The 113,778-nt window shown below is 73.2% G+C and carries 97 protein-coding genes, 2 pseudogenes and 1 riboswitch (1 of these 100 only partly in view); of the genes and pseudogenes, 45 read left to right on the top strand and 54 right to left on the bottom strand.

Going from position 1 to position 113,778, the window contains the following annotated elements:
* Nucleotides 1-201, bottom strand: the 5' portion of a protein-coding gene (locus IG64_RS12155; RefSeq protein WP_037854940.1) for a thioesterase family protein. Its footprint begins 183 nt before the window's first position; the window shows 201 of its 384 coding nt (coding positions 1-201); the start codon lies at nucleotides 199-201; its stop codon lies off the left edge, out of view.
* Nucleotides 202-262: 61 nt separating this feature from the next.
* Here IG64_RS12155 and IG64_RS42115 point away from each other — a divergent pair.
* Nucleotides 263-1,161 (top strand): annotated as a pseudogene (locus IG64_RS42115) (hypothetical protein); the annotation flags it as partial.
* Between the two features lie 184 nt (nucleotides 1,162-1,345).
* Entirely contained in the window at nucleotides 1,346-3,988 is a 2,643-nt protein-coding gene (locus IG64_RS12145) for a SpoIIE family protein phosphatase (RefSeq protein ID WP_037854937.1), read from the top strand.
* 29 nt (nucleotides 3,989-4,017) lie between these two features.
* On the opposite strand, the gene IG64_RS12140 is transcribed toward IG64_RS12145, so the two are convergent.
* Together IG64_RS12140 and IG64_RS12135 are read right to left on the bottom strand one after the other, a co-directional pair.
* The gene (locus IG64_RS12140) at nucleotides 4,018-5,067 is read right to left on the bottom strand and encodes an aldo/keto reductase (RefSeq protein ID WP_037854936.1); all 1,050 of its coding nucleotides are present in this window, start codon (nucleotides 5,065-5,067) and stop codon (nucleotides 4,018-4,020) included.
* Between the two features lie 165 nt (nucleotides 5,068-5,232).
* Entirely contained in the window at nucleotides 5,233-8,997 is a 3,765-nt protein-coding gene (locus IG64_RS12135; RefSeq protein WP_037854933.1) for a S8 family serine peptidase, read from the bottom strand.
* Nucleotides 8,998-9,409: 412 nt separating this feature from the next.
* Here IG64_RS12135 and IG64_RS12130 point away from each other — a divergent pair, with 412 nt between their 5' ends.
* Nucleotides 9,410-9,850 carry a universal stress protein gene (locus IG64_RS12130; RefSeq protein ID WP_037854932.1) on the top strand — a complete coding sequence of 147 codons (441 nt, stop codon included), beginning with the start codon at nucleotides 9,410-9,412 and terminating at the stop codon, nucleotides 9,848-9,850.
* A 257-nt stretch (nucleotides 9,851-10,107) separates the two neighbouring features.
* Here IG64_RS12130 and IG64_RS42820 read toward each other — a convergent pair whose 3' ends face one another.
* The 6 genes from IG64_RS42820 to IG64_RS12105 all read right to left on the bottom strand — a co-directional run bounded on the left by IG64_RS42820 (nucleotide 10,108) and on the right by IG64_RS12105 (nucleotide 15,465).
* Complete coding sequence (locus IG64_RS42820) at nucleotides 10,108-10,230, bottom strand: hypothetical protein (protein WP_267883401.1); 123 nt, start codon at nucleotides 10,228-10,230, stop codon at nucleotides 10,108-10,110.
* A gap of 282 nt (nucleotides 10,231-10,512) precedes the next feature.
* Complete coding sequence (locus IG64_RS12125; RefSeq protein WP_037854929.1) at nucleotides 10,513-11,916, bottom strand: purine-cytosine permease family protein; 1,404 nt, start codon at nucleotides 11,914-11,916, stop codon at nucleotides 10,513-10,515.
* A riboswitch (TPP riboswitch) is annotated at nucleotides 11,906-12,000 on the bottom strand. Its footprint overlaps the gene before it by 11 nt.
* Before the next feature lie 27 nt (nucleotides 12,001-12,027).
* Nucleotides 12,028-13,047: a DUF2891 domain-containing protein gene (locus IG64_RS12120; RefSeq protein ID WP_037854927.1), complete on the bottom strand. Its 1,020-nt coding sequence runs from the start codon at nucleotides 13,045-13,047 to the stop codon at nucleotides 12,028-12,030.
* Nucleotides 13,047-13,697 (bottom strand): pyroglutamyl-peptidase I, encoded by a 651-nt coding sequence (pcp, locus tag IG64_RS12115; protein ID WP_037854926.1) that lies wholly within the window; start codon nucleotides 13,695-13,697, stop codon nucleotides 13,047-13,049. Before pcp ends, IG64_RS12120 begins: the two co-directional genes overlap by 1 nt.
* 77 nt (nucleotides 13,698-13,774) lie before the next feature.
* Complete coding sequence (locus IG64_RS12110; protein WP_037854924.1) at nucleotides 13,775-14,749, bottom strand: DUF979 domain-containing protein; 975 nt, start codon at nucleotides 14,747-14,749, stop codon at nucleotides 13,775-13,777.
* Complete coding sequence (locus IG64_RS12105) at nucleotides 14,746-15,465, bottom strand: DUF969 domain-containing protein (RefSeq protein ID WP_037854922.1); 720 nt, start codon at nucleotides 15,463-15,465, stop codon at nucleotides 14,746-14,748. Before IG64_RS12105 ends, IG64_RS12110 begins: the two co-directional genes overlap by 4 nt.
* 188 nt (nucleotides 15,466-15,653) lie before the next feature.
* On the opposite strand from IG64_RS12105, the gene IG64_RS12100 reads away from it, so the two are divergent.
* The 4 genes from IG64_RS12100 to IG64_RS12085 all read left to right on the top strand — a co-directional run bounded on the left by IG64_RS12100 (nucleotide 15,654) and on the right by IG64_RS12085 (nucleotide 18,737).
* A complete protein-coding gene (locus IG64_RS12100) occupies nucleotides 15,654-16,406 on the top strand; it encodes a LamB/YcsF family protein (protein ID WP_037854921.1) in 753 nt (250 codons plus the stop codon).
* On the top strand, nucleotides 16,403-17,050 hold the full coding sequence (locus IG64_RS12095) for a 5-oxoprolinase subunit B family protein (RefSeq protein ID WP_037854920.1): 648 nt from the start codon (nucleotides 16,403-16,405) through the stop codon (nucleotides 17,048-17,050). Before IG64_RS12100 ends, IG64_RS12095 begins: the two co-directional genes overlap by 4 nt.
* The gene (locus IG64_RS12090; protein WP_037854917.1) at nucleotides 17,047-17,904 is read left to right on the top strand and encodes a biotin-dependent carboxyltransferase family protein; all 858 of its coding nucleotides are present in this window, start codon (nucleotides 17,047-17,049) and stop codon (nucleotides 17,902-17,904) included. The genes IG64_RS12095 and IG64_RS12090 overlap by 4 nt, the downstream gene beginning before the upstream one ends.
* Before the next feature lie 377 nt (nucleotides 17,905-18,281).
* Nucleotides 18,282-18,737, top strand: a complete 456-nt coding sequence (locus tag IG64_RS12085) for an SRPBCC family protein (RefSeq protein WP_037854915.1) — start codon at nucleotides 18,282-18,284, stop codon at nucleotides 18,735-18,737.
* A gap of 124 nt (nucleotides 18,738-18,861) precedes the next feature.
* On the opposite strand, the gene IG64_RS12080 is transcribed toward IG64_RS12085, so the two are convergent.
* The gene (locus IG64_RS12080) at nucleotides 18,862-19,644 is read right to left on the bottom strand and encodes an alpha/beta fold hydrolase (protein ID WP_420709915.1); all 783 of its coding nucleotides are present in this window, start codon (nucleotides 19,642-19,644) and stop codon (nucleotides 18,862-18,864) included.
* A 167-nt stretch (nucleotides 19,645-19,811) separates the two neighbouring features.
* On the opposite strand from IG64_RS12080, the gene IG64_RS12075 reads away from it, so the two are divergent.
* The gene (locus IG64_RS12075; RefSeq protein WP_051812720.1) at nucleotides 19,812-20,741 is read left to right on the top strand and encodes a helix-turn-helix domain-containing protein; all 930 of its coding nucleotides are present in this window, start codon (nucleotides 19,812-19,814) and stop codon (nucleotides 20,739-20,741) included.
* 108 nt (nucleotides 20,742-20,849) lie between these two features.
* Nucleotides 20,850-21,020 (top strand): DUF5670 family protein, encoded by a 171-nt coding sequence (locus IG64_RS12070; protein WP_037855028.1) that lies wholly within the window; start codon nucleotides 20,850-20,852, stop codon nucleotides 21,018-21,020.
* Between the two features lie 96 nt (nucleotides 21,021-21,116).
* On the opposite strand, the gene IG64_RS12065 is transcribed toward IG64_RS12070, so the two are convergent.
* Complete coding sequence (locus IG64_RS12065; protein WP_037854909.1) at nucleotides 21,117-21,536, bottom strand: hypothetical protein; 420 nt, start codon at nucleotides 21,534-21,536, stop codon at nucleotides 21,117-21,119.
* A gap of 356 nt (nucleotides 21,537-21,892) precedes the next feature.
* Between IG64_RS12065 and IG64_RS12060 the strand changes: the two genes are divergently transcribed.
* Nucleotides 21,893-23,365, top strand: a complete 1,473-nt coding sequence (locus IG64_RS12060) for a glycoside hydrolase family 43 protein (RefSeq protein WP_037855027.1) — start codon at nucleotides 21,893-21,895, stop codon at nucleotides 23,363-23,365.
* Between the two features lie 208 nt (nucleotides 23,366-23,573).
* On the opposite strand, the gene IG64_RS12055 is transcribed toward IG64_RS12060, so the two are convergent.
* A complete protein-coding gene (locus IG64_RS12055) occupies nucleotides 23,574-27,605 on the bottom strand; it encodes an endo-alpha-N-acetylgalactosaminidase family protein (RefSeq protein ID WP_037854907.1) in 4,032 nt (1,343 codons plus the stop codon).
* A 761-nt stretch (nucleotides 27,606-28,366) separates the two neighbouring features.
* Between IG64_RS12055 and IG64_RS12050 the strand changes: the two genes are divergently transcribed.
* Nucleotides 28,367-28,846, top strand: a complete 480-nt coding sequence (locus tag IG64_RS12050; RefSeq protein ID WP_037854906.1) for an SRPBCC family protein — start codon at nucleotides 28,367-28,369, stop codon at nucleotides 28,844-28,846.
* A gap of 289 nt (nucleotides 28,847-29,135) precedes the next feature.
* Here IG64_RS12050 and IG64_RS12045 read toward each other — a convergent pair whose 3' ends face one another.
* Complete coding sequence (locus tag IG64_RS12045) at nucleotides 29,136-29,954, bottom strand: SAM-dependent methyltransferase (protein WP_037854904.1); 819 nt, start codon at nucleotides 29,952-29,954, stop codon at nucleotides 29,136-29,138.
* Nucleotides 29,955-30,198: 244 nt separating this feature from the next.
* Here IG64_RS12045 and IG64_RS12040 point away from each other — a divergent pair, with 244 nt between their 5' ends.
* Both IG64_RS12040 and IG64_RS12035 read left to right on the top strand, forming a co-directional pair.
* Entirely contained in the window at nucleotides 30,199-30,801 is a 603-nt protein-coding gene (locus IG64_RS12040) for an ArsR/SmtB family transcription factor (protein ID WP_037854903.1), read from the top strand.
* Between the two features lie 32 nt (nucleotides 30,802-30,833).
* Nucleotides 30,834-32,126, top strand: a complete 1,293-nt coding sequence (locus tag IG64_RS12035; protein WP_037854901.1) for an MFS transporter — start codon at nucleotides 30,834-30,836, stop codon at nucleotides 32,124-32,126.
* A gap of 59 nt (nucleotides 32,127-32,185) precedes the next feature.
* Here the strand turns inward: IG64_RS12035 and IG64_RS12030 are convergent, their stop codons facing one another.
* The 6 genes from IG64_RS12030 to IG64_RS12005 form a co-directional block, all read right to left on the bottom strand.
* Nucleotides 32,186-34,075, bottom strand: a complete 1,890-nt coding sequence (locus IG64_RS12030; protein WP_037854899.1) for an ATP-binding cassette domain-containing protein — start codon at nucleotides 34,073-34,075, stop codon at nucleotides 32,186-32,188.
* Nucleotides 34,076-34,553: 478 nt separating this feature from the next.
* On the bottom strand, nucleotides 34,554-34,844 hold the full coding sequence (locus tag IG64_RS12025) for an MGMT family protein (RefSeq protein ID WP_234438482.1): 291 nt from the start codon (nucleotides 34,842-34,844) through the stop codon (nucleotides 34,554-34,556).
* The gene (locus tag IG64_RS12020; RefSeq protein WP_037854897.1) at nucleotides 34,841-35,419 is read right to left on the bottom strand and encodes a DUF488 family protein; all 579 of its coding nucleotides are present in this window, start codon (nucleotides 35,417-35,419) and stop codon (nucleotides 34,841-34,843) included. Before IG64_RS12020 ends, IG64_RS12025 begins: the two co-directional genes overlap by 4 nt.
* Nucleotides 35,420-35,460: 41 nt before the next feature.
* Entirely contained in the window at nucleotides 35,461-35,676 is a 216-nt protein-coding gene (locus tag IG64_RS12015) for a DUF2945 domain-containing protein (RefSeq protein ID WP_037854896.1), read from the bottom strand.
* A 28-nt stretch (nucleotides 35,677-35,704) separates the two neighbouring features.
* The gene (gene murQ, locus IG64_RS12010) at nucleotides 35,705-36,613 is read right to left on the bottom strand and encodes an N-acetylmuramic acid 6-phosphate etherase (RefSeq protein WP_037854895.1); all 909 of its coding nucleotides are present in this window, start codon (nucleotides 36,611-36,613) and stop codon (nucleotides 35,705-35,707) included.
* A gap of 82 nt (nucleotides 36,614-36,695) precedes the next feature.
* On the bottom strand, nucleotides 36,696-37,640 hold the full coding sequence (locus IG64_RS12005) for a MurR/RpiR family transcriptional regulator (RefSeq protein WP_037854894.1): 945 nt from the start codon (nucleotides 37,638-37,640) through the stop codon (nucleotides 36,696-36,698).
* Nucleotides 37,641-37,865: 225 nt separating this feature from the next.
* Here IG64_RS12005 and IG64_RS12000 point away from each other — a divergent pair, with 225 nt between their 5' ends.
* From IG64_RS12000 to IG64_RS11970, 7 genes are all read left to right on the top strand, one after another.
* A complete protein-coding gene (locus tag IG64_RS12000) occupies nucleotides 37,866-38,945 on the top strand; it encodes a BadF/BadG/BcrA/BcrD ATPase family protein (RefSeq protein WP_037854893.1) in 1,080 nt (359 codons plus the stop codon).
* 9 nt (nucleotides 38,946-38,954) lie between these two features.
* Nucleotides 38,955-40,517: a sodium:solute symporter gene (locus tag IG64_RS11995; RefSeq protein ID WP_037854892.1), complete on the top strand. Its 1,563-nt coding sequence runs from the start codon at nucleotides 38,955-38,957 to the stop codon at nucleotides 40,515-40,517.
* Between the two features lie 304 nt (nucleotides 40,518-40,821).
* The gene (locus tag IG64_RS11990) at nucleotides 40,822-42,024 is read left to right on the top strand and encodes an anhydro-N-acetylmuramic acid kinase (protein ID WP_037854891.1); all 1,203 of its coding nucleotides are present in this window, start codon (nucleotides 40,822-40,824) and stop codon (nucleotides 42,022-42,024) included.
* Nucleotides 42,025-42,197: 173 nt separating this feature from the next.
* Nucleotides 42,198-45,038, top strand: a complete 2,841-nt coding sequence (locus IG64_RS11985) for an FAD-binding and (Fe-S)-binding domain-containing protein (protein ID WP_234438481.1) — start codon at nucleotides 42,198-42,200, stop codon at nucleotides 45,036-45,038.
* Nucleotides 45,039-45,243: 205 nt separating this feature from the next.
* Entirely contained in the window at nucleotides 45,244-46,089 is an 846-nt protein-coding gene (locus IG64_RS11980) for a DUF1206 domain-containing protein (RefSeq protein WP_199811573.1), read from the top strand.
* 104 nt (nucleotides 46,090-46,193) lie between these two features.
* Nucleotides 46,194-46,631 carry an ATP-binding protein gene (locus IG64_RS11975; RefSeq protein WP_037854888.1) on the top strand — a complete coding sequence of 146 codons (438 nt, stop codon included), beginning with the start codon at nucleotides 46,194-46,196 and terminating at the stop codon, nucleotides 46,629-46,631.
* 109 nt (nucleotides 46,632-46,740) lie between these two features.
* Nucleotides 46,741-47,643, top strand: coding sequence for a restriction endonuclease (locus tag IG64_RS11970; protein WP_063758788.1), 903 nt, complete (start codon nucleotides 46,741-46,743; stop codon nucleotides 47,641-47,643).
* Nucleotides 47,644-47,810: 167 nt separating this feature from the next.
* Here IG64_RS11970 and IG64_RS11965 read toward each other — a convergent pair whose 3' ends face one another.
* A complete protein-coding gene (locus IG64_RS11965; RefSeq protein ID WP_078883945.1) occupies nucleotides 47,811-49,433 on the bottom strand; it encodes an SDR family oxidoreductase in 1,623 nt (540 codons plus the stop codon).
* Nucleotides 49,434-49,502: 69 nt separating this feature from the next.
* Entirely contained in the window at nucleotides 49,503-50,018 is a 516-nt protein-coding gene (locus IG64_RS11960) for a MarR family winged helix-turn-helix transcriptional regulator (RefSeq protein ID WP_051812718.1), read from the bottom strand.
* Nucleotides 50,019-50,160: 142 nt separating this feature from the next.
* On the opposite strand from IG64_RS11960, the gene IG64_RS11955 reads away from it, so the two are divergent.
* On the top strand, nucleotides 50,161-51,015 hold the full coding sequence (locus IG64_RS11955) for an alpha/beta fold hydrolase (protein ID WP_051812743.1): 855 nt from the start codon (nucleotides 50,161-50,163) through the stop codon (nucleotides 51,013-51,015).
* 215 nt (nucleotides 51,016-51,230) lie between these two features.
* Here the strand turns inward: IG64_RS11955 and IG64_RS40340 are convergent.
* A pseudogene (locus IG64_RS40340) lies at nucleotides 51,231-51,362 on the bottom strand (arabinofuranosidase catalytic domain-containing protein); the annotation flags it as partial.
* A gap of 57 nt (nucleotides 51,363-51,419) precedes the next feature.
* Nucleotides 51,420-51,896, bottom strand: a complete 477-nt coding sequence (locus IG64_RS11950) for a MarR family winged helix-turn-helix transcriptional regulator (RefSeq protein WP_037854886.1) — start codon at nucleotides 51,894-51,896, stop codon at nucleotides 51,420-51,422.
* A gap of 44 nt (nucleotides 51,897-51,940) precedes the next feature.
* Between IG64_RS11950 and IG64_RS11945 the strand changes: the two genes are divergently transcribed.
* Nucleotides 51,941-52,864 carry an alpha/beta hydrolase gene (locus IG64_RS11945; RefSeq protein WP_037854885.1) on the top strand — a complete coding sequence of 308 codons (924 nt, stop codon included), beginning with the start codon at nucleotides 51,941-51,943 and terminating at the stop codon, nucleotides 52,862-52,864.
* A 226-nt stretch (nucleotides 52,865-53,090) separates the two neighbouring features.
* On the opposite strand, the gene IG64_RS11940 is transcribed toward IG64_RS11945, so the two are convergent.
* Together IG64_RS11940 and IG64_RS11935 are read right to left on the bottom strand one after the other, a co-directional pair.
* Nucleotides 53,091-55,790, bottom strand: a complete 2,700-nt coding sequence (locus IG64_RS11940; RefSeq protein WP_234438480.1) for an FUSC family protein — start codon at nucleotides 55,788-55,790, stop codon at nucleotides 53,091-53,093.
* Entirely contained in the window at nucleotides 55,787-56,263 is a 477-nt protein-coding gene (locus IG64_RS11935) for a MarR family winged helix-turn-helix transcriptional regulator (RefSeq protein ID WP_051812717.1), read from the bottom strand. The genes IG64_RS11940 and IG64_RS11935 overlap by 4 nt, the downstream gene beginning before the upstream one ends.
* Before the next feature lie 466 nt (nucleotides 56,264-56,729).
* Between IG64_RS11935 and IG64_RS37560 the strand changes: the two genes are divergently transcribed.
* The 3 genes from IG64_RS37560 to IG64_RS37555 all read left to right on the top strand — a co-directional run bounded on the left by IG64_RS37560 (nucleotide 56,730) and on the right by IG64_RS37555 (nucleotide 62,419).
* Nucleotides 56,730-60,167, top strand: coding sequence for a phosphocholine-specific phospholipase C (locus tag IG64_RS37560; protein ID WP_051812715.1), 3,438 nt, complete (start codon nucleotides 56,730-56,732; stop codon nucleotides 60,165-60,167).
* A 122-nt stretch (nucleotides 60,168-60,289) separates the two neighbouring features.
* Entirely contained in the window at nucleotides 60,290-61,618 is a 1,329-nt protein-coding gene (locus IG64_RS11925; protein WP_037854883.1) for an FAD-dependent oxidoreductase, read from the top strand.
* 303 nt (nucleotides 61,619-61,921) lie between these two features.
* A complete protein-coding gene (locus IG64_RS37555; protein ID WP_051812713.1) occupies nucleotides 61,922-62,419 on the top strand; it encodes an LGFP repeat-containing protein in 498 nt (165 codons plus the stop codon).
* Between the two features lie 245 nt (nucleotides 62,420-62,664).
* On the opposite strand, the gene IG64_RS11915 is transcribed toward IG64_RS37555, so the two are convergent.
* On the bottom strand, nucleotides 62,665-63,264 hold the full coding sequence (locus IG64_RS11915; RefSeq protein ID WP_051812710.1) for a L,D-transpeptidase: 600 nt from the start codon (nucleotides 63,262-63,264) through the stop codon (nucleotides 62,665-62,667).
* Between the two features lie 265 nt (nucleotides 63,265-63,529).
* On the opposite strand from IG64_RS11915, the gene IG64_RS11910 reads away from it, so the two are divergent.
* Nucleotides 63,530-64,642: a helix-turn-helix transcriptional regulator gene (locus IG64_RS11910; protein ID WP_037854881.1), complete on the top strand. Its 1,113-nt coding sequence runs from the start codon at nucleotides 63,530-63,532 to the stop codon at nucleotides 64,640-64,642.
* An 80-nt stretch (nucleotides 64,643-64,722) separates the two neighbouring features.
* Here IG64_RS11910 and IG64_RS11905 read toward each other — a convergent pair whose 3' ends face one another.
* Nucleotides 64,723-65,349, bottom strand: a complete 627-nt coding sequence (locus IG64_RS11905; protein WP_037854879.1) for a TetR/AcrR family transcriptional regulator — start codon at nucleotides 65,347-65,349, stop codon at nucleotides 64,723-64,725.
* 140 nt (nucleotides 65,350-65,489) lie between these two features.
* On the opposite strand from IG64_RS11905, the gene IG64_RS11900 reads away from it, so the two are divergent.
* Nucleotides 65,490-66,941, top strand: a complete 1,452-nt coding sequence (locus IG64_RS11900) for an amidase (RefSeq protein WP_037854878.1) — start codon at nucleotides 65,490-65,492, stop codon at nucleotides 66,939-66,941.
* A 72-nt stretch (nucleotides 66,942-67,013) separates the two neighbouring features.
* Here IG64_RS11900 and IG64_RS11895 read toward each other — a convergent pair whose 3' ends face one another.
* A complete protein-coding gene (locus tag IG64_RS11895) occupies nucleotides 67,014-67,559 on the bottom strand; it encodes a helix-turn-helix domain-containing protein (RefSeq protein WP_037854876.1) in 546 nt (181 codons plus the stop codon).
* Between the two features lie 160 nt (nucleotides 67,560-67,719).
* On the opposite strand from IG64_RS11895, the gene IG64_RS11890 reads away from it, so the two are divergent.
* Entirely contained in the window at nucleotides 67,720-68,976 is a 1,257-nt protein-coding gene (locus IG64_RS11890) for a benzoate/H(+) symporter BenE family transporter (protein ID WP_037854874.1), read from the top strand.
* Nucleotides 68,977-69,104: 128 nt separating this feature from the next.
* Here IG64_RS11890 and IG64_RS11885 read toward each other — a convergent pair whose 3' ends face one another.
* The 3 genes from IG64_RS11885 to IG64_RS11875 form a co-directional block, all read right to left on the bottom strand.
* On the bottom strand, nucleotides 69,105-70,595 hold the full coding sequence (locus tag IG64_RS11885) for an APC family permease (protein WP_234438479.1): 1,491 nt from the start codon (nucleotides 70,593-70,595) through the stop codon (nucleotides 69,105-69,107).
* 164 nt (nucleotides 70,596-70,759) lie between these two features.
* Nucleotides 70,760-72,127, bottom strand: coding sequence for an aspartate aminotransferase family protein (locus IG64_RS11880; protein WP_037854872.1), 1,368 nt, complete (start codon nucleotides 72,125-72,127; stop codon nucleotides 70,760-70,762).
* 52 nt (nucleotides 72,128-72,179) lie between these two features.
* Entirely contained in the window at nucleotides 72,180-73,652 is a 1,473-nt protein-coding gene (locus tag IG64_RS11875) for an aldehyde dehydrogenase (RefSeq protein WP_037854870.1), read from the bottom strand.
* Nucleotides 73,653-73,921: 269 nt separating this feature from the next.
* Between IG64_RS11875 and IG64_RS11870 the strand changes: the two genes are divergently transcribed.
* The gene (locus IG64_RS11870; protein WP_037854869.1) at nucleotides 73,922-74,539 is read left to right on the top strand and encodes a TetR/AcrR family transcriptional regulator; all 618 of its coding nucleotides are present in this window, start codon (nucleotides 73,922-73,924) and stop codon (nucleotides 74,537-74,539) included.
* A gap of 30 nt (nucleotides 74,540-74,569) precedes the next feature.
* On the opposite strand, the gene IG64_RS11865 is transcribed toward IG64_RS11870, so the two are convergent.
* The 7 genes from IG64_RS11865 to IG64_RS11835 form a co-directional block, all read right to left on the bottom strand.
* On the bottom strand, nucleotides 74,570-75,496 hold the full coding sequence (locus IG64_RS11865) for a LysR substrate-binding domain-containing protein (RefSeq protein ID WP_037854867.1): 927 nt from the start codon (nucleotides 75,494-75,496) through the stop codon (nucleotides 74,570-74,572).
* Between the two features lie 40 nt (nucleotides 75,497-75,536).
* Complete coding sequence (locus IG64_RS11860) at nucleotides 75,537-76,925, bottom strand: MFS transporter (protein WP_078883940.1); 1,389 nt, start codon at nucleotides 76,923-76,925, stop codon at nucleotides 75,537-75,539.
* A 65-nt stretch (nucleotides 76,926-76,990) separates the two neighbouring features.
* Nucleotides 76,991-78,403, bottom strand: coding sequence for an aspartate ammonia-lyase (locus IG64_RS11855; protein ID WP_037854865.1), 1,413 nt, complete (start codon nucleotides 78,401-78,403; stop codon nucleotides 76,991-76,993).
* Entirely contained in the window at nucleotides 78,400-79,599 is a 1,200-nt protein-coding gene (locus tag IG64_RS11850) for a M20 family metallopeptidase (RefSeq protein ID WP_420709913.1), read from the bottom strand. The genes IG64_RS11855 and IG64_RS11850 overlap by 4 nt, the downstream gene beginning before the upstream one ends.
* Nucleotides 79,599-80,273, bottom strand: a complete 675-nt coding sequence (locus tag IG64_RS11845) for a DUF1028 domain-containing protein (protein ID WP_037854863.1) — start codon at nucleotides 80,271-80,273, stop codon at nucleotides 79,599-79,601. The genes IG64_RS11850 and IG64_RS11845 overlap by 1 nt, the downstream gene beginning before the upstream one ends.
* Complete coding sequence (locus IG64_RS11840; RefSeq protein WP_051812708.1) at nucleotides 80,270-80,743, bottom strand: RidA family protein; 474 nt, start codon at nucleotides 80,741-80,743, stop codon at nucleotides 80,270-80,272. The genes IG64_RS11845 and IG64_RS11840 overlap by 4 nt, the downstream gene beginning before the upstream one ends.
* A gap of 10 nt (nucleotides 80,744-80,753) precedes the next feature.
* Nucleotides 80,754-82,040, bottom strand: coding sequence for a flavin-containing monooxygenase (locus IG64_RS11835; protein WP_037854862.1), 1,287 nt, complete (start codon nucleotides 82,038-82,040; stop codon nucleotides 80,754-80,756).
* Nucleotides 82,041-82,689: 649 nt separating this feature from the next.
* On the opposite strand from IG64_RS11835, the gene IG64_RS42110 reads away from it, so the two are divergent.
* The 6 genes from IG64_RS42110 (at nucleotide 82,690) to IG64_RS11805 (ending at nucleotide 87,225) form a co-directional block, all read left to right on the top strand.
* On the top strand, nucleotides 82,690-83,355 hold the full coding sequence (locus IG64_RS42110; protein WP_234438478.1) for a hemerythrin domain-containing protein: 666 nt from the start codon (nucleotides 82,690-82,692) through the stop codon (nucleotides 83,353-83,355).
* 71 nt (nucleotides 83,356-83,426) lie between these two features.
* On the top strand, nucleotides 83,427-84,533 hold the full coding sequence (locus IG64_RS40325) for a DMT family transporter (protein ID WP_324609569.1): 1,107 nt from the start codon (nucleotides 83,427-83,429) through the stop codon (nucleotides 84,531-84,533).
* 93 nt (nucleotides 84,534-84,626) lie between these two features.
* The gene (locus tag IG64_RS11820) at nucleotides 84,627-85,052 is read left to right on the top strand and encodes an HIT family protein (RefSeq protein ID WP_037854859.1); all 426 of its coding nucleotides are present in this window, start codon (nucleotides 84,627-84,629) and stop codon (nucleotides 85,050-85,052) included.
* A 296-nt stretch (nucleotides 85,053-85,348) separates the two neighbouring features.
* Nucleotides 85,349-85,825 (top strand): winged helix-turn-helix transcriptional regulator, encoded by a 477-nt coding sequence (locus IG64_RS11815; protein ID WP_037854857.1) that lies wholly within the window; start codon nucleotides 85,349-85,351, stop codon nucleotides 85,823-85,825.
* A gap of 121 nt (nucleotides 85,826-85,946) precedes the next feature.
* Nucleotides 85,947-86,801, top strand: a complete 855-nt coding sequence (locus IG64_RS11810; protein ID WP_037854855.1) for an alpha/beta fold hydrolase — start codon at nucleotides 85,947-85,949, stop codon at nucleotides 86,799-86,801.
* 22 nt (nucleotides 86,802-86,823) lie between these two features.
* On the top strand, nucleotides 86,824-87,225 hold the full coding sequence (locus tag IG64_RS11805) for a nuclear transport factor 2 family protein (RefSeq protein ID WP_037854854.1): 402 nt from the start codon (nucleotides 86,824-86,826) through the stop codon (nucleotides 87,223-87,225).
* A 209-nt stretch (nucleotides 87,226-87,434) separates the two neighbouring features.
* Here IG64_RS11805 and IG64_RS11800 read toward each other — a convergent pair whose 3' ends face one another.
* Nucleotides 87,435-88,190, bottom strand: coding sequence for an SDR family NAD(P)-dependent oxidoreductase (locus IG64_RS11800; RefSeq protein WP_037854852.1), 756 nt, complete (start codon nucleotides 88,188-88,190; stop codon nucleotides 87,435-87,437).
* A gap of 126 nt (nucleotides 88,191-88,316) precedes the next feature.
* Here IG64_RS11800 and IG64_RS11795 point away from each other — a divergent pair, with 126 nt between their 5' ends.
* Nucleotides 88,317-88,769: an Rrf2 family transcriptional regulator gene (locus tag IG64_RS11795; RefSeq protein ID WP_037854850.1), complete on the top strand. Its 453-nt coding sequence runs from the start codon at nucleotides 88,317-88,319 to the stop codon at nucleotides 88,767-88,769.
* 265 nt (nucleotides 88,770-89,034) lie between these two features.
* On the opposite strand, the gene IG64_RS11790 is transcribed toward IG64_RS11795, so the two are convergent.
* From IG64_RS11790 to IG64_RS11775, 3 genes are all read right to left on the bottom strand, one after another.
* Entirely contained in the window at nucleotides 89,035-89,310 is a 276-nt protein-coding gene (locus IG64_RS11790) for a hypothetical protein (RefSeq protein WP_037854849.1), read from the bottom strand.
* The gene (locus tag IG64_RS41125; RefSeq protein WP_158771542.1) at nucleotides 89,307-89,483 is read right to left on the bottom strand and encodes a hypothetical protein; all 177 of its coding nucleotides are present in this window, start codon (nucleotides 89,481-89,483) and stop codon (nucleotides 89,307-89,309) included. Before IG64_RS41125 ends, IG64_RS11790 begins: the two co-directional genes overlap by 4 nt.
* Before the next feature lie 753 nt (nucleotides 89,484-90,236).
* A complete protein-coding gene (locus IG64_RS11775; RefSeq protein WP_234438477.1) occupies nucleotides 90,237-90,614 on the bottom strand; it encodes a VOC family protein in 378 nt (125 codons plus the stop codon).
* 83 nt (nucleotides 90,615-90,697) lie between these two features.
* Here IG64_RS11775 and IG64_RS11770 point away from each other — a divergent pair, with 83 nt between their 5' ends.
* The 3 genes from IG64_RS11770 to IG64_RS11760 all read left to right on the top strand — a co-directional run bounded on the left by IG64_RS11770 (nucleotide 90,698) and on the right by IG64_RS11760 (nucleotide 94,024).
* On the top strand, nucleotides 90,698-91,003 hold the full coding sequence (locus IG64_RS11770) for an ArsR/SmtB family transcription factor (protein ID WP_037854844.1): 306 nt from the start codon (nucleotides 90,698-90,700) through the stop codon (nucleotides 91,001-91,003).
* 420 nt (nucleotides 91,004-91,423) lie between these two features.
* Complete coding sequence (locus tag IG64_RS11765; protein WP_037854843.1) at nucleotides 91,424-92,224, top strand: aminoglycoside phosphotransferase family protein; 801 nt, start codon at nucleotides 91,424-91,426, stop codon at nucleotides 92,222-92,224.
* 573 nt (nucleotides 92,225-92,797) lie between these two features.
* On the top strand, nucleotides 92,798-94,024 hold the full coding sequence (locus IG64_RS11760; RefSeq protein WP_199811571.1) for an MFS transporter: 1,227 nt from the start codon (nucleotides 92,798-92,800) through the stop codon (nucleotides 94,022-94,024).
* A gap of 248 nt (nucleotides 94,025-94,272) precedes the next feature.
* Here IG64_RS11760 and IG64_RS11755 read toward each other — a convergent pair whose 3' ends face one another.
* The gene (locus IG64_RS11755) at nucleotides 94,273-94,641 is read right to left on the bottom strand and encodes a winged helix-turn-helix transcriptional regulator (RefSeq protein WP_037854842.1); all 369 of its coding nucleotides are present in this window, start codon (nucleotides 94,639-94,641) and stop codon (nucleotides 94,273-94,275) included.
* A gap of 92 nt (nucleotides 94,642-94,733) precedes the next feature.
* On the opposite strand from IG64_RS11755, the gene IG64_RS11750 reads away from it, so the two are divergent.
* The 3 genes from IG64_RS11750 to IG64_RS11740 all read left to right on the top strand — a co-directional run bounded on the left by IG64_RS11750 (nucleotide 94,734) and on the right by IG64_RS11740 (nucleotide 96,719).
* A complete protein-coding gene (locus IG64_RS11750) occupies nucleotides 94,734-95,573 on the top strand; it encodes an SDR family oxidoreductase (RefSeq protein WP_037854840.1) in 840 nt (279 codons plus the stop codon).
* 85 nt (nucleotides 95,574-95,658) lie between these two features.
* Nucleotides 95,659-96,117, top strand: coding sequence for a hypothetical protein (locus tag IG64_RS43240; RefSeq protein WP_037854839.1), 459 nt, complete (start codon nucleotides 95,659-95,661; stop codon nucleotides 96,115-96,117).
* Nucleotides 96,118-96,242: 125 nt separating this feature from the next.
* The gene (locus IG64_RS11740) at nucleotides 96,243-96,719 is read left to right on the top strand and encodes a hypothetical protein (RefSeq protein WP_037854838.1); all 477 of its coding nucleotides are present in this window, start codon (nucleotides 96,243-96,245) and stop codon (nucleotides 96,717-96,719) included.
* 174 nt (nucleotides 96,720-96,893) lie between these two features.
* Here IG64_RS11740 and IG64_RS11735 read toward each other — a convergent pair whose 3' ends face one another.
* Both IG64_RS11735 and IG64_RS11730 read right to left on the bottom strand, forming a co-directional pair.
* On the bottom strand, nucleotides 96,894-97,478 hold the full coding sequence (locus tag IG64_RS11735; protein WP_324609568.1) for a phosphatase PAP2 family protein: 585 nt from the start codon (nucleotides 97,476-97,478) through the stop codon (nucleotides 96,894-96,896).
* Nucleotides 97,479-97,597: 119 nt separating this feature from the next.
* On the bottom strand, nucleotides 97,598-98,251 hold the full coding sequence (locus IG64_RS11730) for a phosphodiesterase (RefSeq protein ID WP_158771540.1): 654 nt from the start codon (nucleotides 98,249-98,251) through the stop codon (nucleotides 97,598-97,600).
* Nucleotides 98,252-99,191: 940 nt separating this feature from the next.
* On the opposite strand from IG64_RS11730, the gene IG64_RS11725 reads away from it, so the two are divergent.
* From IG64_RS11725 to IG64_RS11715, 3 genes are all read left to right on the top strand, one after another.
* Nucleotides 99,192-100,529, top strand: coding sequence for an APC family permease (locus IG64_RS11725; RefSeq protein WP_199811570.1), 1,338 nt, complete (start codon nucleotides 99,192-99,194; stop codon nucleotides 100,527-100,529).
* Between the two features lie 284 nt (nucleotides 100,530-100,813).
* Entirely contained in the window at nucleotides 100,814-102,814 is a 2,001-nt protein-coding gene (locus IG64_RS11720) for a SpoIIE family protein phosphatase (RefSeq protein WP_051812702.1), read from the top strand.
* Between the two features lie 537 nt (nucleotides 102,815-103,351).
* A complete protein-coding gene (locus IG64_RS11715) occupies nucleotides 103,352-104,269 on the top strand; it encodes an alpha/beta fold hydrolase (RefSeq protein ID WP_051812700.1) in 918 nt (305 codons plus the stop codon).
* Nucleotides 104,270-104,486: 217 nt separating this feature from the next.
* Here the strand turns inward: IG64_RS11715 and IG64_RS11710 are convergent, their stop codons facing one another.
* The 9 genes from IG64_RS11710 to IG64_RS11670 form a co-directional block, all read right to left on the bottom strand.
* Nucleotides 104,487-104,945 carry a cupin domain-containing protein gene (locus tag IG64_RS11710; RefSeq protein WP_037854835.1) on the bottom strand — a complete coding sequence of 153 codons (459 nt, stop codon included), beginning with the start codon at nucleotides 104,943-104,945 and terminating at the stop codon, nucleotides 104,487-104,489.
* Between the two features lie 183 nt (nucleotides 104,946-105,128).
* Complete coding sequence (locus IG64_RS11705; protein ID WP_037854834.1) at nucleotides 105,129-105,383, bottom strand: MbtH family protein; 255 nt, start codon at nucleotides 105,381-105,383, stop codon at nucleotides 105,129-105,131.
* A gap of 24 nt (nucleotides 105,384-105,407) precedes the next feature.
* The gene (locus IG64_RS11700; protein ID WP_037854833.1) at nucleotides 105,408-106,382 is read right to left on the bottom strand and encodes a TauD/TfdA family dioxygenase; all 975 of its coding nucleotides are present in this window, start codon (nucleotides 106,380-106,382) and stop codon (nucleotides 105,408-105,410) included.
* Nucleotides 106,379-108,115, bottom strand: a complete 1,737-nt coding sequence (locus IG64_RS11695; RefSeq protein WP_037854830.1) for a non-ribosomal peptide synthetase — start codon at nucleotides 108,113-108,115, stop codon at nucleotides 106,379-106,381. The genes IG64_RS11700 and IG64_RS11695 overlap by 4 nt, the downstream gene beginning before the upstream one ends.
* Complete coding sequence (locus IG64_RS11690; RefSeq protein WP_037854829.1) at nucleotides 108,112-108,927, bottom strand: hypothetical protein; 816 nt, start codon at nucleotides 108,925-108,927, stop codon at nucleotides 108,112-108,114. Before IG64_RS11690 ends, IG64_RS11695 begins: the two co-directional genes overlap by 4 nt.
* Before the next feature lie 7 nt (nucleotides 108,928-108,934).
* Nucleotides 108,935-110,218 (bottom strand): MFS transporter, encoded by a 1,284-nt coding sequence (locus tag IG64_RS11685; protein WP_037854827.1) that lies wholly within the window; start codon nucleotides 110,216-110,218, stop codon nucleotides 108,935-108,937.
* Nucleotides 110,215-110,961: a thioesterase II family protein gene (locus IG64_RS11680; protein WP_037854825.1), complete on the bottom strand. Its 747-nt coding sequence runs from the start codon at nucleotides 110,959-110,961 to the stop codon at nucleotides 110,215-110,217. Before IG64_RS11680 ends, IG64_RS11685 begins: the two co-directional genes overlap by 4 nt.
* A gap of 12 nt (nucleotides 110,962-110,973) precedes the next feature.
* A complete protein-coding gene (gene gntD / locus IG64_RS11675) occupies nucleotides 110,974-111,987 on the bottom strand; it encodes a guanitoxin biosynthesis L-enduracididine beta-hydroxylase GntD (protein ID WP_037854824.1) in 1,014 nt (337 codons plus the stop codon).
* On the bottom strand, nucleotides 111,980-113,778 hold a 1,799-nt coding region (locus IG64_RS11670), incomplete at its 5' end, for a class I SAM-dependent methyltransferase (RefSeq protein ID WP_158771538.1). The genes gntD and IG64_RS11670, both read right to left, overlap by 8 nt.

Here is a 113,778-nt window from a genome sequence, read left to right as displayed (position 1 = left end):
GCGGCCGCCCACGCGGGTGGCGCGCAGGTGCTGGACGCGGATCGCCGTGCCCACCGTCGTCTGGCCGGCCGCGGTGAACGGCGCGGCGGCCCGTACGGTCGCCGCCTCCAGCCAGGCGATCAGCCGGGGGGTTGCCAGCACGGGCACGTCACCACTGCCCACCGACGTCGCCGTGTCGGCGTCGGTCACCTCATGTCGCATGCGACCACGCTAACCGCATCGCCTCCCGTGCGCTCACCGGTGTCCCGCCGCCCGCCGCCCGCCGCCCGCGCGGCCACGGGCCCGCCGCCCGCCCTCGGTCGGGGCCGGAAGCGTCGGCACGTACGAACCGCCGACCGACGGCCCCGTCAACTGGTGCCACCGCTCGCCCGACGCCGCCGTCCACCGCACCGGCATCCCCGCGGACCTCACCTTCGACGTCGCCTGCTCCGGCGCCTTCACCGGCAACATCAGGGCCGGCGGCACGGAGCAGTACGCCGACGAACTCGTCCAGAGCGACAGCCTGGCCGTCAAGGCGCGCAACACCCGCGTCAAGATGGTCCTCCTGGTGGCCGGTGCCAACGACGACCTCCGGTTCGGCCCCGTCATGACCGACTGCGTCGAACGCTCCCTGCTCTCCCGGGGACCCTGTGCGGCCAAGTACGCACCGGGCTGGCAGGCCAGGGTCGACGCCCTGGTCCCCAAGGTCGAGCAGACCGTCCGGGACCTGAATTCGGTGATGCGCGAGGCCGGTTACGCCGACGGCGACTGCAAGCTGGTCGTCATGAGCTGCCCGGGCCCCATCGGACCGGACTTCCGGGACAACCCGGGATTCGCGGGCAAGCTCGCCTGCGGCGGCCTCGACTACGACTCCGACACCGCCTGGGGCCGTGACGTCGCGTCCCCGCCTTCGAACGCGGCATTCGCAAGGCCGCCGCCGGCACCGGCGCGTTCTGCCTCGACAACTCGCGCCTCTTCCACGGGCACGAGGTGTGCACCGAGGACACCTGGGCCCGCGGACTCTTCATCGACCTCTCCAAGCCCGGGCTCCCGGACGAGAACTCCGTCCGGCAGTCCTTCCATCCCAACGCCCGCGGCCACGCCGCCTTCGCCGAGTGCCTCACCCGGTTCTACGACTCCGGGCCGCGCGAGGCGTCCTGCGCCGACACCGCCTCCTCGGGCGGCCGGCCCGTGCGCGCCGCCCACGGCCCACGCGCCGGCGGGCGCCGCGCGCACGCCACCGTCGCTGGCCACCGCGTCGGTCCGCTGGGCCGTCCGGGCGGCCCGGGCCCCGGCGCTCACCCGTCCGGCGGGCGGAAGGCGGACGCAGACACCGGGGCGGGATCTCGTGGGGCACACTGGGTGCATGGGCGATCTCAATGCCCGGGGGGCGTCCGCCCGACGGTTCCCCCCGGAGCCGGAGAGCGTGCCGCAGGCCCGGCGGTTCGTACGAGCCGCTCTCGACCATGTCGCCGCGGACCTGGTGGAGACCGCTCAGCTCCTGGTCAGTGAACTGGTGACCAACGCGGTGCTGCACGCCCGCACACCGGTCGAGGTGACCGCCTGCGCCGAGGGCGGCACGGTGCGGGTGCGGGTGAGCGACCGGCGGCCGGACCGCGGACTCGTACCGCACGAGTGTTCCCCTTACGCCGGCACCGGACAGGGCCTGGCCCTGGCCGGGCTGCTGGCCTCCCGATGCGGCGTCGACATGGGCGAGGAGCACAAGAGCGTCTGGTTCGAGCTGCGCCCCGGCGGCGGCCCGCCGCGGCCGGCCGGCTGGGAAGTCACCGCGCCGCCCTGCCGCGCCGGAGCCACCGTGACGCTGATCGACGTGCCCGAGGCCCTGTACTCGGCCTCCCAGCAGCACCGCAACACCCTGCTGCGCGAGGCCACCCTGGCCGCGGCCGCCGGAACCGGCCTGGTGGGCGTGACGGCGCACGACCTCGCCGTCGCCCACGACACCAGCAACCTGATCAGCGCCTGCGTCACCGCCGCGCTGCGCGAGCAGCCCGCCGAGGCCGGGTTCCGCTCGCTGCGCCTGGGCATGCCGCCGGACGCCGGGCCGGCCGTGCGGACCCTGTGGGAGGTGCTGGACGTGGCCGAGGACGCGGCCCGTGAGGAGTGCCTGCTGACCCTGCCGGCACTGCCCCGCAACCGCGTCTTCCACCACTGGCTGTTCGACCAGATCGCCGGCCAGCTCGACGGTGAGAACCCGATGGCGTGGAGCGTGGTGCCGCGGGAGCCGGGGGCCGGCCTGTCCGAACTGGTGCCCTGGGACGCCGGCCAGGTCAGCGCCGCGCGCGTGCCGACCATCGCCGCGGACGAGAGGAACGTGATCATCGCCGCGAACACCGCCGCGGCGGACCTGTTCGGCCGGCACCCGGACGACCTCCTCGGACAGCCGCTGACCATGCTGATGCCGGAACACCTGCGCAGGCGCCACACCGGATCGTTCACGTCCCTGCTGCTCACCGGGCAGCCCCGGATCCTGGGCCGTTCCGTGCCGCTGCCCGCCCTGCACCGCGACGGCCGGCTGATCCCCATCCGCCTGTTCATCCAGACCCAGGAGACCGCCGACGGCCGTACCGTCTTCGTCGCCCAGCTCACCCCCAGGGCGGCCGCGTCCGTCGCACCGGCCAGTCCGCTCGGCCGCCCCCGCTCCGCGCCGTGGCCCCGGGAACCGGGCGGGCCCCTGGAGCCGGCCGCCCACGAGGGCGCGCGTGCGGCGGGCGGCGGCCCGGCGGGCGTCTCGGCGCTGGAGCGGCTCGCCCTCATGGCCGACACCGGTGCGGCGCTCAGCGGCGCTCCCGACCTCGACGCGGGCCTGCAACGGGTGGCCGGCATCCTCACCCGGCGGCTGGCCGACTGGTGCGCGGTCGACCTGTTCACCGAGAACGCGGAGGTGGAACGCGTCTGCGTCGTCCACCGGGCCCCGGGCGAGGCGTCACCCGAGCAGCACGAGGGACCGCTCCCGCCGGTCTCCGCGAGCGCCCGCGGTCCGCTCGCCCGTGCCCTGCGCGGCGCGGGCCCCCTGCTGCTGACCGAGCCGCCCCCGTCGGACCAGGCCGGGAGCCCCCTGGACGCCCACTACCTGCAACTGCTGCGCCAACTGGGCGCCGACAGCGTCGTCGTCGCCCCGCTGCGGGCACGCCGGGAGGTCATCGGTGCCCTCACCGTGGCCCGCGGCGGGCGTCGCAGGCCGTTCACCCGAGCGGACCTGCCCCTGGTCGACGACCTCGTCCGCACTCTCGCTCTGGGGGTCGACAACGCCCGCCTCCACCAGGAGACACGCAACATCGCCGAGCGTCTCCAGCGCTCACTGCTGCCCGTGCTGCCGCAGGTGCCGAACCTGCGGCTGGCCGCCCGCTACGCGGCCTCCTCCACCACCGCGCAGGTCGGCGGCGACTGGTACGACAGCTTCGTCCTGCCCGGCGGCGACACGGCCGTGGTCATCGGTGACGTCGCCGGCCACAACCTCGACGCGGCCATCGCCATGAGCCAGCTGCGCAGCATGCTCCGCGGCATCGCCGTGGGCCGCGAGGAGCCCCCGGAGACGGTCCTGCGCCGCCTGGACGCGGCGAACCACAGTTTCTACCGGGAGGCCACCGCCACCTGCGTCTACGGGCTGATCAGGAGCTTCGGGGAGGGCCGGTGGGAACTGGTGCACTCCTCGGCCGGGCACCTGCCCCCGCTGCTGACCGTGCCGGGCGGCCCCAACCGGTTCCTGGAGGACGGCTCGGGCCTGATGCTCGGCGTGGACCCCGGCCTGCCCCGTACCCGGGCGTCGGACGAGATCCCGGCCGACGCGACGGTGCTGCTGTACACCGACGGCCTCGTCGAACGCCGCGGCGAACCCCTGGACCACGCCCTGGACCGGCTGAGCCGGCACGCCGCGGCCCTGGCCCGCGAACCCCTCGACGTGTTCTGCGACGAACTCCTGATCAGACTGGGCGCCGACGGCGAGGACGACATCGCCGTCCTCGCCGTCCGGCCCACGCCCCTGCCCTGAGGGCTGCGTACGCGCCGGTGCCTCGGCCGTCACGCCGCCGAGCGGGAACCGGCCGGGCGGCGCCGCAGCGCCGGAACCGTGAGCGACGGCGGAGCCCACACGCCGTCCGGCTGGTACACGTCGGTCCCGGGCGGCACGATCTCGTCGATGCGGTCGAGCACCGCGTCGTCGAGCACCACGGAGCGGCCCTTGAGGGTGGCGCGCAGCTGCTCCGGCGTGCGCGGGCCGATGATCACCGACGTGACCGCCGGATGCGCGAGCGGGAAGGCGATGGCCAGCTCCGGCAGCGAACAGCCCGCTTCCCCGGCCACGGCCACCAGCCGCTCGACGGCCTCGAGCTTCGCCGTGGTCGTCGGCACCGACGGGTCGAAGCGGTCCGGGTGCAGGGCCGGGCGCCCGCTGCTCAGATCGGCGGCCCGGTCCTTGCGGTAGCGGCCGGTCAGGAACCCCGAGGCGAGCGGGCTCCAGGTCAGCACCCCCATGCCGAGGCGTTCGGTCACCGGGAGCACGTGCCGCTCGACCCCCCGGGCCAGCAGCGAGTAGGGCGGCTGCTCCGTGCGGAACCGCTGGAGACCGCGTCGGTCGGCCACGTGGTGGGCCTCGACGATCTGGTCCGCCGGGAACGTGGAGCAGCCGAACGCCCGTATCTTGCCCTGGTGCACGAGATCGGTGAGGACGGAGAGCGTCTCCTCGACGTCGGTCCGGTGGTCGGGCCGGTGCACCTGGTACAGGTCGATCCAGTCCGTGCCCAGCCGGCGCAGGCTGTCCTCGACCGCGCGCACGATCCAGCGCCGTGAGTTGCCGCCCCGGTTGGGGCCCTCCCCCATGGGGAAGTGCACCTTGGTGGCGAGCACCACGTCGTCGCGCCGGCCCTTCAGCGCCTTGCCGACGATCGTCTCCGACTCCCCGGCCGAGTACATGTCGGCGGTGTCGACGAAGTTGATCCCCTCGTCCAGCGCGGTGTGGATGATCCGGGCGCACTCGTCGTGGTCGGGGTTGCCGATGGACCCGAACATCATGGTGCCGAGGCAGTAGGGGCTGACCTCGATGCCGGTACCGCCCAGGACGCGGTGGCGCATGCGCTTCTCCTCTTGGGTGTCGTCCGCTGGTGGGCGTGACCCTACGAGTTGGAGCCCACTTCAGGGCAAGAGCCCTGCCGTGCGGCCGTCCTGCGGCCGCCGCGCGCCAAGCGGCGCCCGCCGGAGGGGAGTTCCTCCGGCGGGCGCCGCGTCGGGGGCTCCGGTTCAGCGGACGTCGTAGGCCCGGGTCACCGTCTGGGTGACCGAGTTGCCGTTCGTGTCCGTCAGGCGGGTCCTCAAGGTGACCTGCCGGCCCGAGGCGCCGGCGTGGTCCACGGTCGCGCTCCAGACGCCGTCGTGCTCGGCCGTCGCCGCCTCGGTCCAGGTGGCGCCGCCGTCGTAGGAGTAGGAGAGCCCGGCGGCGCGCAGCCCTTGAGGGTGGTAGCCGGCGTGGCCGGTGACGCCCAGGGTGATGCGCTGCCCGTCCCGCGCGGCCAGCGTCTTCATGCCGTCCTCGGGCAGTCCGTACCGCGGGAAGAGGACCGGCAGCCCCCGCGAGTACACGTTCTCCTCCAGCCGGGAGCGGAACGACCACGTGGTCTCGGTCGCCACGGACCGCTTCCAGACCTGCGCGGGCTGCCCGAACTTCATGGTCCTCAGGGTCAGTTCGTACGCGGAGTCGGCCGCCGGGACGGTGAAGGACCCGAAGGGGTAGGAACTGGTGCCGGCCTCCTCGCCGTCGATGCGCAGCGTCATGGACCCGAGGTCGCCGAAGGACCCCTGGACGCCGCTGTGGTCGCTGTCCCCCCAGAAGGCCGGCATGATGCCCATCCGGTTGCCCTGCCGCTCGGCGGCGAGCTGTTCCGCGCCGGAGGCGTCCCGCGGCGTGGCCGGGGCCAGGACACCGCCGTACCAGCTCTCGGTGAGCTGCCGGCCCGCCTGGTAGGTGCGGACGGCGCTGGTCATGCTCTCGCCCCAGGGGAAGCTGCTGGAGACGCTCTGCGAGAAGCCGGTGCCGCCCGCGGAGTAGTACTCGGTGCGCTCGCCGGGCACCGTGACCGGGTCGGCCGAGCCGAGCACGATGTCGGTGTCCGGACGGTGCGCGACGACGGTGGACAGGTAGTCGCCCGCCGCACCCATGGCGTGCAGGACGGACCGGGTACGGCCGAGGCGGGCGTCGCGCACGCGGTACGTGCGGTCGGAGGCGACGGGGCCGCTCTCCGGGAAGGCGAGGTTGTAGACGTAGGGGCTGACCGCGGTGGCCCGCCAGTGCAGGACGACGGGGCCCGAGGCCAGCCGCTGCCGGAGGTCCTCCGCCTCCTTGGCGGGGAGCCCGAGCACCGGCAGGGGGCCGCCGGTGTAGCCGACCGAGGGGTACCAGCGGCCCGCGGCGTCGTGGTGGGTGAGGAGGGCGACTGCTCCGGCGGCCGCGGCGACCCGCGCCTGCTCCAGCACGGAGGTGGTGCCGTCCGGGATCCGGACCAGGGCGATCTTCCCCTTGACCTGCGCCGCGGCCAGCTCGGCGGCGGTGCCCGCGCCCGCGTCCACCACGTCCGCCCGGCCGGTGCCGTCGAGGTTCACGGAGCCGGTGGAGGCCGTGACGGGGTGCAGGGCCGGCCCGTCGGCGATGCCGAAGTCCGTGATCTGCGGGGCGTAGCGGCGCCAGTAGCTGCCGAACTCGAAGCCGCCGTCGTGGGCGCGGCCCCGCACGTCCGCGTAGTAGTCCCCGGTGCCGCGGCCACCGCTCATGCTGCCCGCGTGCAGCCAGGTGCCGCCCCAGGTCCGGGCGAAGGCCAGCGTGGCGCCGCGGTCCTCGGCGGGCCGGTCGGTGCGCACGGAAAGGCGGTGCGCCCGGCGCGCGTCGAGGACGACGGTGGTGTCCTTGGTGATCTCCAGCTGCGGGCGGCCCTCGTACGTCACCGAGCCGGCCGCCGGGCCGTCGCTGTCGGGGGTGACGATGAAGGAGGACAGGAAGTAGCTGCCGGGACGTATCCGGTACGTCTGCTCGGCGGCGCCCTCGTTGAAGCGGCGCTCGCCGGAGGCGTCGTCGGTGCCGACGAGGTCCAGGGACGAGGAGCCGGCGGCGGGGTGGCCGCCGCGGTCGACGAGCCGGACGCGGAGGCTGACCGTCCGCGGCTGGACGTAGAGCGAGAACGGCGTGGACACGGTGACCTTGCCCGAGGTGGCGGTCACGCGGCCGGTGACGTCGCCGTACTGGCTCGCCTTCAGCGGGGCCGCCGGGTCCAGCCGGAGCGGCACCCCGACGGTCGCGCCCGCCGGTACGGTGACGGACCTGCTGCCCAGCCGGGCGACGGCCGAGCGGACGGCGCTGCCGTCGTTGCCGGTGACGTGCTCCACGCCGAGGCGGAGCGTGACCGGCCGGTCGGTGGTGTTGGTGTAGGGCACCTCGACGGTGGTGCGGTCCGCCTCCGTCTGCGGCCAGTCGAAGCTGCCGCCCTGCACGGCGGGCGCACCGAGCACCGTCTCGTCGACCGCGGCCTTCACGTCGAGCCGGCCGCCGCCGGTCTCGCGCACGTCCCCGGGGACGGTGCTGTCCGCGGAGGACACCAGCGCGGCCTTGACCTGCTGCGCGGTCCAGCCGGGGTGGCGCTGGCGCACGACGGCGGCGGCGCCGGCGACGTGCGGGGTCGCCATGGAGGTGCCGCTCATCTCCCGGTACGCGTACAGGCCGCGGCCGCCGGCGGAGGCGGCCAGGATGCCGACGCCGGGCGCGGCGATCTCCGGCTTGAGGGTGTGCGAGCCGTAGGCCGGGCCGCGGCTGGAGAACGACGCGGTCGCGTCGTTCCCGTCGACGGCGCCGACGGTCAGCACACTCGGCGCGCAGCCGGGCGAGGAGACCGAATCGAGGGACGGTCCGGTGTTCCCGGCCGCGATGACGAACAGCGTGTTCCTGTTGCCGCGGGCCAGTTCCTCGGTGGCGGTGGCCATCGGGTCGGAGCAGTCGGTGCGGGCCGGGTTGCCCAGGCTCATGGAGACGACGTCGGCGTGCCGGGCGACGGCCCATTCCATGCCGGCGATGATCCACGACGTGTCGCCGGAACCGGAGTCGTCGAGGACCTTGCCGATCAGGAGGTCGGTGCCCGGCGCGACACCGCGCTGCTTACCGCCACTGGCCGCGCCGGTGCCGCCGACGGTGGAGGCGGTGTGGGTGCCGTGTCCCTGCCGGTCGTCCGTGTCGGGTGAGTCGGTGAAGTTCTCCGTGGCGCTGATACGGCCCTGTAGGTCGGGGTGTGCGGCGTCGACGCCGGTGTCGAGCACGGCGACCTTGGTGCCCTTGCCGTCGTACCCGGCGGCCCAGGCCTGCGGCGCGCGCACCTGCCGCGTCGACGTGTCCAGGGCGGCCTGCACCTTGCTGTCCAGCCACAGCTTCTTCAGGCCCCGGGCCGCCCGTGAGCGCGGTGCGAAGACGTCCGCCCAGAAGGCGGTGGCGTCCTTCTTGCCGGCCTTGAGGGCGACGCCGTCGATGGACTCCAGGACGAGTCCGCGCCGGGCCCCGCGCGGTGTGGCGGGGGCGTCGCGGGTCACGCCGGCGGCCTTGTCGTAGACGGCGATGAGCGGCAGCACCCCGGAGTGCGCGTCGTCGTAGCCCTGCCGCACCAGTCCGGTCACGTTGAACAGTTCCTGGTCCACGCGGTCGGCGGCGAGGGCGGCGGTGGCGCTCTCCGGGTAGACGTAGAGGTCCTTGCCCACCTGCCGGGTCTGCAGGAGCGGGGTGCTGCCGTCCTCGGCGGGCAGCGCGACCGCGGAGCTGTGTCCGGACGGATCCTCGGTGACCAGGACCCGGTCGCCGGTGACGAGCGTGACGACCGTGCCGCGCGCGGTCCGCGCCGCGGCCGCGGACGTGCCGATGACCGGTCTCTCGTGTGCGGTGGTGTCCCGGGGCGGTGCGGCCATCGAGGGCACGGCCGCGGTGACGGCCAGGACCGTGGCCGTCGTGACCCCCAGGACTGTTCGCGATATCGAGCGCATCGCTCTCCCGAATCTGTGCGCCGGCACGTGCGTACCGGTGTCACGTCTGCGCGATCCGCCCGTGCGGGCATGCGTGAACAGCCGGATCGCGGAAGGTGGTTGGTGCTGCGGTGGGCACCACCCTGGCAGACGGACCGCTGGGGGGAGAGGGCGGGACGAGGCGGTTTTGCGCTGTGGCCGTTTCCCGCCACCGGGCCGTGCGGCGGCGCGGGGGCGGGCTCGGGGACGGGACCGGCCGGCCTCGTGGAACAGATCACCGCCGTCGCGTGTTCACGACGTGTCGCGATCGCACCGGCCCCGGTGCGATCGCGACGGTGCCACCCGGAAGCACACCTGCGGCCACACCCGAAGACACTTCCGGAGAAACACCCGAAGAGCACTCAGAAACACGTACAGACAAGGAAGTCAGCTCATGTTCCACCGCGTTCTCGTCGCCGTCGATCCGAGCCCCGCCCGTCACGCCACGGTCCGGCTGGCCGGTGACGTGGCCCGGCTGACCGGCGCCAAGGTCCGGGTGCTGCACGTCGCCCCCACCGCGGCCACGCTCGCCGCCGTCGTCCCCCTGGAGAACGACGCGGAGGCCAAGACCGTCGTCGACGAGGCCGTCACCACGCTGCGGGACTCGGGCGTCGACGCCGAGGGCGCCGTCGCGGGCGGTCTGACCACGCAGATCGCCACCGCCATCTCCGCCGCCGCCGAGGAGTTCCAGGCCGACCTCCTGGTCCTCGGCCACCACCACCGCAGCGCTCTGGAGGCGTTCATCAGCCCGCGTGTCAGCGACGCCGTCGCCCACGCCAGCCGGATCGCCGTCCTCCTGGCCCCCGAGGACGACACCGCGACCGGGCGGAAGTGACCCGGGAGGGCACCGCGGCCCCCGAGAGCTGACCCCCCGGGGCGGCACCCACCCTCTCGGCCCCGCACATGACGGAACAGCGCTCCGGAGGACTCAGAGCTGCGAACAAAACGGGCGCCCGGCTCGGACTCCCGTTTCGTTCGCAGGTCTTACGGAGCGCTGTTCCGCTGTGCCGACGGTCCGCTGCCCGGACTTCGGCCGCTCCGGGAAGCTGGTCGGGGGTCAGGGCTCCAGCGCTCGCGGACGGCCGGTCGGGGTCAGGGCTCCGGCTGCTCCTCGTCGGGATCGGTCGACCAGCGGGACAGGAGTTCCTCGAAGGCGTCCATGCCCAGCAGAAGCAGCATCATCGCGATCGGAGTGCACAGCGCTACCACAACCATGGAGCCTCCCGAGGGGAGCACCGGCGGACTCTTCACCCGGCCCCGCGAGCCGCACGCGGCGAGGCACTTCTCAGTGTGGGGCCGAATGGGCTAAAGCGCACTTCGTTACCGCTGTGACTGCTGGGGCTGTGGCCGGGGCGGCAGCCGAGCGCCCGTGCCGCGTCCCGGGCGTCCCGGCCATGGTGCCCGTCCTCCCGCGCCGTCGAGTGGCGCGGCGCCACCGGCGGTGGTAGCGCCGTTCCCACCTCCGGCGCACCGCCCCGACCGCGTCGGGCGTGTCCTTCAGCGCCGTCGCCGTGCGCGCAGCGGCGCGTAGACGAGCAGGGCCGTCACGAAGCCCACCGGGTAGGCGAGATCGGCGCCGTGCAGGGCCTGGGCGGCCGGTCCGGTGTACAGGCCGGTGTTCATGAAGGGCACGGACACGGCGAAGGCCACGACGAACGCGGTGAGCGCCGGCCACCAGGACTGCGGGCGGGCCGTCTCGTGCGACAGCTCGACCGGGCGGCCGCCGCGGGCCCGGGCACGGGCCGCCCAGTCGACGACGACGATCGCGACGAACGCGGGGATCCAGTACCCGACGAACAGCAGGACGTTCTGGAAGCGGGCCGTGGTGTCGGCCGCGTGCATCCACAGCACCAGGGGGAAGCCGAGCAGGGCGGCGAGGGCGGCGGCGAGCGGCCGGGGCAGGCGCACGCCCATGGTCTGCAGGGCCAGCGACCCGCTGTAGTCGTTCATGGCGTTGCTGCACAGGGCCGCGAGCGCGATCGAGAGGAGTCCGAAGGCGCCGAGCGGACCCCCGCCGAGCAGTGTGTCCACGCCGTGGGCGGTCTGGTCGGTGAACTCGGCGGCGCCCCACAGGCCGAGCGCCTGCACCGCCACGAAGGACAGGCCGATGCCGAGCAGGGTGCACCAGAACATGCGCGGACGGGACGCCGAGCGGGGCAGATATCGGCTGAAGTCACTGGCGTAGGGGGCCCAGGACAGGGCCAGACTCAGTGCGATCGTGCAGGTCAGGACGAACGCGCCGGCCCTGTCGGCGCCGTGTGCGGTGCCGGCCGTGGCCGCCGGGTGGGCGTGGTCCAGGAGCTTGACCGCGAGGACGGTGAAGGCCGCGGCGAGTGCGAACGTCATCACCGTCTGCAGCCGGTGGATCGCCTCGTAGCCGAGCACGCCCAGGGCGCCCTGGCCGGCCATCATCACCAGGACGCCGGCCCAGAACGGCCAGCCGCACAACTGGGCCAGCGCCTCCCCGCCGAACAGGCCGATCAGCGCGTCCCAGGCGATGGACGACAGCCATTGCAGCGCGGCCGGCACGGTGACGGCCCCGCCGAAGGCCAGGCGGGCCAGCGGCATCTGCGCCGCGCCGGTGCGGTTTCCCCAGGTGCCCAGGTAGGCGGTGGGCACCGCGCCGAGCAGGGTGCCGAGCACCACGGCGGCGAGGGCGGTGGCGGCGTCCAGTCCGAGCGCGATGCCGACGGTGCCGGTGAACACGCCGGTCATGGTCAGGTTGGGGGCGAACCAGACGGTGAACAGCCGTCCCGGGCCGCCGTAGCGGCTGTCCTCGGGCACCGGCGTGATGCCGCGTGCCTCCATCCGCAGATCACCGGGGGCCGTCGGCATCCGTCCGTCGAAGACGTGCCGCGGGCCGGCGACGGCCGGCTCGGTGCGGGCATGCGGCCATGACATGTGACATCCCTCCGCCAGTCCTAACTGGTTCAGGTTCGACGGGTGTGATCTCAGCCCCCTGCGGGGGCACCCCGTGTCCAGGTACGGCCGCCAGGATAGCCCGGCCCGCCGTCAGGCCTCGCCGGGGTCCGGCACGTCGAGCGCCAGCACGGCGAAGGTGGCCAGCCAGTGGTCGGTGGTGAAGTCGCCGCGTTCCACGGCGGGCAGGCCCGCGGCGAGGTGCGCGTCGGCCGCCTCGGCCAGGCGGCCGCGGACCGGGCCGGCCGGCAGCGCCCCGGCGATCGACCGCAGCGCGGCGGCCCTGCTCAGGGCGAGGCCCAGCAGGTGACCGATCTGCGGATCGGCGTGGTCGGAGACGACGGGCACGTCCAGGAGCGGGCAGGGCGCGCCGGAGCGCAGCGCGGGCAGGAAACGGTCGAGCCACTGCGCGAACCGCTCCCCGTCGAGCACCCGGCGCATCGCGTCGGCCTCGCTCAGCGCGGGCGACAGGAAGTCCTGGCCCGAGGGCTCCCAGTGGGCGGGAGCGTCGTGGTCGTCGGCGAACCAGGCCAGCAGGCGTTCGCGCACGGCCTCGGTGGTCGTGGCGGACAGTTCCCCGGCGTCCAGGAGGAGGCCGAGGCTGAAGGCGCTGTTGGGGTGGTTGCCGTGGCGCACCGGATAGGTGGCCTTCGGCAGCCAGTCGGCCAGCAGCCGGTCGACGGCGGCGACGGCCGGTGCCAGCGCCTCGCTCCAGCGTGCGCCGGCGGCGCCCCCGTACGCCCGGCACTCGGCGGCGAGCGCGACCAGCCACGCCCAGCCGTAGGGCCGCTCGAAGGAAGGCCGCTCCAGGAGGTAGGCGGCTTCGACGGCGAGCGCGTCCGGGGTGAGGTGCCGGTCCAGCACCTCGGTGAACGGCGCCGTCCCGGCGAGCGCGGGCGTCGCGCCGTGGCGGCGCAGCATGCGCACGAGCAGCCAATGCATGTGCACCGAGGAGTGCCAGTCGTAGGCGCCGTAGAAGGCCGGGTGGAGGGTGCTGGGCCGCACGTCCTGTCCGGCCGAGGTGACCAGGTGGGCGGGGAAGTTGGGGTATTCGCGGGTGATGTTGGCGAGGGCGAGCCGGGCGAAGGGCGCCGCGTAGGAGGTGAGCGGCATCAGTGGGTGGTCCCCTCGGCGGTCTTCAGGTCCTGGCCCGCCGGGGTGGTGGCGGCGGCGACCAGCAGGGCGCGCAGTCCGCGGGCGACGGTGGCGGGCTCCAGGGCCGGGGCGGTGCCGTCGGTGACCTGCTCCGGCGCCCAGGGCACGTGCACGAAACCGCCGCGGACGTGCGGGAACTCGGTGGCGATCAGGTGGCCGAGGCCGTAGGCGACATGGTTGCAGACGAAGGTCCCGGCGGTGTGGGACACGGCGGCCGGGACCCCGGCCGCGCGCACGGCGGCGACGCAGGCCTTGACGGGCAGCGAGGAGAAGTAGGCGGCGGGGCCGCCGGGCACGACCGGTTCGTCCACCGGCTGCGCGCCGTCGTTGTCGGGGATGCGGGCGTCGTCGAGGTTGATGCCGACGCGTTCGACGGTGACACCGGGACGGCCGCCCGCCTGGCCCAGACAGAGGACCAGGTCGGGGGCGCAGGCGCGGACGGCGTCCCGCAGCGCGCCGAGGGAGGTGGCGAAGACGCAGGGGAGTTCGGCGGCGGTGACCGTGAGCCCGGCGGGCGGCTCGGCGGCCAGGAGGGAGGCCGCCTGCCAGGAGGGGTTCACTGTCTCGCCGCCGAAGGGGGCGAAGCCGGTGACGAGCACACGGGTCATGGGACTTCCTTCACGGGGACGGCGGTGGGACGGACGGGACACGGGCGGGCCGGCGGGCGCGGTGCCGGCCGGGCGGCTCAGAAGGCGAAGACCGCCATGATCACGGTGCAGCAGACCAGGAGCGGCAGTGCCGTCGGGATCTGCGCCTTGATCGGCCCGTACTGGTCCTTCAGTTCGAGCAGGGTGGCCGGGACGATGTTGAAGTTGGCGGCCATCGGCGTGCACAGCGTGCCGGCGAAACCGGCCAGCATGCCGATGGCGAGGACGGCGGCCTCGTTGCCGTGCATCTGCTCGATCAGGACGGGCCAGCCGATCGCCGCGGTCATCACGGGGAAGGCGGCGAACGCGTTGCCCATGATCACCGTGAACAGGAACATGCCGACGCAGTACGCGATCACCGCGAGGTACTTCGAGTTGTCCGGCAGCACGTCGTCGACGATCTTGCCGACCTGGGTGCCGACCCCGGCGAGCGCGAAGATCGACCCGAGGACGGCGAGGAGCTGGGGCAGCAGCAGCGCGGAGCCCATCGCCTCCAGCATGGAGCGGCCGGAGTGCAGCGGCACGGAGAGCTTCTTCTCACCCGTGACGAGCATGCCGACGACGAGGGCGACGACGCATCCGACGCCGAGCCCGATCAGCGTGGCCTTGCCCGTCTCGAACAGCCCGGAGTCGTCGAGCACGGAGGCGCACACGATCGCGACCAGCGGGATGGTCAGGGCCGGGACGAAGATCCGGCTGCCCAGCCGGGCGGCGGAGGCCTCGCGCTGCTCGGCGGTGGTGGTCACCGGGACGCCCTTGCCGAGGAAGTTGAACCCGGCGAGCACGATCAGCACGAGGACCGCCACGCCGAGCGGTTCGGCGGGCAGGGTCCAGCCGCCGCCCTGCGCCTCACCGTTGGCGACGCCGGTGCCGTAGGGGAAGGTGAGGCCGAGCAGCCCCCAGAACGCCGCGGACGTCCACCGCTTCGGGTTGCTGCGGTCGGCCGCCATCTGCACGGCCATGACGACGAAGACGAGGCCCACCAGCCAGTAGAGCCATTCGACCTTGATCACTTGGCGGTTCCCTTCGGCAGCGGCAGGTCGTGCTCCGCGGCGGCGAGCGCCATCTCGCGCTCCAGTTGCCGGTCCAGGAGCAGCAGACGGGCGCCGTGGATGAGGAAGGCGCAGACGGCGAGCGGGATCGCCCACAGCGCCAGCTGGGTCGGTTCGAGTTCCTGGTGGTACGTCGAGTTCACGAAACCGGTGATCAGGAGGATCGAGCCGATCGCGATGAAGCAGTCCTCGCCGAAGAAGACACCCACGGTGTCCGCCGAGGCCGCGTAGGAGCGCACCTTCTCGCGCAGGCGCTCGGGCAGCGCCGCGCCCGTGGTCCGTTCGGCCGCCGCCTCGGCCATGGGCGCGACGAGCGGCCGCACGGTCTGCGCGGGACCGCCGATGCTGTTGAGGCCGAAGGCCGCCGTGACCTGCCGGACCAGCAGGTAGACGGTGAGGAAGCGGCCGGCACTGAGACTGCCGAGACGGCCTATGAGGTTGCGGGCCTGCTCACGCAGGCCGTAGCGCTCCAGGAGGCCGATCACGGGGAGCACGATGGCGAAGACGGTGACCGAGCGGCTGTCGGCGAAGGACCGGCCGAAGGCCGCGAGGACCTCCAGCGGGTTCATCCTGCCGAGCAGTCCGGTGACGATCCCGGCGACGCCCACGACCAGGACGGGATTGCGGCGTGTGACGAATCCGAGGATCACCACGACCACACCGAGGAGAACGATCATGCGCGGCCTTCTTCAGGCGTTGGGGACAGGGCGCCCCGCGGGGGCGGAGCCGGGCTTCCGGTTCCAGGGGGATGCACGGACCCTAGGCGATCGTTGAACGATCGAACAAGGGGTGAATTCACGTCGCCGCCTCCCGGCGACCACGGCACCCCTTGTCGGATCGTTCAACAATCGTCTACTTTCGAGGCGTGATCGATCTCAACGCGGACCTCGGTGAAGGCTTCGGACGCTGGACCCTCACCGACGACGACGCCCTCCTGTCGGTCGTCACCAGCGCCAACGTCGCCTGCGGATTCCACGCCGGCGACCCCTCGGTGATGCGCCGCGTCTGCGACCTCGCCGCCGAGCGCGGCGTACGGATCGGGGCCCAGGTCTCCTACCGTGACCTGGCCGGGTTCGGACGGCGCGCCATGGACGTGCCCGGCGAGGAACTGGCGGCCGAGACGGCGTACCAGATCGGGGCGCTGCGCGTCTTCGCCCAGGCGGCGGGCGCCGACGTGGCCTACGTCAAACCGCACGGCGCGCTCTACAACCGTACCGTCCACGATGCGGAACAGGCCGCCGCCGTCGTGGCCGGGGTGACCCTCGCGGGCGGCGGCCTGCCCGTGCTCGGCCTGCCCGGCTCGCGCCTGCTCGCCGCGGCGGCGGAGGCGGGTCTCACCCCCGTGCCCGAGGCCTTCGCCGACCGCGCCTACACCCCCGAGGGCACCCTCGTACCGCGCCGCCGGGAGAACGCCGTCGTCACCGACGAGGACACCGTGGTGCGCCGCGCGGTCGCCTTCGCGGTGGACGGCGCCGTCCGGGCCGTGGACGGCACCACCGTCACGGTCGCCGCCCGCTCCCTGTGCGTGCACGGCGACACCCCGGGCGCCGCCCTCATCGCGGCCCGGGTCCGCGCAGCGCTGGAGAGCGCGGGCGTCGAGGTCGGGGCCTTCGCATGACCGGCGAGCGGCCCCTGACCGTACGCACCGCCGGCCGGCACGCCCTGCTCGTCGACCTGCCCGACGCCGAGCGCACCGCCGCCTTCCACGCCGAACTCCTGCGCCGCCGCGCGGCCGGAACCCTGCCGCCGGTCGAGGAGATCGTGCCCGGCGCGCGGACCGTCCTCCTGGACGGCGTGTCCGACCCCGCGGCGCTGGCCCGCCGCCTCGCCCGCTGGGACGTCCCCGCGCGGGCCGCCGGGACCGGGGGAGTGGCCGAGATACCCGTCCGCTACGACGGTCCGGACCTGGCCGACGTGGCCGCCCTGTGGGGGATCCGCCCCCAGGAGGTGGCCGCCCGGCACTCCTCGTACACCTACCGCGTCGCCTTCTGCGGATTCGCGCCCGGGTTCGGCTACCTCACCGGGCTGCCCGGACCCCTGCACGTGCCGCGCCGCGACACCCCCCGCACCCGGGTACCGGCCGGTGCGGTCGGCCTCGCGGGTCCTTACACCGCCGTGTACCCGCGCGCCACCCCCGGCGGCTGGCAGCTGATCGGCACGATGGCCGACCCCGGCCGGCTGTGGGACCTCACCCGGGACGAACCGGCGCTCCTCACACCCGGCACCCGGGTGCGGTTCGTCGCCGAGGACGAGACGGCATGAGTCCCGAGATCACCGTCGTACGCCCCGGCGCCCTCACCACGGTCCAGGACGCGGGCCGGCCCGGCCACGCCCACCTGGGCGTCCCGCGCTCCGGGGCGCTGGACGCGCCCGCCCTGCGCCTCGCCAACCGCCTGCTCGGCAACGACCCCGACGCCGCCGCCCTGGAGACCACGGTGACCGGCTGCGCCCTGCGCCCCGGCCGGGCCGTCACCGTCGTGGTCGGCGGCGCGCCCTGCCCCGTGACGGTCGACGGCCGCCCGGCCGCCTGGGGCACGCCGGTGCACGTGCCCGCGGGCGCGGTCCTCGACGCCGGAACCGTGACGGCGGGACTGCGCTCGTACGTGGCCGTCGCCGGCGGTGTCGCCGTCGCACCGGTCCTCGGCAGCCGCTCGACCGACCTGCTCTCCGGGCTCGGCCCGGAGCCCCTGCGCGCGGGAGACGTCCTCCCCCTGGGCGCCCCCGCCGGGCGGACGGCGCTGCCCGGCGCCGCACCCTGGCCGGCCCCGCCCGGCGAACTCGTCCTGCCCCTGCGCCCGGGGCCCCGCGCCGACTGGTTCACCGCCGCCGCGCTGCGCACCCTCTTCTCGGCGACGTACCGCGTCTCCCCGCACAGCAACCGCGTCGGTCTGCGCACCGAGGGGCCCCCGCTGGAACGGGCGAGGCCCGGTGAACTGCCCAGCGAGGGCATGGTGCTCGGCGCGGTGCAGGTCCCTCCGGACGGACGCCCGGTCGTCTTCCTGAACGACCATCCGACGACCGGCGGCTACCCGGTGATCGGGGTCGTCGCGGAACCGGGCCTGGCATCGGCCGCCCAGGCCCCTGCGGGGACACCGGTGCGGTTCACGCCGGGGTGAGGGACCGCGCCCCGGCCCGGCGTGGAGACCCGGCGCGGGGGACGTCGGCGGGTGCGTACCGCACGTCCGCTCCCGGCGGCCGAGGCGGCCGTGCCCGGGTTCCGTGCCGGCACAAGCGGTCGCGCAGCGACGACAGCGGTCGCGCACCGACGGCAGAGGTGCCGTGCCGTCGCCGGCGGACCGGTGGCGGCAGGGAGGCGGATCCGGGGCGGGCAGAAAGGCCGGATCCGGCGAGGCCGATCCGGGGCCGGTGAGAGGGGCCCGGGCTCCGTCGGGCGGGGCGGGCCGGGGCGGGGGCCGGCGCACCGCAAGACCGAGTCGGCGGATGCGCAATTCCGCGCATCCCCCCGCCGCCGTGCCCGCACTAGCGTGACGGGATGCCGTACCACTACCGCGTCACCGCGCGCTCGCAGGCGAAGCCCGAGACCGTCTACACCCTGCTCCTCCTCGGGGTGACCTGGCCCGCCTGGTCACCGATCGACTCGGTCGAGATCGAGGGCGGCGGCGACCCCGCCGAGCGCCAGGACGTCGGCGACACCCGTATCTTCCGCACCGGCCGGGCCGTCTCCCGCGAACGCGTCACCGAGCTGGTCACCGACCGCCGGTTCGTCTACGAGAACGAGGGCGGGCCGTTCCGGTCCTACCGGGGCTCCGTCGAACTCGCCGAGGCACCGCACGGCGGAACCGACATCACCTGGGCCGCCGACTTCGAGCCGAAGCTGCCCGGCACCGGGCGGCTCTGGGAGTGGTACCTGACCCGCTACATGCGGCGGATGGCCGAAGGCCTGGCGGCCTACGCAGGCACGGCCGCCGACCACGGCACGGCCGGCTGAAGCACCCGCCGGGACCGGCCGCCGCGGGGCCGCCCTCCGGCCCCGCGGCGAGCCCGCCCCCAGGCGGCCCCGGGCCCGTCCCGCCCGGCGGCACCGACCGCCCGCCGCACGCGCCACGCGCGGCTCAGGTCCGGACGGGGACGGCCGCCACGAAGCGGCGCACCGCGTCCGCGACCGCCCCGGGAGCCTCCAGCGGCAGCAGGTGCCCGGCGCCCGGGACGACGGTCATGCTCGCGTGCGGCACGAAGGGCAGCAGACACTCGCGCAGCACGCTGGGCGGCTCCACCGCGTCGTGCTCTCCGGCCAGCACCGCCACGGGAACCTCGATGTCCCGCGCCTGAGCGGTGATGTCCTGCGCGATCCCGCGCAGCGGCCACTCCGTGCGGGCGTCGTCCGGGGCGGCGAGACTGTCCCGTACGACCGCGTCCCGTGTGTCCTGCGGGAGCGTGACCGAGGTCAGGACGTGGTCCAGGGCGTGGCCGACGGACTCCGGTGAGTCGTAGGCGTGGGACAGGCCCTGCCGGTACTCCTCCGTCACGGCGGCGGCCGGCGACGGGGGAGCGGGCGCCACCAGCACCAGACCGGCCAGCCCCGACGGCCGCCGTGCGGCAGCCAGTTGAGCGACCTTCCCGCCCATCGAGTGACCGACGAGGACGAAGGGACCTGCGACGCATTCCCCGGCCACCCGGATCAGGTCGTCGGCGAGCCGGTCGAGGTGGTACGGGCCCGGCAGCGCACGCGACGTGCCCCAGCCGCGCTGGTCGAAGCGGACCGTCGTCTGCTCCCGCGGCAGGCGCCGCACCACCTCGTCCCAGGTGCCCGCCGAGCCGCCCCAGTAGTGCGTGAACACCAGCGCGACCGCACTGCCGCCGCCCCCGGTCCGCACCCGCAGGGAGCCGCCCGCCACGGTCACCGTCCTTGTAGTATTCGACACCTTCACGTCCTCTTTCCGCTGTCGCGGCGGACGGGCCCCGTCCGGAACCGACCCGAACGGCGCGTCCCGCCTGCCTCGCTCACGAGGACGACGCTATGCCGGTGCGCCCGCGCGCCTTGCGGGAAAGAGAACGAGTGCTTGTGGAAAACGGACAGCCTGCTGTGCGGCAGCTGCGCTACCTCCCCGCCGTCGGGGCCGCCTACGGGGTCGAGGTCCTCAGTTTCGAGTCCCTGCGAAGGACGGACACCGCAAGGCGCCGCACCCAGCTGCAGCGCCCCGACTTCCACGTCCTCGCCCTGATCACCCGGGGCAGCGGCAGCCACGAGGCGGACTTCGAGCGCCATGAGCTGGGCGAGGGCAGTGTCGTGTGGATCAGACCCGGTGCGGTGCACCGCTGGAGCGACGTCGAGGGCGTGGACGGTCCCCTGATCCTGTTCCAGCCGGGTTTCCTGCCCGACCCCGGCCTCGAAACGGCCGACGCCGCCGCGCCCGTGTGCCGACGCCTGTCACCGCAGGCCTTCGCACTGGCGGAGCTGGCCGCCGAGCACCTCGGCCGCGAACACCGCGCGGCGGTGCGGTCGCCGCGCCTGGCCTCCCCGGCGCTGCTCGGGCACCTGCTGGCCGCGCTGGTCCTGCGCGTCCGTGCCCTGCCCAGTGAGCCCTCTCCCCGCGACGCGGCCGGCCGCGCGGCCCGCCCGGCGGCCGGCGGCCGGGCGCCGGCGGTCTTCCGCGCCTACCGCACCGCCGTCGAGGAGCACTTCGCGCACTGGCACCGAGTCGCCGACTACGCCCGGGCGTTGGGCTACGACGTACGGACCCTGACCCGGGCGACCCGGGCCGCCACCGGAACCGGTGCCAAGGCGTTCCTCGACCAGCGCATCCTGCTGGAGGCGAAGCGGCTGCTCGCCCACACCGGCCTGCCGGCCGGCGCCTGCGCACACCGCCTCGGATTCGCCGACACCGGAAACTTCACCACCTTCTTCCGGCGCCAGACCGGCCTGGCCCCCACGGCCTGGACCGCCGCCCTCTCCGCGGGTCCGGACCACGGCGCCGCTCCGTCCGGGCCCTGAGGGGCCACGTCGGCCCCGCGTATGCCCCGCCCGGCGTGGAAATAACCCGCGTTCCGCGGGCGTGCGCGGAGGAAGCCAGGGCATCCGGTGGCCAGGAGGTTGATGACGATGGTTCCCCTGCTGCTGGTTCTTCTTCTCGCCCTGGTCCTCTTCGGTGCGGGCTTCGCTCTGAAGGCGCTGTGGTGGATCGCGGTGATCGTACTGGTGCTGTGGCTGCTGGGCTTCGTGGTCAGGCCCGCCGGCAGCGGCGGCCGCAGGGGCCGCTGGTACCGGTGGTAGACCTGGCACGGACGCGCGGACGGGTGGGGCCCGGCCGGTGACGGCCGGGCCCCTGCGCGTCTGCGTGCGGTGGCGGCGCCGGATTCGCGCCCTGGCTCAGCGGACCGTCACCTGGAAGACGGCCGAAGCCGCCGTGCCGCTGACGATGCGCAGGTCGTTCTTGCCCTTGAGCCCCAGCTTGACGCCGAGCGAGTAGGAGCCGGTGCGCGAGGTGTTCACGGACGCGGGAAGGCTGACCCACTTGCCGTGCTGCTTCTGCTGGAGGGTCACCTTGCTGCCGGGCTTGAGACCGGTGGTCCGGCCCGTGACCCGGAAGAGCTGCCAGGCACGCACCGAGGTCACCGACGGCTTGGCGGTGATGCCGGCCTTGGCGGGCGCGGCCTGCTGCGTGACGGCGCCGCGGGCCGCGGTGTGCGCCGCCGGAGTGGCCGCCATCGCGGTGCCCGCGAGAGCGAGGGAGGCCGCGCCGATGACACCGACGACGGCCGTACGCAGAGAACCCCGTTTCGAGACCATCACTGATCTGCCCCTTTCTGGGCGACAAGAGTCTTTCGCGCCGAAGGGCACCTACGTGCCGATTGGCGCAGTCACTAGAGATGAGGGCGCGGCGCGGGCGGGCGTTCATCGGCGCTTTGTCCCTGTCTTGTAACAGCGGAGCCGGTGTCCGGGGGAGAGGGGAAGTCCCTGCGTCGCGGAGCAGGCCGAAGACTCCGGCAGGCTGCCGCGGAGGCCCTCTTGACGGTGTGTCAACCCGGTCCTACGGTGGCGCATCGTCGTCATTGCATCGATGCAAAGCGGTGGGGCTCGGCGCACAGCGCGACCCGGCGTGCGGACGGGCCTGCCAGAAGGAGCCTCTGATGCCCAGGCAACTGATGCACACGCAACGCCGCGGAACCCCGTACCCACCTCTCGCCCTGCGCCTGCTCGGCGTCCTCGCCGTGCTCGGCCTGATCCTCGCCGGTACGTGCGCCCTGCGCCCCGCCGCCGCCCGGGCGGCCCAGCGCACCGCGGCGGCGGGCACGTTCCGCAACCCGCTCAACACCGGCCCCGACCCGTTCATGACCTACTGGAGGGGCAACTACTACCTCACCACCACCCAGGGCGGCAGCATCCGCATGTGGCGCTCGCCGTCCCTGAGCACGCTGCTCACCACCGCTCCCGTGACCGTCTGGACCGACACCGACGGCTCCCGCGACCGGGACATCTGGGCACCGGAGTTCTACCGCTTCGGCGACCGCTGGTACCTCTACTACACCGCCGACGACGGCACCGACGACCACCACCGGATCTACGTCGCGCAGTCCGACGGCGACGACCCGGCGGGCCCCTACCACTTCAAGGCGAAGCTCGTACCGCCCAACCACGCCTCCGACTTCGCCATCGACCCCGGCATCCTCCAGCACGACGGCCGTCTCTACCTCGCCTACAGCGGCATCAACCAGTACCAGCACAACGGCATCAACATCGCGCCGCTGTCGAACCCGTACACCGTCTCCGGCGACGCCGTGGCCATCGACGCCGCCGGCGGCTGCCCGGAGGTCCGGGAGGGCCCGGAGTTCCTGTACCGCAACGGACGCACCTGGATGACCTACTCCACCTGCGACACCGGCAAGCCCGACTACCAGGTGTGGATGATGTCCCTGCCGTCCGGCTCCGACCCGCTCGTCCCCGGCAACTGGAGGCAGCACCAGGGGCCGGTCTTCTCCCGCGCCGACGGCCACGGCGTGTTCGGGCCCGGCCACCACGCCTTCTTCCGCTCGCCCGACGGCACCCAGGACTGGATCGTCTACCACGCCAAGACCACCTCGGCCTACACCTACGGCGACCGCACCACGCGGGCGCAGCGCATCGGCTGGAACGCCGACGGCAGCCCCGCCCTCGGCGTCCCGCTCGCGACGGGGGCCACCCAGGACCTGCCCTCCGGGGACCCCGGCCCCGGCGCGTACTGGATCAACGACGACGGCCGCTCCGACGGCGCCGGGACCGTCACCTACACCGGTTCCTGGAATTCCGGCACCGGCTGCGCCGTCCAGTGCTTCTGGGGCGACGACCACTGGAGCGCGACCGCCGGGAACACCGCCACGTTCACTTTCACCGGCATCCGCATCGCCCTGCTGTCCGTCCGTGACACCGGCAACGGCTACGCGGCCCTCAGCGTCGACGGCGGACCCGAGCAGCGCATCGACTACTACGGCGCGATCCGCACCGGCGAGACGCTCCAGTTCCTCAGCCCGGCCCTGCCCTACGGCAGGCACACCCTGCGGGTGCGGGTGACGGGCGAGCACGACGGGCAGTCCCAGGCGTCGTACGTCAGCGTCGACCGGGCGGAGGTCTACGTGAACTGACACGGGCGGCCCCCCGGTCCCGGCGGAACACCGGGTCCCGGAGGGCCGCCGCGCAGCGCCCGGAATCGTCACGTCACCCTGCGCCCGCCCGCGGTGCGACGCACGGGAAGCCCTCGCGGCACCCCGCGCGGGGCGGGCGGCACGCACCGGACGGCCTGCCGCGACCGACGGACACCGATGCCGGTCGCGGCGGGCCGCGGTCGGAGTGCTACGCCCGGCCGGCCGGCGGGTAACCGGTGGGCGGATCCGCCACGGTGCCGTAGACCCGCATCTCGGCGGCCGCCGCGAACGGCTGTCCGTTGAGGGCGTTCAGCGCGGTGAAGCGCACGTAGGAGGCGCGCACCGAGGGGAACGAGATCCGCTGCATCTCCGGCGAGTCGACGAGCGAGCCCCCGGCCACGGTCGTCCACGTGCTTCCGTCGTCGGAGACGGCCACCTCGTACCCTGCCACGCGGCCGTTCTGCCCACCGCTCTGCCGGTCGAGGTAGCCGAGACCGTTCACGTCGGACGGACCGCCCAGCCGCAGCGTCACCCAGTGCGGGTAGGGCGCCTCGGACCCGGTGTAGTCGGTGTGCCAGATGGTGCCCGGATCGCCGTCGAGCACGTTGGAGACCGGTCCCTCCGCCGCTCCCGAGGAGAGGTTCTCCGAGTCGGCGGCGGCCCGCATCGAGCCGGGGGAGAGGACCGGCACGCTCGCCACCGCGGCCCTGGCCGGCGCCGACACCGTCTTCGCGGCCCCGGAGCCCGTGTAGGAGGCTGTCACCTTCCACGTCGCCGACGTGCCCGCTGCGCCGGCCGGCGGGGTCAGGAGCCAGGTCGTACTGACCGTCGCGCCGGGCCGCACACGCCCGAAGGCGTTGCCGTCACGGTCCTTGACCGCCGCCGTCCAGCCGGCGGGCAGCCCCTCGAGACGCACGAGGACGTCCGTGGCGTCGGTCTCCTCGTTGTCGGTGAACGTCGTGACGTACTCGCCCGGCACACCCGGGCTCAGGTCGGTGCCGGCGGGCGTGGTCACACTCGCGCAGGCGGCGCCGCCGCCGACCGCGCCGAGATCGGTCACCCGGAAGTCGTCGAGCACCATGTCCGTGCCGGCCGCGCCGCCGAGCTTGCGCAGGCCGACCCAGGTGTCGCCGCAGCCCGCCACGATCTCCTTCGAGTACGTCGTGGTGTCCAGGGCCGGGGCGAGCGCGTCGCGGGTGATGTCCCGGGAGACGGCCTTGCCGTCCCCGACCCGGTCGGCGCCCGTCACCCAGGCCCACTGTCCGTCCACGTTGCTCTGGTACTCGAAGGAGACCGCGTACTTGTGCCCGGCCACGAACGGCACCGTCGCGGGGACGGTGCGGTACACCAGTCCGGTGTTCTCCTCGTGCGCCTTGAGCGAGTGGCCGCCGTCGATGACGTCGTCCACCGCCTGCCCCCTGAGGGCACCGGAGTCGTAGGGCGAGTAGGTGTTCTTCCAGCTCTTCTGGCTGTACGGCGCGTGCAGGCGGCTCACACTGGTGCGCGGGTCGGTGACGCCTCCCGCGTCGCCCTTCACGAACGGCCCCCAGCCCGGCTGGTTGCCCTCGAAGTCGTCACGGGCGATCACGCCGCCGCCCGGCGCCGGTGCCGAGGTGTCGGCCATGAGCCGGACGTCGTCCACCGTGACCGCCGCGTCCCCGGCCCCCGCGCCCGCCGACACGGTGACCTGACCGCCGGCCGGGGCGGTGAAGGCGACGGACGCGCGCTGCGCGTAGGTGCCCTGCTTGGCGTCGGCGGCCACCGTGTTGCGCAGCGGGGTGGTGTCGAAACCGTTGCGGGCCCGCACCCCGTGCCCCCGCACACCGAGGGTGACGGCGCGGCGCTGCCCGGCGGCGACCTCGACGTCGGCGCTCAGTGTGTACCGCCTGCCGGGGGTGAGGCCCTTGACCCGCTGGGAGATGCCGGACGCCCCGGCGCCCAGGCGCACCACGTTGTCGCCGGTGCCGGTCCGGGCGAGGGCCGCCGCGCCCCGGGGGCTCCAGGCGTCGAGGTCCCCGGCGTTGAAGCCGGGGTCGGCCAGGGCGGTGCCCTCACCGTAGTGGGCCGAGCGGTGCGGAGCCCGGTCACCGTCCGGTGCGAGGACGTAAGGCCTGTCCTTGTCGCCGGTGACCGTCACCTTCCCGTCCTCGGCCCGCACCCGGCCCGCCTTCACGCGGCCCTGGTCGGTGAGCCGGTACAGGGTGAAGGAGCGGGTGGCGGCGAACTGCTTCGTCAGCGTGAAGGTGTGGGTGCCGCCCGACCCGCTGTAGTAGTACATCTTGTCGGCCCGGCTCGGGGAGGAGGTGCCGTTCCCGTCCTCCGCCTCGCCCCAGGGCAGCAGATAGGTGTCCCCGTCGAGCACGACCGCGCCGTCCATCGACACCTGGCGCCGCCCGTCGTCGAGCGCGACCCGCACGCCGCCGGTGAGGGTGGCGGACTTCCCGGGGTCCCAGTCAGTGATCTGGTAGTGCTGGAGGAACTTGGTGGGCAGGTTGTCGGTCCAGATGTTGCGGTAGAAGGCCTGGAAGTCGTCGTGGCCGGTCCAGCCCTCGAACTCCTTGATGCTGCTGCCGCCGAGCAGCGGATCGACGTTCCACACGTCACGGTCGGAGTTGGCGATGAACCGCACGATGCGGGAGTTGATGCCCTTGTTGGTGGCGCCGCCGTAGTTCTTGTCGTTGGCCCAGTGCGACCACACCGAGCTGCCCTCGAACTTGTAGGACCACTCGGTGGCGACCTCGAAGCCCATCTTCCGCAGTTGCGCGGCCAGTCCGTCGGCCAGCCACCCGCTGGAGTAGTAGGCGTCGATGTAGACGGTCCTGATGCCCGGCGCCTCCTTGCGCAGTTGCGCGAACCGGTCGAGGATCGCGCCGCTGCCCAGGTCGGTGCGCTGGTCGATGTGGTACGACTGGTTCAGCCAGTCCCAGCCGTCGGCCTGGCCCTTGACCAGCGCCTCGGTGAAGTGCCGGGCCTGCGGGTAGGCCTCGGTGGCGTTCACGTGCACCGCGAAGTCGGAGTTGTAGCCGGCACCGGCCGCGGTGAGCTTGTTCAGATCGGTGAGGCCGCCCGCCCGGACGTTGTAGTTGCCGCCGTAGTCGGGGTGGGCCGAGTCGTGGCCCTCGTCGGCGTAGCCCTTCTCCAGCACCCACTGGCCGAGGTCGTCCGTGGCCATCGAGATCCGCTTGACGTTGTCGAGCGTCTTCAGGAACGGATTGGTCGCCTGGCCGGCGAAGTTGAACGGGATGTGCTGCACGACCCGCTCGGGCACCCGGTCCGCGCCGAGCGGGCGGGTCATGCGGGCACGGTAGGCGATGGCGCCGTCCTGCCAGTTGGCCGTCCCGTCGCCGTTGGCGTCCCCGGAGAGCACGACGGTGGCCCGGGGCAGCGCGTACGTCCGTACCCGCCGGTCGGTGGCGCCCCGGGGAGCGTACGTGTACGAACCGACGGACAGCTCGGCCCGGCGGGCGCCGTTGCCGGCGTCCACGATCCGGGACTGCAGACGGGTGTTCCAGTTGTCGTTGTTGTCCTGCGCGGAGTCGTCGGTCGCGTTGGTGATGACGCCGGCGGCCAGAGCGCCGTCGCTCACGAAGCCGTACGGCGTTCCGACGGCGGCCTTGTCGGGGGCCGTCGCCGCGGTGATCGGGAGGAACTGGTCGGCGGTGGTGGTCGAGTCCGCGGAGATCCGCGTCCGGGCCAGTGCCGCACGCGCGGCCGAGGAGTCGACCGAGACGAGTGACTGGTCGGGGATCGCCAGCTGGTCGACGGCCGACGCGGCGGCGCCCTCGATGCTCTTCACCGCGAAGACGACCGTCCGCCGGTCGGTCACCGTGATCGTCGAGGTGATGGTCAGGTCCGGCAGGTCGGCGAACGTGGAGGTGTAGACGGCCTGGCTGCCGTGCGCCTTCATGGTCGTGGTGGCGGTGTGCGCCTTGCCGTTGACGGTGAAGGTGTCCAGGGCGCGTGCCTGGCCGCCGAGCGTCCTGCCGTCCATCGTGTACGAGATGACCTGGGGGAACTCCTCGGCCACCCGCACCGTCAGGCCCGGGCCCGTGAGTTCGACCGGTGTCGCGGGGGTGTCCGGGGGAGCGGGCGCGGCCGTGGCCGGGACCGCGGCCTGGCCGGCCCGGGCCGGCAGGGCGCCGGCCGAGAGCGTGCCGAGGACGATGAGCGCGGCGGCCGTCGCGGCGCCGGGTCTCGGGCGCCCGCGGCGCCGCGGACGTCGGGAGTGGTGCAGGGGCATGGGATCCACCTGGGGGCTTCCTCGTGGCTCTGAACGGGAGAGTGAGGAAGACAGTAAGGGAAAGTTATCGATAACAATAGGCTCGTGACCTGTTCCCCCGTACGTAATGCTTCCGTGTGACAGCGGTTGGGTGGCGATGTCGCTGCCGGGCTCACTTCTTGGCATCGATAACAGAAGCCGTCGAAGTCGCCGTGCGGCGCTGCCGAGGCGACACTCGTGCGGTCACCGTGCCGACGGCCCCGGGCGGCCCGGTCGGCAGGGCGGCCAGGACATCGGTACACCTCTCCTCGGGGGTGCGCCCGCCGCGGGCGGGGCACTGCCGCAACGGCTCCCTGCCGCTGTCGGCGTCCCGGCGGCGGGCCAACGAGGCCGTCGGTGGACAGCACCAGCCGGCTGCCCTGGGGCACGTCGACTCCACCGCCTCGAACGGCAGACCCCCGGCACCGAGCGGAACCCGCCGGTGACCGCCCGCGGCTCGGTGGTGTCCCGCAGGGTGGTGACCAGGCCCGGCGGACCGCCCGCGGCACCGGTGGACCGCACATTGGCGGCAGGACCGTGCGACGCGCAGTCGTAAAGCCGCACGGGCCGGGTACTCGCGGACCGTGCCGGGCGGGCGGGCCGTGGGTCCCCCGCGGTCGATCGGGCGGAACCTGGTCAGCGAGAGCTGATCAGCAGGACCTGATCGGCGGAAAGTGACCGGCAGGAAGTGACCAGCAGAGCCTGGTCCGCAGAAAGTGATCAGCAACCGGAGGCGCACGGATATGAGCACGGTCAAGGAAACGGTGGAAGTCGACGTCCCCGTCCACACCGCGTACAACCAGTGGACGCAGTTCGAGTCCTTCCCGCACTTCATGGACGGGGTGGAGGAGATCCGGCAGCTGGACGACCGCCACAACCACTGGGTCACGAAGGTGTCCGGCGTCACGCGCGAGTTCGACACCGAGATCGTCGACCAGCTCCCGGACGAGCGCATCACCTGGCGCACCACCAGCGGGGACACCCACCAGCGCGGCTCGGTCCGCTTCGAGCGGGTCGACGACTCGCACACGCGCGTCGAGCTGGTGATGGACATCGAGCCCAGCGGCATGGCGGAGAAGGCCGGCGACCTGCTGGGTGTGATGGACCGGCGCGTCAAGGGGGACATGAAGCGGTTCAAGAAGTACATCGAGGAACGCGGCGGCGAGAGCGGGGCCTGGCGCGGACGGATCACCCCGGGTGACACCGGCGGCACGCCCCTCTGACGCGTCGGGACGCCGACGGGACCCCTCCGTGACCCGCACGGGACCTCCCGTCGGCATCCCCCCTCGGCCTCACCGCGGACGTCACGACGAGCACTGTCGTGAGGCTCTTGCGGCCTGCTGACCTGTCGTCACCTTCCCGTCGTCGCCCGCAGGGCGGCCCCGCGGCGTCCGGTGCGTGCTCCCGGCATGCCGGGCGGAAGTCCGCGTACTGGGCGTACCCGGGCTTTCACCCGGAGCGGCGAGGGGCGTGCAAGGTGTCGCGGGGCGGGCGGGAATGTGCCGACAGGGACTAGGCCTTCCGGGCCAGCCCGGCGGCGATGAGCCGTTCCCAGACGGTGAGTTCCGGCTCGCCGCCGGGCCCTGCGGGGCCGTCCGTGGTGCCGGGCCGCCACAGGGAGGCCGGGACGATCCCGGGCTCCAGGATCTCCAGGCCGTCCAGCAGGGAGGCGATCTCCGCGTCCGTGCGCCACCGGCCGCGGCCGAACGTCTGCTGCAGCACCCTCTCGGCCTCCGCGGTCTCCGCGTTGTGACCGGACCGGAAGTGACTGACGAAGAAGTAGCTCCCCGCGGGTACCTGGTCGCGCCAGTAACGGACGATCCCCGCGGGGTCCTCGTCGTCGTTGACGTGGTGGAGGATCGCGCTGAACATGACGGCGACGGGGCGGTCGAAGTCGATCAGCTCCAGTGTGTCCGGGTGGGTGCGGATGACCTCGGGATCGCGTACGTCGGCCGCGACGACCCGGGTCCGCTCGTTCTCCTGGAGCAGCGCACGGCCGTGGACCAGCACCTGCGGGTCTATGTCGACGTAGACGACCCGGGCGTCCTCGGCGTGCCGCTGCGCGACCTGGTGGACGTTGTCGGCGGTCGGAAGGCCGCTGCCCAGGTCGATGAACTGCCGTACCCCGGTGGACGTCGAGATCTCCGCGACGGCGCGGGTCAGGGCCGCCCGGTTGGCGAAGGCGATGGCGACCGAACCGGGCAGGTCGCGCTTGAACACGTCGCCGATCCCGCGGTCCACGGCGTAGTTGTCCTTGCCGCCGAGCAGGTAGTCGTAGACGCGCGCGATGCTCGGCTTGGTGGGGTCGATCGAGAGGCCTTCATCCGTCATGGCGGCCATCCTTCCCCGGGGGACCGCCCGTTGACCACCGGTTCGATCAGACCGTGACCCCTTGCTCCCCACGACCGCGCGTGTCCCGCACGCCCCGCGCCGGGCCGCAGGCCCCCGGGCCCTCGCTCCGCGCACGCCCCTGCTCCCTGCTTCCCGCTCCCCTTCTCGGAGTTGTCGGCGTGTCCGTCGCGGCAGACCTGAAGGCAATATTGCGAAGTTTTCACTTCACACCTACGGTGAGGGCATGCGGCGGACGAAGCGCGACCACGAGCCCGAGCAGATCACCGACCTCGCGCGGCTGCGGGCGTTCATGAACCCCCTGCGCATGCAGCTCTACCGGTTGCTCTACGCCGCGGGCACGGCGACCGCCTCCCAGCTCGCCGAGCATGTCGACGAGACTCCGTCGCTGGTCAGTTACCACTTGCGCAAGCTCTCCGAGCACGGCTTCGTGACGCAGGCGGGCGACCGCGGGGCCGACGGCCGGGAGCGGTGGTGGAAGGTGGCCTCCGAGGACGGCTGGGGCTTTCGCGAATCGGACTTCGCGGACACACCCGAAGGAGCCGCCGCCGTCGGCGCGGTGACCCGGGGCATCTTCGACACCCGCGTCGCCCAGTACCGCGCCTACCTCGACCAGAAGGCCGCCTGGGGAAGGGCCTGGACCGACGCGGCCTTCGGCTCCGAGTGGCTGCTGGAACTGACCGCGGACGAACTCGCCGAGATGAGCGACGAGTTCGAGGCGCTCGCCCGGCACTGGCGCGAGCGCGCCAAGGCCGCTCGCGCGGCCGGCGGGACCGAGGGCCGCGAGCACGTCTCCGTGCACCTGTACGGCTTCCCCTTCAGACCCTGACCCCGCCCGCCCCGACGCACACGGAGCCCGCCATGGCCACCGCAGAGACAGCCCTGCCCGCACGCGCCCCCGCACCGGCCCACCGCGACGGCAACGTCCTGCGCTGGCTCAGCGCGTACACCGTCTCCCTCGTCGGCGACAGCGTGTACTTCGTCGCCCTGGGCTGGTCCGCCCAGAAGGCCGCCGGGCCCGCGGAGGTCGGCCTCGTCATGGCGTCGGGCGCGCTGCCGCGGGCCCTGCTCATGCTCGGCGGGGGAGTGGTGGCCGACCGGGCCGACCCGCGCCGGGTGATCCTCGGCAGCGACGCGCTGCGCTGCCTGCTCATCCTCGCGGTGGCCGCCGCCGTCGCCCTCACCGCCCCGGCCCTGTGGATCCTGGTCGTGCTGGCGCTCCTCTTCGGCGCCGTGGACGCGCTGTTCGTCCCCGCGGTCGGCGCGCTCCCGCCGCGGATCACCGGCCCGGACCAGCTGGCCCGGGTCGCCGGTATGCGCTCGCTCGCCCTGCGCCTGAGCCAGATCGCGGGCCCGCCGGCCGGCGGTCTGGCCATGGCACTCGGCGGACCCGCCACGGCCTTCACCCTGGCCGGCCTGTTCTTCGCCGTGTCCCTGCCGTTGCTGCTGACGATACGGATACGGCCCGTGGAACCGGGCGCCGGGCGACGGACGGAGCCCGGCACCGCACGGGCGGACCTGCTGGAAGGCCTCCGCTACATCCGCCGCCACCCCCTCATCGGGCCGCTCGTCGTCGCCGGCGCCATCTGCGAACTCGGCCTGGCCGGCACCCTCAACGTCGGCCTGGTGCTCCTCAACGCCGAGCGCGGCTGGGGCCCTTCCGGCTACGGCTGGATCGTCAGCGCCTTCGGGGCGGGTGCCGCGGCCAGTGCGCTGCTGCTCGCCGTCGCCGGGCGGCTGCCGCGGGCCGGCCTGGTGCTGTCCGCGACGCTCCTGGCGGGCTCGGCGGGAGCGGCGGCCATCGCCCTCGTACCGCACCTTTGGACCGCCGTGGTGCTGGCGGCCGTGATCGGGCTGAACGCCGGTGTCTTCGGCGGCCTGGACAGCGTGCTCGTCCAGACCGCGGCGGATCCGGCCTTCCTCGGCCGGGTCACCTCCGTCGTCATGCTCACCATGGTCGGGCTCGCGCCCCTCGGCTACCCGCTGGCCGGGGCCGCCGTCGGCGCCTGGGGCGCCGCTCCGGTCTTTGTCGGCTGCGGTGTCCTCGGCGCCCTCGGCGCGACCGTCACCCTCACCTCCGGCGCGGTACGGCGAGCCGAACTCCCCAGGGCCCCGCGCTCGTCAGGGGGTCGCCGCGCCGGCAGCCGCCGCTGAACCCGTGCCGCACGCCCCGCCGGACAGGTGCCGCCGGCGGGGCGCGGCAGGGGCGGCGGTCAGCGGTCCTGGGACAGGCGCAGGAGCGCGGCGAAGGTGCCGCTCGCGTGGACGAGATCCTCGTAGCGGCCGTGCTCGCTCACGCGCCCCTGCTCCATGACGACGATGTGGTCGGCGACCTTGGTGTTCTCCAGGCGGTGCGTGACGATGATGGTGATGCGGTCGGAGGCGATGGCCTTGATCCGCGCGAAGATGCCGTGTTCGCCCCGGGGATCCATCTGCGAGGTCGGTTCGTCCAGGATCAGCAGGGGCGTCTGCCGGTAGAGCGCGCGCCCGCAGGCCAGCCGCTGCCACTGGCCGCCGGACAGCTCCGCCCCGCCCCACAGTTCCCGGGCGAGCAGCGTGTCGAGCCGCTGGGGCAGTTTCTCGACGGCCTCGCGCATGCCGACGGCGTCGACCGCGTCCCACACCGGGCCGTCGTCGAACGTCCTCGGCTGGCCGAGGGTGATGTTCTCGCGGGCGCGCAGCGGCCAGCAGGCGAAGTTCTGCGGGACCAGGGCGGTGCGCCGCCACACCGCGTCCGGGTCCGCGCCGGCGAGGTCGGTACCGTCCCACAGGACGCGGCCCTTGTCGGCGAGCAGAATGCCGGTGATGAGCTTGACCAGCGTGGACTTGCCCGAACCGTTCTCACCGACTACGGCCAGGATCTCACCGCGGCGCAGCCTGAGCGACACACCGTGCACGGCGGGTTCGTCCTTGCCGGGGTAGCGGTAGGTGACGTCGTCCAGGCGGATCTCCTCCACGCGCTCGGGAACGGCCAGTTCGCCGCGGCGCGGGGCGCGTGCGCGGGCCATGTCGAGGAAGGACCGCATGTCGGCGAGGTACAGGGAGGTGTGGAACATGGCGGCACCGTGCATGACGAACTGGGAGAGCGCGCCCAGCGTGGTCTGCACGGCGACGACCGCCGTCGCCGCGACCGGCAGGGCCACCCGACCGGTGGCCGCCAGCCAGGCGAGGGTCGCCCAGGCGGCGAGGAGGAACACCCCGCCCAGGGCGCTCGTCGCCAGGGTGATGCGCAGCATGCGCGGCGCGGCGGCGAGCACACGTGCGTCGATACGGTCCGACAGGGCCCGGTACCAGTGGATCAGGTAGCCCGTCATGCCGTTGGCCCGGACCTCGTCCCCGTGCCGGGAGTAGGTGGCCCACCAGCGCATCATGCCGCGTACGTTGCGGTCACCGACGTTCAGGTAGTGGGTCTCGTAGTCGACGCGCGCGGTGAGCACGGCGCCCGCGCCCGCCGGCAGCACGGCCAGCAGGAGCAGCGGCAGCATCAGCGGGTGCAGCGCGGTGATGACACCGCCCGCCGCGGTCATGCGGATCAGCGCGGCCATGAACCGCTGCGCGTCCTGGACCATCAGCCGGGTCCGGGTGACGCCGACCTCGGCCGCCTCCTGCCGGTCGGCGAACCCGTCCTCGCCGTAGGCGGACGCCTCGACCCGGCACACGGCGGCGACCAGGGCGATGTCCGCCTCGGTCGTCAGCAGCGGGGTGATCCGCCCGTCCGCGTAGGAGGACAGGGCGCCGCTGATCCGGCCGACGCCCGCGGCGGACGTGACGACGATCAGCGCGGGCAGGGCGCCGTGCAGGCGTTCGGGCACCGTGCCCGTGCCGAGGATGTGCGTCATCGCCCGCGCGGTGAACGCCAGCACGAGCGCGGCGGTGACACCGCCGAGGCACTGGCACACCAGGAGGAGGACGACACCGGGCCTGTCGACGGCCCAGGCCATGCGCGCGGTGCGCCCGAGCACCCCGGGAAGGCGTCGGCACAAGGCGCCGAAACTGGCCTCTGCCAGGGGGTTCTTCCCGTGCTGGCCCTCGAAGGTGATGGTGGCGGGCGGTGGAGGCGGCGGCGTCTCGGCGCTCTGTGCGCCGGTGTCGGTCGCGGTCATCCGGGTTCCTCCTCGTGGGTCGGCGCCGCGCCCGCGTGGCTCGGCGGTGCCCGGCTCAACGAGGAGGAACGGGAATCGAACGCGCTCGGTCTCGGACGCCCTGGACCCCTTGGAGAGCAAGGGCCCGGCCGCGAGGCCACCGTGCCCAGGCCGCCGCCGCCGTGCCCGGGGTGGCCGAAACGCCGGTCCTCACCCCCTGACGCCCCCGAACGCGGCCCCGCCACCGGACGTTGACCGGGGCGTACGCCACAGACGTACGCCCCCGCCGTACGCCCCGTCGGCCACCGCGGCCGACAGGCGGTGGCCGGCCGCCGAGACCGTGACCCGGCCGGGTGGGAGGCCGTCATCGGCCGGGCCCGCGCGGCCGGGACGGCGTGCGCACGGCGGCGTCGCACCCGATCCAGCGCCTCCCGCCCGGTCGACGGCACATCGGACCGTGCCCGCACGGGCCCCCGGAACGTCACCGCCGGGAGCACCCTCAGCTCAGCACCCCCAGTGATGCTGCGCCCGCGTCATGTCCACCCGCGTCCCGCGCATCGGCGTGCCCTCGCCGAGGAGCAGTTCCCGCGCCCGGCCGCCGTGGCAGGTGGCGGGGGGTCCCGTCGGCGTGGACGACACGCCACCAGGGGACGCCTTCGTCGAGCAGGCCCATGACCCGCCCCACCTGCCGCGGGCCCGCCCCGATCCTCCTGCCGACGGCACCGTAGGAGGTGACGGACCCGGCCGGGACGGCGAGGACCGCTTCGCGGACGTCCTCGACGAGGCTCATCGCGCCCTCACCGACGGGCCGGGCGGATCTGGCGGAGCGTGCGGGTCCGCTGGGTCCGGCGGGTAGGTCAGGCGCCCGTTCCGCACGCGCGCGTTCGGGTTCAGCACGGCGGGCTTCGCCGTGGTGGCCGACATGATGTGCACCACCTCCGCGCCCGGGACGATCAGAGCGTCCGTGATCAGCCTGCGATGGCAGCGCCAGGGCACCGCCTCGCTGCACATGATCGCCGGTCTTCCGTGCTCCGCCAGTCCGAGCAGTTCCTCCAGCCCTTCCGCGAACGCGTCGGTCGCCATGTAGTCGGCGTAGTCGCGGAAGGCCTTGACCCGCCACGCCCCGTTCGCGCTCGGCACCCCCTTCGGCGTGTGCCGTCGGCCGCCCAGCCGCGGGATCCACCGGTAGCCGATGCCGGGAGGCAGGGACTCGACGATCGCCGGCTGGTTCCACTGCGGGTACTTCCTCGACGACGGGAACGAGCGGACGTCGGCCAGACAGGTGATGCCGTTGCCGCGCAGCATCTCCAGCAGTTCGTCGAAATCACGCGTGGAGTGCCCCACCGTCCAGATGCGGTTCGTCATCCGTCATCCCGCCGCCTCGCCGGCAACACCCCGCCGTCGCCCTACAGTTTCGTCAGCGCGCCGCCTTTGTGCAGGGCGACGTGATCGGTCCTGTCGCTCTTGATCTCGTATTGCGGGTCGCTCTCGGAGCAGTGGTGCACATGCCCTTTCCAGTCCACGTCCCGCGTGTGTTTCCTGATGATGACGCCTTGGACGTGTCCGGCCTCGGAATTCCACCGGACATGGTCCCCGACGGCGAACTGCTGCGTGTGGGACATGCCGGGCGGGTTCCCGCGCGCCGTCCCTTCATGCTCCGGAGGGGGCCGCGGCGACGGCCGCCCGCGTGTCGCCGCCGGCCCGCTCCAGGCGGCGGGCGGCCTCTTCGGCGGTGCAGTGGGCGAGGAGCATGACGATGGCGGTCTTCGCGTGGCCGCCGGCCCGGCGCAGGGTCTCGGCCGCCGTGTCCGGGTCGGTGCCGGTGGCCTGCACGACCATGCGGCGGGCGCGGTCCACGAGCTTGTCGTTGCTGGCCCGCACGTCGACCATGAGATTGCCGTAGACCTTGCCGAGGCGCACCATCGAGGCGGTCGAGAGCATGTTGCAGACCATCTTCTCGGCGGTGCCGCCCTTGAGCCGGGTCGATCCGGTGACGACCTCGGGCCCGGTGGGCACCTCGATGGGGATGTCGGCGTAGCGGCTGACGGCCGCGTTCGCGTTGCAGGCGACCGACACGGTCACGGCGCCCTTGGCGGCGGCGTGCTCGAGGCCGCCGATGACGTAGGGGGTACGGCCGCTGGCGGCGAGCCCGACGACGGTGTCCCGGTCGTCCACGCCGATCCCGTCCAGGTCGGTGACGGCCCCGGCCGGGTCGTCCTCGGCGCCCTCGACCGCGACCGCGAAGGCGCCCGGGCCGCCGGAGAGCACACCCACGACCTGGCCGGGGGAGGTGCCGAAGGTCGGAGGGCACTCGACCGCGTCGAGGAGGCCGATGCGACCGCTCGTGCCGGCGCCCACGTAGATCAGACGCCCGCCCTGACGCAGCGACTCGGTGACCGCCTCGACGGCGGCCGCGATCTCCGGGAGGGCGCCCCGTACGGCCAGGGCGACGCTCTGGTCCTCGGCGTTCATCACGGAGAGCAGGTCGAGGACCGGCATGCGGTCCAGTTCGGTGGTCCGCTCGTTGCGGGTCTCGGTACCGAGTGTGCTGAGGTCCACGGCGCGGTCGTCCTTTCGGAGCGGGCAGGGCTGGGCGTGATGAGGGCCGGCGGTGGTGCGGGCGGGGGGGGAACGGTCCGGGTCAGTCGCCGGTGGGGGAGCGGCGCTGCGACGGGGAGCGTCTGCGGTGCTGGACGGCTCCGTAGGTCTTCTCCAGCGCCGCCGTCGTGGCGTCGTAGGACCGCTGGGCGACACCGACGAACAGGCAGTCGATGACGGCGAGCTGGGCGATGCGGCTGACGGTCGCGCCGGAGCGGAAGGGGGTCTCCCGGGCGCAGGTCGTCAGCACGAGGTCCGCGCCCCTGGCCAGCGTGGAACGCGGCACATTGGTCAGGGCGATCGTGGTGGCACCGTGTTCGGCGGCGGCCAGCAGCGGTTCGACGGTGTCCTCGGTCTCCCCGGAGTGGGAGACGGCCAGGGCGACGTCACCGGGGCCGAGGAGGGCGGTGGCGGTGAGGGCCGCGTGCCGGTCCGTCCACACGAACGCCGTACGGCCGATGCGGTGCAGTTTCTGGTGCAGGTCCTGGCCGACGAACGCGCTGGCGCCGACACCGAAGATGTCGATCCGCCGGGCCCCGGCGACCGCGTCCACCGCCCGCCCCAGCACCTCGGTGTCCAGCGCGGCCCCCGAGTCCTGGAGTGCGTGCACCTCGTTGTAGATGATTTTGCCGACGATCTCGTCCAGCGTGTCGGTGGCGCTGATGTCGGTGACCGGCGCCGGGCGCTCCCCGCCGAGGGCGTGCTCCCGGGCGGCCGCCGCGGCCAGTGCCAGGCGCAGCTGCGGGTAGTTGGCGATCCCGATGGTCCGGCAGAAGCGCATCACGGTGGCCACCGAGGTGTCCGCCCGCCCGGCGAGCGCGCTGATCGACAGCTCCGACGCCTGCGCCGGATCGGCCAGGACGGCCTCGGCCACCCGTCGTTCGGAGGGGGCCAGGGCGGGCAGCGCCGCCCTGATGCCCGCCAGTGTTCCGGCCGCGCCGGTGTCCGGCGCCGGCGCGGCGGGACGGGGTGGTTCCTGCTGGGGCATGGGGGCCGTTCCCTCCTGGGTGGGTGAGCGACACGGTAATCACACCGCCCGGGTGACGTCAAAAAGTTACGGACCAACTTTCGCGAAGTTACTTATTGACATGCGGAGGTCGGGGTTCTGATACTCACTGGACCGCGATCCGCGCCCGTCACCGCACCGGCCCTCCCCGGCCGTGCCGTGACCCCCCGACGCGACGGATCCCCGGAGCACACGAAGGCGTGTTGTATGACATCAGCAGTGGCGGTGGACCTCGGCAAGACCGGCTGCCGTGCCGTGCTGTGGGACGACGGCGTTCCCGCCCACCCGCTCGGCCGGGTCCACGAGGTGCCCGGCGCCCCCGGCCTGGCCACCGGCGACGGAGTCGCGGCGGCGCGTGCCGCCGTGCGTGCCGCCGTCCTCCCGCTCCTGGAACGGGCGCCCGCGTTCCGTCCCGCCGCCCTCTGCGTGGGTGCCGCGGGCGCCGCCAGCGCCCCGGAGGCCGCCCGCGACCTGGCCCTGCGGCTCCTGGAGGACCTGCCGGCGCAGGAGGTGGCCGTCACCAGCGACGCCGTGACCGCGCACGCCGGCGCCCTCGGCACCCGCCCCGGTGTCGTGCTCGCGCTCGGCACCGGCTCCGTCGCGATCGGCATCGGGGACGACGGAACGTACGCCCGCGTGGACGGCTGGGGCCCCTGGCTCGGTGACGAGGGCAGCGGCGCGTGGATCGGCGCCGCCGGACTGCGGGCCGCGCTGCGCGCCCACGACGGACGCGGCCCGGCGACCGCGCTGCTGGCCGCCGCCGTGGAACGCTTCGGCGACCCCGAGCGGCTGCCCGCGGCCCTGGACAGGGACGGCAACCCGGCCCGTACCGCCGCGTCCTTCGCGCCGGACGTGGCACGCGTGGCCGCCGCGGGCGACGACCGCGCCGCGGCCGTCCTGCGCGAGGCCGCCGCGGCACTCGGCGAGGCCGTACTCGCCGCCGCCCGCCGCGTCGGCGGCGCCACCGCCCTGCCCGCCACCCCGTCCGGCACGCTGCCCGGCACGCCCGCGCCCCCGTCCGGCACCGGCGCCGCCTCCCTGCCCGTCGCTCTGACCGGCGGACTCACCGGGCTCGGGGAGCCGCTGCTCGGCCCGCTGCGGACCTGCCTCGCCGGCTCCCCGCTCGCCCTCGACGTGCGGCCGGCGCTCGGCGACCCGCTGGACGGCGCCCGCCTGCTGGCCCTGGACGCCGCGGCACCCCACGAACCCCACGTCGCCCGCGTACGGCGGTCGGCGCCCTCCACCACCGTCCCCACCCCGCCGGTGACCCCGCCGGTCGTTGCTTAGGAGCTGAGCGTGCGCCAACTCGACCTCGTGGTGGTCGTCGTCTACCTGGTGGCGATCGCCGTGATCGGCCTCAGACTGGCGGGCCGGCAGAAGACCGCGAAGGACTACTTCGTCGGCGAGGGCCACATGCCGTGGTGGACCGTCGCGTTCTCCGTGGTGGCCACCGAGACCAGCGTGCTCACCGTCATCAGCGTCCCCGGCGGCGCGTACAGCGGGCAGGGCTTCGGCAACGTCGAACTCGCCCTCGGCTACGTGATCGGCCGCGTCGTCGTGGCCGCCGTGCTGATCCCGCTGTACAAGCGCGGCGGATTCGTCAGCGCCTACCAGTACCTGGGAAGCCGGTTCGGGCTGAAACTGCAGGGGCTCGCCTCGGTGACCTTCGTCTTCACCCGGCTGCTCGCCGAGGGCGTGCGGCTGTTCGCCTCGGCCATCCCCATCAAGCTGCTGCTCGACGAGTTCGGCGTGCACGCGAGCTACCGGGTCATCATCGTCGCCGTCACCGTGATCACCGTCGTCTACACCTACCTCGGCGGCATCAAGGCCGTCATCTGGACCGACACCATCCAGATGGCGCTGTACGTGGGCGGCGCGGTCCTCGCCATCGCCGTACTGTCCGCCCACGTCGGCGGGGCCGGCTTCGCGGACGCCCTGCACGCCGGCCGGTTCAAGCTCTTCGACACCGACTTCGGCCCGGCACACATCCTCACCAGCTCCTTCGCGCTGCCCACGGCCATCATCGGCGGCGCCATCTTCGCCATGGCCAGCCACGGCTCCGACCAGCTGATGGTCCAGCGCATCCTGGCCACCCGGACCCTGCGCGACGGGCAGAAGGCCATGATCGCCTCGGGTGTCTTCGTCACCCTCCAGTTCGCGGCCTTCTCCCTCGTCGGCGCGCTGCTGTGGTCCTACAACCAGGGCAAGGACTTCAAGGCCCTCGGTCTGAGCAGCTCCGACAACCTCTATCCCGAGTTCATCCTGCACGGGCTGCCCGTGGTGATCTCCGGCCTGCTGGTGGCGGGCATCCTCGGCGCCGCGATGGGATCGCTGTCCTCCGCGCTGAACTCCATGTCGAACTCGACGGTCGCCGACATCATCCACAGCTTCTTCCGCGGCACACCCTCCGAGGAGTTCCTGCTGCGGCTGGCCCGGGTGATGACGCTGGTGTGGGCGGTGCTGATGGCCGTCTTCGCCTGTGCCTTCAGCACCAGCACCGGCAACGTCTACCTCACCGGCCTCACCATCGCGGGCTACACCTACGGCGCGCTGCTCGGCGCGTTCCTGCTCGGGCGGATCGTCCGGCGGGCCGGTGAGGCCGACGCCGTCGTGGCGTTCCTGGTGACGGTCGGCGTGATGACGTACATCGTGCGCGAGGTGAAGATCGACGTCACCGTGGCCGGCGTCCCCGTGCCCACCGGGATCGCCGCCCAGTGGCTGGTGCCCATCGGCGTACTGGTCACCCTGGCCGTCGGCGGCCTGTCGAGCCTGCTGCACCGTGCCCCGGCGGCGGACACCGGTGACGGCGAGCCGGGCGCAGGCCCCGAGCGCGTCACCGCCGCGGCGGGCCGGGAATGACGGCGCGCGCCCCGCGTCCGGCCCGGACCGCCCCGGCCACCCGGACCACCCCGACAGTCCTGGCCGCCCCGATCGCCCCGGCCACGCCGACCGTCCTGGCCCCTTCGACCGTCTCGGCCGCACCGACGGCCCTGGCACCCTGGGCCACCCCGCCTGCCCCGGTCGCCTCGGCCGTCCCCTGCCCCCCTCGCGCCCCCGCGCGTCCGCGGGGCGCCGCCCGCCCCGGCCCGCACCCCGACCTCCTGGGAGAGACCATGCCGCAGCACACCCCGCCTGCGGGGCGCACCGGGCACCGGGAGGCGCCGTGCGTGTGATCGGCCTGATGTCGGGCACCTCCTACGACGCCATCGAAGCCGCCGCCGCCGACCTCGCCCTGGACGGCGACACCCTGCTCCTGCGGCCCCTGGGACACCTCTCCGTCCCCTACCCGGCGGACGTACGGGACCTGATCGCCGCCACCCTGCCGCCGGCCGCCACGACGACCCAGGCGATCTGCGCCCTGGACACCGGCATCGGCCGGGCCTTCGCCGAGGCCGCCGGACGGGCCCTGCGCGAGCTGTGCGGGGGCACCGCCGACCTCGTCGTCTCGCACGGCCAGACCATGCACCACTGGGTCGAGGACGGCACCGTCCGCGGCACCCTCCAGCTCGGCCGGCCGGCCTGGATCGCCGAGGCCACCGGCCTCCCGGTCGTCTCCGACCTGCGCAGCAGGGACGTGGCCGCGGGCGGGCAGGGCGCCCCGCTGGTCGGCATGACCGACACCCTGCTGCTGCGCGCCCTGCCCGGCACGCCCGCCGCGCTCAACCTGGGCGGCATCGCCAACGTCACCGTCCTCGCGCCCGGTGCCGAACCGCTGGCCTTCGACACCGGCCCGGCCAACGCCCTGCTGGACGCCGCCGTACGCCACGTCACCGACGGCGCCGCCGCCTACGACGAGGACGGACGCCGGGCCGCCGCCGGCCGCACCAGCCCCGCACTGCTCCGCGTCCTCCTCGACGACCCCTACTACCGCAGGCCCGCGCCGAAGACGACCGGCAAGGAACACTTCCACCTGCCCTACCTCCAGCGCGCACTGGAAGCGGTGCCCACCCCGGGCACCGACGACGTCCTGGCCACCCTGACCCGGCTGACCGCCGTCACCGTCGCCGACGCCTGCCGCGCCCACGGGGTCACCGAACTCGTCGTCTCCGGCGGCGGGCTGCACAACCCGGTGCTGATGCGCATGATCGCCGAAGAACTGCCCGGCGTGCGGCTGCGCCCCAGCGACGAGCTGGGCGTGCCCTCCGACGCCAAGGAGGCCCTCGCCTTCGCCGTCCTCGGCTATCTCACCGTCAACGGTCTGCCCGGCACGCTCCCGTCGGCCACCGGCGCCCGCCGGGCCACGCTGCTCGGCAGCATCACGCCCGGCCACGGGCCCCTGCGCCTGCCCCAGCCGGCGCCCCGCCCACCGCACCGGCTGCGGATCACCGGCCCCGCCCCCGCGACCGGCCGGCCGCGCACCGGCTGACCCGGCGCACCCGCCGGGGCCGTCCCCTGCCCGCCTCCATCCCCCGAGGACCCATGAGCACCTCCGCCGCCCCACCCCCCGCCGTACCGCACCGCCGCACCGGAGCCGAAGGGCCCGCCCGAACCGAAGGACGGGCGGCAACAGGAGGACCGGCCGGAAACGAGGAGCTGGCCGTGCTGCTGGCCCGGTGCGTCGGCGACCCGGCCAGGGTGACGACCGAGGTGCCCCGCCGCGTCGCGGCAGCCCATGACGCGTCGCCGTACCTGTTCACCCCGCGGGCCGTCGTGCGCGCCGCCACCGCGGCCGAGGTGGGGGCGCTGATGGCGGGCGCCCGCACGGCCGGAGTACCGCTGACGCTCCGCTCGGGCGGCACCAGCCTCGCGGGGCAGGCGGGCGGCGAGGGCGTCCTCGTGGACGTACGCAGCCACTGGCGCGCCGCCGAGGTCCTCGACGACGGCCTGCGCATCCGGCTGCAACCCGGCCTGACGGTCCGTCAGGCCAATGCGCGGCTCGCCCGGTACGGGCGCCGGCTCGGCCCCGACCCGGCCAGCGAGTCCGCCTGCACCATCGGCGGCCTGGTCGCCAACAACTCCAGCGGCATGAACTGCGGCACCCGTGACAACGCCTACCGCACCATGGAGTCCCTCCAGTTCGTGCTGCCCTCGGGCACCGTCGTCGACACCGCCGATCCCGGCGCGGACGAGGCGCTGCGCGCCCGCGAGCCCGAACTGCACGCCGGGCTGCTGCGGCTGCGCGACCGCGTACGGGGCTCGGCCGCTTCCCGCGCCACCGTGGAGCGGCTGTTCTCGATGAAGAACACCATGGGCTACGGCCTCAACGCGTTCCTGGACCACACCGAGCCGGCCGACGTGCTCGCCCACCTGATGATCGGCAGCGAGGGAACCCTCGGCTTCGTGGGCGAGGCCGTCTTCCGCACCGTACCCCTGCTGCCGCACACCGCCACCGGACTGCTGGTGCTGCCCGGCCTCGCCGAGGCCACCGACGCGCTGCCCGCGCTGCTGGCCGCGGGGGCACGCACCGCCGAACTCCTGGACGCGGCGTCCCTGCGCGTGGCACAGCACGCCCCGGACGCCGTCGACGCGCTGCGCGGCCTGCGCGTCGAGCGGCACGCCGCCCTGCTGGTCGAGTTCGCCGAGGACAGCGCCGAACTGCTCGAGGAGCGGATGACGGCCGTGCGGCCGGTCCTGGACCGCCTGCCCGCCGTCGGCGACACCCGGCTCGTGCGCGACCCGCGTGTACGGGCCCGGCTCTGGCACCTGCGCAAGGGCCTGTACACCGCGGTCGCCGGGGCCCGGCGTCCGGGCACCACCGCGCTGCTGGAGGACATCGCGGTGCCCATGGAGCGGCTGACGGCCACCTGCGACGGGCTGAGCGGCCTCTTCGAGCGGTACGGCTACCAGGACGCGGTGGTCTTCGGGCACGCCCGCGACGGCAACCTGCACTTCATGCTCACCCAGGACTTCGACTCCGCCCGGGAGGTCGAGCGCTACGCCCGGTTCACCGACGCCATGGTCGATCTCGTCCTGGACGCCGGCGGCACGCTGAAGGCCGAGCACGGCACGGGCCGCGCCATGGCCCCCTTCGTCCGCCGCCAGTACGGCGACGAGCTGTACGAGGTCATGCGGGAACTGAAGCGGCTGTGCGACCCGCACGGCGTGCTCAACCCGGGGGTGCTCCTGGAGGACGACCCGACGGCCCACCTGCGCAGCTTCAAGAGCGTCCCGGAGATCGACCCGGCCGTCGACGCATGCGTGGAATGCGGCTACTGCGAACCGGTCTGCCCCACCGCGGACGCGACCACGACACCGCGCCAGCGCATCGCCCTGCGGCGCGAGATCGCGCTGGCCACCGCCGCCGGCGACGACGAACGGCGCCGGGCCCTGCAAGCCGACTACGCGTACGCGGCCGTCGACAGCTGCGCGGCCGACAGCCTCTGCGTCACCGCCTGCCCGGTCGCCATCGACACCGGCGCGGTCATGAAGAGGCTGCGCGCCGAACGCCACGGCGCCGCCGCGCAGCGGGCCGGCGCCGCAGTGGCCCGCCACTGGGCAGGAACCGTCAAGGGCGTGCGGGCCACGCTGAACACCGCCCACGCCGCGCCCGGCCCCGCCGTGCGCGCCGCCACCGGCGCGGCCCGCAGGCTCGGCGCGTCCGGCCTGGTGCCCGCCTGGGCCGACGACATCCCGCGCGGCGGCCCGGCCCGTCCCGGCCCCCGGCGGTCCGCCGGCGCGCGGGCGGTGTTCTTCGCCGCGTGCATCGGCAGCGTCTTCGCTCCCCAGGCGGTGGCGCGGGAGGCGTCCCCGGGGGCCACCGGTGGAGCGTCCGAGGGGGCGGTGGGCTCGGCGGCGGCCTTCCTGCGGCTGTGCGAGCGCGCGGGCGTCCCCGTCACCGTGCCCGAACTGTCCGGCCTGTGCTGCGGCACCCCCTGGCAGTCCAAGGGGTACACGGACGGACACCGCACCATGGCCGCCCGCACCCTGGACACGCTCTGGAAGGCCACCGGCCACGGCCGGCTGCCGGTGGTCTGCGACGCCTCCTCGTGCACGCACGGCCTGGAGCAACTCGCCGACGCCCTCCCGGAGTCCGAACGCTCCCGCTTCGCGGCCCTGGACTTCGTCGACAGCGTCGTCTTCACCGCCGAGCACCTGCTCCCCGCGCTGCCCGAGCCCCGCCGCCTGCGCAGCCTCGCCCTGCACCCCACCTGCTCCACCGTGCACCTCGGCGCCGGCGACGCCCTGCGCACCGTGGCCGCGGCCGTGAGCGAGGAGGTCACCGTCCCCGACAGCTGGGGCTGCTGCGCGTTCGCCGGCGACCGCGGCCTGCTCCACCCGGAGATCACCGCCACAGCCACCGCCGCCCAGGCCGCCGAGATCACCTCGCGCGCCCACGACGCGTACGCCTCCTGCAACCGCACCTGCGAGATGGGCATGACCCGGGCCACCGGCCGCCCCTACCGGCACGTCCTGGAACTCCTGGACGCGGCCACGGCCTGAGAGCTCCGGACGAAGAGGGCGCCCGGCTCCCCTCTCGTCCGGAGCTCCGCGTGCGGCGGACCTCGGGCCGGCTCGCGCGACCTCACGCACCGCCGGGCCGGAGGCCGGCCCCGCGCCGGAACGACGGGACCGCGAAGAAGGCCGGTGCACCGGCCACTTCGGGGCGGACGGGTGTCACACGCGGGTCCGGGGGCATCGGGGACCCATGGACACAGGGGCAATGGCTTTGCGTGGACGCGGGCAGGTCCGCCGTGCGGCCGACAGCACGGCGATGGCTGTCGCGGCCCGGGCGGGCTTCGCGGCCCGTGGACTGATCTACGTGCTCGTGGGCGTCATCGCGCTGCAGATCGCGTTCCACGGCGACGGCGACGGCCGGCAGGCCGATCGCGGCGGCGCGCTGGGTGAGCTGGCCGGCAAGCCCCTCGGCTCGGTGATGCTGTGGGCCGTGGGCGTCGCGCTGGCGGGCATGGCGCTGTGGCGGCTGTCGGAGGCCGTGGTCGGCGGTGCCGGCCGGGACGGCGCGAAACCTGCCAAGCGGGCGGCGGCAGCGGCCCGTTGCGTCTTCTACGCCTTCGTGTCCTTCTCCGTGCTCTCCTACGCGGCCGGTGACAAGGGCAGCGGCAGCGGGTCGTCCGACCGGCGGACCGACGACGTCACCGCCACGGTGCTGAGCTGGCCGACCGGCCAGTGGATCGTCGGGGCCGCGGGCGCCGCCGTGGTGGTCGCCGGGCTGTGGATCGCGGTCCGGGCCGTGCGGAAGAAGTTCCGCGAGCGGTTGCGCACCGGGGCCATGTCCCCTCGGGCCCGGAAGGTCACCGACGTCCTCGGGGTGGCGGGCGGCACGGCCCGCGGCGTCGTGTTCGCCGTCGCCGGGGTGTTCGCCGTCGTGGCCGCCGTGCGGCACCAGCCCGGCAGGGCCAGGGGGATGGACGACACGCTGCGCTCGTTCCGGGACCTGCCGGCCGGTCCCTGGCTGCTCGCCCTGATCGCTCTGGGGCTGGCCGCGTTCGGTGCCTTCTCGTGGTGCAGCGCGCGCTGGCGCCAACTGTGAGGACACCCCGGGAAGCACCGGCCGGGCGCCGGGGAACCGCCTCCGGAGTAGGAGCCGGGAGCAGGCACACGCAGGCACAGGATGGATCGACCGAGGAGGAACTCGTGAGCGGAGCGTCCGTACGCGCGGTGGGCTGGGCACGGTCGCTGCCCGTCTCGAGCGGGGTGAGGACGGCCCGGGAGTGGGCCCGCGGCCACCTGGAGGATCTGGGCTGGACCACCAGTTGGCCCGAGACGGCGGACGACGTCCTGCTCACCGTCTCGGAGCTGGTGACCAACGCCCACGTCCACGCAGGCAGCAGTGCCCAGCTCGTCATGACCTGGGACCAGCGCTGCCTGCACGTGAGCGTCCACGACTCCTCCCCGCACCTGCCCACGCCCCGCCCGCCCAGCGCCGGACGCACGGGCGGACGCGGCCTGTTCCTCGTCGACGCGCTGGCCGACACCTGGCAGGCGCACCCGTGCCCCGACGGCAAGATGGTCACCGCGTGCTTCCGGCCCCCGGAGCCGGACCCGCCCGGCGCTGATCGCAGCGAGGCGTGAGGCGACGCCAGGTCGCTCGTACAGCAGCACGGCCGGCCGTGGCCGCCGCCGTCTCGGACAGGCGTGGAGGACCGGTCTTCGTCGCCGCCCAGGAGGAAGGCACAGCCGCATGACCCAGCCCGTGAGCCGCATACCCCGCGTGCGCCGCGACCGCCGGTTCGATCTGCGCACGACCGCCCTGTTCTTCCTGCTGCTCGCGATCCTCCTGTGCGTCTTCGCCTTCCTCGTACGGCTCCTGCTGGGCGTGGTCGAGCGCCGTCCGCTGTGGGCCGGCGAACTGGCCCTGGCCGGCACGGTGGCCGTGGTGCTCTTCCGTTCCCGGTGGCGCCGCTTCTCCGCCGCGAGATGCGCGCGCCGGGCCGCGAGGGCGCTGGAGGAGGCGGCCGAGCGGGCGTCCGACAGCCTTGGCGAGACGACGGCGGAGGAAGCCGCACCGCCGCCCGCGGGGGGCGGCGCACCGGCCGCACCGGACGTCGCCGCCGAGCCCGCCCGGACCGCCCGCGGCGGGACACAGGGCATCGCGGGAGCGGCCCCGACGCAGGCGGTCGCCTTCGCGCCGCACCCGGACGAAGAGGCGCGGACGGTTCCCCTCGACCAGGTGGCGGTGCACGCCGCGCTCGACCCCGACGGCTTCGAGCAGGCCGTGGCCGACCTGTGCGCCCGCGACGCCTGCCGGGAGGCCGAAGTGGTCGGCGGAGCAGGCGACTTGGGGGCGGACGTCACCGCGCTCGCACCGGACGGACGACGCGTGGTGATCCAGTGCAAGCACTACGAGGAAGCGAACAAGGTCGGATCGCAGGACCTGCAGCGGTTCGGGGGGACCTGCTTCACCATCCACGAGGCCGACGTGGCCGCGGTGGTGACGACCAGCGACTTCACCGCCCCCGCCCTGGAGTACGCACGCCAGTGCGGCATCATCTGCGTCAACGGCCGCGACCTGCGGGCGTGGTGCGACGGCACCGGACCGGCGCCCTGGGAGTGGACGGGCGTCGAACTCCCGGACGGGCGGTAGACCGGGCGGATGACGGCGCGCGGCCTTCGGGCCCGGTCTCCCAAAAGCGTGACGCGGACACCGGCGCCGATGTCCCGGAAGCCTTCCGCGGTCTCCGGGGCCGGTGTGGCGACGCATGGCGCCGGTCCCCCGACCCGTGCCGCCTTCCCGGCACGCCATGGACGCTCCTACCGCCCTGTCCGCCCCCGCGGGGAGGAGCGGAGGCGCCCGGCGGGCGAACGTGGTCCCCGTGCGCTCATTCCCTTGGCGGCGGCCTGGGTGATGTTGCGGGCCATGCCGCCGAAGACGAGGGCGTGGAAGGGCGAGACGGACCACCAGTAGGCGTGGCCCAGCAGGCCGCGCGGGTGGAACAGGGCACGCTGGCGGTAGCGGGTGCGGCCCTCCTCGTCCGTCTCGGCGCGCATCTCCAGCCACGCCAGGCCGGGCAGCCGCATCTCGGCACGCAGCCGCAGGAGGTGACCGGGCTCGATCTCCTCCACCCGCCAGAAGTCCAGTGAGTCACCGACGCGCAGCCGCTCGGCGTCCCGCCGTCCGCGGCGCAGGCCGACACCGCCGACGAAACGGTCCAGCCAGCCGCGGACGGCCCAGGCCAGCGGGAAGGAGTACCAGCCGTTGTCGCCGCCGATGCCCTCGATCACCTTCCACAGCGACTGCCGGGACGCGTTCACCGGCATCTCGCGTTCGTCCTCGTAGAGGCTGCCACCGGCCCAGTCCGGATCGGTGGGCAGCGGATCGCTGGGCGCCCCGGGCAGCGCGGCCGACGACCACCGGGTGGCGACCTGTGCCTCGCGCACCTTGCGCAGCGCCAGGGCGAGCGCCTCGTCGAAGGACAGCGGCTGGCCCGGCAGGTCGGGCACGTAGCGGGAGATGTCGTGCTCGGCGCAGATCACTTCGTGCCGCAGCGACTCGGTCAGCGGCCGGGCGATCGACGCGGGCACCGGGGTGACGAGGCCGACCCAGTGGCTGGACAGCCCCGGGGTGAGCACCGGCACCGGCAGGATCAGCCGGTGCGGCAGCCCCGCGACAGCCGCGTAGCGGCGCATCATGTCGCGGTAGGTGAGGACGTCCGGGCCGCCGATGTCGAAGGCCCGGTCGACGTCCTGCGGCATGGCCGCCGAGCCGACGAGGTAGCGCAGCACGTCGCGGATCCCGATGGGCTGGATGCGGGTGTGCACCCAGCTGGGGGTCACCATCACCGGCAGCCGCTCGGTGAGGTAGCGCAGCATCTCGAACGACGCCGAGCCCGAGCCGATGACGACGGCCGCCCGCAGCACCGTGGCCGGGACGGGACCCTCCAGGAAGATCCGCCCCACCTCGGCGCGGGACCTCAGATGCGGGGACAGGGCGTGCTCCGGGACGCCCTGCGGGGTGAGCCCGCCGAGGTACACGATCCGCCGCACACCGGCGACCCGTGCCTGCTCGGCGAAGCTCCGGGCCGCACGGCGGTCCGTGTCCTCGAACCCCGGTCCGGTACCGAGCGCGTGCACCAGGTAGTACGCGACATCGATCCCGCGCATGGCCGAGGCCAGGGAGGCCGCATCGGTGACGTCGCCCCGGACCGTCTCGGCGTCCGGCGCCCAGGGATGATCGCGCAGCTTGCCGGGGGACCGGGCCAGGCACCGGACCCGGTGGCCCGCCTCCAGCAGTTCCGGCACCAGCCGCCCGCCCACGTACCCCGACGCCCCGGTGACCAGGCAGTGCAGGCGTTCACCACTTCGCTCCGAGTCCGTGCCCACGCGTGCTCTCCCACCGATCGCTCCGACGGCATGCCGCCCGTTGGGTACGATCATCGGCTCCACGGCGCGTGCGCGCCTCCCGCGAGCAGCCGGTGCGCCGGTCCTCACCGCCCGGTGCCGTCTTCACCGGCCGGTGTCGCGGCCTTCACCGTGCGGGCTTCGCTTCCCGGCGGTGTCCTCTCGCCCGGCCTCTCGCGCCGCGGCGGTGACCTCGCGCATGGCCAGCAGAAAGCGGCGTACCACCGCCAGGTCGGCCGCGTCGAAGGAGTTCATCGAGGCGATCATCTCCCTGATCAGCGGCCCGAAGAACGACCAGCCCAGGGCGACGGCCTTGTCGGTGACCGCGAGCAGGACCCGGCGGCGGTCGCGGGTGTCGCGCTCGCGGCGGACCAGGCCCAGCCGTTCCAGCCGGTCGATGAGCGCGGTGGTCGACGCCGAGTTGATCCCCAGCTGCGTACCCAGCCGGCCGGCGGTGGCGGTGACGCCCGCACGGTCCGCGTCCAGCAGGTGGACGAGCGCGCGCACGTCCGTGGGGTGCAGCCCGTTGTCCGAGGCGAACTCCGATGCGGACAGGTTCAGTTCCACGGTCACGGCGCGCAGCAGGTGCACCAGTTGCAGGCCGGGTTCGTCGTGGTCCACCGTTTCCTCCGATCGGACTTCAATATCTCGATGATCGAGATTATGGTAGGCCGAGTAATCACCGGGCGAGGCGTCGGGGGCGGGGACCGTGGGCGAGAGGACGGAGCCGAGGGTGACGGAGTCGGAGGCGCCGGACGTCGAGGTGCCGGAACTGAGGCTGGCGGGGGTGCCGGACTTCTCCGAGGCGTACGACGCCGTCCTGCGGCGGTGGCCCGTGGAGGTCCTCGGCAGGCAGGTCCCGTCGGCCTACGGCAGCACCCGGGTCCACGTCTGCGGGCCGGAGGACGGCACCCCTCTCGTGCTGCTGCCCGGGGGCGGAGCGACCTCCATGGCGTGGTTCGCGGCCGTCGGCCACCTGGCTCGCACCCACCGGGTCCACGCCCTCGACCTGATGGGCGACATCGGCCGCAGTGTGCACGACGGGGCACCCCTGCGCGGCGCCGCCGACCTGACGGCATGGCTCGACGAGGTCCTCGGCGAACTCGGCCTGGACGGTGTCCGGATGTGCGGCCACTCCTACGGCGCCTGGATCGCCCTGATGTACGGGCTGCACGCGCCGCACCGGGTCCGGCGACTCGCGCTGCTCGATCCCACCGGCTGCTTCGCCGGCCTGGGGGCGCGCTACCTCGTACGGGCGCTGCCGATGCTGCTGAGGCCCACCCCCGAGCGGATCCGGGCGTTCCACCGGTGGGAGACGGGAGGTGATCCGCAGGATCCGGTATGGGGCGCCTTCCTGGAGAGCACCGCCACCGCCCGGCGGTCGAAGGCCGTCGCCATGAGACGGCCGGCGGCACGGGATCTGAGGGCCTTCACCGTTCCGACGCTGGTGCTCCTGGCCGAGCGCAGCCGGGCCCACGACGTGCGACGCGTGGCCGGGCGGGCCCGAAGTCTCCTTCCCGCTGCCACCGTCGGGATACTGCCCGGCGCCTCGCACCACTCCCTCCCGACCGAGCGACCTGACGAACTCGGCCGGGTGCTGGGGGAGTTCCTGGCCTGAGCGGTGCTCCCGGTTCCGTCCGGTCCTGCCGGTCCCGAGGTCCCGTTCCCGTCACACGGTCTGCCGTCGTCGGTGCGGTCCGCGCCCCAGCGGCAGCCCGGCGTGCTGACGTGCACGCAGAGCGGGCGTCCCCGGGGACCCGTCCTCGGTGCGCCCGGTGCGCCGAGTGCGTCCTCAGCGCAGTGTGAACTTCTGTGCCGCCGAGCCGTTGCAGTCATGCCGGACGTGCCGGCCGGCCCGGGGGCCAGGTCGTTGTGCCGCCCGCTCTGGCCGTAGACCTCGGTGATGCGGCACGTGGTGTCCTGGCAGGACGCGTCCTGCCGGGCGGCGTATCGGCCGGCGGCCAGTGGCCACCGGCGCGAAGGCTGTCCGGCGTGCCCCGGTGTGCCATCGTCAGGAGGCGGTCAGCCGGTGGGCGCGCCGATCCGGTTGTCCTCGAGGGCGGAGCGCAGCGTCGCGAGGGCCCGGGCGAGCGCGGCCACCGAGGAGTTGTCGAGAGTGGCTCCGATCAGCTCGGCCAGCGCGTCGCCGAACGTCTCCTCCGCCGCGTCGACGAGCCGCGAGCCGTCCTCGGTCAGGGTCAGCAGGGAGGACCGGCGGTCGGACGGATTCGGCTGCCGGACGGCCCACCCCTGTTTCTCCAGGCGGTCGACGCTCTTGCTGGTCGCCCCGATGCCGATGGCGAACTCGGCGGCGAGGTCGGCCACCCGGGCCCCGGGGTGGTCGCGCAGGTGGCGCAGGGCCTCGAACTGCGAGGTGACGATCCCGTGCCGCTCACGGAGGCGGTCGTTGAGGGCGTTGTACAGACGCGTCTCGCATCGGACGAGGTCGGAGAAGAGGGCCGGCAGGTCGACCGCGCCACCCGTTGATCTATATTCCATGGAATATAGTGTACGGGAAGGTACTTCGTGAGGGGAGCACACCCATGAGCAAGGAACAGCGTGCCCTGGTGGACGCGATGATGCGGACGCCGAGGCCCGAGGGCCCCCAGTCGGCCGAAGCGCTGCGGGCCGGCTTCAAGGCACTGATGGCGCAGATGGCCGTGCCCGGCGACATCCGTACCACGCCCACCACGCTCGGCGACCGGCCCGCACTGCGTGTCGAACCGGCGAGCGGGCGGCGGGCCGGGACGATCCTGTACTTCCACGGCGGCGGCTGGGTGTTCGGGTCCCCCGAGACCGCCCTGTCACTGACCGGACACCTGGTGGCCAGGACCGGCCTCCAGGCGCTCTCGGTGGACTACCGGCTCGCCCCGGAGCATCCGTTCCCCGCCGCGATAGAAGACACCCTCGGCGCCTACCGCGCGCTGCTCGACCGCGGCGAGGACCCCTCGGCCATCGCCTTCGCGGGGGACTCCGCCGGCGGCGGCCTCACCGTCACCACCTGCCTGGCCGCACGCGAGGCGGGCCTCCCGCTGCCCGCCGCCCTCGTGGCGTTCTCCCCGGGGCTCGACGCCACCCGGACGGGCGAGAGCATGCACACCAAGGAAGGCATCGACCCGGTCTTCACCCGCGGCGCCCTCGACCACACCGGGGCGATGTACCTCGCCGGCGCCGACCCGCACCAGCCGCTGCTCAGCCCGGCCGTCCTGGCCGATCTGACCGGCTTCCCCCCGATGCTGCTCCAGGTGGGCACCAACGAGCTCCTGCTGGACGACTCCACGCGGCTCGCCGCGCGGGCGAGGGCGGCGGGAGCGGACGTCATCCTGGACGTCACCGCCGGCGTGCCGCACGTGTTCCAGGCGTTCGCCGGTGTCCTGGACGAGGCGGACGAGGCACTGGACCGCGCGGCCCTCTTCCTCACCCAGCGCGTCCGCGCGAAGGACACGGCGCGGCCGGCGTCAGCTTGAGGGGCGAGGACGCGGACCGGCTCCTTCCGGGCGCCGCGTCACCACCCGGTCCACCACGCGGGCCCTTCGGCGCAGGCGCCGGTCCCGCCCGGCACGTGCGTGGTCCACTCGCCGCGGTCCGGCGCGCCCCCGGTGCCCGCACCGGACCCGTGCCGCCGCCAGACGGGGGCGGGGACCTCGGCAGCCCGCACCGCCGTCGATGCCGTAGCGCCCTGCGGGGAGACGACTACAGCCGGACGTCGAGGTGTATCCCCGGCTGTGCCGCGTGCACCGTGACGGGTTCAGCGCGGGGGGAGTGATCCGGTGCCGACACGACGACGATGTGGTGTCCCGCACGCAGGGTGAGCCGGTAGCGGCCCGCGTCGGTGTACGTGTGGGCGATGCGCTGTCCGCGTGCGTTCACCACGGTGATCTGTGCGGAGCAGCCGCCGGGGTGGGCGGCGCAGCGGACCGCGCCGGTCACGGGCACGCCTGCCGTGGTGTCCGTCCGGTCCGCACCGCGGCCGGGGGCGTACGCGTCGGCGGCGGGAGCGGCCGCGGGCCGTGCCGGCGGCGGCCGGAACCGGTCCACCGCCGGGGCGCGGGTCTGCTGCGGCGGGACGGCGGGCGTCGGCCCGTCCTCCTGGCCGGCGCCGGACGCCGTCGGCAGTCCGCACTGTTCGGCGAAGGCGGCCAGGGCCGCGTCGAGGGCGTCCAGCTCGTGCAGGGCGGTCTGCAGCCGCCGCCCGCGAGGGCCGGGCGCGGCGGGCCGCAGCTCCCTCTGGAACTCCTGTACGAGCGGGCCGACGCGATGCCAGACACCCTGGGCGGTGCCGTGGGCGAGGTGGTGGTCGAGCGCGGCCAGCGAATCGCTGAGGGCGCGGGTGATGAGCCGGGCGCGCTCGGCCGAGGAGGACGAGAGGTCGATGTCGACGTCCGCCGCGACCGCCAGCGCCCGGGCGTGCGCGGCGGCCGTGTTCAGCAGGGCCATGCGCTCGTGCGGCGCCCGCCCGCGCACCCCGAGCGGCATCCGCACCACGGGCCGGGACACCTCCGCGACCTGGAACAGCGCGGCGTCGACCGCGCGTGCCGCGCCACGCAGCCGGACCGGGCTGTCCGGCTCCTCCCAGCGGGCGGAGACCTGGGTGAGCAGGTTCTGCACCGCCCGGACGTACCCGTGCTCGGCCTCGCGGACGACCGCCCGCGTGGACAGCGGGAAGATCAGCGCGGCGCAGGCCGTCGCGACCAGCACGCCCAGGCCGTTGTCCAGCAGGCGTTCACCGAGCAGGTGGTCCATCCGGCTGTCGGGGGTGGTCAGCCCGTAGAGCTGCACGAGCGCGGCGACCAGCCCGACGACCCACAGCGCGTAGGCCCGCTGCAGTCCCCAGGAGCCGAAGGAGAGGCCGGCGACGATGACGGCGAGCGTCCAGTGGATGTGGTGGTGGCCGGTCACGTGGAGCAGCAGCACACCGATCACCGCGCCCGCGACCGTACCGATCATGCGGTGGCCGAACTTGCGCAGCCGCTCGTGCGTGGTGTTCGTACCGAACAGGGTGATCATCACGCCGACCAGGCCCCAGTAGAAACGCTGGGGGTCGATGGCGTCCGCGATCGGGCAGACGATCGCTGCGGCCACCCCCGCGTGCAGGGGAGCCCGTACGAAGGGCACGGCACGCTGCCAGCCGCTCTGCGTCCGGGCGGTGAGCGCGCGCCGCATCGGGGCGACGGAGCCGGGTATGCGGTTGTTCTCCAGCGCGACGGCGGGCTGGAAGGGCACCGCGCCGGGCGACTGGGGCGCCCGCTCACCGAGGGCCAGCCAGCTGAGCAGCGAGTCGGCGAGCGAGTCGAGGAGTTCGGCGATCCTGCGGGCGAGGACGGCGGACTCGGCGGCCCGCGGACCGGCCCCCGGGTCCCGCAGGATCGCGTCGGCCTGCTCACGGATCGTCCCCACGGCGGGCCGCAGTCCGCCGGCCCGGGCCGGCGGGGTGTCGCGGGCCAGCAGCATGCCCACCGCCAGCGCCTGGCGCAGTTGTTCGGGCGGCGACTGGCCGGCCAGCACCCGCACCGCCTGGGCGATGCCCCGCAGGGCCAGCTCGGCGTCGAACAGGTGGCGGTGCAGCAGCTCGGCCACCATGGGATCGGTGGCCGTCTCGGGCTGCGCGAGGCGGCCGTCGATCGTGATCGTCACGATGTTCAGGCGGCGCAGGGAGCGGTTCGTCCGGCGCTCGACCCGGGCCGGGTCGGCGTCGGGGTCCAGCGCCTCGACCATGGTGTCGGCCAGCCTGCGGGCCTCGACGACGAAGGCGCGCTGCGTGCGGAGCAGGTCCTCCCGCGGCATCGGACAGCACAGCAGCAGCCGCGTGGCCAGCACCGCCGCGGCGGACACCAGGGCGACGGCGAACGCCTGCCACATCATCGCCGAGGGGATCTTCGCGATGATGCCGACCATGAGACCGTTGAACATCATCATGCCGGTCAGCAGGGCCAGCGGGCCGAACCGGGCCAGCAGGAACGTGAGCGCGAGCGCGGCGGCGTCGAGGCCGATCTCCAGGGCGCGGTCGTCGTGCAGGGCCGCGGCGAGCCAGAGCACCGCCGTATAGGGGAACGGCATCCACAGGATGGGCCTGGCCAGCTGGAGCCAGGTGTTCCCGGCCACCGCGAAGGCGCTCATCAGGCCCATCATCCCGGCGACCATCATGCCGGTCATTGTCGGCACGGAGAGGGCATGGGCCATGCCGTAGCCGACCGCGAGGGAGGTGACCATGGCGACCAGCGTCCGCCAGCCGGCCTGCAACTGCCCCAGTCCGGGATCGGCGACCAGTACCCGGTCCCACCATCGGTGCGGACCGGTGACCCGTCGTGGCGCGACATCGGCGCGCCCACCCCTGACGGGGCTCGCGCCGGTGTCCTGCCCCAGTGGCCGGCGGGCGGTTTCCGGGCTGGTCAAGTGGCCTCCGGTTCCATGGCTTCGACGAGCACCGCGACAGACTGCCGGGCGGCGCACACTGCTGCTTCGCAGTCGTCGACGGGTGTGGTGTGCAGGGCTGCCAGCAAGGCCTCGGCCATACGCTGCCGTCCCTGGTCGAGCAGGCGCCGTCCGGCGGTGGTGAGGGCCGTCTCCACCGCGCGCCGGTCGGTCTCGCACCGCCGGCGCACGACCAGTTCCCGGCTCTCCAGCTTCTGGAGCAGCACGGTGACACGGGGCTGGACCATCCCGGTGCGCAGGGCGAGTTCGGTGACGCGCAGCGGCGCGGCCGCCAGGGCGTCGAGCACGGACACTTCGCTGCGGGTCAGCCCGAAGTCACCGGCGCGGAACAGTGCCCGGTTCAGTCGTCCGAGGTCGCGCAGCAGGCCGTGCGCGGCGTTCTCGATCCGCTGCCCGGGCGGCAGGCCGCTCTGGGCGTCGGAAGGTACGTGCATATGGAAAGTATATATCTCCCCCTCCTGGCTCCCGCCTCCCGCCCCTGCGCATCCCGCCTCCCGCCGGAGGGCCGCCCCGGCTGCCGCCTGCGGGGCGGTGCCCGATCCGTCCCGGGGATCGGCGGCCGGCTCCGGGCACCTGAGTGGACCGGCGGCGAACGCCGGAGCCGGGAGAGGCGGTCCGTGTCGGGCGCCGAGGCGGCGCCGGGAGCGCCGAGGTGCCGGCTCCGGGTGCCGAGGCGTCGGCCGGGGGTGCGGAGGCACCGGCCGGGGTGCGCAGGCACTGGACAGCGGTGCGGAGGCACCGGCGGCGCGGCCCGGTGGGTCCGATCGGCTCGGTAAGGGCCCGCCCGCCCGGGCCCGTCGCCGACGGCAGGAGAACGACGGATGTCGTTGGCTGAACGGCCGGAGAAATCCCGCCGCACATGCTTATGGAGCGCGGTGAAGACGATCTAGCCTACGGCGCATGCCTGATGTCTCCCGTCGCAAGGTCCTCGGCACCCTCACCGGTGGCGCCGCGCTCTCCCTCCTTCCCCCGTCGCTGCACCGGGCGATGGCCGCGCCGATGCCGCGCGGCGGGCTGCGCGCCATCGAGCACGTGATCGTCCTGATGCAGGAGAACCGTTCCTTCGACAACTACTTCGGAACTCTCAAGGGCGTGCGCGGCTTCGGTGACCGCACGCCGCTGCGCCTGCCCACCGGAGCGAGCGTCTTCGAGCAGCCCCGGCGCCAAGGCGGCGAGGTGCTGCCGTTCTCCGCCCGCCGGGCGGCCGTCGACGCGGGCCGCCAGGAGAGCGACATCCAGTACCTGGGGTCACTCGCACACGGTTTCTCCGACGCCAACCAGGCCCGCGCGAAGGGCTGGTGGAACGACTGGGTCGCCGCCAAGACGCAGAGCACCATGGCCTTCTACGACCGCCGCGACATACCGCTGCAGTACGAACTGGCCGACCGCTTCACCATCTGCGATTCCTACTTCTGCTCCGTCTACGGCTCGACCAACCCCAACCGCCTCTACCTGTGGTCCGGTACGACCGGTTACGAGGCGGACGGCGTCAACCGTGCCGTCACCAACGCCGCGTACGACTACGCCCACCCCGGTTACACCTGGACGACGTACCCCGAGCGCCTGGAGGCCGCGGGCGTCTCCTGGCAGATCTACCAGGAGTGGGACAACTTCACCGACAACGCGGTGGAGTACTTCCGCCCGTGGAAGGAGATCGGCCGGAAGATCCTCTCCAAGGTCACCGGCACCTACTCCACCACCGAGCAGTTCTACGACAGCCTGTGGAAGAAGACCCCGCAGCAGCGCGAGTCCGCGCTGGCCGAGTTCCAGCGGGGCGTCGACGCGCTGACCGAGGCGGAGCGCCGGCTCTTCCTGCGCGGCGCCTACCGCTCCGAACCGGACACGCTCGTCCAGCGGATCCGGTCCGACATCGGCAAGGGCACCCTGCCGAAGGTCAGCTGGGTGGTTCCGACGGCCGCCCTCTCCGAACACCCCAGCAGCTCCACCCCCGTCGGCAGCGCCAACCTCGTCTACGACCTCCTCGACGCGATCGCGAGCGACCCGGAGACCTGGTCCAAGACGGCGCTGTTCATCAACTTCGACGAGAACGACGGCTACTTCGACCACGTCCCCGCCCCCGTCGCGCCCCAGCCGCCCTCCGGCAACGGCGACGACTGGTTCGACGGCAACCCCATCGGCCCCGGCCCGCGCGTGCCGATGACGATCGTGTCCCCCTGGACGGTGGGCGGGTTCGTCAGCTCGCAGGCGTTCGACCACACCTCGGTCATCCGGTTCCTCGAGAAGTGGACCGGCGTCCACGAGCCCAACATCAGTGCCTGGCGCCGCAGCGTCTTCGGCGACCTCACCTCCGCCTTCGACTTCCACCGCGGCCACCGCCGGCCCGAGGTCCAGCAGCCCGGACCGGTACCCGCGGCGGTCGCCCGCTGGAACCCCGTACCGCCGCAGAAGCAGACACTGCCGCGGCAGGAGAGCGGCACACGCCCGACCCGCCCCCTGCCCTACCGGCTGGGCCTGCGCACCGGCATCACCGGCTCGGCCGTGCGCCTGCGGCTCGACAACCAGGGCACCGTCGCCGCCACGCTCACCGCCTATCCCGCAGACGGCACCGCTCCGCGCGCCTGGACGGTGCCCGCCCGCAAGAGCACCGACACCACGGTCGAGTTCGGTGCCGACGGCTACGACCTGCAGATCCACGGCCCCGGCTGGTCCACCTGGGAAGTGCGCGGACGCGGCGCGGGAGCCGAGGCGCACCTCGTGGAGCATCCGGCCGCCGGCCAGGTGGACGTGGTGTGCTCCAACCCCTCCACCGCCACCCGCACACTCCTCGTCGGCGAGTCGGTCTACTCCCACCGGCACGGCGAACCCGCCCGCACCGTCACGCTCGCGCCCGGCAGGTCCCGTACCGTCCGGCTCCGCCTGCCGGACCACGGCTGGTACGACATCGCGGTCCTGGACAGGGACGACCCGGCGTTCCTGCGCCGGATGACCGGCCGCCTGGCCGACGGCGAGCCCGGGGTCACCGACCCGGCGACCGGTACCGCACCGGCGCTGACCGCGGCGATCGACCTGCCCGCCGCGCTTCCTCCCCTGGACACCCCGCTCACACAGGGCAACCCGACCGAGGTCGTCGTCACCGTACGGAACCAGGGCAGCGGCCGGCTCGACGGACTCTCCGTCGCCCTGCTCGCTCCCACCGGCTGGTCGGTCGAGCGGGCCGGTACGGTCCCCCGAGGACTCGGTGCCGGGAACTCGGCCGACGTGCGCTTCACGGTCACCCCCGCGGACGGCGCCACCGCGGGCCGGCTGGTCGTCGCCGCGCACGGCGAGGGAGGCGGCCTGCTCAGGCTCGCCGATGCGCGCGTGCAGACCACGGTCGCCCCCGCCCTCAGCGTCACGCTGACCGGGCCCGCGGGCTCGCCGGGGACCGACGGCACCGTGCTCTCACCCGGCAGACCCGCCACGGTGACGGCCACCGTCACCAACGCCGGCAGCTCACCGCTCACCGGCCTGGCCGCCACACCCGCCCTGCCGGAGGGCTGGAGCGCGACGGCGAAGGGCGCCGCACCGACGTCCGTCGCGGCCCGCTCGTCCGCGACCCTGGCATGGGACGTCATCGCACCCGCCTCGGCGGCCCGCACCACGGGTCACCTCAGAGCCGACGTCACGGCGAAGCTGAAGGGCCGGCCCGTGGAGGCGTCGGCGTCCCTGCCCGCCAGGACCGGCCCCCTGATGACCGGATACCTGCTCGCGGAGGACTTCGAGTCCGTCGCGGGCGCCCTCGCCCCGGCGGCCGATCTCAGCCGGCCCGGCCTGCTCGGCTGGACCCGGACCCCGCCCGAGGGCTGGACCGTCACCAATGCGACGGCCATGCCGCAGGGCACCAGGGAACTGCAGGGCTGGACCTTCCTGTCCAAGCAGTTCTGGTTCCCCGCCGGACAGGACCGCTCGGGCTTCACCCGCTCCCTCGGCGTCGTCGCCGTCGCCGACCCCGACGACTGGGACGACACCGGCAGCCCGTCCGCCCGCGGCCGCTTCGACTCGACCCTGACCAGTCCGCCGGTGCCGATCCCCTCCGGCACCTCCACCCTGCACCTGGGCTTCGACTCCCACTACCGGCAGGAAAGCCCCCAGGAGGCAGAGGTGGTGGTCGAGTTCGACTCCGGCGCGACGGCACGGCTGCTCCACTACAGCGGCGCCTCCGCGGACAGCGCCAACCAGGGGCAGGACCAGCAGAACCGGCTGGTGCGCCTCTCCTGCCCCGTGCCGTCCGGCGCCACCTCCGCGAAGGTCAGGTTCCGGATGTTCAACGCGGGCAACAACTGGTTCTGGGCCATCGACAACGTCCGCCTGGGCACCGGCCCGATCACCGACTCCTGACGGCTCATCGGAGGCTGACGGCCCGGCAGGCTCCTGGCGGCCCGTCAGCTCTCCGAGCGGGACGTGAGAGACGCCACTGGTGAGCGGTGAGCAAAGATCGACTTCCTCCCCGTCCCCTCGACATGGAAACGAAATCGCACACTGCCGCCGGTCACGCGGTCGTCATCGGCGGCAGCGTCGCCGGTCTCCTGGCCGCCCGCGCACTGAGTTCGTCGTTCACGCACGTGACCGTCTTCGAACGGGACACGTTCCCCGCACGGACCGTCTCCCGCCGCGGCGTACCGCAGGGCCGCCAGGTGCACGCGCTGCTCACCCGCGGTGCGGTCGGACTGGACGGCCTCTTCCCCGGCTTCATCGACGCCATGACCGCGGCCGGTGTCCCCAGCGGTGACGGGCAGGCGGACTTCTCCTGGTTCCTCGACGGCCACAGGATGGCCCGAGCGGTGTCCGGGCTGCGCGGCTTCGGTGTGAGCAGGCCGCAGGCGGAGCGGATGATCCGGGACCGCGTCCGGGCCCTGCCGAACGTCTCCCTCGTCGACGACACCCAGGTCGACGGACTCCTCGTCGACGACGGCCGGGTGGCCGGGGTACGGATACGGCGGCACACGGGCGCCGAGGAGACCGTTCCGGCCGAACTCGTGGTGGACGCGGCCGGACGCGGTTCCCGCGCCCTGTCCTGGCTCCGGGAGTCCGGCTACCCGGTCCCGCGGCGGACGGCCGTCAGGACGGACGTCGTCTATGTGACGCGGCACTACGAGCAGGAGCCCGGCCTGCTGGACGGAAGGCTCGGGACGACGGTCGTGCCCTTTCCCGGTCAGCCCCGTGCCGGAGTGGTGATACGGCAGGAAGCCGGCCGCGTCGCGGTGCTGCTGGCCGGGCTGCTCGGCGAGGAACTTCCCACGGACGACGCCGGGATGATCGAGTTCGCCTCGACCCTGGCGGGGCAGGACGCCGCCGACGTGCTCCGTTCCGCCACACCCGTGGACGAAGCCGTCAAGATGCGCTACCCGGAGAGCACCCTCCACCATTTCGACGAACTGGACCATCACCTCGGCGGATTCCTCGTCGTCGGCGACGCGCTGTGCAGCTTCAACCCGATCTACGGCCAGGGCATGACGGTGGCGGTCATGGAGGCAGAACTGCTGGAGTCCCTGCTCCAGGAGGGCGACCGGCAGGACCTGGCGCCGCGCTTCTTCAAGGCGGCGGCCACGCTGCTCGCCGATCCGTGGGCCCTCGCCACCGGCGGTGACCTGCGTTTCCCCGAGGTCGAGGGCGAACGCGGCCCGCAGGACGACGAGATCAACGGATACCTCGACCGGTTCCGCGCTTCCGCCGCTATCGACCCGGTCCTGGGCACGGCGTTCCTCCGGGTGGCCAACATGATGGCACCCGTCACCTCCCTGCTCAGCCCGGACCTGGTCGAACGCACCCAGCGGCCCCGCGCACAGTAGAGACCCGGAACCCGGCCGCCCCGACCCACCACCCGCGGACCGGGTCCGCTCCCGGGGTACCGCCCCCGTCCCCGGAGACCGTCGAACGCCCCGCGAACCCGCCGGTGTGGGGCGCGGGCGGGCGGGGGAATCACTTCCAGCCGTTCTGCGCCGGTGCCAGGGCGCGCGGCGGTGCCCTGGAACTCGGCGCGTGTCCGAAAGCCGCCGCCCGGGACCGGGGCCGGGGCGCGACCTCGTGACCGGCCCGCCCGTGCTTCGTTGCACCCGGGGAATGGCTGCTGAGCTGAGGAAGGTGGACGTGTGATGGGTCTGGGTCCGGATGCGGTTGTCCTGCCGGGGCTTCGGGGCCGGATCGCCGCGGTGGCGGGTGCGCTGGCCCTGCTGGCGAACGTGCTCCTCGTGTCGACCGCGGCGCCCGCACAGGCCACGGCCTACTGCGGAACGCACCAGGTCGTGGGCGACATCGAGCAGAGATACCTCCGGATGGGCGGCCCCGGAGGGGCGCTCGGATGCCCCCTCACGGACGAACTGGTCAACCCCGACGGCTTCGGCCGGCGATCGCAGTTCGAGCACGGAACCGTCTACTGGTCCGCGCGCAGTGGTGCCTGGCCGGTGTGGGGAGCGATCGGCGACTACTGGTGCGGCCAGGGGTGCGAGGCGGGATGGACGGGCTACCCCACCGGCTACGAGTACACGGTGGGCAACGAGATCCGCCAGAACTTCCAGTGCACGGTCATCCACTTCCAGGACCTCGGTGGAGGAACGACGAAGACCTGGACGGACGGCAACACCTGCGCCTGAGACCGTTCCGGACCATGGTCCCCCTGACGGGGCGGCAGTTCGCGCAGCAGACGGCCCGCGCACGGGTGGCCATGAGGACGGGGGCCCGATCGGCCGACTGGCGTGGCGGCACGGCGAGGACGAGTTCGGCGCAGGCCGGTGACGGGGCAGGCGGCGCCCGGTCCACCGGCCGGGCGCCGCTGCCGCGGCGGGAAGGGGGCGGTCCGTCCGCCGCCGGATTCAGCGGCCGAACCCGATGTGGGCGGTCAGCCGACGACCTTGAGGCTCTTGGGCCACCCGATCCGGTCCAGCAGCCGGAACAGTTTCTTGATCTCTTCGGGACGCATCTTGATGCAGCCGTTGGAGAGGTAGTCGTTCGGGTTGTCGTCGGTCCACTTGCGGGGCTCGCTGCTGCCCTGGGAGCCGTCCCGGTTCATCTCACTGTGGATGAACAGTTCCGTGCGCAGCCGACCGGTGCCGTTGTGGCAGCGCTTGTCGGCCAGGCGGATGGCATAGCCCTTGATCTGCCGGCCGTTGTACGTCCGGGTGTGCGAGCCGACCGAGTAGGTGCCGTCGGGCAGCCAACCGCGGCCGGAGGCGCACTCGTTCCGGGTGATTCCCGAGCCCGCGCGAAAGTCGGCCCAGACCTTGCTCCCCTTGATGACGGACAGCCGGGAGTAGGCCGGATGCTTGCTGTTCTTGTCGAACTTCAAGGAGACGGCGCCGGTCGCGTCAGCGCCGGCCACAGCGGGGGAAGCCGGTACCTGGGCCTGTGCCGCGGGTGTCAGGCCGGTGAGCAGGGCAGCGGACGTCAGCACGAGGGAAGCGGTCGCGGACCGCGCCGTTCGTGTGATGACAGCACTCATGGTGAACCCTTCCGGGGAGGTGTGTGATGAGGCCCGTCCGGTCGTCCTCGGTACGCGCGGCGGATGCCGGTACGCGTGGGATCGAGTCAGGTCGTGGCATCGGTCCGGGCCGTGCGAGCGCCACGGCACCAGGGTCGGGGGCGGCGGGGGCGAGCACCAGAGGGTGGCGGTCGCACCTCGCCCCGTTCCTGTCCCGCTCCGCTCCCGATCTCGTGACAAGGCTTCTACCTGCGGGAAACGTCGTGTTCGGGATGACGGAGGGACAGTGACGGGGAACTCGGACGGGCGGTCCGCACCGGTCGACGGGTCCGACGCGGCGGACGGCGACCCGCGGGGGCAGCTCGTCGAGGGCCTGCGCGCGGCGTGGGCGCGGTCAGGTCTGAAGCAACAGAGCGTCGAGCACCGGCTGCGGGTCCTGCTGCGCGGGCAGAAGGTGCGGGGGATCAGCGACACGGCCCTGAGCCGCTATCTGAAACCGACGGAGACGGCGCTTCCCGCAGCAGCGGTGCTGAGTGCGCTGGCCGACGTGTTCGAGGTCGGTGCCGAGGAGAGCGCCCGGTGGCAGGAGCTGCGCGAGCAGGCACACTGTGCGCGAAGGCGCAGCCGGTACCAGCGGACGGCCCCTGACCGGCCGGCCGCCTCTCCTTGCGAGGACCCCGCGGAGCCACGGCCCGCTCCGCGGACCGGGCAGAGCGAGGCCACTGCTTCTGCCCCCGCTACGGCCGCTGCCAGGGCGGAGTCCGGCTCGTCGCCGCGTCAGGACGGCCGTCGCCGGCCGTCGCCGCGAGCACGGACGGCGGCCCTCGGGGCGGGTGTCGCGTTGGGCGTCGTCGGCGCCGCGATCTGGAACGGCGAACGGCCGGTCGCGGAGCACACCGTGCCGTCCCGGGCCGTCTCGGCGGCTCCTGCGCAGCCCGCACCCGCTCCGTCGGGGACGCTGGAGAAAGGGTCGCTGGGGAGCGACAGCCGGTGCAGCGTCCCGTTCGCGGGGCCAGAGCCGACCGTCTGGCGGGTGTGCGCCCGAGTCACCGACGACCGCGTCGCGTTCGCCGTCAAGATCACCAATCCGGGACCGCGCCCGGTCGGCGCCACGGTCCGTGTGCAGTACGCCCACCACCGTGAGTTCCACGCGTGCCCGCGGGCATCGGGCGCCTATGCCGTCACCGTGCCGGCCGGCGGGACGTTCATCACGGACCCTGCGAGGTGTTCCGTTCCCCGGCGGACGGTGTACATCGCCTATCAAGGGGTGGGCTGGGTGGTTCCCGCGGGCTCCGCGGCCGGTTCCTACGAGCTGTCCCCCACGGCGCACGTCCGTTCGGACCGGGTCATCTGGCAGCCGGACCTGCTGCCCAGTCCACGTCCCTGGACCCCCGGGTGACCTGACCTGACCTGCCGGGGTGGAGGAGGCGTGAAGGCATCAGGGCCGGGGCCCGGGTGAGGGGCGTGGTGCAGAGCTGGTCACCCGGCGCCCGGCGGTGGTGCGTCGCGTCCCGTGCGGTGCCGGTCCAGGATTGCCTCGACGATCCGCATCAGCCGGTCCGCGGTCCGGTCGATGCTGCCGTTCTGCGTGCTGACCTGCGCGCCTTCGAGTACGAAGGTGATCTCGGCGGCGGCCTGCTCGGGGTCGGGCAGCCCGGCCCCGGCGCACATGCCGACCAGCCGGCGCGTCTGGTCGGCCTTGTGCTTCTCGATCACCTGCCGTGCCGGATGGGCACGGTCGGGCAGTTCGGCGATGGTGTTGACGAACGGGCAGCCCCGGTGCGAGATCGCCGGCAGCCCCTCGGCGATGAAGGAGGCCAGACCCAGGATCTGGTCCCTGGGCCGGCCGGGGTACTCGGCCTCGACCCGGTCGAAGGCCGCCTGGTACTCGGCGGCGACGATCCGCATCCACTCCGCGACCAGTGCGTCCTTGGTCTCGAAGTGCCGGTAGATCGCCATTTTGGTGGTCTCGGCCTTCTCGGCGATCGCCTGCATGCCCACCCCTCGGACGCCCTCCCTGCGGAAGAGCTCCTCCGCGGCGTCGAGGATGCGCTCACGAGGCGGCAGTTTCGCCACCCGGGTCGGCCTGCCGGCGGTCGATGCCATGGCTACTCCGGGACTCCGGTCGTTGGTCGGTACCACTCTCCGACTCCTCCGCGACGATACCACCGCGGGCCGAGTGATACCGACTGGTATCGTCTGGGACTCGACGGTATCGTCTTCGTCCTGTCCGGTGAGGAGTGGCAGTGGAAACAGCCGAGTACGTGAATTTCGACGCGGTCGGGCTCGCGGAGCTGGTGGCCGCGGGCGAGGTGACCCAGGCCGAACTGGAAGCAGCCGCACGCCGGGCCGCGGAGGCGGTCGATCCGCGGATCAACGCCATCGTGGAGACGTGGCCGGCCGACGGCGAACCGGGCTCCGGCAGCGGGCCGCTCGCCGGGGTCCCCTTCCTGATCAAGGACATCGGAGTCCCCATGGCCGGCAGGCGGATGGAACTCGGAAGCCGTCTGGCGGCCGGGCACGTCGCCGGGGCCGACTCCTCCCTGATGCGGCGCTTCCGCGGCGCCGGCCTCGTGACCTTCGGCCGTACCGCCACACCGGAGCTGGCCTACAGCATCACCACGGAGTCCGTGCTGCACGGCGTCACCCGCAATCCGTGGGACCCCGAGCGGAGCGCGGGCGGATCCAGCGGGGGCTCGGCCGCGGCTGTCGCGGCCGGGGTGGTCCCGATCGCGCACGCCACCGATGCCGCCGGCTCCCTCCGCATCCCCGCCGCCGCCACCGGTCTGTTCGGGCTGAAACCCACTCGTGGCCGCGTCTCCATGGGGCCCTACGCCGACGAGACCTTCAGCGGCCTGGCCGTCCACGGCAGCGTCAGCCGCACCGTACGCGACAGCGCGGCACTGCTCGACCGGATCGGCGGACCGGAACCGGGCGACCCCTACTTCGCCCAGCAGCCGACCCGGCCCTACGCGGAGGAGGCCACCCTCCCTCCGGGCTCCCTGCGCATCGGTGTCCTCACTCAGGCATGGGGCGGACGCCGCACCACCGCACCGGTGGCTGACGCCCTGTCGCGCACCGTGCGTCTGCTCGAATCCCTCGGCCATCGGGTGGAGGAGGTCACGGTCGGCCTCGGCGCCGCCTGGGAGGAGTTCGTACTGGCCGTCGCGCGTGTGTTCACGGTCAACCTCGCCGCCTCGGTCGACGAACTGGCCGCCGCCTTCGGCCGGCCCGTCGACTCCTCGACCCTCGAACCGGTGACCCTCGCCGGGTACCACTACGGGCAGCGGGTCAGCGGCGCCCAGTTCGTCTCCGCTCTCGCCATGCGGAACCAGGTCGCCCGCAGCCTGGCGCGGTACTTCGCCACCCACGACCTGCTGCTCACCCCGACCCTGCCGGAGCTTCCCGCGCCCTTGGGCAGCCTCACCGAGGGCGCCGGGGCGCTCGACGGCCTCGGCTGGATCGACCGCGTCGCCGACCGCTCGCCGTTCACCCTGCCGTTCAACATGGCGGGCACGCCCGCCATGTCCGTGCCGGTCACGGCCGACACCGGGACGGGGCTTCCGGTCGGCATGCAGTTCGCCGCCGGATACGGTCTCGAGAGTCTCCTCTTCCGCCTCGCCGGCCAGCTCGAGCAGGCGAGTCCGTGGTCGGGCCGGACCCCCACGGTCTGGGCCGGGAACGGCACGGAGCACTGAGTCCGGCCCGAAGGGCGCGGCGGTGTCCGGTCGGGCACGGCACCGTGCCGTGCCGTCGGCCGGCCCCCGGGGTCACAGTGCGGTCGCCGGGTAGCGCACGAAGAGGATGCCGTGCACGTCGCCGTGCGGGGCGCTGTAGAGGTGCACGGTGTCGGCGGGCCAGCACACCGACCCGCCCGGACCGACGCTGCTGGGCGCGGCCGGGTCTCCCACGACGGCCGTGCCGCTGAGGATCATCAGGCTCTCCGTCGTCCCCGCGACGTGCGCGGCGGACTCCTGGGTGGCACCGGCGGCGACGGTGATCCGGAAGACGTCGGTGACCGTCTCGGGGGTCTCGTGCCGTTCGATCAGGACCGCCGTGACCGCACTGCCGGAGACGGCGGCCTCGTGCTGTGCGGCGCCGGAGGGCAGGTCGTCGCTGAGTACCGCGCTGAGCGGCCGGTTGAGCGCGGTCGTCAGCGCGTAGAGGGTTTCGAGCGTCGGGTTGCGCGTGCCGCTCTCCAATTCGGAGAGGGTGCCCTTGCCCACTCCTGAGCGCCGCGCCAGCTCCGAGAGCGTCAGGCCCCGGGCGGTGCGCAGCGTGCGGAGCCTGCGCCCCACTTCGTCGTTCAGCCCCATCGCCGGATCGCGCTCCCGCTCTCGTCGCCGTGTTGACGGGTCTCGGCCCTCCTGCCTAGTGTTCCACAAACAGAACGTTCTGTTTACGGAACGCTCGTGGGCGCCCCTGCCGGGCGCCCACCGCAAGCCGCCGTCCCGCCCGCCCCGGAAGTTGCCCCGTATGCCCTCCTTCACCGACCGCGTACGCGCGGCCGCCCCGCCCTCGGCCGTGGCGGCCGGCCTGATCGCCGTCACCGTCGGCGTCACCAGCTCGGCCGCGCTCGTGTTCACCGCGGCGAAGGCGGCCGGCGCCGGCCCCCGGGAGATCGGCTCCTGGATGCTCGCGCTCGGCGTCGGACTCGCCCTCACCTGTGTCGGCCTCTCGCTGCGCTATCGCGCACCCGTCGTCACCGCCTGGTCCACACCCGGCGCGGCCCTCCTCGCCACCAGCCTCACCGGGGTGTCGATGGCGCGGGCCGTCGGCGCGTTCGTCCTCTCGGCCCTGCTCGTCCTCCTCACCGGCCTGACCGGGTGGTTCGCCCGCGCCATGGACCGCATCCCCGTACCGCTCGCCTCGGCCCTGCTCGCCGGAGTGCTGCTGCGGTTCGGCACGGGCCTGTTCAGCACGATGCACGGCAGTTTCACGGTCGCCTTCCCCGTCTTCGTGCTCTACGTGCTGGCACGCCGCATCGCTCCTCGGTACGCGGTGCTGCTCGCCCTCGCCGGCGGCGTCCTCGCCTCGGTCCTCACCGGTGGATGGCGCCTGGACACGCTGCGGGTCTCGCTCGCCGCACCGGTCCTCGTCGCCCCGGACTTCGACTGGAAGGTCCTGATCAGCGTCGGCGTGCCGCTGTTCGTGGTCACGATGGCCTCGCAGAACCTGCCGGGAGTCGCCGTGCTCCGCGCCTCGGGCTACAGCGTCCCCGTGTCCCCGCTGATGACGTGGACCGGAGCGGTCAACGTCCTGCTCGCCCCGTTCGGTGCGTTCGGGCTGAACCTCGCCGCCATCACCGCCGCCATCTGCACCGGTGAGGAAGCGCACCCGGACCGGACCAAGCGGTACACCGCCGCCGTGTGGGCCGGGGTCTTCTACCTCTGCGTCGGCGTGTTCGGCGCCACCGTCGCCTCCCTGCTCACCGCCATGCCGCACGCCCTGGTGCTCGCGACGGCGGGTGTCGGTCTGCTGGCCACCATCGAAAGCTCCCTGACCACGGCCCTGTCCGACAAGAACGCGCGGGAGGCCGCCGTCGTCACGTTCCTCGCCACCGCCTCCGGCGTCACCCTCCTGGGCATCGGCTCCGCCTTCTGGGGACTGCTCGCCGGCGCTCTCACCGCCCTCGTCGCGAACGCCGGACGACGCGGCACGGCGACGCCCGCGGGCCCGGCGGCGGCCCCGCCACCCGCACAGAACCGCCCGGCCGAGGCTCCCTCTCCGTAGGCGCCACCGGGCCCGGCGCCGACGGGCCCGGTGGCGCGGCGGCGAGATGCCCGCCGGCCGCCACCGCACCGTCCACGCCCGGACGGTGCGGCAGGCGCCCGGGCGGGCACGGTCACGTGACCCCGCGTCTATCGTCCTTCCGCGGCGTCCTCCCGGCGGGCCACCGCCACCCCGACGGCACCCACGACCAGCAGGGCGGCGACGGTGCCCAGGGTGAAGGTCTCGAACGAGGCGCGGGAGACGCCCCAGACGTCGTGGAAGGCGTAGCCGATGCCGAAGAGGTGCTCCAGCACCCCGGGGAAGAGCGCCGACCAGGACCCGATCACGATCCAGGCGTACACGAGCGCCGCGCACAGCAGGAAGCCGCGGGTGCCGAAGGGGACCCGGTAGGGCCGCAGGACGTCCGGACGGCGCAGCCGCAGCAGGACCAGGGCGGGCACGACCACCAGGTAGGACAGCAGCAGGGTGGTCACCGCGACGGTGAGCACCACGGCGAAGACATCGGCCGCGTCGCCGTCCGCGAGCCGCATGGCGGCGAGCATGAACACCGTGGCGACGACACCGGAGAGCAGATTGGTGCGCACCGGGGTGCCGAGCCGCGGATGGAAGGCGCCGAGGGCGCGGGTGAAGAAGCCGCCGTCGGCGGCGGCCATGGCCTGCATGCGGTCGCTGACGATCATCCAGGCGCTGCCCTGGGTGAGCAGGGCGAGGACGAACATGACGGCGGTGATCTTCAGCAGGGGGCCGGCGGCGGCGCCGTAGACGCCGAAGACGAGGCGGGCGCCTTCCATGAAGCCCCCGATGCCGGTGACCTGGCGGGCGGGGACGACGGCCAGCAGGGCGAGGACCGGCAGCAGGTAACAGCAGGCCGCGACGGTCGCCGAGCGGCCGAGTGCGGCCGGCACGTCGGCCTGCGGGTCGTGCATCTCCTCACCGGCGGCGTTGGGCGCCTCGAAACCGACGTAGGCGAACAGCAGGATCGGCACCAGGGCGAGGAAACCGGCGGTCGTCGGGGTGAAACTGGTGCCGGTCAGGCCGTGGAAGCCGTGCCGCACGCCGTAGAGCACCGCGGTGAGGGTGAACAGGGCGAGGGCGAGGACCTTCATCGCCGCGCCCGCCGTGGTGATCCACTTGCCGCGCCGCAGGGAGACCACGGCCGTGAGGATGGCGACCCAGACGAAGAGGAGCTTGAAGACGTAGTCGGCCACCGTGCCCGACCCCAGGTGGAAGACGAAGCCGTCCCAGGTCTGCGCGGCGAGGAAGACCAGCGAACCGCCCAGCCAGATGGGGTTGGTGACCCAGTACATGAGGGTCGTCAGCGCGGCGGCCGGCCGGCCGAGGGCGAGCTTGACCCACACGTACGGGCCGCCCTCCTGGGGGAACGCGGCGCCGGTCTCGGCGAACAGCAGCGCGTAGGGGACGAGGAACAGCAGGGCGATGACCGCCGTCCAGGTGGCGGCCTCGCCGCCGCCGGTGGCGATCTGCCCGACGGTGTCGAAGGAGATCACCGCGGCGATGGCCATGGCGGTGATGTCGAAGCGCTTGAGGCTGCGCTGCAGGGCGCCGCCGGGCTCGGGCCGCGACGCTCGGGGTTCGGTCGTCGAGAGGTTGGAGGACACGGGCAGTTCCTAGGAGGGGAGAGGAATGACTGCGAGGAGGCGCACGGAAGAGCGCCGCTACGGTGTGGGGTCCGTGTCGGGTGGTGCGGGGCGGGACACCGGCGGGGGAGGCCCGGTCGTCACGGGCCGGACCGCCCCCGAAGGCGCCGGACGCGCCGGAGGCGTCAGGCGGCGCGGATCTCGCCCGTGGGCCCGGTGCGCTCCAGCACACCGCGCAGCGCGCGGGCCACTTCCCCGGCCTCGGCCTCGGTCATCACGAGCGGCGGGGACAGCACGAGGCTGTGCGCGGAGTCGCGTACGATCACGCCGGTCTCACGGCGGATGACGTCGTGCGGCATCCGGTCGGGGTGCAGCGGCAGGGGTGCGCGGGTGGCGCGGTCCTGGACGAGTTCCACGGCGAGCATCATGCCGACCGAGCGGATCTCCCCGACGACGGGCAACTCGCCGAGCTGCGCCTGGAGTTCGCCGTGGAGGAAGGCGCCAAGGCCCGTCGCGCGGGCGAGCAGCCCCTCCTTCTCGATGATGTCCAGGTTGGCGGTGGCCACCGCGGTGGCGACGGGGTGCCCGTTGTAGGTGTATCCCATCGGGAAGCCGTGGTCGCGCAGCAGCACCTCGGCGACGTGGTCGCCGACCAGGAGCGCGCCGAGCGGGACGTATCCGGAGGTGATGCCCTTGGCGGTGACGATGATGTCCGGGGTGACGCCGAAGTACTGCGCGGCGAACCACTCACCGACGCGGCCGTAGGCGGTGACGACCTCGTCGAAGATCAGCAGGATGCCGTGCCGGTCCAGGACCTCGCGCACCCGGGGCCAGTAGTCGGCGGGCGGGACGAGCATGCCGCCGACGCCCATGATGGGCTCGCCGATCATCGCGGCGATGTTCCGCGGGCCGATCTCGGCGATCCGCTCCTCCAGCTCGCGGACCAGGAAGTCGGTGACCTGCGCGGGGCTCAGCGGCTGGTCGCCGTACAGCTCGCTGCGGTACGGCCACGGCGGGGTGAGGTGGGAGACGTGCGGCATCATCGGGGCGAAGCCCTCGTGGTAGACCGGGAAGCCGGTGGCCGAGCCGCCGCCGTAGCCGATGCCGTGGTACGCCTTGCTGCGCGCCAGGATCCAGGTGCGGCTGCCCTCCCCGCGCCGGTGGTGGTGGTAGCGGGCCATCTTGATGGCGGCCTCGTTGCCCTCGGAGCCGCCCGAGGTGAAGTAGACGTGGTTCATGCCCTCGGGGGCGAGGGAGGCCAGGCGCGCGGCGAGTTCGATGGCGCGCTCGTTGGAGAACTCCCAGAAGCTGGTGAAGTACTCCAGCTTCTTCATCTGCTCGTGGGCGACGTCGGCGAGTTCGGTGCGGCCGTGGCCGACCTGGGCGAGCCACAGGCCGCCGGTGGCGTCGAGGTAGCTGCGGCCCTCGGTGTCGGTGAGCCGGCAGCCGGAGCCGGCGGTCATGACGACGCGCTCGGTGGCGCTGCCCGGCAGGTAGGGGTGGATGATGTGCGCCCGGTCGAGGCGGGTGAGATCTGCGGTGCCGAGGGTCATGAGTGCTGTGTCCTTTGTCCGTGGCGGTGGGCGGGCGGTGTGGCCGGTGCGGTCAGGAGTGGGTGATCCAGGTCGTCTTCAGGCCGGTGTACTTGTCGAAGGAGTGCAGGGAGAGGTCGCGGCCGTGGCCGGACTGCTTGAAGCCGCCGAACGGGGTGAACGGGCTGAGCGCGTCGACGGTGTTGACGGAGACGGTGCCCGCCCGCAGGGCGTCGGCGACGCGGTGCGCCCGGCCCAGGTCCCGGGTCCACACGGAGGCGGCGAGCCCGTAGACGGAGTCGTCGGCGAGGCGGACCGCCTCGGCCTCGTCGTGGAAGGGCAGCACGGTCAGCACGGGGCCGAACAGTTCCTCCCGGACGAGCGGGGCACCGGGTGCGAGGCCGGTGACGACGGTGGGGTCGAGGTAGGCGCCGTCGCGGCCGGGACGGGTGCCGCCGCACACCACGGTGCCGCCCGATGAGTGCACGGCCCGCAGGACGCGGTCCGCCTGGGCCTCGTCGACGAGCGGTCCGAGGCGGGTGGCCGGGTCCAGCGGGTCGCCCGGCAGCCAGGTGCGGGCGTGCTCGGCGACCCTCGCCGTGAAATCCCCGGCGACGGACGCCTCGACCAGCAGGCGCGTGGTGGCCGAGCACACCTGCCCGGCGTTGTAGACGAAGCCCCAGGCGGCGCGCTCGGCGGCCGCCTCCAGGTCCGCGTCGGCGAAGACCACGCACGGGCTCTTGCCGCCGGCCTCCGGCCACACCTGCTTCATGTTCGACTCGGCCGCGTAACCCAGGAACCGCTTGGCCACGGCCGTGGAGCCGGTGAAGACCAGGGAGTCCACGTCCGGGTGGAGGCCGAGGGCCCGCCCGGTGGTCTCTCCCGGGCCCGGTACGACGTTCAGCACGCCGTCGGGAAGGCCGGCCGCCGAGGCGAGTTCGGCCAGCAGCAGTGCCGACAGCGGGGACTGCTCGGCCGGCTTCAGCACGACGCTGTTGCCCGCGGCCAGGGCCGGCGCCAGTTTCCAACTGGCGATGTCCAGCGGGAAGTTCCACGGAACCACCGCACCGACGACACCCAGCGGGGCGCGGCGCACCAGGGCGAGGTTGCCGGGCGGGGCCGGGGCGACCTCGTCGTAGAGCTTGTCGACGGCCTCCGCGTACCAGGTGAAGACGCCGGCCGCGCCGGGCACGTCGGTGCCGTACGACTCCGCGACGGGCTTGCCCATGTCGAGGGTGTCGCACAGGGCGAGTTCCTCGCCGTTGTCCTCGATGAGGCGGGCGAGGGCGAGCAGGACCCGCTTGCGCTCCGCCGGTGCGGTGCGCGACCAGCGGCCGTCCTCGAAGGAGGCGCGGGCCGCGGTCACGGCCCGGTCGACGTCGGCCGCCGAGCCGGCCGCCACCCGGGCGGTGGTCTTGCCGGTCGCGGGGTTCACGGTGGGGAACCACTGGTCGCCGTCGGGGTCGGCCCACGCGCCGTCGATGAACAGACGGGTGCGGGGCGTGAGGTCGGCGGCGCGCTGCCGCCAGTGGGCGTACGTCTGCATGCTGTGGCCTTCGATCGCTTCGTGGACGCCGGGTCCTCGCGAACCGGTGCGGGTGGACCGGCGCCGGCCGGGCCGTCCCGGGGGCGCCGCCCGGAGGTGGCGGAGGCGTGCGAGCGGGGCAGGGCCCGGCGGAGCGGGTCCGTCCCGGCTCTTCTTCGGCTTGCTCGGTTTCTTTGAGCCGAGATTCAAACAATAGGTGAACCCACCGTCAATGCCTCTGGCACGAACTTCTTGCGAAAGCTGACTCAGGTGACAGAGAATCGGCCGTCATGGGGAAAGCGGGCAGACCACGCAACCAGACGGCACGCAGGCAGGCCCTCGTCTCCGCGGCGGGACGGGCCATCGCGGAGCGCGGGCTGGAAGGACTGCGTATCAAGGACATAGCGGACGCGGCGGGCGTCTCGCAGGGCTCGGTCCTGTACTACTACCCGGAGCTGGACGACCTCGTCCTGGAGGTGCACCGGGGCGCGGTCGAGAGCTACCTGGAGTCGCGGCAGCGGGCGTACGACCAGGAACCCGCGGCAGGGCCCGCGGCGCGGCTGCGGGCCCTGCTGTACAGCGGCCTGCCGGCCATGACGGACGATCCCGTCCACGGACTGCTGTACGAACTGCACCGGCGCGCCGGCCGCAGCCCGGGCCACGCCGAGCTGATGACCTCCCTGTTCGCCCGGGAGGTGGCGCTCTACACGACCGCCCTGGAGGTCGGCGCAGCGACCGGCGCGTTCTCCCTCGCCGCGTCCGCGCACGACCTGGCGCACGGGCTGGTGGCCCTGGAGGACGGGTACGGCCTGCACGTCGTCAGCCGCAATGCGGCGCTGCGTCCCGAGCGGGCCCAGGAGCTGATCCTGGCCCACGCGAGGGCGGTGACGGGCTGCGCAGGGCTGTAGGCCCCGCGGGTCCGGCGAGCGGCCGGCGGCTCAGGCCCCGCCGCCCAGGGCGGCGATCTCCCGCAGCAGGTCCATCACCGCCCGGGCGCGGGCGGTCTGGTTCACGCCCCCGAGGGTGGCGATCTTGACTTCGAGGGCGGGGCCGCCGTCCCGGAGCCGGAGTTCCGCGACCTCGCCGCCGCCGTAGGTCTGGCTGGTCGCGGGCCGCTGGTTGAGCACCGAGTAGCCGAGCCCGCGGGCCACCAGGGAGCGCACGGTCTCGTAGCTCTGGGTGCGGTAGCGGACGTCGGGGGCGGTGCCGGTGGCGGCGACCAGCGAGCGGAAGTAGTCGCGGCTGTGGGGCAGGTCGAGGAGGACGAGGGGTTCCGCCGACAGTTCGGCCAGCTCCACACTGTCCCGGCCGGCCAGCGGGTGGCCGGCGGCGACGATGACGTAGGCCGGGGCGCGGGCGATCGTCTCGCTGTGCAGCTCCGGATCGGCGGACAGACCGAGGCCGTAGGTGAGGGCGAAGTCGATGCGCCCGGACGCCAGGGCCTGGACGAGCTGGTCGGTCTCCGCCTCGACCACGTCGATCTCGATGCCGGGATGGCGCCGGGTGCACTCGCTGAACAGGGGCGGCAGGTAGGAGGGGGCCAGGGTCACGAAACAGCCGACGGCGACCGGCCCGGAGAGGGTCTCGCCGTCTCCCCGGGCCTCCCGCTCGATCTCGCGGGCGCGGGCCAGCAGATCCCGTGCCTGCTGCCGCAGCCGCTCCCCGGCGGGCGTGAGGGTCAGGCCCCGCCCCCGCCGGCGGATGAACAGCTGCACCTGCAGGTCCCGCTCCAGGTTGTAGACGGCCGTGGAGACGGCGGACTGCGCGATGTGCAGCTGTGCCGACGCCTCCGTCATCGAACCGCGTTCGGCCGCCACGAGGAAGTAGCGGAGCTGAACGAGCGTGAAACCCACTGGTGCCGTCATACGTGACCCTCGCGCCTGGTGACCGGTGTCGGTGCCGACCCTATGCGGCACTGTCCACCGGGGTCTCGCGGGCAGGCCCCTCGGCCACGTCCTCGGGGTGCAGCAGCGCGCACCCGGCGGTCTCCCGCAGGGTCAGGGCGGCGACCAGGCCGGCGAGCGCGAACACCATCAGGTACGGGCCGGGCACCAGGGTGCTGCCGGTCGCGGAGATGAGCACGGTCATCAGGTACGGCACGGTGCCGGCGAACAGGGCGGCGGTGATGTTGTAGGAGATGGACAGGCCGCTCTGCCGGGTCCGGGTCGGGAAGGCCTCCGCCGACCACACCGCGTACGTGCCGAGGATCGCCGCCAGGATCACGCCGAGCAGCAGACCTGCGGCCCACGTCCCGGCGAGTCCGGTCCGCATCAGGAGGAACGCCGGGGTGGAGACGACCAGCAGGGCCGCCGTCGCCCCGACGAACACCGGCTTGCGTCCCACCCGGTCGGACAGCATGCCGAACAGCGGCACGAGCGCCAGCCCCAGCAGCGAGATCACCGTGGACAGCAGGGCGGCGCTGTCGGCCGAGTGGCCCAGGTGGTCCGTCTCGTAGGTGACGAGGTAGGTCAGCACGGCGTAGAAGGGCACGTGCATGGCCGCCATCAGGCCCGCCGCCTGGAGGAGCTGCTGCCGGTGCGAGCGCAGCAGCTCCCGCACCGGGCTGCGCGGGACGGAGCCACCGGCCTCCAGCATCCGGAACTGCGGGGTGTCCTCGATCCTGCTGCGGATGACGAAGCCGATGACGCCCAGCGGCGCGGAGACGAGGAAGGGGATGCGCCAGCCCCAGGACGTCAGCTGGTTCTCGTCGAGCCCGGCCGACAGCAGCAGGAACACGAACGAGCCGGCGAGGAAGCCCAGCAGGGAGCCGGCCTCCAGCCAGCTCACCCCGAAGCCGCGGCGGCGCCGGGGCGCGCTCTCGGCGAGGAAGCTCGCCGCGCTGCCGAACTCCCCGCCCGCCGCGAACCCCTGGACCAGGCGCAGCACCAGCATGAGCACCGGCGCGGCGATGCCGATCGACGCGTAGCCGGGCAGCAGGCCGATCGTCAGGGTCGCGCCGGACATCATGAAGATGACCAGCGACAGGGTGCGTTTGCGGCCGATGCGGTCGCCCAGCGGCCCGAACACCAGGGCACCGACGGGCCGGATGCCGAACGACACCGCGAACACACCGAACACCGCGAGCAGCCCGGTCGTACGGTCCTGGGCCGGGAAGAACACGGTCGCGACGGTGCCGGCGAGATAGGCGTAGGCCGCCCAGTCGAACCAGTGCACGAACACGCCGACGGCACCCGCGATGACGCTCCTGCGCAGTGCGACGACGTCGGTCGCCGCCTCGACGTCGGCCGCCGTGCCGGCGCCGTCGTGCGGGCCGGCGCTGTTGTAGGTGCGCATGCGCGCCTCCTTGGGGGATGGGTGGAGAAGCCGGAGCTGTGCGGGTGCTGCCGACGCCGTGCCCTTCAGAGCACGGGCAGGCCGGTGAGGGAGGCGGGACTGGTCAGCTCGCGCAGTTGCGCCTCGGTCAGCAGCTCGCGCTCGCGTACGAGGTCGAGGGCGGGTCTGCCGGTGTGGTGGGCCTCCAGCGCGAGGGCGCAGGCGGTCTCGTGGCCGAGGGCGGGGCTGAGCGCGGTGACCAGGCCCACGGAGGCCGCCACGGTCCGCGCCAGCCGGTCGCGGTCGGCGGTGATGCCGCGTACGCAGTGTTCGGTGAGGACGGCGATCCCGGCGGTGAGGTGGGCGAGGCCGGCGCTCAGACTCCGGAACACGACCGGCTCGAAGGCGTTGAGCTGGAGCTGTCCGCCCTCGGCGGCGAGCGTGACCGTCACGTCGTTGCCGATGACCTCGAAGGCGATCTGGTTGACCGCCTCGGGGATCACCGGGTTGACCTTGCCGGGCATGATCGACGAACCGGCCTGCCGCGCGGGCAGGCTGATCTCGCCGAATCCGGCCTGCGGCCCCGAGGACAGCAGCCGAAGGTCGTTGCAGATCTTGGACAGTTTCACCGCGATACGCTTGAGCACGCCGGACAGCTGGACGAAGACACCGACGTCCTGGGTGGCCTCGATGAGGTCGGGCGCGGACACGAGCGTCCCGATCCCCGTGAGCCGGCGAAGGTGCTCCAGGGCGCGTTCCCGGTAGCCCGGGCGGGCGTTGAGCCCGGTCCCGATCGCCGTCCCGCCGAGGTTCAGCTCGTGCAGCAGCACCCTGGCCTCGGCGAGCCGCTGTTCGTCCTCGGCGAGAGTGGCGGCGAACGCGCCGAACTCCTGGCCCAGCGTCATCGGAACGGCGTCCTGCAACTGGGTGCGGCCCATCTTCAGCACGTCGGCGAACTCGGCGCTCTTGGCGGCGAACGCCTCGCGCAGGAGGGCCAGGGCGGCGAGCAGTTCGGCGATGTGCGCGTCCAGCGCCAGTTTCACCGCGGTCGGATAGACGTCGTTGGTGCTCTGTCCGAGGTTGACGTGGTCGAGGGGGTGCAGGACCGCGTACCGGCCGCGGGAGTGTCCGAGCAGTTCCAGGGCGCGGTTGGCGATCACCTCGTTGGCGTTCATGTTGGTCGAGGTGCCCGCACCGCCCTGGATGAGGTCGACCACGAACTCCTCCCGCAGCGCGCCCTCCCGCAGTTCGGCGCACGCGTCCGCGATGGCCGAGGCGAGGGTGGCGTCCAGGGCGCCGACCTCGGCGTTGGCGAGGGCCGCGGCCTGCTTCACCGCCGCCAGGGCGCCGATCAGGTGCGGCCGGGCGGCCACGGTCTCCCCGGTGAGGGGGAAGTTGACCACCGCCCGGGCGGTGTGGGCCCCGTAGTAGGCGTCCGCCGGCACGTCGACGGCACCGAGCATGTCGTGTTCGGTGCGGTACCCGTCCGTCCCCGTCATGCCACCGCTCCTTCGTGCGCCGTGCCGCGGTCCACGCCGGTCCACGCCAGTGCCGTCGCCCCGTCGAGCAGGGCCCGCTGGGCCGTGGCGCCCACGCAGTACGCGGCGAACTCGTGCTGGTGGTTGGTGGCGGGCAGGGAACCGATGCCGATGTAGGGGTGGATGGCCGGGACCACCTGCGAGACGTTGCCCATGTCGGTGGAGGCGCGGTTCATCCGGGCGGCCTGGCCGGGCGGTGCGAACTCCCGCCCGAGGGCGAGGGCGTTGGCGCGGTAGTGCCCGAGGGCGGACTCGTCCGTGCGGAACTCGGCGTACGGCTTGCTCTCCGGCTCGATCTCCAGCTCGCAGCCGGTGGCGAGGGCGCCGGCCTCGAAGGCCCGCATCACCCGCGGTTCGAGCTCGGCCAGTTCGGCGAGCGTCTCCGCGCGGACGTACCACCGGCCGCTCGTCCGCTCCGGGATGGCGTTCGGGGCGTCTCCGGCGTGGGTCACCACCCCGTGCACCCTGGCCGACGCCGGCAGTTGCTGGCGCAGCAGGCCGATGGCGACCTGGGCCACGGTGAAGGCGTCGGCCGCGTTGACCCCCGCCTCCGGGTAGGCCGCGGCGTGCGCGGACTTCCCGGTGTACGCGATCCTGGAGTGGCTGACGGCGAACGGGCGGGCCTCGGCGACGTCGACCGGCGCCGGGTGGACCATCATCGCGAGGTCCACCCCGGCGAAGGCGCCCCGCTCCAGCATCTCGATCTTGCCGCCGCCGCCCTCCTCGGCCGGGGTGCCGTAGACCTCGACGGTGAGGCCGGCCTCGTCGGCCACGGCCGCGAGGCCGAGCGCGGCTCCCACCGCGGACGCCGCGATGAGGTTGTGCCCGCACGCGTGGCCGAGGCCCGGCAGCGCGTCGTACTCGGCGCACAGCGCGATCCGCACCGGCCCGCTGCCGTACCGGGCCAGGAACGCCGTCTCCAGACCCAGGTAGGACGAGGTGACGTCGAACCCGGCGCGGTCGAGCGGCTCCGGTACGGCGGCGGCGGCCCGGTGCTCCTCCCAGGCGGTCTCCGGGTCGGCGTGCAGCCGCTCGGACAGCGCGATCAGCTCCTCGGCGTGCCGGCCGACCGCCCGCCGGGCCGCCTCCTTCAGAGCGCCCCTCTCGGGCCGCTCCCGCGGCGCGCCCTCCACGGACCGCCCTTCCCGCGCGCCCATCACAGGTCGCCCGGGACGCCGTAGGAGGGGGCGGAGGCGGGGTCGAGTCCGCGCCGCACGTAGTCGTCCCGCTGCGGCAGCCAGACGCCGAGGAGTTCGCCGAGCCGGTCCACCGGGTCCTCGGCCCAGTCCACCCGCAGGTCGGTCACCCGCCACTTGACGTCCGCGACGACCGCGAGGCCCGCGGAGTGCACCGGCCCCTCCTCGCCGCCCGCCGCTACGGCGGCCTTCAGGGCGGCGAGCAGGCGCTCCTCCAGCTCCCCGGCGGCCGCCGCGTAGGCGTCGAGGAGGACGCCCGGGATGTGCTCACCGGACAGCAGGTTGCCGGCCGCCACCGCGCCGTCCGCGGTGGCCGAGGCGTACGTGCCGAGCGTACGCGCGCCGCTGTGCGCGAACCCGGGCCCCGAGCGGCCCAGCACGGTCAGCTGCCGGTACTCGATGGTCTTCGCGTTCCGGGCGGCGCCGGTGACGCCGGCCAGGGCGCGTCGCGCGTCACCGTGGTCCGCCAGCCCGTCCAGCAGGTCCGTGCCGAGCGTGGGGTCGGTGATGTTCTGCGAGGTCGCCGCGCCGACGCCCGGCCGCAGATGGGTGACGCGGGCGGCGACCGCCGGGGACGACGAGCAGGCCACGATGCCGAAGCGTTCGCCGTCGCGTACCACCAGGGACATGGTCATGCCCGGTCCTCCCCGGGGATCACGGCGATCGCGTCGATCTCGCACAGCCACTCCGGGCGGGCGAGAGCGGAGACCACCAGGCCGGTGGAGATGGGGTGCACACCCTTGGTCCAGCGGCCCACGGTGCGGTACACCGCCTCGCGGTAACGCGGGTCGACGAGGTAGATGGTCAGCTTGACCAGGTGCTCCATGCGGCTGCCCGCCTCTTCGAGCAGCATCTTGATGTTGGCCATGGCCTGCTCGGCCTGGGCCTCGGCGTCGCCGATGCCCACGGACTCGCTGGTGTCCAGGTCCTGGCCGATCTGCCCCCGCACATACACGGTGTCGCCGGCGACGACGGCCTGGCAGAGGTCGTTGTCGAGGTTCTGCTCGGGATACGTGTCACGCGTGTTGAACGGCCGGATCCGGGTGTGCCCGCCCGCGACGACCGGGTCCTTCACCCGGCCGCGGCCCTCGCTCGTGGAAGTCATCGACTGCTCCTCAGCTGTTCTGGACCGCCGGCGTGAGGCCGGGCCGGTCGGTGGTGCCGTACGAGAGGTAGCCCCGCTGGGTGACGATGTGGTCGGCGACGTACCTGGCGTCGTGCCACACGCCCCAGATGAAGCTGGACCCGCGGCGGGACAGCCAGGGCAGGCCGAGGAAGTAGACACCGGGCTCCGAGGAGACTCCTCGCCGGTGGTCCGGCCTGCCCTTCTCGTCGAACGCGTCGGCCTGCAGCCAGCCGTAGTCGGTGGCGAAGCCCGTCGCCCACACGATCGAGGTGACACCGGCCGCGGCCAGGTCGAGCTCCAGGAGGGGGCTGCGCACGCACTCCGGGTCCGGCCCGAGGACATGCGCCTGCGGCTCCTCGGGGAGGTCGAGCCCGTTGCGCTCGACATACGCGTCGGCCGCCTTCAGGAACGCCAGGTACTTGTCGTCGCCGAGCGAGATGTTCGCGGCGAGGTCCGGCGCGAAGCGCAGGACGCCGTCCTCGTACGACGCGGTCATGCCGACCAGTTCGATGCCGGTGCCGGCCAGGGCACGGAAGTCCACGGTGTGGCCACCGCGGGCGCCGCTGACCGCGATGGTGACGTGTTCGGCACCCTGGGGGGGCGTCTGCGCGTCCCAGATCCCGAGCACGCCCAGCCACCAGCAGAAGTCACGTCCGCGGTACTGACGGGGAGGACGGTCGTGCGGGCCGACGGAGAGCAGGACCCGGCGGCCGGACCGGCGCAGCTCGTCGGCGATCTGGACCCCCGAGGAACCGGCGCCCACCACGAGGACCGCCCCCTCGGGCAGCTGCTGCGGATTGCGGTACCCGCTGGAGTGGATCTGCACGGGGACGGCGCCGTCCGGGACGACGGGCGGGATCACGGGCCGCTGGAACGGCCCCGTGGCGGCCACGACGAAGCGCGCGTCGATGGCTCCCTCCGAGGTCTCGACCCGGAAGCCGGGCCGGCCGGTCCGCTTGCGCACCGAGGTGACCTCGACACCGCACCGGACCGGGGCGCCGATCTTCTCGGCGTACGCGACGAGGTAGTCCGCGACCTGCTCCTTGGAGGCGAAACCGTCGGGATCGACGCCGGAGAACTCCAGATTCGGGAACCGGTCGTGCCAGGCGGGCCCGTTCGCCACCAGGGAGTCCCACCGCTCCGAGCGCCACCGCTCGGCGATACGGTGCCGCTCCAGGACGATGTGCGGTATGCCGTGGGCACCGAGGTGCTCACTCACCGCGATACCCGCCTGGCCCGCCCCGACGACGACCACTTCAGTTTCTTCACTGGGCACTTCAGCCTCCACTCAGGCGGTAGTCCATCCCGGCGTCGCGTTGACTGCGCTACCGCACGAGACATCCTTGAGCCCGACGGAAAACCTGTCCAACAGATGTTTCCGTTGAAGGTGATCTGATTCTTTGATTCAGAGGGCAGGTCACGGCGTCCGGGGCGCGCTCCAGGTAACCGCGGCCGTACCGGGCGGAGTCGGACAGGAACAGCAGATTTCACGGAGGGCCTCATCGAACCGGGGACAGGGGTGGGTCACGCCGGGCGGGCGGTGCGCGGACGGCGGTGGTGCCGCGGCGGGTGTGTCAGACGCCGGGGCGGCAGCCGGGCGGCGCGGCGCGGCGGCCCCCGGGGCGCGAGCGCGAGGGCGGACGCGGCGGTCCGGGACCCGCACTCGGGGCCGTCCGGGAAGCGCACCCCGGCCGTGTCCAGGCGGAGACTGCCGCAGGGCTCGGCGCCGGCTGTGACGACGGAACCACGCCGACCACCCCGCCGCCGCGTCGGTGGTCACCTCGCGTGACCCGCTGTCGGCGTGGCCCGGCCCCGGCCCCGCAGTCATCGGCCCGCCGCTGACGGACCGGCCAGACCCCGGCAGCGGATGACACCGCCCGGCCCGGGGTACCCAGCACCTTTGACCCGGAAGTGAGGAGGCAGCCATGGGAAAGCTCGGCAGGACGGCAGCCGTGACCACGGCGACCAAGCCCCTGTGGACCGCCAAGGCCGCGGTGAAGGCAGGGAAGACCGCCCCCGCCTGGTCCGCGAAGGCGGTACGCGTCCTGGGTGGCGAGGACGCCGTCGACGTGCTCACCCGCCAGCACCGGCAGATCAAGATCGGCTTCCTGCGAGCCGCTCTGCCCGGACCGCCGCGGCGCCGGAACTTCGACCGGCTCATGCGCCTGCTCGCCGTGCACGAAGCCGCTGAAGAGGCACATGTCCACCCGGTCGCACGCCGGGCCCTCGAGCACGGCCGCGAGCTGGCGGCCCGCCGCCGGCACGAGGAGAAGGAGGCCAAGGAACTGCTGGTGGCGCTCTGGCGCACCGGACCGGAAGGACGCGGATACCTGCGGCTGCTGAACCAGGCCCGGCGCGCGGTCGCCGGGCACGCGGCGCGCGAGGAGCGGGAGGAGTTCGCCGCCCTGCGCAAGGCGGTGAGCGCGACGCGGCTGCGGATGCTGGGCGCCGAGGTGAAACTCACCCAGGCCTACGCGCCGACCCGGCCGCACCGCTGGGTCAACAACGAGGCCACGAACAAGCTGGCCGCGCCCCTGCTCGGGCCCCTCGACCGGGCCCGCGACGCCGTCCGCCACCGCATGGCACGCTGACGCCCGGCCGCACCCCGCATCCCGCACCCCGGCACCGGCCTGACGACGGCGGCTTGGCGGCACCGCCATGAGTGACAGGAGGTACGGAGGGGACCCGGTCGAGAGAGTGCAGTGCGGACGCCGCCGATCCGAACCTCTCGGAGAACGGGGGACGGGGGGTGGCCGGAGCCTCCCTCACCGGACAGGACAGCAGCCCGGACGTGACGGTCGCGGGTCACCGCGGTGATCGCCACCCGCTGGACGAGGAGGTCCGGTTTGCTCAGTCCCCTCCTCGCCGTGCTGGCCGCCTTGGCGAACGCCCTGGCGTCCGCGCTTCAGCGCAAGGCCGCACGGGAGGAATCCACCACTCAGAACCTGCGCCTTCTGCTGGTGTGGCATCTGCTGCACCGGCCCGTGTGGCTCGGCGGAGTGCTGTCGCTGATCGCGGGTTTCCTGCTGCAGGCGGTCGCTCTGGGATCGGGACCGATCTCGCAGGTGCAGCCGCTGCTCACCCTGGACCTGCCGGCGGCACTGATCTCTCCGGATTCTTCTTCGGGAGCCGGCTGGGCCGCCGCGAGTGGGCGGCCTCGGCGGTCATGGCCGCGGGCGTGGCCGGGCTGCTGCTCGCGCTGGGGCCCGGTCAGGGCATGTCCTCGTCGGTCTCCTGGGCCGCCTGGCTGATCGGCGGAGGCACCAACGTGCTGCTGATCGCGGCCGGTGTCCTGTGGGCGCGCCGGGCGTCGGGCACCCGCCGGGCCGCACTGCTCGGAGTGACGACCGGATGCGCCTTCGGGCTGACCGCCGCACTCATCAAGGCAGTGACGAACACCTATTCCCACGGCCTGGCCGCTGTGTTCACCGGCTGGGAGCTGTGGTCCATGATCGCGGTCGGCGCGTGCGCGATGTTCCTGCTGCAGTCGGCGATGAACGCGGGCGGCCTGCTGGTCACCCAGCCCGGCCTGACCATGGCCGACCCCGTGATCGGCATCCTGTGGGGCGTGCTGGTCTTCCATGAGGAGGTGCGTGGCGGCCTGTTCATCCTGCTCGCCGTCGCGTGTGCCGCGGCGGCCGGTGCGGCCGTGATGACGCTGTCCCGCTCCCCGCTGCTCAGCGACGCGGCGGGCGGGCGGGAAGAGGCCGGTGAGGCCGATGAGGGCTCGGGCAGCGCCGCACGGCCACGGCCGGAGGGCACGGGGTGACGGGGCGCCCCGAGTGCTGTCCTGTCCGCCCCCGATCGGCGACCGGGGACTGGGGGGTCGGGCGCTCCGTCCGCATGTGGCAATGTCATCGGCATGTCGTGCCCCTTCTGCCGGCTCATCCGTGAAGACGGCGCCCAGTGGGTGGCCCGCGCGCCGTCCGCCCGCGCGTTCGCCCCCCTCAACCCGCTCGCTCCAGGGCACACCCTGGTGATACCGGCATCCCACCACGCCGATGTCTTCGACGCTCCCGCCGAACTCCTGGCCGAGACCGTCGAACTGGTCCGGCGCGTGGCCCACGCCATGCGCTCCGCGTTGCACGCGACCGGCGTGAACGTCCTCAACGCGAGTGGTCCGGGATCGGAGCAGTCGGTGCCGCATCTGCACTTCCACGTCGTCCCGCGGTGGCCGGACGACGGCATCTCCACCTGGCCGGCCGGGCGGTCCCGGCACCGGTTCGCCGGTGACCCCGCCACCGAACTCGCCCGCGCACTGGCCGCTGAGAAGCGCCCCGGGAGCTGAACCAGAACCGACCGTCCGTGCGCGCAACCACGGGGCCGTGGTCCGCCGGTCTCGCTCGCGGACGACGGGCAGGACCATCGAGGGCGCCCGCTGCTCGCGGGCGCCCCGCTCGGGTCTGCGGCCGGTGCGGGACCGATGAGGGCACCGGGGGAGGCCCGGGACCTCACGCGTGCCCTCCCGGGTCCTTACGGGCTGCCGCCGGGCGGGCAAGCGCCCGGACGGACCGGGCCCCACACCAGAACTAGTATTGGAAACAAACTAGTACCGATTTACGCCCACCTGTTCCAGGGAGTGTCATGTCCGGCAGCGAGAACCATGTGACCTTCAGGCACGGCCAGGAGTTCCTGGCCGCCATCTCGGAGCGCTGGAACTACCAGATCCTGCGCGAAGTGTTCTTCGGCGTCGGCCGGTTCGGCGAACTCAAGCGGGCGCTGGGCATCTCGGCGAACATTCTGACCGCGCGGCTCAACAGCCTGATCGAGCTGGGCCTGCTCACCAAGCGCGCATACCGCCAGGACAAGCCGTGGTACGAGTACCAGCTCACCGACAGCGCCCGGGAACTCGTCGTCCCCGCCATCGCGGCCGTCACACGCTGGGCCGAGGCCCATGCGAGCGACGGCGACGGCACGCGCCACCGGTTCCTGCACACCGTGTGTGACAGTCCGACCGATCCCTACCTCGCATGCAGCAACTGCCACCGGCCGGTCGAGGCGTCGACCCTGCGCCCCCTGCCCGCCGAGCAGGAGGGCACGGACACGGAGGGCGCGGGCTGACCGCTCCGTATCGGACGTGATCCGGACCACGGGCGCACTAGTAGCGTTTCAGAACTAGTTCGAATACGCTACTAGTCAGCGGCCGGGTCGCGCCGCGCTCCGACTCCTAGGGAGGACGACCATGCCGACCACTCCGAACCCGCTCGAAGGCACCACCGAGAGCCTCATCCCCACGTCGCTGGGCCTGATCAACGTACGCGTCGGCGGCCGCGCCGACGGCCGGCCCATGGTGTTCTGGCCGAGCCTGATGATGGACGGCACCATGTGGGAGTACCAGTACGAGCACTTCGCCCCGACGCACCGCGTCGTGCTCATCGACAGCCCCGGACACGGCAAGTCCGACGCGCTGCGGAAGATCATCGACCTGGAGGACTGCTCCACCGTCCTCGTCGAGATCCTCGACGCGCTCGGAATCGGCAAGTGTGTGCTGGTCGGCAACAGTTGGGGCGGCATGCTCGCCGGCGTCTTCCCGGCCTACCACCCCGAGCGGACCGCGGCCGCGGTCGGCATCAACTGCACCGCCTCGCTGCCCACGACGTTCGAGAGCATCTGGGCCACCGCTCTGGCCGCGTTCCTGTCGCTGAACTCGACGATGCCCGCGCTTGCCGCCAACGCCGCGCGCCGCGCGTTCGCCGGGCCGAGTGCGGAGGCCTCGAACCCCGAGTTCGTCGAGTTCACCAAGGTCGTCCTCCGTGACGACCCGAAGTCCGTGGCCTGGGCACTGCGCAGCATCCTGATCGGCCGCAAGGACGAACACCGCCGCCTCGGCACCATCGAGGGCGTGCCCGTCCTGATCATCGCCGGTGAGGAGGACAGCCAGTTCCCCGTGCATGTGGTCCGCAAGATGGCCGACGCCATCCCGGACAGCGCCTTCCGCGTCCTCCGGCACACCGCCCACCTCGCCGCGCGCGAGAACCCCGCTGCGGTCAACGCCGAGATCGATGCCTTTCTCGCCGCCCTGCCCACCGCGGCCTGACCACGACGGAGTGAACTACGCCATGGCGAACACGGCACACCCGACGAACGTCCCCGCCTGGGTCCTGAAGTTCATGGACGCCATCGACACCCTGTCGTTCGACGAAGGCTTCGCACCGCTCACCGACGACACCGACCTGTACTTCGGCACCGCGCACATCCACGGGGTCGAAGCCATCAAGGCGTTTTTCGTCAAGATCGACGAGCCGTTGCACATCACTCACGAGGTACTGGAGTTCTGGACCGCGGACAACGGCGTCAGGCTGCTGCGCGGCGAGGCGACGATGGCCAGGAAGAGCGAACCGGAGCGCGTCGTCCGCGCCCCGTTCACCCATGTCTTCTACCTCGCGGAGGGCGAGGAACCGCTCCGCGTGCGCGAACTGCGCATCACCGCGGGCCCGCTGGAGACCCATGCGGTCATGTGACTTCCTCCGGCACGCAGGGCCCCGTCCTGCGACCGTGAAGAGGGCGGTGTCCCGGAGGACACTTGCCCGTCTTCCGCCGGTCGACCGCGGCGGACCGGTCGCGGCTCCCCTCTTTCGCGCGCAGGTGGAACCGTCCGCGCACGCGCGGGCCGTCGGCGGAGCGCGCCCGAAGGCGCGATGTCCTTCGGGCGCGCGGCAGGGGTTCCGGTTCAGGCGTTGTAGCCACCGTGGGCGTCCAGCACCGCGCCCGTGATGTACGACGCGGCGGGGCTCGCAAGAAAGGCGATCGCCGCGGCGATTTCGTCGGGGTGACCCATGCGTTGCAGGGACAGCGAGCTGATCAGGGCCTTGAGGGTCTCGGGGTCCGGCCCTTCCATGCCGCCCTCCATCAGTCCGGCCTCCACGACGTTGGCCGTGATGTTCCGGGGCCCGAGGTCCCGCGCGACCCCCATCGTGTACCTCTCGATCCCTGACTTGGTCGCCGAGTAGTCGGCGAGGCCCGGGGCGCCGACCCGGGAGCCCAGTCCCGAACTCACCGTGATGATGCGGCCGCCCGCGCGCAGCACTCGGGAGGCGGCCCGGATGACGGCGATCACGCCGAGGTAGTTGGTCGCGTGCATCCGGTCCAGCGCGGCGGTGTCGGCGTCGGGGTCGTCCACCCTGCGGCCCTGCTCCACCGAGATCGCCGCGTTGTTGACGAGGATGTCCAGGCCGCCGAAGTGCGCGACCACGTCGTCGATCAGCGCCGGCGCCCGGCTCGTGTCCGCCTGGTCGGACTTGAAGGCGACGGCCTTCGCTCCCTTGCCGTGCACCTCGTCGACGACAGCCTGCGCCTGCTTCTCGGAGCTGACATAGGTGAAGGCGACGTCGGCGCCCTGCTCGGCCAGCAGTCGCACGGTCGCGGCGCCCAGTCCCCGCGACCCCCCGGTGACGAGGGCGACCTTGCCCGTGAGTGGCTTGCTCATTCTTCTCACCTCGTTGATTGACCCTTCGCGGCAGTCGCAACGTTAATTGTTACGACAGCTTGATGCAACCTTCGCTGTTACGACTGTGCTGCCGTAGCATGAAGCGTCGCGGCTGAGGAGGGGTCCATGAGTGCCAACAGCAGGCTGACCATTGCCGCCCACGCGCTGACCTGGATCGGTCTCTACCAGCGCCAGGGCCATGAGGTCGCCACCTCCGAACAGATCGCGACCAGCGCGAACACCAACCCCGTGGTGATCAGGCGTCTGCTCGGCGAACTGCGCAGGGCCGGGCTCGTGGAATCCCGCAGAGGCGTGGGCGCGGGCTGGTCGCTGGCGCGTGAGCTGGGGGCGATGACCCTGCTCGACGTGTACGAGGCAGTGGAACCCGGCCCGCTGTTCGCGATGCACCGCACCACCCCGGACCAAGGATGCGTGGTGGGTCACGGCATCCAGCCGGCGATGCAGGGCATCTACGAGGGAATCGAGGAGACCCTGAGACGCGAGCTGGCCCGCGTCACGCTCGAGAACGTACTCCAGGACGTACTCGCGGCACCCCGTCGGCCTCCCGTCAAACCCTGACCTCACCCTGGCCCGCCGACTCCGGCCGCACAAGGCGGTCCTTGCGCGGCGCCGCCGGGGGCGGCACGCGGTGGCGCCGTCGGGGAGCGCCCCGAGGGGCCCGCGGAGCCGGCGCGGAGCAGCCGGGTCGGGGCGGGCGCGAGACAGGCCGCTGCCGCGGCCGCATCCGGAACCCCGGACATCAGGGGCGCCCGGCACGCGACGCCTGGCCCGCGTGCTCGCGGCGGTGCCGGAAGGTCCTCGTGGTCTTGTCCGCCGCCTGCTGTCAGCCGCCCCACACCGACCAGGGCGCCGATCCGTGTACGGACGCCAGGACGCCCAGCACGGCCAGGTCTGCGATGCCGAGGCCCAGTCCGAGCAGGGCGCGGAAGCGGCGGGGTGTGCCCCGGCGGAGCGCGACGAGGGCCAGGACGATCGCGATCGGGCCCAGGAGGACGTTGAGGACGAGCAGTCCGACGAGGCCGAGCACGAAGGAGGCCACCGCCATGCCCTCGGTGTCCCGACGGCCCGTCGCGTGGGAGGCAGGTGCGGTCAGCCTCATGCGCGGACCCTCCTCGGGTCGTGCCGGCGCCTGCGCTCGCGCACGGTGAAGACCGCGAGCCAGACGAGGATGACCGCTGCGAGGACCAGGGTGACGGGCCACGGGAGATAGGCGGCCGCTCCCACCAGGAGCCCCAGCAGGAGCAGCGCGACGACCAGGAAGAGCATGCTCACCTCCCCCGACGGGGGCGGTCGCACGGCGGATGCGCGCCCGGTGACGGTGAGTCCGATGGCTTCCTCGGCCGCTTGATCAACGCGTTCATGACACTCAAGTGCCCGCGCGGCGCATCCTCACGCCGGATACGGTGGCACGACCGGCCTGCCGGGCCGCCGAGTCGACGGGCCTAGTGCGGGACGCCGCGGCGGCGGCGAGGGGCGTGCCGTACGCCCGGGCGAGGACGCCCGGGCGAGCGTACGGACCGTCCTGAACGGCTCGCTGGGCCGACGTACCGTGCCGACGCCCACGAACGCGTCGTCCAGGTACGCGACGACGCCGTCGGCATGCGCGGTTGCGAGGCGGACGCCGGGTGCGGACGCCGGACTCGCCCTTTCTGCTGCGCAACCTGGTGAAGGCCCAGGCGATGATCCCCAACTCGGTGGACGTCTCCAAGGCCAGGATCAGTACGGTCGAGAGCCCCTGACCCCGCGGCGGCGACGGCGCAGGACCGGGCATCCGTCTCATGTGGCGGGCCCGTGCCGGCAGGGTCTTCTGGTGCTCCGGGCCGACATGGGTCTCGTCGTCGCCGGTCGGCAAGATGCGACCGCTCGCCGCCTGGGCGTGAGCGTGATCGGCCGCCCGGCTTCGCCCACTTCTCAGGACAGCGTCCATCAAGGAGTTCGGGCCGCCGGGAGCGGGCAGCGGGCCGTGGATGTCCACCAGTTGTGACGGCGCCACCGCGCGCGCCTGCCCGTGCCGGCTGAGTCAGCTCATGCGAAGGCTGACCGTGCGGCCGCGTCGAACTGCACGTACTCGATGGTCGCGCCTCCGGGGTGCCGCACGGTCAGGTTCCGGCCGGTGGGCACCTCGTTGGGACCGTCGAGGACTTCTCCGCCGTGTTGCTCGGTGATGCTCAGGACCTGGTCGACGGAATCGACGATCGCGGTGGCGTGGGTGCCGCGATAGGGGGCCAGGGCTTCTTCCGAACCTGCCAGCAGCAGATAGCCGCCCACGCTCGCGAGGTTCAGACCGCGGTAGGTGAAGCGCAGCCGGGGCTGCTCTCCGGTCAGCTCGACGAAGGTCGGCAGTGCTACGTCCAGGTCGTCGACGTAGACGCGGGCAAGGGTGGCGAGCACCGTCACGGTCATCTCCTAGATCATTTCGATTTTCCCGAAACATCGAAGCGATCTGCATACTACGGGTGTGACGGGGGCGAAGACGAGGAGGACCGGTGCAACAGCCCGACCGTGCGGACCTGGACCTGGCTGTGGTGCTCCATGCCCTGGGCGATCCGGTCAGGCTGGCACTGGTCCGCCGGATGGCCGAGGACGGTGAGAGCGCGTGCAGCCCCGACGGCGTGGACGTGCCCAGATCGACGCTGTCCAATCATTGGCGGATCCTGCGCGAAGCCGGGATCACGCGGACGCGGCGGATCGGAAAGGCACGCCTGATGGCTCTGCGCCGCGCCGAACTCGACACCCGCTTCCCGGGTCTCCTCGCCGCCGTGTTGGCCGAAGGCGGACGAAGAGTGCCGTAGCCGCGTCGTCCGCCGCCCCGCCGGTGGAACGCGGCCCGGCAGGCGCCGCTTCCAGGTCATCCGGCAGCAGCGTGCTGGTCGGCGCGGGCTCGGTGCCGGCGAGACGGTAGGAGCCGGTGCCGGTCTCCCTGACGGCGCCGGACTGCTGCGCCCTCGCCCGCCACGAGCGCGACCTCCTGCGCCGTGTCTTCCTCGAATCACGAGGAGGGGAGCGGTGGTGGTGCAGCCGGTCCGGCATGGAGATCGCCGGCCGTACCGCGGCCCGGCATCTGCGGGCCGCCGGCCGCGCGTACCGGAGTGTGTCCCTGGCAGACGTCGGCTCGGATGGCCCTGGCCTGGTATGTGGCCTTGGGTGTTTGTCCGCGCCGAGTTCGCGGGCCGGCCCGCGCGCGGGGTCGATCTGGCGATAGCGTGATCCTCATGACGGCTGAGGACGAGGCGCTGGCCGGCGGGATGATGAACGCGGGGGCGGTCTTCCGCCGGGGGCGGTCGGTGGACCGTCCGGCACCGCCCAACGCGCCCGCCCTGCACGCCTATCTCCTGGCGCTGGAGGAACACGGTTTCGACGCTGCGCCGGCCCCCGTCGGTCTCACCGCCGACGGCCGCGAGCAGTTGACCTTCATCCCGGGCGACGTGGCTCTGCCGCCGTACCCGCACTGGGCAATGACCAAGGGTGCCCTTGAATCGGTGGGGAGTCTGCTGCGGCGCCTGCATGAGACCAGCGCGGCGGTGGCGGTCGACCTCCATGCCGAGTGGCCTGGGGATCTGGCCGACCCGGAGGGGGGAACGATGCTGTGCCACAACGACGTATGCCCGGACAACGTCGTCTTCCGCGACGGCCGTGCCGCCGCCCTGATCGATTTCGACCTCGCGGCCCCGGGCCGTCCCCTGTGGGACGTGGCCATGTGCGCCCGCTATTGGGTGCCCGTGCTGGATCCCGGATCCGCGGCCGCTGTCCACCCCCGCGGGCTGGACGCGCCCGCACGGCTGCGGATCCTCGCCGACAGCTACGGCCTCTCGGCGGGGGACCGCGCCGACCTGCCCAGCGTCATCGAACAGGCCACGGAGGTCTGCCGGACCTTCGTCGCCCGCCGCGTGGCCGACGGTGACCCTGGCTATCTCCAGGCGTTGGCCGAGCGTGGCGGATGGGAGCGCTGGGACCGCTTGCAGACATGGCTCGCCGACCACCGCAAGACGTTCACGGCCGCACTGCTGAACTGACCGGTTCGCACGTTCGGCATGCGAAGTGATCTGCCAGCGCAGGCTGAGGGCCCATTGTGCGCGGCCGTTCGGCGGTGAGCTCGTGGGCGGGGCGCCGGGTGTCGCCGATGACGGTGCCGAGCTGAGCTTGATCTGCGTTCCGTCGGGAGGACTTCCACCGCCTTGCGGGTGTCCCTGGGTGCGGTGCCGTCCCGCTCGCGGAACTGCCGCGCCGCTGCCAGGCTGACCGCGCGTGCCGCCTCCCGCCGTGCCGCCGCCCGAGTTCACGCCCGGGCCTGCGGCCCCAGTGACTCTGACAGGTACTGCTGCACGGGCATCAGCCGGTTCCACCCCGTGCACTACGCCGCCGTCCACGCTCCGATGTCTTCGCCCTGCACGATGACCTTCCCTGCGGCGGTCGTCGGCGGTCTCCTGCCCCCAACCCGTGATCTGGAGCGCCCATAGGGACGTGCACGAGCAGATTTGCGACATCACCCTTCCGGACAGCGCTGATGTCGCAGATCTGCCAGCCTGTGCCCCGCTCCGCCTGTTGAACTGATCGCGCATCAGCACACACATCACAGGACGGATTCCATGGCTGCATCCACCACCGCCACCAGGCGCGCCCCCGGCGGGACCGATTCACCGCCCCGCTCCGCGGTGATCGGATGGCTGGCCGTCGTCGCGGTCATGCTGGGCATCTTCTCCATCGTCACCACAGAGATCCTCCCCATCGGACTTCTGACCAGGATCGGCGCCGACTTCACCATCTCCGACGGCATGGCCGGACTGATGATGACCATGCCCGGTTTCCTCGCGGCGATCGCCGCCCCCGTCGTCACCCTCGCGACCGCGCGGATCGACCGCCGCCTGATGCTGTGCGTCTTCATGGTCATGCTCGCCGCAGCCAACTTCCTGGCGGCAGCAGCCCCCGACTACTGGCTGGTTCTGGTCTCCCGCGTCGTCGTCGGCATCGTGATCGGCGGCTTCTGGTCCATCGGCACCTCACTGGCCGAACGCCTGGTGCCCGCCGGATCAGTCGGCCGAGCCACAGCGGTGATCTTCTCCGCAGTACCCTTGGGCTCCGTGCTCGGAGTGCCGGCCGGCACACTCGTCGGCGACCTGGCCGGATGGCGCACCGCATTCATCGCCATGGGCGGCCTCACCGTCGCCGTCCTGGTCATGCTGCTGGTCGTCACGCCGTCACTGCCACCTCACCAGACCACCCGCCTGCGCGTGCTGCGCGGCATGCTCAGCAGCATTGCCACCCGATTCGCACTGCTCCTGACCGTGCTGGTCGTGCTGGCCCACTTCGGCGCGTACACCTACGTCACACCGTTCCTCGAGCAGGTCACCGACGTCAGCTCCGGGCTCATCACCGCTTTCCTGCTCATCTACGGAGCAGCGGGCCTCCTCGGTAACTTCCTGGGCGGTTCCCTGGTCGCGCGCCACCCCCGGGCCACCTTCGCCACCGCCGCCGGCGGGATTGCCGCCGCCACCGCGCTCCTGCCCGTTCTGGGGCATGGGAATGCGGGAACGATCGTCCTCCTCATCGTCTGGGGCGTGGCATACGGGGCAGTCCCTGTCTGTTCCCAGACGTGGTTCGTCAAGGCGAGTCCCGACACCCCCGAAGCTGCTTCCGTCATGTTCACCGCGTCGTTCCAGGCCACGATCTCCCTGGGCGCTCTGACCGGTGGACTCGTCGTCGACGCCGGCTCACCCTCGACGGCCATGACCCTGGGTGGCGTGACAGCCGCCCTCATGGTCGGTGCCGTAGGGGTCCACTACGCCCGACGCCTGGCATGGCCGGACAACGCCTGACCCGCCCCGGGCCTTCCTGAAGACCTGGTACACCCGGGCCTTGCCGCCTGGCGAACGGTCCGAACGGCCGGTTGCGGACTCGGTCCCCGGACCTCGGCCCTGGACACGGGTCATGCGCCTGCGGCCGGCGTTGTTGCTGTTGTTCGGAGTGCTCGCGCGTGGGCGGGCGGGCTGTGGTGGCGGTTCCGCGTAGTCGCTGTCGAGGCGGTGCGTCGAGTCCAGGCCGGCGCCCGGGAGCTACCGCACCATCACGGGCTGCGCGGCTGCAGCCGCTGTGTGATCCGGTTGAACAGGTCCGTCAGCGGCTCGCTGACGTACCGGCCGAACTCGGTCAGCCCGTAGGTGACCTGGGGCGGCGTCGTCGGCTCCACCTCCCGCCGGACCAGGCCGTCCTGGACCAGCGCGCGCAGGGTCTGGGTGAGCATCTTCTCGCTGATGCCCTGGATGCTGTTGCGCAGCTCGTAGAACCGAAGGTCGTCGCTCCGCAAGGAGATCAGCACCCAGACACCCCACCTGCTGGTCACGTGGTCGACCATGTCGCGTGCGGGGCAGTCAGTGTGAAACACCTCATACCGGTGGCCCGCCTCGGCCTGCGTCAGCTGCGCACCTTCCTTCATGTTCGGAGCTTACCCCTAGGTATGTCCTTACGAAAAGTAACAACGCCTCCTAGTGTCGATCACCGCAGTTCACAACTGACCTGGAGTTGAAGATGATCGTGGTGACCGGAGCCACCGGGAATGTGGGCCGACCTTTGACGCAGGCCCTGGCTGACGCGGGCGAGCAGGTGACGGCGGTGTCGCGGCACGCGGAAACGATGCCGGACGGAGTCCGGCATGTGACGGCCGACCTCGCCGAGCCGTCAAGCCTCGCACCCGCCCTGGAGGGGGCGAAGACACTGTTCCTCCTGCTGTCCGGCGACCTGCACGCCCCCGAAGCAAGCCCGGCCGACATCATCGGCCTCGCCGCCGCCGGCGGGGTCCGCCGGCTCGTCCTGCTGTCTTCGCAGGGCGTGGCGACCAGGCCGCTCGGCCCGTCGAGGGTCGCGATGCGCGCGGTGGAGGACGCCCTGCGGAAGTCCGGCCTGGACTGGGCCGTCCTGCGTCCGGGCGGCTTCGCCTCCAACGCACTGGCCTGGGCGGAGTCCGTCCGCACGCGAAAGACGGTCGCCGCGCCCTTCGGTGACGTCGGGGTGCCGGTCGTCGATCCGGCGGACATCGCCGAGGTCGCGGCGGCCTGTCTGCTGGACGACCGGCACACCGGCAAGGTGTACGAGCTGACCGGCCCGGAGGTGATCACACCACGTCAGCAAGCGGAGACGATCGCCGCCGCACTCGGCTCGCCCGTGTCGTTCCACGAACTCACCCGCGACGAAGCCAAGGCCATGATGACCCGGTTCGTACCGGCCCAACTCGCCGACGACACCTTGGACATCACCTCCGCCCCGAACGCGGCCGAACTGCGGATCAGCCCGGACGTGGAGCGAGTCCTCGGCCGCGCCCCGCGTTCCTTCGACAGCTGGGTCGCCCGCAACATCGCTGTTTTCCGCTGAGGCACGACTCGACTGAAGCATTCTGGCGACCCTCGTGCAGCTCCGGCTGTGCGAGGCCTCGTCCACCTCTGCATGTGTCTGTTCCATGGAGTGGTGGAGCCAGGACCGCGCGGCGGGCAACGTCCTCGGCGCCGGACGGTTCCCATGCCTTGCAGCCGTGGCTGCTGCCGTTGCGGTTGCGGGGCGGCGGCCCGACGGCGACGACAAGGCGGCTGTCGGCGTCGACGACGACCGGGTGGCAGGGGAGCACCGGCAGTTCTTCGACTGCTCGCGCCGCGACGATGCGGACACAGGCGGGCAGCAGGATTCCGTCCACGATCAGTACGGTCTCCTTGCGCAACCGTCTGCGCGGCCGGAGCGTCAGCGACGGCCCGAAGTGGTCGATGATGCGGTCGGCCGCGGATCCCGAGACGCCGAACAGCGGTGCCGGCTGACTTGGCGTCAGGCGTGCCCTCTGGTATGCGGTGACCAGCAGCACCCGGTCCTCCAGCAGCAGGATGTACGGCGGCCCCTCACGGACCCGATCCGCGCCCTCGCGCCGTAACTCGGTGATCGGCTTGCCGGACTGACGCGGGCTGATCCCGGTGAACGAGACTGTCCAGGACGGCCCGGACGCCGTGATCACACCAGTCACAGCGAGATCGTCTCGAAGACCGACGGCATGGCACGATGACCGTCATGTCAGGTCAGGTCTGGGTGTCACTCATATCGCTGGGCGGCGTTGTCCTCGGTGGCTCGTTGTCCTACCTCGTCCAGCACAGGACTCAGCTCTCGGCGGAACGCGCTGAACAGCAACGCCAGAAGATCGCCCTGTCGGAGGCCCGGCGCGGTGAACGGCTGGCGCTGCTGGAGCGGTTCATCGAGGTGTCGGCGGAGGCCGAACGCTGCGCCTACACCCGGCCGCCCGAGTGGGATGACACCCACGCTTGGTACCTCACGACCCGGGAAGTCATGGCCAGGTTCTGGGTCGCGGACCGGCTCATCCGCATCCAATTCCCCCTGCCCGTGCACGACGCCGCACACGCGCACTTCCTCGACCTCAACCGGACGGTGTGGGAAGGCCTGCCCGACGGCGAGAGCGTGCGGGACTACTTGGAGGGCAACCGGCTGGCGTTTCTGGACGCGGCCCGCGCGGTCATGGGATAGCACAGCGCCGGCCTCACCACGTGAGCGGCACCGTGTCCCCGCCCGACTGTCCAGCCGGTCCCAGCCATGTCAGCTGGTGACTGACCCGGTTTTCACTGAGGTGAGGCCCGGCGGGGGCCGGCGGGGCTCAGGAGACCTGTCTCGCTGACCGGGACGGGCCCCGTCCCGGTCCTGTCACGGCAACCTGCGCAGTGCCTGCTGCGGCAGGCGCCTGACCAGCCACGCGCTGACGAGGCCGAGAGCGGCACCGGCGGCGACGTCACTGGGGTAATGGGCACCGGACTGCACCCGCTCCACGGCCACGAGGGCGGCTGGTACCGCGCAGACCGTCCCGGCCGCCGGCCAGGAGGGGGCGACCGCTGCGGTGAACGCCACCGCTGCCGCGGTGTGCCCGGAGGGGAACGACGAGGAATCGGGGCGGTCCTCGACCTCGTCGTGGGGAATCCATTCCTTGGGCGGCCGCGACCTGCCGCTCACCTGCTTGCACACGCCGTTGGACACCAGTTGCGCCAAGGCCAGAGCCGTCAGACCCGCCACCGCCGCCTTACGACCGTCCCGTCCACCGATCCAGACCATGACCACGGCGGCACCGCACCACAACTTGCTGCCTTCCGCCGCTTCCTCCACCGCCGACAGCGTGCGGTGAAGCGCAGGCTCCCGCCAGGAAGCCACCCGCTTGGTCAGACGGCGGTCCATCTCTCGTACTGCGGCCAACAACCTCATGACCTGCTGGTATCCCGCGCTCACCAGATCACGCACGTCCGGATACCCGCTCCTGCGGGTATCCCGAGTCCGGAGGTCCCACGGCCGATCACCCAGAGCACGCCTGTCCGCTGTCTCAGGCGTGCTCCGGGTGCCACGGTTCGCCGCTGGGGGGTTCAGTCGGCGCCGCGCCCTTGTCGGGAGCCGGCGTAGGCCAGGGCCCGCAGCCGGGCCAGGTGGTGGGTGGGGTGGATGTGCGAAAGCTGGTGACGGTAGGGGTCGAAGGAGCAGCTGTCGTGATCGGCCGGCTCGGTGAGGCGGATCGTGCCCAGCAACTGCGGCGGGCGCGTGCCACCGGCTGAGTACAGGCCCAGCGTCAGCGGGAGTCGGCGTCCGCGCCAGGTGTCAGTCGGCCCGCCGGCCGCGGGGGCGGCGAGCAGGACCCGGGTTCCCGAGGGGAGCCGATAGCCGGTCAGCGTGCTGTAGACGCCACGGCGCGAGTCTGCGCGCAGCAGGGGCAGGTGCCGGGACAGTGCACCTGATCCGCTGCTGGTCAGCAGCAGGTCCAGACCGGTTCCCGGGCCGCCTGCCGCGATGACGCGCAGGGCCAGGCCGTAGCCGTCGGGGCAGCCGTCCGGCAGACCCAGGGCTCTGGACCACCGCGCCTGCAGACGCCACGGTCCTTCACCGGCCAGCCATCCGGCTACCGGCGGTCCCGCGGCCTGCAGCACTCCGCGGTAGCGGCGGCCCTGCGGGTGCAGTGCGTGTGCGTGCCGCCGCCGCGCCACCGCGCGGAAGATCTCCTCCACTCCCGTGTGCGCTGTGCTCACTGGCCCTCCTCGAGGTCGGCGTCGCCGTACTCCACAGCACCACGCAGAGCAGACGAGGGGCTCCTGAGTGCTCGTGGGCGGCTCCGGCAGTTCATCCGGACCGGCCGCAAGCACTCGCAACCACCCATGGACGCCGGGGTGGACCGCTGCTGGGAGCGCGCGCGGCCTGCGCCACCCGTCTCCGGCCCCCGGGGCGCAGGGCCGCCCTCCCCGCGGGGGACATCGTGCGTGGGTTTGACCGTGCGGGAGTGGGCCGGTATCCCGCTGGCGGGCCAGAGGCGGGCCAGAGGCGGGCCAGAGGCGGGCCAGAGGCGGGCCAGAGGCGGGGCGGCGTGGCCCTGCCCGGGGCCGTCCGCTGCGGTGGCGAGCGCGTCGGCGCCCGCGCCGGGGAGGGGGGAGGCGTGGACGGCCTGGTGCGGGACGTGGACGACGGCCGTCGCCCGACGGTACCGGCGATCTGCCCCTGCCACAGCGCGTCCGATCATGCGCTGCCGGGTACCCGGTGGCGGCCCCTTGCCACGCTCCCGCCCGCGAGACCCCACGCCGTGACCAGCGGACTTCAGAGCTGCGCACGAGAGGCACAGCCGGCCAGGAGCGAGCCGGTTCGCCACGAGCCCGTCCCGCAGGTGCCCGTCGAATGCGCGAGGTCACACCCCGATGTCCGTTTCGATGGCTGCCTACGCGCACTGTACGGGTCCTGAGCGGGTTCACCGGCAGGGTGCGGACGGACCTCACGTCGTCTCACCGCCGGTGGAAGAAGGGCAGGGCCGCCGATCGGCGAACGGCTCCGCCGCGCCACGAGCCCGGCCCACGCTGTGACCAGCATCGACGCCGTGCCGCCCTGCCGCCGGTGAGGTCGTCGCCGGCACCCTCCCAGCAGCCAGCGAGTCCTCCGGCACATCTGTCCGGTCCGCTTCGGATCGCTGGGTACAAGTGCCGGGTGACCATTCCCTCCGCGCCGACGTCCAGCGACTCGTCCCAGGGCGACGCCCCCGTACTCAAGAAGGCACTGACGACGCCTCTGCTCTACTTCTTCATCCTCGGCGACGTGCTGGGCGCGGGCGTCTACGTCCTGGTCGGCCAGATCGCCGCGAAATCGGGCGGCGCCGTGTGGGTGCCCCTCCTCCTCGCCCTGCTGCTGTCACTTCTGACGGCCGCCTCGTACGCCGAACTCGCCACCAAGTATCCGAGGGCCGGCGGCGCCTCCCACTACGCGACCCTCGCCTACGGGCCGTTCACCGGCTTTCTCGCCGGATACTGCATGCTCGCCGCAGGCGTCGTGTCCGTCGCGGCACTGGCCCGGGGGTTCGCCGGCGACTATCTGACCACCTTCGTCACTCTTCCCGTCGTGCTGGTGGCAGCCCTGTTCCTGGGTGCGCTGGCCCTCCTCAACGCCCGCGGCATCAGCGAGTCCACCCGGGCCAATCTCGTCGCGACGCTCGTGGAGGTGGGCGGACTCCTGCTCGTCGCGGGCCTCGGCGTCTGGCTGTTCCTGCGCGGCGACGGCGACCCCGGCAGGCTCACCCGCCTCGGCACCCCCGGCACGGGGGCCGCCGCCGGAGCCCTGGGCGGAACGGTGCTCGCGTACTACTCCTTCGTCGGCTTCGAGACTTCCGTCAACGTGGCCGAGGAGACCCGAGACCCGCGCCGCTCCTACCCCCGGGCCCTTTTCGGCGCCCTGTTGACGGCGGGAGCCGTCTACGTCCTCGTCGGGGTCGTCGCCTCGGCCGCCGTTCCCACCGCGACACTGGCCCACTCCAGCGGCCCGCTGCTCGAAGTGGTGAAGGAGGCGGGCGGGGTACCGCCGAAGCTGTTCAGCGCCGTCGCCCTCGTCGCCGTCGCCAACGGCGCGCTGCTCACCGGCATCATGAGTTCCCGACTGGCCTACGGCATGGCACGCGACGGCCTCCTTCCCCGCTTTCTGACCCGGGTGCTTCCGGGGCGCCGCACCCCGTGGGCCTCGATCGCCACCACGACAGCCGTGTCCTTCCTGCTGGCGCTCACGGGAGACGTGGCGACGCTCGCCTCGACCCTCGTGCTCCTGCTCCTCGTGGTGTTCTTCATCGTCAACACCGCCGTCCTCGTCCAGCGGCGCGACCGGCCGGCCCGGTCGCACTTCCGGGCGTACACAGCCGTCCCCGTCCTCGGAGCGGTGTCCTGCGTGGTGCTTGCCACACAGGTGGAGGCCGAGGTGTGGCTTCGCGGGCTGGGTGTCATCGCGGTCGGCGTGGCTCTGGGGGCCGTCGCCACGGTGCACCGGCGCCGGTCCTCGTCCTGAGCGAGGCCTTACGAGGAGACCGTCCAGCTCCTGGACCTCTCCCTCCACCGCGAAGCCCGCACGCCGTCGGTCCCGCGTCGATCCGCGCGCGGGCCGGCGGCCCCCACGCCTGCCGGAACCGGTGTGCCGTCGTCGGCGTGGCGCGCCCTGTACGGCTCCTGTACCAGGAAGATGAGGAAGTCCTCGGCGCCGACAGTGGGAGAGGGTTACGCGGTGACGACGCTGGCCTGGCGGAGGTCTCGCCGACCGGGTGGCCGGCCGGTGCGGGTGGGGACAGGCCGGCCATGAGTCCGGCGGGCTTTCTCGATCCCAAGCTGTTCGACGAGACGGTGGCGGCGGTCGCGCTGTTCGCCGGCCCCGAGCACCGGCTCGTCTACCAGAACGCGGCCTGCTCCAGGATGCTCGGTGCCCGGCCCCTGGGACTGCCCGCCAGGGAAGCGTTCTGCGAACCGGATGCCGCGGAGTTCATGACCGTACTGGACGACGTCACCGCCACGGGCCGGCCGCGCCGGATCCTCGAGTCACGTGAACCCGACCCGGGCGCTGCGGAACAGGCCAGGTACTTCGTCTACTCCTGCACGCCCGTCACGCTGCCCGGCGGGCCCGGCGCCATGGTCGTCGCACTGGACACCACCGCCGAGACGATGGCGCTCGAGCGGTACGAGGCACTGGTGTCGGCCGTGTCGCAGATGGTGTGGGTCCTGCATGCGGACGGCTCCGCGGAGGAGGTCGTCCCCGGCTGGCGGGAACTGACCGGAGCGCCCTGGCACGGCTGGATGGACGAGGAATGGTACGCCTACATCCATCCGCGTGACCGCGAGGGCCTCGGCCGCGCCTGGCTCGCTGCCGCCGCCCAGGAACCTCCGGGTGTCATGGAGAGCACCTTCCGGGTGCGGACCGCCGACGGCTCCTACCGCCATATGTCGACCCGCTGCGTGCCCATCCTGCGTCACGGCCGCGCCGAGGAGTGGGTCGCCGCGACGGACGACGTCGAGGAGACGTGGCGCGCCACGCTGCGGGAACGTGTTCTCGCGCGGGTGGCGGAAGTGGCCGCCGGCAGTCTGGAGGAGGTCTTCGCCGCGGTCGTGCGCACCGTCGTGCCCGAACTCGCCGACTCCTGCGTGGTCCTGCTGCTGTCCCACGAGGAATGGCCGCTGCCGGAGAACGCGACCGTCACGGCCCGGCGGGTCGCCTCCGCGATCCGCCCGGGACTGCCGGCCGCCCCCGCTCTGCGGGGGCAGAGCGTCGCCGTCACGGGCACGGTCCGGGAGTTGCTGGAGAGCCGGGTCCCGCGGACTTTCCGCTTGCCGGCCACCGGGCGGTTCCCCGCCGGCCTGCTCCGGGCCGTCACCGAGCGCTGGCTGATCGCCGCGGACGCCACCAGCCTGACCCTCGTCCCCCTGGTCGTCGACGGCATCGTCCTCGGCTACGCCGCCACGAGCACCAACGGCGACACCCCGGTGCCCGGCCCCGACGACGTGGAACTGCTGCGCAAGGTCCTCCACCTCGCACAACGGCCCATCCACCGCGTCCTCGACCTCCAGCGCGCCCGCCGCATCGCCCTGCGCCTGCAGCGCGCCCATCTCATCGAGCCACCGAGCGTGCCCGGCGCGTCCCTGGCCGCCTGCTACCAGCCGGCCAGTTCGGCCAACGAGATCGGCGGGGACTGGTACGACGCCATCGTCCACTCCGACGGCACCCTGGCCCTCGACATCGGGGACGTCGCCGGCCACGACCTCACCGCGGCGACCGCCATGGGCCAGTTGCGCAGCATGTGCCGCGGCCTCGCCTGGAACATGGGCCCCGGCTGCGAGCCCGGGACCGTGCTGGCCATGCTCGACGCCGCCGCCGACGGGCTGGCCATCGCCTCGTTCGCCACCGCCGTCCACACCCACCTCCGGCGGCGGCCCGACGGCACCTGGCGGATGGCCTGGTCCAACGCCGGGCACCCACCGCCCCTGCTCGTCCCGGCCCAGGGGATGCCCCACTTCCTCACCGGCACAGGTGAGGACCCCCCGCTGTGCGTCGACCCCAGAACCCGCCGCACCACCCACACCCGGGCCCTCGCCCCCGGGGACACTCTCCTGTACTACACCGACGGCCTCATCGAAACTCCCGCCTCCTCCCTCGACGAGGGGCAGCAGCGTCTCCTACGAGCCGCCACCCACCACCGCGGTGAACCCCTTCCCGAGCTGCTCCGCAACCTGCAGAACCTCTCGGACGCCCGCGACGACATCGCCCTGATCGCCTTCCGTGCCGACCTGGGCCGAGATCCTGCCCCCTGATCACGAGGCGGCCGTCCGGGCGGAGCGGCACCGGCGGTCCCGGTCGGCCCCGCGACGGGGGCGATGAGCAGGCGGTGGAAGTTTTCGATGTCCGCAGGGGTCGCCGATGGGTTCTGCTTCTGCTTCGGTCCGGGAGTGCGCGCGCTCGTGGGCGCACAGCGTGCTGGTGGCGGCGACGCCGGTAGGGGCGGTCAGTGCCTCGACCGCCGGCAGGTGCCGGGCGGGGGAGTGGTCGGGCTGCGCCATGCGCGGCGCAGCGGGACCGGATGGACCTGTTCAGTGTGTCTGCCGGGGGGGCGGGTCGGGGTGGCCCGGCTCTTCGCCTGGGCCGTTCGGCGTGGACGGCGCACCCGGCGTACGGGGAGAGCCACCAGACGCCCCCGCCCAAGCCGGACAAGGCCACGAGGCAGCCGGGGCGTCGCTGCCCTGCCGGTTGTCGGTGCGGGGCGGCGGCAGGGCTGCCGGCCGGGGTGACGTCTGTGTGGACGGAGCGCTTCGGGGCAGGCGAGCCGGGACACCTGGGGCGTAGGAGGTTGCGTGTTCGACGGCTTCGAGCTGACCCGATGCGAGGGGAACGGCGCTCATCTGCGGGTGCGTCACGGCGGCCGGGGACCGGCGGTGCTGCTCCTGCACGGTCACCCGCGTACCCACGCGACCTGGCACCGCGTCGCCCCCCTGCTGGCCGCGTCCGGTCACACGGTGGTCTGTCCCGACCTGCGCGGCTACGGTGAGTCCGACAAGCCCCCGACCGACCCGGAGCACCGGCCGTACTCCAAGCGCGCCATGGCCGGCGACTGCCTTGCGGTCATGCGTCGCCTGGGACACGAGCGGTTCGCCGTCGTCGGACACGACCGGGGCGCGTACGTGGCCACGCGCCTCGCCCTGGACCACCCTGAAGCGGTGTCCGCCGTGAGCGTCCTGGACGCCGTCCCCCTCGGGGAGGCGCTGCGACGCTGCGACGCGGCATTCGCCGCGAGCTGGTGGCACTGGTTCTTCCTCGGGCAGACCGACAAGCCCGCTGAACGCGTCATCAATGCCGACCCCGACGCCTGGTACAGGGCCACACCCGAACAGATGGGGGCCGAGGCGTACGAGGACTACCACCGCGCCGTTCACGATCCCGCGACCGTGCACGCCATGTGCGAGGACTACCGTGCCGGCCTCGGTGTCGACCGGGAGCATGACGACGCCGACCGGCGGGCCGGCCGGCGCATCGGCTGTCCGCTGCAGGTGCTGTGGGCCACCCGCGACGACATGGCCGACCTCTACGGCGACGTGCTGGGCGTGTGGCGGGACTGGACGGGCAACCGGCTGGAAGGGGGCCCGATCGACTCCGGACACCACATCGCCGAAGAGGCGCCCGAAGCGCTCGTCGTCGCCCTGCGCCAGTTCTGGAGGAGCACCGAAGGGCACGGCCCCCGCCAGGAACACACGCCTGGCCCGCTCAATCGCTGACCGGCCGACCGAAGCGCCCGGTCACCGTACGTTCACGTTGGCCGATGCGGACCCGGACCCGGGCCCGTCATGGGCCATGTGTTCCATGACGGGGGAGCCCCGGAGCCCGGCGGCTCTGGCGCTACGGAGCGCTCGCCGGGAGCCCCGCGGAGCAGGTGGCGCCTCTGTCCTCGCGCGCGCAGGAGCCGCGCGAGCGGCACTGTGCCTCCTGCCCCCGTCAGGGGGTGTGGACGGGGGCGGTGGCGTAGCGGCTGGAGATGCGGCGGTCGAGCTGCTCGTCGAGTTCCTCGCCCTGGGCGAGGGCGTCGCGCAGGTCGCGGAAATACTGCACGAACAGGTCCGGGGTGAAGGTGGCCAGGAAGGTGGCCGGTTCGTCGGCGGGGTTGGCGAAGGTGTGCGGCGCGTCGGTGGGCGCGAGGACCAGGGTCCCGGGCGGGGCGTCCCATGTGCGGTCGCCGGTGGTGAAGCGAACCGTGCCGGACAGGACGTAGAAGCCTTCGTCGTGCCCGGCGTGGCGGTGCAGGGGCGGCCCGCTGCTGCGTGGTGCGAGGGTCGCCTCGCACACCGCGAGCCGGTGTCCGGTCCTGCCGCCGTCCTCCAGGACCCGGATCCGGATCGGCCCCAGCTCGATGACCTCTCCATCGCCCGGCCGCACGATCGCTACTTCCTGTGCCATGCGCTCACGTTATGGCCCGGAGGCCGGCGGACGCGGCGGACGCCACGAGGCGGGCCGCGCCCGTACGCCCGAAGTTCAGCCGGTCGGTCCACCCGGCGGCCGGACGGGGCGCGAGCCCGGTGATGCCGGTCCGGCGGCGGTTCGGGGCACCGATGCGCCCCGAGCGGCCGCCCTGCCGTGGCCCTACTGCTCAGGTGCGGTGGCACGAGACGCGAGGGTGTCCCGGTCGGCCCCGTCCAGGGCCACGGCCAGGCTCCGGGGGCGCATGTCCGTCCACGTCCGTTCGATGTGGTCCAGGCAGGCGCGGTGACTGTCCGGGCCGTGCACGACGCTCCACCCGGCGGGCACGGCGAAGCCGTCCGGCCACAGCGAGTACTGGCCCTCCTCGTTGCGCAGCGCGAGGAAGGTGCCGTCCTCGTCGTCGAAGGGGTTGCTCATGGAGGTCCTCCAGGGACGGTCGGGTCAGGTCATCGCGACGAGAATGTGGCGCTCGCCGGTGAAGGGCTCGCGGCCGTGTGCCATCCGCACATTGCCGACGAGCATGATGTCGCCCTGCCGCCAGGGCAGCGCGAGCGAGGCACGGTCGTAGGCGGCGCGGACGGCCGCCAGATCGGCGTCGGGGATCGGACTGCCGTCGCCGAGCAGGGCGTTGCGGGGCAGACCGTCCTGGCCGTATGTCTCCAGGAGCACTTCGCGCAGGTCCGGCTCCAGGCTGGACAGGTGGAACAGGTGGGCCTGGTTGAACCAGACCTCGGCCCCGGTGCCCGGGTCGACGGCGGTGGCCGGGCGGTGGTGGCGGGTGCGCAGGACGTCTCCGTCCCAGGAGAACTCCTGGCCGTGCGTGCGGCAGTGGGCTTCGACGTCGGCCCGGTCCTCGGTCTGGAACGCCTCCTGCCAGCTCAGTCCCATGTCAGCGCGGAACGTACGGGTGTAGACGACCCCCTTGGCGAACCGCTCTCTGACCTCGGCCGGGATCAGGTCGAGGACGACGCGGCTGTCGGCGATCGGCGTGGCGCCGCCGGAGCCCGGCGCGGTGTGGCAGAAGAAGTACACCGTGGACGGCCAACTCGCCGCGTAGGAACTCTCGTTGTGCATCGGGATGGGCTGGTCGGCAGGGTACTCGGTCGAGGTGTAGATGTTCCCCTTGACCGCTCTGCGCGGGGTGGACCGCTCGGTGTAGCGCAGCAGGTCGCCGCCGACGGCCCCGACCACGTCGTGGAAACCGTCGACGCCGTCGCCGTCGGTGCGCAGGCCGTGCAGCAGGATCAGTCCGTCGGTGGCGAGGCGCTCGCGCAGTCGCGGGCCGTGGGAGCGCACCCAGTCGGGGCCCGCGTCGCCGAGCGGCCCCAGGTCGTATTCGGCGCCGGTGGTGAGTCCCTCGCCGCGGGGCCGGGGAGAGATCCCGCCGAGGGGCGTGAGCGTTACTGGCCAGGTCATTCGGGCGCTCCTTCGGCGATGAGCGGGGCGGCGTCCGGCTGGGCCGCGAGGATGCGTCGCACCGTGCGTTCGCGCAGGACGGTGGTGAGTTCGAGACGGATCCCGGCCCTGCGGGCACCGGCGACCAGCTTCAGCGCGGTGATGCTGCTCCCGCCGGCTGCCACGAAGTCGGTGCCGGCGTCGATCTCCGGGACACCCAGGGACTGCGCCAGCAGCTCGCACAGCACGGTCTCGGCCGGGCTGCGGGCACCGGGTGCGGCCTCCTGCGCAGGGGGTTCGGGCAGCGCCGCACGGTCGAGTTTCCCACTGGGGGAGAGCGGCAGTCCGGGTACCGTGACGAACGCCGACGGCACCATGTACGGCGGCAGCTTCCCGGCCGCGTACCGCGCCAGCGCGGCGACGTCGGGCGGGGCGCCGGGGCCCGGAACCACGTAGGTGACGAGCCGACGGGCGTCCGCCCGGCCGACCGCGACGACCGCGCAGTCCCGCACGCCCGCGTGGGTGCGGAGCATGGCCTCGATCTCGCCGGGCTCGATCCGGTACCCGGAGACCTTCAGCTGCTCGTCCGCGCGTCCGAGGTACTCGAGGTCGCCGTCGGGGCGTTCGCGCACCAGGTCGCCGGTCCGGTACATCCGGGAGCCGTCGGAGGCGAACGGGTCCGGCACGAAGCGTTCGTCGGTCAGTTCCGCGCGACCGAGGTAACCGCGCGCCAACTGCTGTCCGGCGATGTGCAGTTCACCCACGGCGCCCGTGGCGACGCGTTCGCCCCGCGCGTCGAGCACGTACAGGCGTGTGCCCGCGAACGCCCGCCCGATGGGGACGGCACCGGGACCTACGGCCTCGCCGGGGCGCAGGACGTGTGCGCAGCAGCCGACGGTCGCCTCGGTGGGCCCGTACTCGTTGACGACGGTGACGTCGGGGTGCGCGGCGCGCCAGTGCCCGAGGGCGGAACCGGTCAGCGCCTCGCCGCCGATCACGAGCTGCCCGGTGGGCAGGCAGGAGTCCGGGAGCAGGCTCAGCAGGGGCAGATGCGACGGGGTGATCTTGAGGAAGGCGGGGCGTGCCGAGCCGGCGGGCGGCGGCTGTTCGCCGGATGCGATCGCCCTGAGGTCCAGGACGTGGATCGTGCCGCCGCTCACGAGCGGGCCCCACAGGCTGGTCACCGCCATGTCGAACGACACCGAGGAGTGCAGCACCGTCCGTCCGGCCAGCCCGCCGTAGCGCGCGCGGGCCTGCGCCAGATAGGTGCCGAGGGCGCCCTGCTCGACCAGCACGCCTTTGGGCCGGCCGGTGGAGCCGGAAGTGTAGATCACGTAGGCCGGATCACCGGCCCTCACGGGAGCCGCGTCGAACGGGCGGGCGGGCGCCGACGCCTCGTCCAGGGTGAGGGTGCGTCCGTCGTCCGAGGGGCGCTCGGCCAGCAGCAGCGCGGCGGCGCAGTCGTCGAGGATGTGCCGCTGCCGGTCCTGCGGGTCGTCGTCGGAGAGCGGTACGTAGCCCGCCCCCGTCAGCGTGACCGCGAGGAGCGCGGCGACCAGCTCGGGGCCGGGCGCCAGACGCACCGCCACCAGCGTGCGGGGGCCCGCGCCGCGCGCGGCCAGCGTCCGGGCGATGCGCGCGGCACGCCGTTCCAGTTCGCGGTACGTCCACACTCTGTCGCCGTGGACGACGGCCTCGGCGTCAGGGGTCCGGGCGGCCTGGTCGAGGAAGGCGTCGCGCAGGGCCAGGGTCATCGGCTCGCCTCGTGTTCGCGAAGGAGCGCGGCCAGCGCGTCGGCGACCCGCGGGGAGTTCAGCAGATCGGCGCGGGCGACGTCGAAGCCGTGCTCGGTGTCGGTGAAGCCGGCACCCCGGTGCTCACGGGAGGTGAGCGAGGTGGCGGTGCGCCACTGCGGGGCGGGCGGCACGTCGAGCGCCGCCGTCAGATAGGCCAGGTAGGAGTCGAGGATGGCGGCCAGTTCGGCGCCGAGGGAGGCGTCCACCCCGAGCCGTTCGCAGAGCATGTCGCAGCCCTTCCTGTACAGGGCGGCGTACTGCTCGGCGACCGGGACCAGTGCGTCGGGAGCGTGCGCCTGCTGGATCGCGGTCATCTCGGCCAGCAGACCGGTGCGCTCCTCGTCCGTGAGGACGTCCATGCCGGCGACGAGGCCGCGGAAGTCGCGGGTGAGGGTGGCGACGCCGGGTGCGCCGGGATTGAACAGCACGACCTGTGGCCGGTGGCCGTCCCGTTCGCCGAGGATGTCGGCGAGGGCCGAGGCGAAAACGCCGCCGGCGCAGTAGCCGACGACGGCCCGCGGCGGCTGCCCCGCCAGGACCGTGTCGAGCCCCTCCGTCCACCAGCGCAGATAGCCGGCGCCGGTGGCGGCGGACCAGTCGCCGTCCGGGGTGGGCGCGACCGCGTGCCAGACCTCGACCGGGTCGGGGAGCAGGTCGCACAGGTGGCTGAAGGTGGCCTCCTGGCGGCCCGTCCCGTAGAAGTCGACGGCGAGTACGACGGGTGCGTCCCCTGTGCGTATGCGCGACCAGTTCGCCGCGTTCTCGGACACGATCGGTTCACTCCTCGGCTTCGGCGGGTGCGGTGCGGTCGACGGGTGCGGCGGCGGCCGGTTCGGTGTCGCCGGCTTCGAGGACCAGGGTCCGGCGGCGCACCACGGTCGTGACGGCGGTCGCGGCGGCCACGGCGAACGCTGCGGTGACGGTGAGGGCGGGGCCCTGGGAGTCGAGCAGCACACCGGCGGCGGCGCTGCCCGCGGCGAACCCTCCGTTGTTGGCCGTGGACACCCATGTGTTGGCCTCGGTCGGAGCGGTCCTCGACGCCGTCACCAGGTCGTTGACCAGCAGGTAGGCGGTGGTGAACAGCGGAGCCAGACACAGTCCCACGAGGAAGGCGAACGCCCCGGCCGGCAGGGGGTTCCCGGTCAGGCACAGGGGCAGCACCGTCAGCGTGAACCCGGTGACGAGCACCGCGAAGCGTTGCACCGGTGTGGAGCGCCAGCCGATCCGCCCGTAGGCGAGGCCGCCGACCGCGCTGCCCGCCGACAGCAGAGCCAGCAGGACGCCGCCCGCGCCGGGCGAGCCCGCCCGGTCGGCGATGAACGGCAGCACGACCTGGAGCACGCCGACGACCAGGCCCACCCCGCCGAAGGACAGCACGATCGTGCGCATCCCGGGCAGCGCCATGGGCCGGCCGTGCGGCCGGTCCTCGTCGGGCCGGTCCGAGGCGGGGACGGCGGCGGTCGCGGCGGACAGCACGAAGCAGACGGTTCCGGCCGCGATCAGCACCATGACCGTGATCATCGAAGCGAGGGGCGCGGCGACCGCGATCAGACCGCCCGCCAGCAGCGGCCCCAGGGTGAACACCACTTCCTCGGTGACCGAGTCGAGGGCGTAGGCGGTGTGCAGCAGGGGCTGGCGGCCGTGCAGGATCTTGGCCCACAGGACGCGCATGGTCGGCCCGAGCGGCGGCGCGAACACACCCGCGGCCGCGGCCGCGACGAGCAGCGCCGCGGTGGGTGCCCCGGCTTCGGCGAGCGTGATCAGCGCGGCGAGTCCCAGCAGATAGGGGACGGTCAGCCAGATCAGCCCGGTCCGTGAGCCCTTGCGGTCGATCAGGCGGGCGCGGGCGGGCGCGAACACGGTGAGGGTGGCCGACAGCGCGCCGGAGGTGAGTCCGGCGACGGCGAAGGACCCGGTCGCGTCGCGGACCGACAGCAGCAGCGACAGCGGCAGCACGGCGAAGGACATGCGGGCCAGGCAGCTGCCGAGGAGCGGCGAGCGGGCCTCGCGCACGGCCAGCACCGCGAGGTAGGTGGGCCTGGCGTCGGCTTGCGTGCTCATGCCGTCACCTCGGCGAGGTCCGCGGCCAGGCGGGCGAGGACGGCCGCGCGCTCGGTCTCCACGAAGTAGTGGCCGCCGGGCAGGACGACGACCTCGCAGTCCCGCGTGGTGCACGCGCGCCAGCCCAGGGTGGTGCGCCAGTCGGTCCCGTCGTCGGCGGCGGCGATGTAGACCTTCAGCGGCAGGTCGAGCGCGCAGGGCCGCGGGCGGTGGTAGCGGTCACCGGCCGCGATGTCGGCGACCAGGGTGGGCAGCACCGCTTCCCTGAGTTCCTCGTCCAGCAGGGCCTCGTCCCAAGGCCGTTCGTCCCGGAGCGTGGCGGCCAGCTCGTCCGGCGTCGCTGGGCCGGAGCCGTCCGGCGGGACGTGCGGGGGACGGCAGCCGGCGGCGATGAGCAGGCTCGGGGCCCGGTCCCGGGCCGCGAGCCGCGCCGCCAGTTCGTACCCCAGCAGGGCGCCCATGCTGTGGCCGAACACGACCGTGGGCACGTCACCGGCAGGCAGCGCCGCGCACAGCTGCTCGGCGGTCTCCTCCACGGTGGCCAGGGGCGGTTCGGCGAACCGGTCGCCACGGCCCGGCAGATGGGCGGTGAGCAGCTCCACTCCGGAGGGCAGCGCGGCGGGCCAGTCCTTGAAGACGGCGGCGGTGCCGCCCGCGTAGGGCAGCGCGCACAGCCGCACCCGGGGCGGGCCGTCGCAGCCGCCGCTGTACCAGGGGTTGATGCGGGTGAGCGGGAAGTCCATGGCGGCCGTCCCTCACACCAGCAGCGAGGTGGCCGACTGCCGGGCGGACCGGGAGCGGCGCAGATCGCGGGTGATGTTGACGCGCTTGAGCCAGCGATCGCGGCCGTCGTAGGCGGCGGCGAACGGCTTGCGGCCGTGCACGGCCTGGTAGTTGTCGACGAGCAGCAGCGAGCCCGCGTCCAGGGTGACGTGCCGCAGTCCGTCCTCGATGAGCGCGGCGATGGCGTCGTACGCCCGCCGGGCGGCCGCGTCCCCGGGCGCCGGGCTCATGTAGGCCGGGTCGATCCGCAGATAGGGTTCGTCGGGGGCGCCGAACAGGACGGCGACGCGCTCGGGAGCGTCGTCCATCTCGGCGATCGCCGCGAACCGGTCGTGGGACTGTGCGGCCGCCGCGTTCTGCTCGGGCGTGTGCGAGGTGTCGGGGCGGATCAGATAGCGCGGTTCGAGGAGCGTGGCCCGGTCCTCGGCGGTGAGCCGGGACAGGTCGGGCCAGCCCAGCGTGGTCGCGGCACCCTGGTGGTTGCGCAGGCACAGCAGGCCCACGTAGTCGCAGCGCAGGGGGTGGAAGGCGTCCTCGGTGTGCCACAGCAGTTCGGCCTTGCTGCTGGAGCCCATCTGCTCGGTCTCCTCGCCGGGGACGGGCAGTACGTCGTGCACGAGCCGGCCGTTCTGCTGGGTGGCCCAGCCGAACGCCTCGCCGAGCAGGGCCGCGTGCAGCAGGAGCAGCAGTTCCTCGTTCCGGGTCCGCTCCGGATCCGGGGCGGGGCGGGCCGCGGGGGTCGGTCCGATCCGGTCGTCGTCGATGCCGAAGCCGGTGACCACCAGGGCGCGCGGGCTGTCGTAGAGCCGCATCGCGGTCAGTTCGGTGCGGATGCGCAGCGGCAGGCGCTGTGCTGCGAGGCGGGTGCGGTGCAGCAGCTCGACGGTGGAGTCGACCGGTACCCCGGACAGGGTGCGCAACAGGTCGTCGACCTCCGCGTTCTCCTCCTCGGTGAGTGCGACGGTACGCAGCTGAGGGTCAGTCATGGTTCTCCTCGTCGAGGGCTGCCGCCAGCGCGGCGACGGTCTGTTGGCTCAGCAACTGCCGGACGGTCAGCTGGACGCCGGCCTGGCGGCACCGGGCGACGGCCCTGACGGCGAGGAGGGAGTCCCCGCCCAAGGCGAAGAAGTTGTCGTGCACGCCGATGCCGGGGAGGCCGAGCACCTGCGCCCACGCGTCGGCCAGGGTCTGTTCGAGGCCGGTACGGGGTGCTGCGGCGGCGTTGTCGCTCTGTGCGGCGGTTCGCCCTGTGGTGACCAGCCCGCCGAGTGCGCCGCGGTCGAGCTTTCCGGTGCCGGTGCGGGGCAGCGCGTCCACCTCGATGATCCGCGCGGGCAGCAGGTGCGCGGGCAGTCGTCCGGCGAGCCAGGAACGCAGTCCCTCGGCGGCCGATTGCTCTTCGGTCGTACGCCGGTGCCGGGTCGGCGTGTTCGTCAGCCGGGCCGACGGCTTCGGCGCGGGGTGGGGAACGAGCAGCGGACGGCCGTCGTGGGCGCCCTTCCTGACCAGCAGGACGTCCATCGCGCCTCGCGGATCGGCGCCGGCCCAGCTGACGCTCACCCGGTAGGGGGTGGAGTCCGCCAGCGCCCACAGGTGCTCGGGGTCGACGGCCGTCGCATCCGCGGGCATCCGGAGCAGCTCGTTGTCGCGGGTCAGGCGGGCGTTGGGGACGCCGCGCACGAGCAGGGCGTCCGGGCCCCCGCCGTCCAGGCGGGCGGACAGCGACGCGAGGTCGTGCACCTGGTCGCCCCAGGTGACCGCCTCCGCCTCCGGGGCGGCCGGGCGGTCGCCCACGTGCAGCACCACGTCGTAACGGTACAGGCTCATCTCGTTGCGGTGCCGCCCCCGGCGGGGCAGGACCTCGACGCCGGTGACGCGGGGCGAGCGGGCGGCGAGCGCGGTGAAGTACTCGGGCGACACCAGCAACTCGCTGTCCCGGCTCGCGAGTTCCGCGGCGGCGCGGGCCACGTCCTGCGCCGTGGCACCGGGGCCGGCGTGAGCGAGGGCCTGACGGGTGTAGAACTGCGGGGCGAGGGCGAGGTTGCGTACGTCTCCGACGAAGACGCGCCCCTGGCCGGCCGTGGCGTCGACGGCCCGGTCCAGGACGGCGTCGAGATAGGCGCGGTCTGGAAAGTACTGGACGACCGAGTTGATGACGACGAGGTCGGTGGACGCGGCGCCGACACCGGTGAAGTCGGTGGCCTCGCGGTGGTGCAGCCGCGCCCGCTGCGCGGGACGTCGGCGCAGTCCGTCCCGGAGCCACTCCACGGCGGGCCGCGAGAAGTCGGTGCCGGTGTACTCGGTGACGTGCGGCAGCAGCCGCCACATGAGCAGTCCGGTGCCGCAGCCGATCTCCAGGACGCGGCCGGCCGGCCCGTCCAGGAGGCGGGCGACAGTGGTGTCGACCCACTCCCGCATGTGTTCCTCGGGGATCGGCTCACCGGTGAGGCTGTCGTTCCAGCCCTTGATGTTGAAGGTGAGTTCACCGTCGGTGGCGTCGGCGTGGGTCGTCTCGAAGACCGCGTTCCAGTCCTCGACCTGGGCCTCCCGGCCGCCGTCGGCCGGACCGCCGTGCGGGGAGCCGGAGCCGAGCGCGACCAGGGCGACCAGCCGGGCGGTGCCGTCGTCGGCGGCCACGGTGACGGCGGCTTCCTTGACGGTGGGGTGGTGGGTGAGGGCGGCTTCGATCTCGCCGGGTTCGATGCGGAAGCCGCGGAGTTTGATCTGGTCGTCGGTGCGTCCGAGGTATTCGAGGGTGCCGTCGGGGCGTCGGCGGG

This window comes from Streptomyces sp. NRRL S-340, from assembly GCF_000720185.1.
GTDB lineage: Bacteria > Actinomycetota > Actinomycetes > Streptomycetales > Streptomycetaceae > Streptomyces.
The sequence above is the reverse complement of the archived record's forward strand: the minus strand, read 5'-3'. Positions and strand labels throughout refer to the sequence as shown.

Excerpts from the sequence above, each read along its gene's own strand:
- IG64_RS12125 (WP_037854929.1), bottom strand. The coding sequence starts at position 11,916 with ATGTCATGGCCGCATGCCCGCACCGAGCCGGCCGTCGCCGGCCCGCGG.
- gntD (WP_037854824.1), bottom strand. The coding sequence starts at position 111,987 with ATGACTGACCCTCAGCTGCGTACCGTCGCACTCACCGAGGAGGAGAAC.
- IG64_RS12105 (WP_037854922.1), bottom strand. The coding sequence starts at position 15,465 with ATGATCGTTCTCCTCGGTGTGGTCGTGGTGATCCTCGGATTCGTCACA.
- IG64_RS11855 (WP_037854865.1), bottom strand. The coding sequence starts at position 78,403 with ATGACGGGGACGGACGGGTACCGCACCGAACACGACATGCTCGGTGCC.
- IG64_RS12050 (WP_037854906.1), top strand. The coding sequence starts at position 28,367 with ATGAGCACGGTCAAGGAAACGGTGGAAGTCGACGTCCCCGTCCACACC.
- IG64_RS11850 (WP_420709913.1), bottom strand. The coding sequence starts at position 79,599 with ATGGGCGCGCGGGAAGGGCGGTCCGTGGAGGGCGCGCCGCGGGAGCGG.
- IG64_RS12015 (WP_037854896.1), bottom strand. The coding sequence starts at position 35,676 with ATGTCCCACACGCAGCAGTTCGCCGTCGGGGACCATGTCCGGTGGAAT.
- IG64_RS11720 (WP_051812702.1), top strand. The coding sequence starts at position 100,814 with ATGAGTCCGGCGGGCTTTCTCGATCCCAAGCTGTTCGACGAGACGGTG.
- IG64_RS11815 (WP_037854857.1), top strand. The coding sequence starts at position 85,349 with ATGTCCGGCAGCGAGAACCATGTGACCTTCAGGCACGGCCAGGAGTTC.
- IG64_RS11895 (WP_037854876.1), bottom strand. The coding sequence starts at position 67,559 with ATGGGGCTGAACGACGAAGTGGGGCGCAGGCTCCGCACGCTGCGCACC.
- IG64_RS12120 (WP_037854927.1), bottom strand. The coding sequence starts at position 13,047 with ATGCCGCTCACCTCCTACGCGGCGCCCTTCGCCCGGCTCGCCCTCGCC.
- IG64_RS11860 (WP_078883940.1), bottom strand. The coding sequence starts at position 76,925 with ATGCGCACCTACAACAGCGCCGGCCCGCACGACGGCGCCGGCACGGCG.
- IG64_RS12135 (WP_037854933.1), bottom strand. The coding sequence starts at position 8,997 with ATGCGCTCGATATCGCGAACAGTCCTGGGGGTCACGACGGCCACGGTC.
- IG64_RS12020 (WP_037854897.1), bottom strand. The coding sequence starts at position 35,419 with ATGACGAACCGCATCTGGACGGTGGGGCACTCCACGCGTGATTTCGAC.
- IG64_RS11945 (WP_037854885.1), top strand. The coding sequence starts at position 51,941 with ATGAGCAAGGAACAGCGTGCCCTGGTGGACGCGATGATGCGGACGCCG.
- IG64_RS12085 (WP_037854915.1), top strand. The coding sequence starts at position 18,282 with ATGCCGTACCACTACCGCGTCACCGCGCGCTCGCAGGCGAAGCCCGAG.
- IG64_RS42110 (WP_234438478.1), top strand. The coding sequence starts at position 82,690 with ATGGGAAAGCTCGGCAGGACGGCAGCCGTGACCACGGCGACCAAGCCC.
- IG64_RS11750 (WP_037854840.1), top strand. The coding sequence starts at position 94,734 with ATGATCGTGGTGACCGGAGCCACCGGGAATGTGGGCCGACCTTTGACG.
- IG64_RS12055 (WP_037854907.1), bottom strand. The coding sequence starts at position 27,605 with ATGCCCCTGCACCACTCCCGACGTCCGCGGCGCCGCGGGCGCCCGAGA.
- IG64_RS11890 (WP_037854874.1), top strand. The coding sequence starts at position 67,720 with ATGCCCTCCTTCACCGACCGCGTACGCGCGGCCGCCCCGCCCTCGGCC.
- IG64_RS11805 (WP_037854854.1), top strand. The coding sequence starts at position 86,824 with ATGGCGAACACGGCACACCCGACGAACGTCCCCGCCTGGGTCCTGAAG.
- IG64_RS11695 (WP_037854830.1), bottom strand. The coding sequence starts at position 108,115 with ATGACCCTGGCCCTGCGCGACGCCTTCCTCGACCAGGCCGCCCGGACC.
- IG64_RS12060 (WP_037855027.1), top strand. The coding sequence starts at position 21,893 with ATGCACACGCAACGCCGCGGAACCCCGTACCCACCTCTCGCCCTGCGC.
- IG64_RS11790 (WP_037854849.1), bottom strand. The coding sequence starts at position 89,310 with ATGAGGCTGACCGCACCTGCCTCCCACGCGACGGGCCGTCGGGACACC.
- pcp (WP_037854926.1), bottom strand. The coding sequence starts at position 13,697 with ATGACCCGTGTGCTCGTCACCGGCTTCGCCCCCTTCGGCGGCGAGACA.
- IG64_RS11845 (WP_037854863.1), bottom strand. The coding sequence starts at position 80,273 with ATGACCATGTCCCTGGTGGTACGCGACGGCGAACGCTTCGGCATCGTG.
- IG64_RS11965 (WP_078883945.1), bottom strand. The coding sequence starts at position 49,433 with ATGATCGTACCCAACGGGCGGCATGCCGTCGGAGCGATCGGTGGGAGA.
- IG64_RS37560 (WP_051812715.1), top strand. The coding sequence starts at position 56,730 with ATGCCTGATGTCTCCCGTCGCAAGGTCCTCGGCACCCTCACCGGTGGC.
- IG64_RS11905 (WP_037854879.1), bottom strand. The coding sequence starts at position 65,349 with ATGGCATCGACCGCCGGCAGGCCGACCCGGGTGGCGAAACTGCCGCCT.
- IG64_RS11760 (WP_199811571.1), top strand. The coding sequence starts at position 92,798 with ATGGCTGCATCCACCACCGCCACCAGGCGCGCCCCCGGCGGGACCGAT.
- IG64_RS12035 (WP_037854901.1), top strand. The coding sequence starts at position 30,834 with ATGGCCACCGCAGAGACAGCCCTGCCCGCACGCGCCCCCGCACCGGCC.
- IG64_RS11810 (WP_037854855.1), top strand. The coding sequence starts at position 85,947 with ATGCCGACCACTCCGAACCCGCTCGAAGGCACCACCGAGAGCCTCATC.
- IG64_RS11705 (WP_037854834.1), bottom strand. The coding sequence starts at position 105,383 with ATGAGCAACCCCTTCGACGACGAGGACGGCACCTTCCTCGCGCTGCGC.
- IG64_RS12005 (WP_037854894.1), bottom strand. The coding sequence starts at position 37,640 with ATGCCCCAGCAGGAACCACCCCGTCCCGCCGCGCCGGCGCCGGACACC.
- IG64_RS11775 (WP_234438477.1), bottom strand. The coding sequence starts at position 90,614 with ATGACCGTGACGGTGCTCGCCACCCTTGCCCGCGTCTACGTCGACGAC.
- IG64_RS11755 (WP_037854842.1), bottom strand. The coding sequence starts at position 94,641 with ATGAAGGAAGGTGCGCAGCTGACGCAGGCCGAGGCGGGCCACCGGTAT.
- IG64_RS12130 (WP_037854932.1), top strand. The coding sequence starts at position 9,410 with ATGTTCCACCGCGTTCTCGTCGCCGTCGATCCGAGCCCCGCCCGTCAC.
- IG64_RS42820 (WP_267883401.1), bottom strand. The coding sequence starts at position 10,230 with ATGGTTGTGGTAGCGCTGTGCACTCCGATCGCGATGATGCTGCTTCTG.
- IG64_RS11765 (WP_037854843.1), top strand. The coding sequence starts at position 91,424 with ATGACGGCTGAGGACGAGGCGCTGGCCGGCGGGATGATGAACGCGGGG.
- IG64_RS11980 (WP_199811573.1), top strand. The coding sequence starts at position 45,244 with ATGGACACAGGGGCAATGGCTTTGCGTGGACGCGGGCAGGTCCGCCGT.
- IG64_RS12040 (WP_037854903.1), top strand. The coding sequence starts at position 30,199 with ATGCGGCGGACGAAGCGCGACCACGAGCCCGAGCAGATCACCGACCTC.
- IG64_RS12145 (WP_037854937.1), top strand. The coding sequence starts at position 1,346 with ATGGGCGATCTCAATGCCCGGGGGGCGTCCGCCCGACGGTTCCCCCCG.
- IG64_RS11970 (WP_063758788.1), top strand. The coding sequence starts at position 46,741 with ATGACCCAGCCCGTGAGCCGCATACCCCGCGTGCGCCGCGACCGCCGG.
- IG64_RS37555 (WP_051812713.1), top strand. The coding sequence starts at position 61,922 with ATGGGTCTGGGTCCGGATGCGGTTGTCCTGCCGGGGCTTCGGGGCCGG.
- IG64_RS12000 (WP_037854893.1), top strand. The coding sequence starts at position 37,866 with ATGACATCAGCAGTGGCGGTGGACCTCGGCAAGACCGGCTGCCGTGCC.
- IG64_RS11700 (WP_037854833.1), bottom strand. The coding sequence starts at position 106,382 with ATGACCTGGCCAGTAACGCTCACGCCCCTCGGCGGGATCTCTCCCCGG.
- IG64_RS11865 (WP_037854867.1), bottom strand. The coding sequence starts at position 75,496 with ATGACGGCACCAGTGGGTTTCACGCTCGTTCAGCTCCGCTACTTCCTC.
- IG64_RS11685 (WP_037854827.1), bottom strand. The coding sequence starts at position 110,218 with ATGAGCACGCAAGCCGACGCCAGGCCCACCTACCTCGCGGTGCTGGCC.
- IG64_RS11870 (WP_037854869.1), top strand. The coding sequence starts at position 73,922 with ATGGGGAAAGCGGGCAGACCACGCAACCAGACGGCACGCAGGCAGGCC.
- IG64_RS43240 (WP_037854839.1), top strand. The coding sequence starts at position 95,659 with ATGGAGTGGTGGAGCCAGGACCGCGCGGCGGGCAACGTCCTCGGCGCC.
- IG64_RS11935 (WP_051812717.1), bottom strand. The coding sequence starts at position 56,263 with ATGCACGTACCTTCCGACGCCCAGAGCGGCCTGCCGCCCGGGCAGCGG.
- IG64_RS11875 (WP_037854870.1), bottom strand. The coding sequence starts at position 73,652 with ATGCAGACGTACGCCCACTGGCGGCAGCGCGCCGCCGACCTCACGCCC.
- IG64_RS11925 (WP_037854883.1), top strand. The coding sequence starts at position 60,290 with ATGGAAACGAAATCGCACACTGCCGCCGGTCACGCGGTCGTCATCGGC.
- IG64_RS12025 (WP_234438482.1), bottom strand. The coding sequence starts at position 34,844 with ATGAGCCTCGTCGAGGACGTCCGCGAAGCGGTCCTCGCCGTCCCGGCC.
- IG64_RS12095 (WP_037854920.1), top strand. The coding sequence starts at position 16,403 with ATGACCGGCGAGCGGCCCCTGACCGTACGCACCGCCGGCCGGCACGCC.
- IG64_RS12090 (WP_037854917.1), top strand. The coding sequence starts at position 17,047 with ATGAGTCCCGAGATCACCGTCGTACGCCCCGGCGCCCTCACCACGGTC.
- IG64_RS11680 (WP_037854825.1), bottom strand. The coding sequence starts at position 110,961 with ATGGACTTCCCGCTCACCCGCATCAACCCCTGGTACAGCGGCGGCTGC.
- IG64_RS11950 (WP_037854886.1), bottom strand. The coding sequence starts at position 51,896 with ATGGAATATAGATCAACGGGTGGCGCGGTCGACCTGCCGGCCCTCTTC.
- IG64_RS11840 (WP_051812708.1), bottom strand. The coding sequence starts at position 80,743 with ATGACTTCCACGAGCGAGGGCCGCGGCCGGGTGAAGGACCCGGTCGTC.
- IG64_RS12070 (WP_037855028.1), top strand. The coding sequence starts at position 20,850 with ATGGTTCCCCTGCTGCTGGTTCTTCTTCTCGCCCTGGTCCTCTTCGGT.
- IG64_RS11800 (WP_037854852.1), bottom strand. The coding sequence starts at position 88,190 with ATGAGCAAGCCACTCACGGGCAAGGTCGCCCTCGTCACCGGGGGGTCG.
- IG64_RS11795 (WP_037854850.1), top strand. The coding sequence starts at position 88,317 with ATGAGTGCCAACAGCAGGCTGACCATTGCCGCCCACGCGCTGACCTGG.
- IG64_RS11880 (WP_037854872.1), bottom strand. The coding sequence starts at position 72,127 with ATGACCCTCGGCACCGCAGATCTCACCCGCCTCGACCGGGCGCACATC.
- IG64_RS12030 (WP_037854899.1), bottom strand. The coding sequence starts at position 34,075 with ATGACCGCGACCGACACCGGCGCACAGAGCGCCGAGACGCCGCCGCCT.
- IG64_RS12140 (WP_037854936.1), bottom strand. The coding sequence starts at position 5,067 with ATGCGCCACCGCGTCCTGGGCGGTACCGGCATCGAGGTCAGCCCCTAC.
- IG64_RS11740 (WP_037854838.1), top strand. The coding sequence starts at position 96,243 with ATGACCGTCATGTCAGGTCAGGTCTGGGTGTCACTCATATCGCTGGGC.
- IG64_RS11710 (WP_037854835.1), bottom strand. The coding sequence starts at position 104,945 with ATGGCACAGGAAGTAGCGATCGTGCGGCCGGGCGATGGAGAGGTCATC.
- IG64_RS12065 (WP_037854909.1), bottom strand. The coding sequence starts at position 21,536 with ATGGTCTCGAAACGGGGTTCTCTGCGTACGGCCGTCGTCGGTGTCATC.
- IG64_RS11820 (WP_037854859.1), top strand. The coding sequence starts at position 84,627 with ATGTCGTGCCCCTTCTGCCGGCTCATCCGTGAAGACGGCGCCCAGTGG.
- IG64_RS11915 (WP_051812710.1), bottom strand. The coding sequence starts at position 63,264 with ATGAGTGCTGTCATCACACGAACGGCGCGGTCCGCGACCGCTTCCCTC.
- IG64_RS12045 (WP_037854904.1), bottom strand. The coding sequence starts at position 29,954 with ATGACGGATGAAGGCCTCTCGATCGACCCCACCAAGCCGAGCATCGCG.